81 protein-coding genes, 1 tRNA gene and 2 pseudogenes (2 of these 84 cut by a window edge) are annotated in these 115,343 nt (G+C 43.9%); 53 read left to right on the plus strand and 31 right to left on the minus strand.

The window, feature by feature from the left end; translation table 11 throughout:
• Window positions 1-422 carry the 3' portion of a TPM domain-containing protein gene (locus GTK07_RS12690; RefSeq protein ID WP_163635626.1) on the plus strand. Its footprint begins 367 nt before the window's first position, so the window shows 422 of its 789 coding nt (coding positions 368-789); its start codon lies off the left edge, out of view; it ends in the stop codon at window positions 420-422.
• A gap of 64 nt (window positions 423-486) precedes the next feature.
• Window positions 487-960, plus strand: coding sequence for a hypothetical protein (locus GTK07_RS12695; RefSeq protein ID WP_163635627.1), 474 nt, complete (start codon window positions 487-489; stop codon window positions 958-960).
• Window positions 961-971: 11 nt separating this feature from the next.
• Here GTK07_RS12695 and GTK07_RS12700 read toward each other — a convergent pair whose 3' ends face one another.
• On the minus strand, window positions 972-3,761 hold the full coding sequence (locus GTK07_RS12700) for an outer membrane beta-barrel protein (RefSeq protein WP_203583793.1): 2,790 nt from the start codon (window positions 3,759-3,761) through the stop codon (window positions 972-974).
• Between the two features lie 269 nt (window positions 3,762-4,030).
• Here GTK07_RS12700 and GTK07_RS12705 point away from each other — a divergent pair, with 269 nt between their 5' ends.
• Together GTK07_RS12705 and pbpC are read left to right on the plus strand one after the other, a co-directional pair.
• Window positions 4,031-9,580, plus strand: coding sequence for an alpha-2-macroglobulin family protein (locus GTK07_RS12705; RefSeq protein ID WP_163635628.1), 5,550 nt, complete (start codon window positions 4,031-4,033; stop codon window positions 9,578-9,580).
• Between the two features lie 10 nt (window positions 9,581-9,590).
• Window positions 9,591-11,963 (plus strand): penicillin-binding protein 1C, encoded by a 2,373-nt coding sequence (pbpC, locus tag GTK07_RS12710; RefSeq protein ID WP_163635629.1) that lies wholly within the window; start codon window positions 9,591-9,593, stop codon window positions 11,961-11,963.
• Between the two features lie 4 nt (window positions 11,964-11,967).
• Here pbpC and der read toward each other — a convergent pair whose 3' ends face one another.
• Entirely contained in the window at window positions 11,968-13,269 is a 1,302-nt protein-coding gene (gene der, locus GTK07_RS12715) for a ribosome biogenesis GTPase Der (RefSeq protein ID WP_163635630.1), read from the minus strand.
• Window positions 13,270-13,345: 76 nt separating this feature from the next.
• Between der and GTK07_RS12720 the strand changes: the two genes are divergently transcribed.
• A complete protein-coding gene (locus GTK07_RS12720; protein ID WP_163635631.1) occupies window positions 13,346-13,849 on the plus strand; it encodes a GTP-binding protein in 504 nt (167 codons plus the stop codon).
• 6 nt (window positions 13,850-13,855) lie between these two features.
• Here GTK07_RS12720 and era read toward each other — a convergent pair whose 3' ends face one another.
• Window positions 13,856-14,734 carry a GTPase Era gene (era, locus tag GTK07_RS12725; RefSeq protein WP_163635632.1) on the minus strand — a complete coding sequence of 293 codons (879 nt, stop codon included), beginning with the start codon at window positions 14,732-14,734 and terminating at the stop codon, window positions 13,856-13,858.
• Complete coding sequence (locus GTK07_RS12730) at window positions 14,727-16,088, minus strand: alanine/glycine:cation symporter family protein (protein WP_163635751.1); 1,362 nt, start codon at window positions 16,086-16,088, stop codon at window positions 14,727-14,729. Before GTK07_RS12730 ends, era begins: the two co-directional genes overlap by 8 nt.
• A 145-nt stretch (window positions 16,089-16,233) precedes the next feature.
• Here GTK07_RS12730 and GTK07_RS12735 point away from each other — a divergent pair, with 145 nt between their 5' ends.
• The 18 genes from GTK07_RS12735 to GTK07_RS12820 all read left to right on the plus strand — a co-directional run bounded on the left by GTK07_RS12735 (window position 16,234) and on the right by GTK07_RS12820 (window position 43,665).
• On the plus strand, window positions 16,234-17,736 hold the full coding sequence (locus GTK07_RS12735) for an aryl-sulfate sulfotransferase (RefSeq protein WP_163635633.1): 1,503 nt from the start codon (window positions 16,234-16,236) through the stop codon (window positions 17,734-17,736).
• A 116-nt stretch (window positions 17,737-17,852) separates the two neighbouring features.
• Window positions 17,853-17,925: transfer RNA gene (locus GTK07_RS12740), tRNA-Met, on the plus strand.
• Between the two features lie 200 nt (window positions 17,926-18,125).
• A complete protein-coding gene (locus tag GTK07_RS12745) occupies window positions 18,126-18,923 on the plus strand; it encodes a LuxR C-terminal-related transcriptional regulator (RefSeq protein ID WP_163635634.1) in 798 nt (265 codons plus the stop codon).
• 184 nt (window positions 18,924-19,107) lie between these two features.
• A complete protein-coding gene (locus tag GTK07_RS12750; protein ID WP_163635635.1) occupies window positions 19,108-20,217 on the plus strand; it encodes a hypothetical protein in 1,110 nt (369 codons plus the stop codon).
• A gap of 4 nt (window positions 20,218-20,221) precedes the next feature.
• Complete coding sequence (locus GTK07_RS12755; protein WP_163635636.1) at window positions 20,222-21,169, plus strand: toxin-antitoxin system YwqK family antitoxin; 948 nt, start codon at window positions 20,222-20,224, stop codon at window positions 21,167-21,169.
• 22 nt (window positions 21,170-21,191) lie between these two features.
• Window positions 21,192-21,764, plus strand: a complete 573-nt coding sequence (locus GTK07_RS12760; RefSeq protein WP_163635637.1) for a hypothetical protein — start codon at window positions 21,192-21,194, stop codon at window positions 21,762-21,764.
• Window positions 21,765-21,781: 17 nt separating this feature from the next.
• Window positions 21,782-22,486 carry a formylglycine-generating enzyme family protein gene (locus tag GTK07_RS12765; RefSeq protein ID WP_163635638.1) on the plus strand — a complete coding sequence of 235 codons (705 nt, stop codon included), beginning with the start codon at window positions 21,782-21,784 and terminating at the stop codon, window positions 22,484-22,486.
• Between the two features lie 240 nt (window positions 22,487-22,726).
• On the plus strand, window positions 22,727-24,241 hold the full coding sequence (locus GTK07_RS12770) for a helix-turn-helix domain-containing protein (protein WP_163635639.1): 1,515 nt from the start codon (window positions 22,727-22,729) through the stop codon (window positions 24,239-24,241).
• Between the two features lie 72 nt (window positions 24,242-24,313).
• Window positions 24,314-24,784: a helix-turn-helix domain-containing protein gene (locus GTK07_RS12775; RefSeq protein ID WP_163635640.1), complete on the plus strand. Its 471-nt coding sequence runs from the start codon at window positions 24,314-24,316 to the stop codon at window positions 24,782-24,784.
• A 374-nt stretch (window positions 24,785-25,158) separates the two neighbouring features.
• Window positions 25,159-28,401, plus strand: coding sequence for a SusC/RagA family TonB-linked outer membrane protein (locus tag GTK07_RS12780; protein ID WP_163635641.1), 3,243 nt, complete (start codon window positions 25,159-25,161; stop codon window positions 28,399-28,401).
• 29 nt (window positions 28,402-28,430) lie between these two features.
• A complete protein-coding gene (locus GTK07_RS12785; protein WP_163635642.1) occupies window positions 28,431-30,146 on the plus strand; it encodes a SusD/RagB family nutrient-binding outer membrane lipoprotein in 1,716 nt (571 codons plus the stop codon).
• Between the two features lie 21 nt (window positions 30,147-30,167).
• Window positions 30,168-30,968: a hypothetical protein gene (locus GTK07_RS12790; RefSeq protein WP_163635643.1), complete on the plus strand. Its 801-nt coding sequence runs from the start codon at window positions 30,168-30,170 to the stop codon at window positions 30,966-30,968.
• A 209-nt stretch (window positions 30,969-31,177) separates the two neighbouring features.
• A complete protein-coding gene (locus tag GTK07_RS12795; RefSeq protein WP_235932867.1) occupies window positions 31,178-32,359 on the plus strand; it encodes an MFS transporter in 1,182 nt (393 codons plus the stop codon).
• Between the two features lie 150 nt (window positions 32,360-32,509).
• Entirely contained in the window at window positions 32,510-35,305 is a 2,796-nt protein-coding gene (locus GTK07_RS12800) for a triple tyrosine motif-containing protein (RefSeq protein ID WP_235932868.1), read from the plus strand.
• A 274-nt stretch (window positions 35,306-35,579) separates the two neighbouring features.
• Window positions 35,580-38,549: a SusC/RagA family TonB-linked outer membrane protein gene (locus GTK07_RS12805; RefSeq protein ID WP_163635646.1), complete on the plus strand. Its 2,970-nt coding sequence runs from the start codon at window positions 35,580-35,582 to the stop codon at window positions 38,547-38,549.
• Window positions 38,550-38,559: 10 nt separating this feature from the next.
• The gene (locus GTK07_RS12810; protein WP_163635647.1) at window positions 38,560-40,176 is read left to right on the plus strand and encodes a RagB/SusD family nutrient uptake outer membrane protein; all 1,617 of its coding nucleotides are present in this window, start codon (window positions 38,560-38,562) and stop codon (window positions 40,174-40,176) included.
• Between the two features lie 37 nt (window positions 40,177-40,213).
• Window positions 40,214-42,400 (plus strand): hypothetical protein, encoded by a 2,187-nt coding sequence (locus GTK07_RS12815; RefSeq protein WP_163635648.1) that lies wholly within the window; start codon window positions 40,214-40,216, stop codon window positions 42,398-42,400.
• 155 nt (window positions 42,401-42,555) lie between these two features.
• Window positions 42,556-43,665 (plus strand): glycoside hydrolase family 16 protein, encoded by a 1,110-nt coding sequence (locus tag GTK07_RS12820; protein ID WP_163635649.1) that lies wholly within the window; start codon window positions 42,556-42,558, stop codon window positions 43,663-43,665.
• A 120-nt stretch (window positions 43,666-43,785) separates the two neighbouring features.
• Here GTK07_RS12820 and GTK07_RS12825 read toward each other — a convergent pair whose 3' ends face one another.
• From GTK07_RS12825 to GTK07_RS12835, 3 genes and pseudogenes are all read right to left on the minus strand, one after another.
• Window positions 43,786-43,968, minus strand: coding sequence for a CPXCG motif-containing cysteine-rich protein (locus GTK07_RS12825; RefSeq protein WP_163635650.1), 183 nt, complete (start codon window positions 43,966-43,968; stop codon window positions 43,786-43,788).
• A 3-nt stretch (window positions 43,969-43,971) separates the two neighbouring features.
• The gene (locus GTK07_RS12830) at window positions 43,972-45,297 is read right to left on the minus strand and encodes a TolC family protein (protein WP_163635651.1); all 1,326 of its coding nucleotides are present in this window, start codon (window positions 45,295-45,297) and stop codon (window positions 43,972-43,974) included.
• Window positions 45,297-46,967, minus strand: a pseudogene (locus tag GTK07_RS12835) (efflux RND transporter permease subunit); the annotation flags it as partial. The pseudogene GTK07_RS12835 and the gene GTK07_RS12830, both read right to left, overlap by 1 nt.
• A 63-nt stretch (window positions 46,968-47,030) precedes the next feature.
• Between GTK07_RS12835 and GTK07_RS12840 the strand changes: the two are divergent.
• Entirely contained in the window at window positions 47,031-47,384 is a 354-nt protein-coding gene (locus GTK07_RS12840) for an ISAon1 family transposase N-terminal region protein (protein WP_163635652.1), read from the plus strand.
• Window positions 47,371-48,357 carry an ISAon1 family transposase gene (locus GTK07_RS12845; RefSeq protein WP_163635653.1) on the plus strand — a complete coding sequence of 329 codons (987 nt, stop codon included), beginning with the start codon at window positions 47,371-47,373 and terminating at the stop codon, window positions 48,355-48,357. The genes GTK07_RS12840 and GTK07_RS12845 overlap by 14 nt, the downstream gene beginning before the upstream one ends.
• Before the next feature lie 28 nt (window positions 48,358-48,385).
• Here GTK07_RS12845 and GTK07_RS12850 read toward each other — a convergent pair.
• The 4 genes and pseudogenes from GTK07_RS12850 to GTK07_RS12865 all read right to left on the minus strand — a co-directional run.
• A pseudogene (locus GTK07_RS12850) lies at window positions 48,386-50,014 on the minus strand (efflux RND transporter permease subunit); the annotation flags it as partial.
• Window positions 50,011-51,135 (minus strand): efflux RND transporter periplasmic adaptor subunit, encoded by a 1,125-nt coding sequence (locus GTK07_RS12855; RefSeq protein WP_163635654.1) that lies wholly within the window; start codon window positions 51,133-51,135, stop codon window positions 50,011-50,013. The pseudogene GTK07_RS12850 and the gene GTK07_RS12855, both read right to left, overlap by 4 nt.
• A 146-nt stretch (window positions 51,136-51,281) precedes the next feature.
• The gene (locus GTK07_RS12860; RefSeq protein ID WP_163635655.1) at window positions 51,282-52,178 is read right to left on the minus strand and encodes a leucine-rich repeat domain-containing protein; all 897 of its coding nucleotides are present in this window, start codon (window positions 52,176-52,178) and stop codon (window positions 51,282-51,284) included.
• A 136-nt stretch (window positions 52,179-52,314) separates the two neighbouring features.
• On the minus strand, window positions 52,315-54,228 hold the full coding sequence (locus tag GTK07_RS12865) for an ABC-F family ATP-binding cassette domain-containing protein (RefSeq protein ID WP_163635656.1): 1,914 nt from the start codon (window positions 54,226-54,228) through the stop codon (window positions 52,315-52,317).
• 66 nt (window positions 54,229-54,294) lie between these two features.
• Here GTK07_RS12865 and GTK07_RS12870 point away from each other — a divergent pair, with 66 nt between their 5' ends.
• Window positions 54,295-54,696: a DUF983 domain-containing protein gene (locus tag GTK07_RS12870; RefSeq protein WP_163635657.1), complete on the plus strand. Its 402-nt coding sequence runs from the start codon at window positions 54,295-54,297 to the stop codon at window positions 54,694-54,696.
• Here the strand turns inward: GTK07_RS12870 and GTK07_RS12875 are convergent.
• The gene (locus GTK07_RS12875) at window positions 54,693-55,748 is read right to left on the minus strand and encodes an NAD(P)/FAD-dependent oxidoreductase (protein ID WP_163635658.1); all 1,056 of its coding nucleotides are present in this window, start codon (window positions 55,746-55,748) and stop codon (window positions 54,693-54,695) included. The genes GTK07_RS12870 and GTK07_RS12875 overlap by 4 nt on opposite strands.
• A gap of 87 nt (window positions 55,749-55,835) precedes the next feature.
• Between GTK07_RS12875 and GTK07_RS12880 the strand changes: the two genes are divergently transcribed.
• Window positions 55,836-56,900, plus strand: coding sequence for an alpha/beta hydrolase family protein (locus GTK07_RS12880; protein ID WP_163635659.1), 1,065 nt, complete (start codon window positions 55,836-55,838; stop codon window positions 56,898-56,900).
• Window positions 56,901-56,974: 74 nt separating this feature from the next.
• Here the strand turns inward: GTK07_RS12880 and porN are convergent, their stop codons facing one another.
• The 6 genes from porN to topA form a co-directional block, all read right to left on the minus strand.
• Window positions 56,975-57,877 (minus strand): type IX secretion system ring subunit PorN/GldN, encoded by a 903-nt coding sequence (porN, locus tag GTK07_RS12885; protein ID WP_163635660.1) that lies wholly within the window; start codon window positions 57,875-57,877, stop codon window positions 56,975-56,977.
• Between the two features lie 26 nt (window positions 57,878-57,903).
• Entirely contained in the window at window positions 57,904-59,475 is a 1,572-nt protein-coding gene (porM, locus tag GTK07_RS12890) for a type IX secretion system motor protein PorM/GldM (RefSeq protein ID WP_163635661.1), read from the minus strand.
• Window positions 59,476-59,540: 65 nt separating this feature from the next.
• On the minus strand, window positions 59,541-60,197 hold the full coding sequence (gene porL, locus GTK07_RS12895) for a type IX secretion system motor protein PorL/GldL (protein WP_163635662.1): 657 nt from the start codon (window positions 60,195-60,197) through the stop codon (window positions 59,541-59,543).
• Window positions 60,198-60,278: 81 nt separating this feature from the next.
• Window positions 60,279-61,655, minus strand: coding sequence for a T9SS ring complex lipoprotein PorK/GldK (gene porK, locus GTK07_RS12900; RefSeq protein ID WP_163635663.1), 1,377 nt, complete (start codon window positions 61,653-61,655; stop codon window positions 60,279-60,281).
• 121 nt (window positions 61,656-61,776) lie between these two features.
• Window positions 61,777-62,934: a formimidoylglutamase gene (locus tag GTK07_RS12905; protein ID WP_163635664.1), complete on the minus strand. Its 1,158-nt coding sequence runs from the start codon at window positions 62,932-62,934 to the stop codon at window positions 61,777-61,779.
• A 1-nt stretch (window position 62,935) separates the two neighbouring features.
• A complete protein-coding gene (gene topA, locus GTK07_RS12910; RefSeq protein ID WP_163635665.1) occupies window positions 62,936-65,419 on the minus strand; it encodes a type I DNA topoisomerase in 2,484 nt (827 codons plus the stop codon).
• Between the two features lie 188 nt (window positions 65,420-65,607).
• Here topA and GTK07_RS12915 point away from each other — a divergent pair, with 188 nt between their 5' ends.
• Window positions 65,608-68,742, plus strand: coding sequence for a WD40/YVTN/BNR-like repeat-containing protein (locus GTK07_RS12915; RefSeq protein ID WP_163635666.1), 3,135 nt, complete (start codon window positions 65,608-65,610; stop codon window positions 68,740-68,742).
• A 69-nt stretch (window positions 68,743-68,811) separates the two neighbouring features.
• On the opposite strand, the gene GTK07_RS12920 is transcribed toward GTK07_RS12915, so the two are convergent.
• Entirely contained in the window at window positions 68,812-70,065 is a 1,254-nt protein-coding gene (locus GTK07_RS12920) for an LVIVD repeat-containing protein (RefSeq protein WP_163635667.1), read from the minus strand.
• Between the two features lie 210 nt (window positions 70,066-70,275).
• On the opposite strand from GTK07_RS12920, the gene miaB reads away from it, so the two are divergent.
• From miaB to groL, 7 genes are all read left to right on the plus strand, one after another.
• Window positions 70,276-71,739 (plus strand): tRNA (N6-isopentenyl adenosine(37)-C2)-methylthiotransferase MiaB, encoded by a 1,464-nt coding sequence (miaB, locus tag GTK07_RS12925; RefSeq protein WP_163635668.1) that lies wholly within the window; start codon window positions 70,276-70,278, stop codon window positions 71,737-71,739.
• A gap of 99 nt (window positions 71,740-71,838) precedes the next feature.
• A complete protein-coding gene (locus GTK07_RS12930) occupies window positions 71,839-73,122 on the plus strand; it encodes a sigma-54-dependent transcriptional regulator (RefSeq protein ID WP_163635669.1) in 1,284 nt (427 codons plus the stop codon).
• Complete coding sequence (locus GTK07_RS12935; protein WP_235932869.1) at window positions 73,122-73,664, plus strand: LptE family protein; 543 nt, start codon at window positions 73,122-73,124, stop codon at window positions 73,662-73,664. Before GTK07_RS12930 ends, GTK07_RS12935 begins: the two co-directional genes overlap by 1 nt.
• 7 nt (window positions 73,665-73,671) lie before the next feature.
• Complete coding sequence (locus GTK07_RS12940) at window positions 73,672-74,577, plus strand: hypothetical protein (RefSeq protein ID WP_163635670.1); 906 nt, start codon at window positions 73,672-73,674, stop codon at window positions 74,575-74,577.
• A 9-nt stretch (window positions 74,578-74,586) separates the two neighbouring features.
• Window positions 74,587-74,952, plus strand: coding sequence for a preprotein translocase subunit SecG (secG, locus tag GTK07_RS12945; RefSeq protein ID WP_163635671.1), 366 nt, complete (start codon window positions 74,587-74,589; stop codon window positions 74,950-74,952).
• Window positions 74,953-75,096: 144 nt separating this feature from the next.
• Window positions 75,097-75,375, plus strand: coding sequence for a co-chaperone GroES (locus tag GTK07_RS12950; RefSeq protein ID WP_119640084.1), 279 nt, complete (start codon window positions 75,097-75,099; stop codon window positions 75,373-75,375).
• A gap of 23 nt (window positions 75,376-75,398) precedes the next feature.
• Window positions 75,399-77,027, plus strand: a complete 1,629-nt coding sequence (groL, locus tag GTK07_RS12955) for a chaperonin GroEL (protein ID WP_163635672.1) — start codon at window positions 75,399-75,401, stop codon at window positions 77,025-77,027.
• A gap of 325 nt (window positions 77,028-77,352) precedes the next feature.
• Here groL and GTK07_RS12960 read toward each other — a convergent pair whose 3' ends face one another.
• The 8 genes from GTK07_RS12960 to GTK07_RS12995 all read right to left on the minus strand — a co-directional run bounded on the left by GTK07_RS12960 (window position 77,353) and on the right by GTK07_RS12995 (window position 88,767).
• A complete protein-coding gene (locus tag GTK07_RS12960; protein WP_163635673.1) occupies window positions 77,353-79,089 on the minus strand; it encodes an efflux RND transporter periplasmic adaptor subunit in 1,737 nt (578 codons plus the stop codon).
• A gap of 5 nt (window positions 79,090-79,094) precedes the next feature.
• Window positions 79,095-79,802, minus strand: coding sequence for a PepSY domain-containing protein (locus GTK07_RS12965; RefSeq protein ID WP_163635674.1), 708 nt, complete (start codon window positions 79,800-79,802; stop codon window positions 79,095-79,097).
• Between the two features lie 2 nt (window positions 79,803-79,804).
• Entirely contained in the window at window positions 79,805-82,306 is a 2,502-nt protein-coding gene (locus GTK07_RS12970) for a heavy metal translocating P-type ATPase (protein ID WP_163635675.1), read from the minus strand.
• Window positions 82,307-82,375: 69 nt separating this feature from the next.
• On the minus strand, window positions 82,376-82,927 hold the full coding sequence (locus tag GTK07_RS12975) for a helix-turn-helix domain-containing protein (RefSeq protein ID WP_163635676.1): 552 nt from the start codon (window positions 82,925-82,927) through the stop codon (window positions 82,376-82,378).
• A 31-nt stretch (window positions 82,928-82,958) separates the two neighbouring features.
• Complete coding sequence (locus GTK07_RS12980) at window positions 82,959-83,315, minus strand: heavy metal-binding domain-containing protein (protein ID WP_163635579.1); 357 nt, start codon at window positions 83,313-83,315, stop codon at window positions 82,959-82,961.
• A 17-nt stretch (window positions 83,316-83,332) separates the two neighbouring features.
• A complete protein-coding gene (locus GTK07_RS12985) occupies window positions 83,333-84,553 on the minus strand; it encodes a TolC family protein (protein ID WP_163635677.1) in 1,221 nt (406 codons plus the stop codon).
• Window positions 84,550-88,287, minus strand: coding sequence for an efflux RND transporter permease subunit (locus tag GTK07_RS12990; protein ID WP_163635678.1), 3,738 nt, complete (start codon window positions 88,285-88,287; stop codon window positions 84,550-84,552). The genes GTK07_RS12985 and GTK07_RS12990 overlap by 4 nt, the downstream gene beginning before the upstream one ends.
• A gap of 93 nt (window positions 88,288-88,380) precedes the next feature.
• Window positions 88,381-88,767 (minus strand): HYC_CC_PP family protein, encoded by a 387-nt coding sequence (locus GTK07_RS12995; protein WP_235932870.1) that lies wholly within the window; start codon window positions 88,765-88,767, stop codon window positions 88,381-88,383.
• A 130-nt stretch (window positions 88,768-88,897) separates the two neighbouring features.
• Between GTK07_RS12995 and GTK07_RS13000 the strand changes: the two genes are divergently transcribed.
• From GTK07_RS13000 to rodA, 7 genes are all read left to right on the plus strand, one after another.
• The gene (locus GTK07_RS13000; RefSeq protein WP_163635679.1) at window positions 88,898-89,350 is read left to right on the plus strand and encodes a GAF domain-containing protein; all 453 of its coding nucleotides are present in this window, start codon (window positions 88,898-88,900) and stop codon (window positions 89,348-89,350) included.
• 93 nt (window positions 89,351-89,443) lie between these two features.
• Window positions 89,444-90,973 carry a bifunctional phosphoribosylaminoimidazolecarboxamide formyltransferase/IMP cyclohydrolase gene (purH, locus tag GTK07_RS13005; protein ID WP_163635680.1) on the plus strand — a complete coding sequence of 510 codons (1,530 nt, stop codon included), beginning with the start codon at window positions 89,444-89,446 and terminating at the stop codon, window positions 90,971-90,973.
• Window positions 90,974-91,027: 54 nt separating this feature from the next.
• Window positions 91,028-92,056, plus strand: coding sequence for a rod shape-determining protein (locus tag GTK07_RS13010; protein WP_163635681.1), 1,029 nt, complete (start codon window positions 91,028-91,030; stop codon window positions 92,054-92,056).
• 64 nt (window positions 92,057-92,120) lie between these two features.
• On the plus strand, window positions 92,121-92,936 hold the full coding sequence (gene mreC, locus GTK07_RS13015; RefSeq protein WP_163635682.1) for a rod shape-determining protein MreC: 816 nt from the start codon (window positions 92,121-92,123) through the stop codon (window positions 92,934-92,936).
• A gap of 76 nt (window positions 92,937-93,012) precedes the next feature.
• Entirely contained in the window at window positions 93,013-93,435 is a 423-nt protein-coding gene (locus GTK07_RS13020; protein ID WP_313790811.1) for a rod shape-determining protein MreD, read from the plus strand.
• 55 nt (window positions 93,436-93,490) lie between these two features.
• Window positions 93,491-95,359, plus strand: coding sequence for a peptidoglycan D,D-transpeptidase FtsI family protein (locus GTK07_RS13025; RefSeq protein WP_163635684.1), 1,869 nt, complete (start codon window positions 93,491-93,493; stop codon window positions 95,357-95,359).
• Window positions 95,349-96,632 carry a rod shape-determining protein RodA gene (gene rodA / locus GTK07_RS13030; RefSeq protein ID WP_163635685.1) on the plus strand — a complete coding sequence of 428 codons (1,284 nt, stop codon included), beginning with the start codon at window positions 95,349-95,351 and terminating at the stop codon, window positions 96,630-96,632. The genes GTK07_RS13025 and rodA overlap by 11 nt, the downstream gene beginning before the upstream one ends.
• On the opposite strand, the gene GTK07_RS13035 is transcribed toward rodA, so the two are convergent.
• A complete protein-coding gene (locus tag GTK07_RS13035) occupies window positions 96,629-97,426 on the minus strand; it encodes a DNA/RNA non-specific endonuclease (RefSeq protein WP_163635686.1) in 798 nt (265 codons plus the stop codon). The two genes, rodA and GTK07_RS13035, sit on opposite strands and share 4 nt — an antisense overlap.
• A gap of 105 nt (window positions 97,427-97,531) precedes the next feature.
• On the opposite strand from GTK07_RS13035, the gene GTK07_RS13040 reads away from it, so the two are divergent.
• Window positions 97,532-98,425: a bestrophin family protein gene (locus GTK07_RS13040; protein WP_163635687.1), complete on the plus strand. Its 894-nt coding sequence runs from the start codon at window positions 97,532-97,534 to the stop codon at window positions 98,423-98,425.
• A gap of 61 nt (window positions 98,426-98,486) precedes the next feature.
• Here GTK07_RS13040 and GTK07_RS13045 read toward each other — a convergent pair whose 3' ends face one another.
• On the minus strand, window positions 98,487-100,658 hold the full coding sequence (locus GTK07_RS13045; RefSeq protein ID WP_163635688.1) for a carboxy terminal-processing peptidase: 2,172 nt from the start codon (window positions 100,656-100,658) through the stop codon (window positions 98,487-98,489).
• A 203-nt stretch (window positions 100,659-100,861) separates the two neighbouring features.
• Here GTK07_RS13045 and surE point away from each other — a divergent pair, with 203 nt between their 5' ends.
• Genes surE through GTK07_RS13070 form a run of 5 tightly spaced genes read left to right on the plus strand, consistent with a single transcriptional unit; the run spans window position 100,862 to window position 105,663 of the window.
• Entirely contained in the window at window positions 100,862-101,638 is a 777-nt protein-coding gene (gene surE, locus GTK07_RS13050; protein WP_163635689.1) for a 5'/3'-nucleotidase SurE, read from the plus strand.
• Window positions 101,628-101,915, plus strand: a complete 288-nt coding sequence (locus GTK07_RS13055; RefSeq protein ID WP_163635690.1) for a hypothetical protein — start codon at window positions 101,628-101,630, stop codon at window positions 101,913-101,915. Before surE ends, GTK07_RS13055 begins: the two co-directional genes overlap by 11 nt.
• A 26-nt stretch (window positions 101,916-101,941) precedes the next feature.
• Window positions 101,942-103,054, plus strand: coding sequence for a lipid-A-disaccharide synthase (lpxB, locus tag GTK07_RS13060; RefSeq protein WP_163635691.1), 1,113 nt, complete (start codon window positions 101,942-101,944; stop codon window positions 103,052-103,054).
• 33 nt (window positions 103,055-103,087) lie between these two features.
• Entirely contained in the window at window positions 103,088-103,630 is a 543-nt protein-coding gene (locus GTK07_RS13065) for a C40 family peptidase (RefSeq protein ID WP_163635692.1), read from the plus strand.
• Window positions 103,631-103,647: 17 nt separating this feature from the next.
• On the plus strand, window positions 103,648-105,663 hold the full coding sequence (locus GTK07_RS13070; protein WP_163635693.1) for a ComEC/Rec2 family competence protein: 2,016 nt from the start codon (window positions 103,648-103,650) through the stop codon (window positions 105,661-105,663).
• Here the strand turns inward: GTK07_RS13070 and GTK07_RS13075 are convergent.
• Complete coding sequence (locus tag GTK07_RS13075; protein WP_163635694.1) at window positions 105,656-107,158, minus strand: peptide MFS transporter; 1,503 nt, start codon at window positions 107,156-107,158, stop codon at window positions 105,656-105,658. The two genes, GTK07_RS13070 and GTK07_RS13075, sit on opposite strands and share 8 nt — an antisense overlap.
• 19 nt (window positions 107,159-107,177) lie before the next feature.
• Window positions 107,178-109,337, minus strand: a complete 2,160-nt coding sequence (locus GTK07_RS13080) for a S9 family peptidase (protein ID WP_163635695.1) — start codon at window positions 109,335-109,337, stop codon at window positions 107,178-107,180.
• 178 nt (window positions 109,338-109,515) lie between these two features.
• Here GTK07_RS13080 and GTK07_RS13085 point away from each other — a divergent pair, with 178 nt between their 5' ends.
• The 5 genes from GTK07_RS13085 to GTK07_RS13105 all read left to right on the plus strand — a co-directional run.
• Window positions 109,516-110,832 (plus strand): hydroxymethylglutaryl-CoA reductase, degradative, encoded by a 1,317-nt coding sequence (locus GTK07_RS13085; protein WP_163635696.1) that lies wholly within the window; start codon window positions 109,516-109,518, stop codon window positions 110,830-110,832.
• Entirely contained in the window at window positions 110,829-111,740 is a 912-nt protein-coding gene (locus GTK07_RS13090) for a GYDIA family GHMP kinase (RefSeq protein WP_313790812.1), read from the plus strand. The genes GTK07_RS13085 and GTK07_RS13090 overlap by 4 nt, the downstream gene beginning before the upstream one ends.
• Before the next feature lie 10 nt (window positions 111,741-111,750).
• The gene (gene bla / locus GTK07_RS13095; protein ID WP_163635697.1) at window positions 111,751-112,473 is read left to right on the plus strand and encodes a subclass B1 metallo-beta-lactamase; all 723 of its coding nucleotides are present in this window, start codon (window positions 111,751-111,753) and stop codon (window positions 112,471-112,473) included.
• Window positions 112,474-112,952: 479 nt separating this feature from the next.
• The gene (locus GTK07_RS13100) at window positions 112,953-113,309 is read left to right on the plus strand and encodes a helix-turn-helix domain-containing protein (RefSeq protein ID WP_163635698.1); all 357 of its coding nucleotides are present in this window, start codon (window positions 112,953-112,955) and stop codon (window positions 113,307-113,309) included.
• A gap of 434 nt (window positions 113,310-113,743) precedes the next feature.
• Window positions 113,744-115,343: the 5' portion of a SusC/RagA family TonB-linked outer membrane protein gene (locus GTK07_RS13105; RefSeq protein ID WP_163635699.1), read on the plus strand. The gene runs 1,499 nt beyond the window's last position; 1,600 of the gene's 3,099 nt are visible here — the first part of the coding sequence; it begins with the start codon at window positions 113,744-113,746; the stop codon falls past the right edge of the window.

A 115,343-nucleotide genomic window follows, 5' to 3' on the forward strand; every position in this document is an offset into this window, starting at 1 on the left:
CCGACCTGATGTCCAAACGCATCATTGAATCCGTCATCATTCCCGAGTTTAAGAAAGGGGACTATTATGCCGGTCTTGATAAAGGTTCCGACGCCATTTTTAAAGTATTGACAGGGGAGTTCAGTGAGGACCGCACCTTTGGCAATGCTACCCGATTCCCTTTTGAAGCTTTGTTTCCCTTTATCATTTTTATCGTGATCCTGATCATTCTTTGGAGTAGAAAAAACAAAGGAGGCGGTGGCAAAGGAGGTCGCAGGGGCAGCGGACTCGACATTTGGGACATGATCATTTTGAGCAATATGGGCCGTAGTTCCGGTTCTTCCGGTGGATTTGGCAGTGGAGGCGGATTCAGCGGGGGAGGTTTTGGTGGTGGCTTCGGGGGAGGCGGCTTTGGAGGCGGAGGAGCCTCTGGAGGTTGGTAAATTTCCTTCAAGCAATTGAAAAGCAACCCATTGGATACTTTATCATCTTCGGTTAAAAACTGTGATGCTTCAAAAATCCGCCCTATTCTTCCTTACCCTATTTATTTTATCCTGTAGCGATTCAAAAACGGAACTCCCTGATTGTTCCTTAGTCGATTGCGATGTAGCAGACAACACTGTCTATATCCTGTTTTTAGATGCAGATACAGATGAAAATCTTTTGGACAGTGGAGGTATCCAAAATGAAACCGTTTTGATCAGCGATGGTACCAATGAGATTTCCCATTCAATCGTAGAAAATACGGAGAGGGGAACAATTTTATACTTCAATGTGAACCCTGCCAACTATGGCAACAAATCTTTCGACATCACTTTTGAGGGTGGGGAGTTATTTACCATTTCTTTTAACACGAGTTATTTAGAAGGTGAATGCTGCGGACCTTTTACAGGAATCGATGCTATTGCAATTAGCACCTACCTCAACGAATATTCAACAACCGGAGCACTGCCGTTGAACATTACCTTGTATATTGACTAACCACTACTCTCTTAGAATCTGATGAACCTAGGACCTCCTCCCTGGTTAGGCGCGCCCTTTCCTCCAAAAGAATCAAATTTGATGGTCAAACTTCCCATAAAATAACGCTTAAGAACGGTACCTTGGTAATCCTGAATAAAATCCTGTCCGGTGGTTCTTTGTGAGTTGATGTTCTGGTTGAGCAGGTCAAAAGCCAATACCTTTAAAGTAGCCCTCTTTTTAAACATTTGAAGTCCCAAACTCATATTCCAGAAAATGGCATCCTTATCAAAGCCGGCACCCAAATTTCCATTGTAGCTATAGGTGATATCATTCCCCCAGACCAAATTTTCAGGCCAAAAGGTCGTCAACTTAATGGCCAGGTTGTGCGTGATGTAATCGATATCGTTCACATTATCCAGGTTATAACGGGTGGAATAGATGCCCAATCGGTATTCCGGCTCCAATTCTATTTTCTCCATTAAGTTGAACAACAACCCAATCCTTGGGTTCAAGTTGAGAGTTTTGGCCTCTAACCTACTTCCATTGGTGAAACCTACTTGACGGCTGATATTGGCGTATGGATTGATGGTAAACTTCATGGTGTACAAGCTATCCTTTTTGATTTGCCTGGAATAGCTGATTCCCATCCAACCCCGGTAGTTTCCTGCCACGTTTTGATAATTAGTTGTCCTGATAAAATTTTCGTCCGTGGTAGTGCTGGAAACAATCTTGTCCTTTTCAAGCGTCATCCCAGAATAAATGAAAATTCCAGTTCTGTCCTTCCAATTATAATCGTTATAATTCAAATAGATATTATGATTGATTTCCGGACCCAAATTGGGATTACCCACAATAATGTTCAAGGGGTTGCTCACATTCGGAACCGGTTGCAACTGGTTTACCGAAGGTACATTCAAATTGGAATTGTAATTGGTACTGAATCTTTTACCATTGCCAATGTCATAGTTCAGGTATGAGTTGAACAAAAGATTGCTGTAATCCTTGGAAAAGGTGGTGGATTGGATAAAATCCTCATTGTCCAAACCTATCTGTTCCAGTCTTGCCCGAAAGTTGAACCGTAACTTTTTTCCGTTGGAACCAAACCCGATTTCGGGAATGTGTTTGTTCACATTGAAGTTAAAATCCGAACTCAACGTTGAATTGAAAACATAGTCCCCCGTAACATCATCAAAATCGGCAACAGATCGTTCGTTGTTCTGCTCATTGTTGTTGTAGCTGTATCGGAAATCCAGGTATAGATCTTTGTTCAAGGAGTGACGGTACGAAGCTCCCAGCTCATAGGAATCATTGGAATTATCAATCGTGGTACGCTGATCTTGGGTCTGTTCGCTGGGGTTGCCCCCGAAAATACTACGCTGTGTATTCAAGAAAGATTCCGAGTCGTTCACCCGATTGCTGTTATCAAAATAGGCCCGGACATAGCTACCCAGGGTATCCAGCTTTTTCATGATCTCCAATCGATTGCCAAAATTTCTTTGGAAACCATCCGTGGTCTGTAAACTGGTACTGCTGTTGATCAAATTTCCATCCTCATCCGTGGAAACGGTATTGGACGAATCCGTGGACCGCGTGCTGTTCATGTTCAAATTGGGCTGAATGGTGATTCTTGTGGTCTTGTCCACATCAAATTCCAAATTAGCGGCCCCTTGATTGGAAATGGTAGCCCCCACAAAACTGGATTCGGTGTCGGTAAAATAACTGCCATCGGGTAAAATGTTCTCCCGAAACGTTTTTTCGTTGTTGTATGAATCGCTGTAGGCATAAAAATAGTTGCCGTCCGTTTTGTACTTGCCCTTGTCCTGGTCGGCATAACTGGCTCCCAGAGTTGAAGAAGTGGTAATCCCCTGTCCAAATCCGAACGACATGTTTCCTATGGCAAACCCACCATTGCTATTAAAGCTAAAGCCGCCTCCCCGGGAATTGCCAACCATCTCATATATTTCATCAAAGGAGAATCCCGGGTTGTTGATATTGTTGGAGCTCCCCAGTACACTGATCCGTTGGGTATCGTTAAAATAGTTGAGCAATCCGTTGGCCTGATACCGGTCATCCGTTCCGTATCCGCCGGACAATCGGCCCATATACCCTTTGTTCTTATCCTCTTTGAGCGTGAGGTTAATGGTCTTGGTCTCGCCATCCCCTTCATCACCTACAAATTCCTGTTCCTTGGTTTTGGTATTGGTAATTTGGATCTTACTGATCACGTCCTTTGACAAGGTTTTAGTCGCCACCTTCGGGTCCGTGCTGAAAAACACCTGTCCATTGACCAGTACCTGGTTCACCTCCTTGCCGTTGACGGTAATCTTCCCATCACTGTCCACCTCCACTCCAGGGAGTTTTTTGAGGACATCCTCCACCGTGGCGTCTGGCCTGACCTTAAACGAGTCCGCATTGAATTCCAATGTATCCTTTTTGATGGTGATGGGAACACGCTCCCCGATCACATCGATACCTGCGAGTTGTTGAACCCGCTCCTCAAGCCTAATTTCACTAAGGGTAACTTCGGGTTTAAGCTCCACTTCCTGGGCTACGGATTGGTATCCATTGGATGAGAAAGCCAACCGCAGTTTTTTGTATGCTGTTTTTCCCTCTAATGCAAAAAATCCGTCGGCATTGGTGATGGTGTAAGTGACCAAAGTGCTGTCCTTTATGGTCTCGGCATATACCGTGGCCGCTTCAATTGGGTTTCCGGTGGCGGCATCCACAATTTTACCCTTGACCATAAATTCTTGGCCGGACATTGGGGTAAAGGAAAAAAATAGGGAAACAAAAACGAGGTAGAAGTAAATTCTTTTCAAATGGCAGTTTGTTTTGTGATTGACTTAGCTGTCAACCAAAATATTGCATTGAAATTTTATTGGCGATCCTTTTAACGAAACTTTGAGAAAATTTCAACAAAAACAGGTGTAGACCTTAAAAAAATCATAAAAATTTGGCTATACATATCCATTGTCAAAAAAACATTCGTAAATCCCAACACCCCATTCATCAACTTACCGGATTCCCGTGCCTATTTTTAGCTATCTTGTTCTGGCAAATCCATAGTTTAATTAACACCCTGTTTGGCATGTCCCGGTTTTTAAAAATCACCCTGTTTTCGTTCCTGATTTTAGTCGCATCCTGTAAAAAGAAGGGAGAAGCTCCCGATACCGACAATCTCTTCAAATTCAAGGATTATATCAGCTACCATACCCATGGCAACCAAAGCATATCCACTCCCATAACCATTGCCCTTGCCCAACAGTTGGAGCAATTTGAGCTCAACCAAGAACTGCCCATGGAATATTTGCAGATTTCACCAAAGGTGGAGGGCAAGTTGATCATTGAAAATGGTCGGGAATTGACCTTCCAGCCTTCCGAATATTTAAAACCGAACACGGAATATGTGGTCACTTTGGCCCTCAGCAAACTGTTTGAAAACATCGATAGTGATTTTAAAAAATATACCTTCAGTTTCAAGACCATTGCACCCAACTTCAAAATCAATTTGGGAAGTCTTCAGTCCTATAGCAAGGAATGGCAATATTTAACGGGCACCTTGGATGCTTCGGATATTTTGGATGCTTCAAAAATAGAGAGCATTTTGTCCATAAAGCAGGGCGATAAAAACGTTCCTGTAAAATGGGACAATGCCTCGGAAAATGCCCAATACTTCAGTTTTAAGATCGATAGTATTTCCAGGAAAGCGGACGACAGCGAACTTACCATTGAATGGACCGGAAAGGCACTTGGGATTGATAACGAAGGTTCGGAAAATTACACCATCCCCGGATTGAACAAATTTGTAGTAGTGGATGCCAAAACTAGCTCTTCCCCTAATGCCGTCTTGACCTTGAATTTCTCGGAACCCTTAAAACAAAACCAAAACCTGAATGGATTGGTGACTGTCGAAAATGCGGAGAGTCTTAGGTACGAGATCAATGGTAATGTGTTGAGAGTCTACCCCTCCAATCGTATTTTGGGAGAAGTACGGATCAATGTTTTTGAGGGCATCAAAAGCGAATATGGCTTTACCCTAAAGAACACCTTTTCCGAACTGGTTTCCTTTGAACAATTGAAACCCGCAGTGCGATTGATTTCCAAAGGAACCATTCTACCCAATGCCGCCTCCACCCCCATCTATTTTGAGACGGTGAACCTGTCAGCCGTGGAAGTTCGCGTGATCCAGGTTTTTGAGAACAACATGCTGCAATACCTGCAGAACAACAACCTTACGGAGAGTTATAGCCCCGATTTCAGGCCTGTAGGAAGAAGGGTGGCCTACAAAGTGCTTCCCCTTGCAGAAAATGGAGAAGAAAATTCCAGTTATTGGAAAGCCCATGCCCTTGACTTGTCGAGCTTGATCAAAGTCAACCCTGGTTCCTTGTACCGAGTTGAATTCAGCTTTAAAAAAGAGCACACTACCTATTCCTGTGATGATTCCGAAACTTCCGAAGATCAAACAGAAGCCTATACATCCAACTCCGATGAGGAATCCTTGGAAGAGCGCTATTGGGACAATGAAATCTATTATTGGAGAGACTACGAGTATGATTGGGAGAACCGCGACAACCCTTGTCACCAGGCCTATTATAATTATGACAGGATTGCATCCACCAATCTTTTGGGCAGCGACCTTGGCTTGATCGTGAAAAAAGGGAACAACCGCTCCTACCATTTTGCGGCCACCAATCTGTTGACCACCAAGCCCGAAGCCAATACTATCATCAAGCTCTACAACTATCAGCAGCAATTGTTGGGAGAGGTGACCACTGATGCCTCTGGGTTATCCATTTATGACGGGGATAAGAGCGTGGCTTTCGCCGTTGCGGAAAAGAACAACAATTTTGCCTATGTCAAACTTTTAGATGGCAATGCATTGTCCTTGAGCACATTTGACGTATCCGGGGAAGAATTGCAACGGGGCCTTCAAGGGTTTCTGTATACCGAAAGAGGGGTTCACCGTCCTGGGGATGTGATCCATCTGACCTTTGTTCTGGACGATAAAGGAAACCCATTGCCCATGGGTCACCCTGTTACTTTAGAGGTGAGTGATGCCCGCGGAAAGTTGGTACAGCGCAATGTGTTGACCGAGGGAACCCTTCCTGTTTCGGAAGGATTGTTTGCCAAAAAAGAGGAAAATTTTTATTATTTCCCTATTCCGACCCAAGCCGATGCCCCAACGGGAAATTGGTCAGCTAAAGTTCTTGTGGGCGGTGCCCAGTTCAACAAATCCCTGAAAGTGGCCACGGTAAAACCCAACCGTTTAAAAGTGGATTTTTCTTTTGATGACGAAGTGTTGAAGGCCAACACGAACAACCGTGGCAAAGCCATTGTTCAATGGTTGCACGGTGCTCCCGCACGTAATCTCAAAATCGATATCAATGCCAACTTGAGCAAAGCTTCCAATGCGTTCCCAAAGCTGAAGGATTATGTGTTCCAAGACCCTGCACGCGATTTTTATGATACCGAACTGCAATGGATTTCTTCCAAATTGGATGCAAACGGAGAGTTGGACATCAACGAAAAAATAAATATCAACGGTAACGCCCCCGGTATGCTCCAAGCAACGTTCACCACCAAGGTGTTTGAAGGTGGCGGGGATTTTTCCATAGACGTGTTCACCAAAAACGTGGCGCCCTATCCCTATTTTGTGGGATTGCGTTCCCCAGAGGCCAAGCAGTACGGTTCATTCATGACCGATGAGAACAACACCTTTGCTGTCATCACCGTGGACGACCAAGGCAAGCCATCCGGCAATCGAAAATTGAAAGTACAGGTGTACAAAATTGAATGGCGCTGGTGGTGGAACCGGGGGTACGACAACCTATCCCGATATGAGAATGCCTCCGTTCACAGTCCGTTCAAGGAAATGACCGTGACCACCGGAGCGGATGGCAAGGCCAACTTCAACCTAAATGTACCCGACGATGATGGTGGACGTTTCCTTATTCGGGTGATCGATGAAGCAGGACATGCAACAGGGCGCACGGCTTATTTCTACCGCAATTGGTGGAAAAGGCCATCAGGAGATTCTGAAAGTTCCAAGATTTTGGTATTCTCGGCAGATAAGGAGAACTACAAATTGGGAGAACAGGCTACCATTACTTTCCCTTCGGATAAAGGTGGAAGGGCCTTGATCAGCATCGAAAACGGCACCGAAGTCGTGTCCCAACAATGGATCGAGACCACTGCCAAGGAAACGAAGGCCACCATTCCCATTACGGCGGAAATGGCTCCGAATGCCTACATCAACATTTCTTTGTTGCAACCGCATGGACAGATAGCCAACGACCTCCCCATCCGATTATACGGCGTTGTTCCCTTATTGGTGGAAAACCCGGCCACGTTGCTGGAACCCCAGATTTCGATGCCCGAAGTACTGGAACCCGAATCATCATTTAAGGTTACTGTTTCGGAAGCGAATAAAAAACCTATGACCTATTCCTTGGCCGTAGTGGATGATGGTCTTTTGGACCTGACCCGTTTCAGGACCCCTGATATCCATGCTTCCTTTTATGCAAGACAAGCATTGGGGGTAAAGACTTTCGATATATTTGATGATGTGATGGGTGCCTACTCTGTGAGTGTGGACAACATCTACGCCATTGGTGGAGGTGGCATCGGGGCCGGAGCGAAAAACCGCAAGGCCCAACGCTTCAAACCTGTGGTCACGTATTTAGGCCCTTTTACCTTGAAGGCGGGTGAAAAAGCATCCCACACCATTGAAATGCCCAATTATGTGGGCTCGGTTCGCACCATGGTTGTAGCGGGCAACTTGAACAGTGCCTACGGAAACACCGAAAAAACCACTCCGGTGCGTAAACCTTTGATGGTGTTGACGTCTATCCCCAGAAAATTGTCCCCTGGAGAAACCGTGACCATTCCGGTTACCGTTTTTGCCATGGAACCCAAAGTGAAAAATGTAAAAGTTTCCATCAATGCAGGCAAGGCCTTGGAGGCTATTGGGGAAACAACCAAGAACATTAACTTCAATTCTGTTGGGGAACAGATCGTGAATTTCGACTTTAAGGTGAAGCCCGCTTCCTCATTCCAGACCATTACCGTAACGGCAAGTGGTGCCGGGGAAAGTGCGAGCAGCAAAACGGAGATCGATGTGGAAAACCCGAACCCTATCACCACAAAAAGCGATGTATATACCATTGATGCCAATGGCAGTATGACCATTCCTTTTGAAACGTTCGGCACTTCGGGGACCAATGAGGCCTTTATCGAATTCTCCACTTTACCTCCTATGGATTTCAGCAAGCGATTGGATTACCTGTTGAGATATCCTCATGGTTGTGTGGAACAGACCACCTCGGCGGCTTTCCCACAATTGTTTTTGGCGGATGTGCTGGACATCACTTTTGAAAAGAAAAAGGAGATTGGGAAAAACGTAAAGGCGGCCATCAAAAAATTGGGCGATTTCCAAACCCCGAACGGGGGACTCAGTTACTGGCCAGGTTATGGCAATGCCGATGATTGGGGCACCTCATACGCAGGTCATTTTATGCTGGAAGCCAAACAACAGGGCTATCAGTTACCGTTGACGTTCTTGACCAATTGGTTGAAATATCAAAAGACAGCAGCCCGTCAATGGAGCAATCAAAGTACTGGTTATAACGATGATATTTCACAAGCGTATCGCCTGTACACCTTGGCTTTGGCGCAACAGCCCGAATTGGCAGCAATGAACCGTCTTCGCGAAGCCAAAAACTTGAGCAACGAGGCCAAATGGCGCTTGGCAGCGGCATACGCGTTGGCCGGAAAAAAAGAAGTGGCCCAAGAGATCGCACAAAAGGCCAATATCAACTTTACACCTAGCAATTATGATTACAGAACCTATGGTTCCGTATTCAGGAATAGGGCCATGGCACTGGAAACCATGGTGATTTTGGGAGATTCCAAACAAAGGGATTTGTCCATTTCCCTTGCCAAGGACCTGTCTTCCCAAAGTTGGTACAGCACCCAGGAAACGGCTTTTGCCTTGTTGTCCCTTTCCAAAATGGTGATGAAAAACGGAGGAAAATCCATCGACCTGACCTATACCAACAACGGTAAGGAGATTGTGGTAAAAACCGATCGGGCTATTGCACAAAGAGGACTCACCATTACGTCATTCAAGAATGAGATACAAGTGACCAACAAACAGGGAAATACCGTTTATGCCACCCTGACCCAGACCGGAAAATTGCCTGTGGGACAAGAGTTGGCACAACAACAGAACCTGAACCTCAATGTGACCTACAAAGATGCCTTGGGCAATACCTTGGATGTTTCTGAACTGCGACAAGGAACCGAATTCCAAGCAGAGATTACCGTCTTTAACAGTTCCAACGACTATATCGACAACCTGGCGTTGACCCACATAGTGCCCAGTGGTTGGGAGATTGTGGACACTTCCTTTGCTGGCGGGGACAATCCGAATGCAACCAAAGCGGATTATGTGGATACCCGCGACGACCGTACACATCTATATTTTGACCTTGGGGCGAGAAAGTCGGCCACTTTTACCGTTAAATTGAATGCTTCTTTCCTCGGTGATTATTATTTGCCGGGAGCCCAAGTAGAGGCTATGTACGACAACAACTACCAAGCACGAAACAAAGGAAATTGGATCAAAGTAGTACAGTGATGTGTTTGGAATGAACAGGTTTTGGGAACGATTAAAGAAGTTTGCATACCAGCATAAAATCAAGTTGGCCATTTTTATGGCCTTCTTGGTCTTGTGGCTGTTCTGTTTGCCTAAAAATCTGTTTGACGACCCCACCTCAACCGTGGTGAACAGTTCTGATGGCACTTTGATCGGGGCGCGGATTGCAGATGACGGTCAATGGCGGTTTCCCGAAATGGATTCGGTTCCCAAACGTTTTGAAGCATGCGTCCTCATGTTCGAGGATGAATATTTCTATAAACATCCCGGTTTCAATCCCATCTCCATTGTAAAGGCCATTGGTCATAACCTGACCAAAAAATCCCGAAGGGGTGGCAGCACCATTACCCAGCAGGTCATCCGGTTGAGCAGGAAGAACAAGTCTCGGACCTATGCGGAAAAAGTGGTGGAAATCTTCCTAGCCACGCGGCTGGAATGGAGGTATTCCAAAAAAGAGATTTTACGATTGTATGCCTCCCACACCCCTTATGGTGGTAACGTGGTAGGATTGGAAACAGCGGCTTGGCGTTATTTCGGTATCCCCGCCCAAGAACTGAGTTGGGGCCAAGCCGCGGCACTGGCCGTATTGCCCAATGCACCTTCCCTCATTTTTCCCGGAAGGAACGAGCAAATACTTCTTGAAAAACGAAATGCGCTTCTGAAAAAACTAAGGGATAAAGGAACCTTTGACGCTACCACATATGAACTGGCCATTGCCGAGCCCCTTCCCCAAAAACCGGTTCCCTTGCCCGACATGGCCCCCCATCTTACCGAACGCATCCGAAACGAACATCCCGGGGAACGTGTAGCGACTTCCCTTGACAGGGCTTTGCAACAAAGATTGAACATCTTGGCCGAAAGGCATTACCATCAATTGAAAAGCAACGAAATCCATAATCTGGCCATTTTGGTGCTCGATGTGGAAACCCGAAAAGTCTTGGGTTATGTGGGCAATTCCCCTTCGGGAAAAGAACATGCCAATTACGTGGACATCATCACCAAGAACCGAAGTACAGGAAGTACCTTAAAACCATTTTTGTTTGCTTCCCTATTGGATGAAGGACAGTTGTTGCCGCATAGTTTGGTGGAGGACGTACCGACCGTGGTCAATGGGTATCATCCCCAAAATTTTGACAAAAAACATGTAGGCGCCGTACCTGCCAGCAGAGCACTTTCCCGCTCCCTGAATGTCCCGGCCGTGAGATTGTTACGGGAATATGGCCTTCAAAAATTCTATAACAAACTCAAGAAAATGAACATGGCCTCACTGGACAGGCCATCCTCCTATTATGGTCTTTCCTTGATATTGGGAGGTGCAGAAAGCTCCCTTTGGGAGGTAACCGAATCCTATGCGTCCATGGCTTCCACTTTAAACTATTTCGTGGGACATTCCAGCACCTATCGCACCAACGAATTTGTAAAACCTTCATACCTGTCTGAAACAGAAATCGATTTGGGAACCCCACAATTTGACCCTCCCATTTTTGGGGCCGGGGCCATTTACTCCACCTTTCAATCCATGTATGAAGTAAACCGCCCCGAAGGGGATGAAAACTGGCACTTTTTTGATTCCTCCCAACCCATTGCCTGGAAAACGGGCACCAGTTTTGGATTTAAGGATGCCTGGGCCGTTGGGGTAACGCCCAAATATGCCATTGGGGTGTGGGCCGGCAATGCCGATGGCGAAGGTAGGCCCGGCCTGACCGGAATCACAGCGGCCGCCCCCTTGTTATTCGAAGTTTTGGATGCCCTTCCTCATAGCGGATGGTTCCAAGAACCTTTTGATGATTTGGTAGAAGTAGAGATCTGTTCGCAAAGTGGTTATCGGGCTTCGGTCTTTTGTGACGATGTAAAAAAAGAATACGTTCCTACCCATGGTACCCGAAGCGGCCCCTGCCCTTTCCACCAACAATTGTTTTTGGATGCTTCGGAAACCTATCGGGTAAACTCGGAATGTTACCCTTTGGAGAACATGGTAGCCAAAAACTGGTTCGTTCTCCCACCTACCATCGAGTACTATTATGCCCTTTCCAATCCCAATTACAATGAATTGCCCCCTTACATGGCCAATTGTTCCGAAATGGAGAACCAATTGATGGAATTCATCTATCCGAAAGCGAATGAAGCGGTATTGCTGCCAAAAGACCTAGGTACCAAAACCAAGGATATCCTTTTAAAATTGGCCCATCAACAAAACAATGCCACGGTATATTGGTATTTGGATGATACCTATATGGGCAAAACGGAAAACTTCCACGAGCTTGTTTTGGACATTGAACCTGGGGCATATATCCTAACGGCCATGGACAATTTGGGCAATCGAATTCAACAAAAACTGGAGGTACTTTTAGCCTCGGAGCAGTAAAACGCTACTTCTTCCTCATAAAAATAGTCACCGGAACACCCGTAAAGTCGAAATTCTCCCGCAACTTATTTTCCAAGAACCGCTTGTAGGGATCCCTTACATATTGCGGCAGATTGCAGAAAAAAGCAAACTGTGGATATGGTGTTGGCAGCTGGGTACAGAACTTGATCTTTACATACTTACCCTTGTAAGCCGGGGGTGGAGTATGCTCAATAATGGGCAACATGATATCGTTCAATTTTCGGGTAGGCACCTTCTTTGAACGGTTTTTGAACACTTCCACTGCCGTCTCGATGGCCTTATAGATGCGCTGTTTGTTCAACACGGATATGAACAGGATCGGCACATCTTCAAAAGGAGAAATGGCTTCTTTGATCTTGGCCGTATATTCTTTTACGGAATTGGTATCCTTTTCCACCAAATCCCATTTGTTCACCAAAATCACGATACCTTTATTGTTTCGTTGGGCCAGCCAAAAAATGTTCTCCACCTGTCCGTCAAAACCACGGGTAGCATCCATCAATAAGATACAAACATCGCAATGCTCAATGGCGCGAACGGAACGCATTACGGAGTAAAACTCCAAATCTTCCTTCACTTTGGATTTCTTTCGGATACCGGCCGTATCCACCAAGTTGAATTCGAATCCGAACTGGTTGTATTTGGTATCAATACTGTCCCTCGTAGTTCCTGCAATATCGGTTACAATGTATCGGTCTTCCCCTATCAACGCATTGATGAAAGATGATTTTCCTGCATTGGGTCGACCTACCACTGCAAAACGGGGCAATTCACTTTCTTCTTCCTTTACATCGGGTAACACCTTTACCAAAGCATCCAGCAATTCCCCTGTACCACTTCCATTGATACTGGAAAGCGGAAAATATTCGCCCAATCCCAAAGCATAGAATTCCACGGCATCGGCCATACGTTGTGCATTATCTACCTTGTTCACGGCCAAAAAGACGGGTTTATCCACTTTGCGAAGCAACTTGGCCACGTCCTCATCCATACCGGTTATACCAGATTCCACATCCACCATAAAAATAATGGCATCCGCTTCACCAATGGCCAGTTCCACTTGTTTATCGATTTCTTTTTCAAAGACGTCATCACTTCCCAGTACATATCCACCGGTATCGATCAGAGAAAATTCCTTGCCGTTCCAATCACTTTTTCCATAATGCCGATCACGGGTAACCCCACTCACGGCATCCACGATCGCCTCACGGCGACGGATCAATCTGTTGAAAAAAGTGGATTTGCCCACATTGGGCCTTCCTACGATAGCTACAATAGCTCCCATCTGCATTAAATTTTGGCAAAAGTACCATTTATTATGAAGAAAAAATGATACCTTTTTTTATCATTTTCAAACTGTTATGAGCGACCTGACCAATGAGATCGTTTTAAGGCCACGTTTCCATGTTACTTTGAGGACGGATGTGGAAGCATTGAAACATAGTTACGACACTCTAAAAAAGGATGGTTTTTTGATCAATAGGCTCGATGAGCATGTTTTTATTAAGTTCCGGAAAGCGGATACCAATTTTTGGACCCCGCAATTACACCTTGAGCTTTCCTCATACGAGCAGGGCGTGAGCAACATCCGAGGGGTTTTTGGCCCCAACCCTACCCTTTGGACTTTTTTCATGTTCCTTCATTTTGGGGTGGGTACCCTTTTTGTGATCCTGGGTATTTTTGCCTACTCCAACCATTCATTGGGCAAGGACATTACTTTTTTGATGGTGGGAATGTTCTTTTTGGTATTGCTCTGGTTTGCCCTATACGCTTTTGGGCGATTGGGAAAATCGAAGGGGGAAGGACAAATGGAGCAATTGAAATCCTTGTTCAGGGAAACCATTTCGGGATTTCAAAGAATTTGAGGAAACCTATCCGTTATACCCAAATCTCTTGAGTTGTTGGGCATTGCTCCTCCAGTTTTTGTTGACTTTTACATACAGTTCTATATGTACCTGTTTGGCAAAGAACTTTTGGAGGTCTTTTCTAGACTCCACCCCAACCTTTTTTAGGGCGCTCCCTTTGTGACCGATAATGATTCCCTTTTGGGTATCTCGCTCTACCATAATTACAGAGCGGATTCGGATGATGTCCTCATCTTCTAAAAACTCCTCGGTTTCCACTTCCACGGAATAAGGAATCTCCTTTTTATAATGGAGCAGGATTTTTTCTCGGATGGTCTCGTTCACAAAAAAACGTTCGGGTTTGTCCGTCAACTGATCTTTGGGGTAATAGGGTGGCCCTTCGGGCAGCAATTCCAAAATGCGCTCGAACACTTCCTTGACGTTGAAATTCTCCAAAGCGGAAATGGGATGGATCTCTACATTGGGCAACTGCTCTTGCCAATATTGGATCTGTTCTTCCAAAACCTGTTGATCGGAAGTATCAATTTTATTGAGGAGCAACAACACCGGAATTTTGCTGTTCTTGATTTTTTTGAAGAACTCTTCGTCCTTCAATGCCTTTTCCCCAATCTCCACCATATACAACAACACATCGGCATCCTCAAAAGCGGATTTAACAAAGTCCATCATGGAGGTCTGTAGTTCGTAGGCTGGTTTAATGATTCCAGGAGTGTCGGATAGGATCATTTGAAAGTCTTCCCCGTTCACGATTCCCAAGATACGATGTCGTGTGGTCTGCGCCTTGGAGGTGATGATAGAGAGTTTCTCTCCTACAAAGGCATTCATCAACGTTGACTTCCCAACATTGGGATTACCAATAATATTTACGAAACCCGATCTATGCACCTTTCTTCATTTTTTGAAAATATTGTTTGGAGGCAGCGTTTACCTTGGGCGAAAGATACAACACTGCAATCATATTCGGTATCACCATCAAAGCATAAGATAGGTCGATAAGATTTTTGACGAGTTGCAAAGATGCCACTGCCGCAAAAACGATCATGATGACAAAAAACACATTATACCATTTTCCAATTTTCGGATTGGTTAAAAACGAAAGGCTCTTCACCCCGTAATAGGAATAGGTAAACAGGGTAGAAAGTGCAAAAGCGGCCACAATTACCATCAACAAGGTATCCCCGATGCCGTACATTGTTTTTTCAAAAGCGGACATGGTCATAGTGATACCGCTACCCTCTTCCAAGTAGGCTCCGCTCAAAATAATGACCACCGCGGTAAAGGTACAGACCATAATAGTGTCTATAAATGGGCCCAACATGGCCACAAGCCCTTCCTTGGTGGGTTCATCGTTGCGAGACTGACCGTGGTACATGGGTGCACTTCCCAAACCAGCCTCATTAGAGAACATGGCCCTCCTGACCCCAATGATCACCAATCCCCAAAAGCCTCCGGTTACCATAGTATCAAAATTCCAGGCCTCTACAAAGATCATTTTAAGGGCAGGCAAAATGTCCCCCGCATTGCTGGCCATCACAAAAATTACGGCCAACAAGTAAACTCCTACCATAAAGGGCACAATAGCAGATGCCACCTTTGCAATTTTGTTCAATCCTCCAAAAATCACCCCGGAGGTAACAATGGCCAAAAAGAACCCTATGATCAATTTCCAGTTGTACTCACTGGTGGCAAAAAGGGTTTCATGAGGTTTTACCACACCCATAAATGCTTCGGTAAACTGATTGGCGGTAAAGACTCCTAAGAATCCGACCAACCCACAAATACTAAAAAAAATGGCCATAGGTTTTGCCCAATTTCCCATCCCTTGGGTTATGTAGAACATTGGTCCACCCTGTAACTTTCCTTGAGAATCGATACCACGGAACATGATGGCCAAGCTACCGGAATAAAATTTAATCCCCATGCCCAAAAGTGCCGTCATCCAAATCCAAAAAACAACTCCTGGCCCACCATCATGTATGGCAATCGCCACACCGGAAATATTACCCAACCCAACGGTTGCGGCAACAGCTGCGGACAAAGCTTGGAACGAACTCACATCGCCTTTGGCATTTTTATCCTCATATTTCCCAGAAACCACGGCAAGTGCGTGGCCAAAATATCGAAAGGGAACAAACTTGGAATAAAAAACCAAAAAGAGGCCACCACCAATTAGCAGGATGAACATGGGCCATTCGGTATAGGGTAAAATGGTGGTAAGAAAATCGTTGATAGCTTCCATACATATCAAAAAATCCACAAGGTAATCATTTTAGCTCAAGGGCAGGAATCAATGTCAGCAAAGCTAAACCCATATCTTCAATCTAAAATAACAGTTATATTTAACCCAATTATTTTTGATTAACTTAGAAATTAAAACTTGTACTGTGAAAAAAAGACTGACCGTCCTTTATCTTACCATTTGTCTTTTAAGCCTTGGGTGTGATAAGGACCAAACTCCAAAACAAATTTTTCACTCCTTAAACATAACCGTAGGCACCGGCGGCACAGTTGACGTGGATTCTGGCATCTATTTAGAGGGTACTGAGATTTCCATTACGGCTACTCCTGATGCCAATTTTGAATTCGAAAAATGGAGCGGAGATTCAGAATCAACATCTGCTGTGCTGTCAATAACAATGAATAAACCTATTGACCTACATGCCAACTTTAAGGAAAAAGTCGATGAGCAACCTACCAATTCTGATGCAGAAATCACTTTTTTCAATTCTGGCCTAATTGATGATTCTGGGTATATTCTTGCTATAGAAAATGGACAAAACACTTGTTATTTGATAGACCATGATGGTACAAAAGTCTTTAGTTGGACCTTTGATCGGGTTTTGGGCCAAGATATAGAACTTACTCCCGAAGGTAATCTGATAGGGCTTTTCAAGGTTGATTCAACACCTATTGCCTTTGGTGGTCAAAGTGGAATTATCAGGGAAATTGACAAAGAAGGGAACATCCTTTGGGAATATGTTTTGGCCACTGAAAATGAAATTACCCATCACGACCTTACCCAATTGCCCAATGGAAATATCCTGGTACTTGTTTGGGAAAGAATCCCTTTGGCCGAAGCAACAGCCGTTGGCTTGAACAGTACATCGGACATATTTACTGAAAAAGTAATCGAAATCAATCCAGATTCCAATGAGATAGTTTGGCAATGGAAAAGTTGGGACCATATAGTTCAAGACTTCAATTCGGAATTGGGTTCTTTTGGTGATCCAGCGGTGGAAACGGATAAAATCAATATTCTTTATGCAAATTCCGATGTTCATGAGTTTGTAGCCTTGGGAGATGTTATGCATGCCAACGGAATTGATTATTTGCCAGAAGAGGACATCATTGCACTGAGCATCAATTTTTTCAGTGAAGTCTGGATCATCGACCATAGCACCACATCCGAACAAGCAAGAACCAGCAGTGGAGGACAATTTGATAAAGGCGGGGATTTGCTATATCGATTTGGCAACCAAAGAGTTTTTGGGGATATTGAGGGCAGTAACATTTTTGATTTCAACCATAACCCTTCCTTTGTCAACAATTCAGGGGAAATAAGTGTGTTGATTTTCAACAATAATAATGCCGCAGGACAATCTAGCGCAATGGAATTTTTATTGCCGGAGATTAATGGAAGTACTCCCATTGGATCAGACCCAAATATCATTTTTGAATTTACGGATAGTACCCTGTTTTTTCCAAGAATTGGTGGCGCATCCAGGCTTCCAAATGGCAACACCTTAATCTGTGAAGGTGATTTTGGCTTTTGGGAAGTAGCCCCCAACGGAGAGATTGTTTGGACATATAATGGGTTGGGCAAGCAATTTTGGAGAGGTGTATTTTACTCAAAAGATAGTCCAGAAATCACAAGCCTTAACCTTTAGGTCGAGCTTTAAAAGAAATATATCTTCCAGTTACCTATCAATATAACGGTATATAAAAAACAAAAACACAAATCCATTGTAGATTTATTTATTGTTTGTATATTTGCCGTCCATATCGCGGGATAGAGCAGTAGGTAGCTCGTCGGGCTCATAACCCGAAGGTCACTGGTTCGAGTCCAGTTCCCGCTACTAAAAAGGGTTCTCCAAAGGAGAGCCCTTTTTTTTTTCACCATATTCTATTATTTTGTATCACCTTACCCATCTGTATTTTTCATAGTCAACAGTCAAATTTCCGCAACGGGTAGGCCTTAACCCCCTTTTTTGATTTTTCTATCGTATTTTAATCCAAGCATTCAAATTAAAATAGTCAATACCAACCAACCTATTGTATGAAAAGCAGTAAAGAGGTTGTTGTGGACATATGGAAGTCGCACAACAATTATTTGGCCAAAAAGTCGGTGAACCTGGAAACCGTAAACGTTGTGGATTATCTGGCCAATTTGTTCTGCCCAGGGCCCTATTACTACTACATTATTGATTCCCCAACCTTAACTTTGGACATTGTCAGTGATTCTATACAAACAGTATTTGGTATTAAACCACAAGATTTTACCCTGAACATGTTCATTGATCGTATCCATCCAGAAGATCTAAGCTTTTTTCTTCGGTGTGAAGATGTGGTGGCACACTTTTTAAAAAACAGGATACCTCCATCCGACATGGTTAACTACAAAATCAATTATTGTCTAAGGGAGAGAGTGGCCAATGGATCATACCGTTTGTTCCTGATGCAGACCGTTACCATGCAAACCACGGAAGATGGTGCGCTATTGAAGGTGTTCGGCACCCATACCGATATTGAACACATCACTTCCATCAATAATAAAAAGCTTTCGTTGATCGGTCTTAACGGGTCTCCCTCCTACTTGGAACTGGATGTTTTTGATGATACGGTCTTTGATGATTTTGTGCCGTTCGAATATACCATGGAAAAGCCTATTTTCACGACTCGTGAAACGGAAGTTATCAAACTGTTGGCCCAAGGCCTGTCCACAGAAATGATCGCACTGGACCTCAACATTTCCGTACAAACCGTGTTTACCCACCGTAAGAATATCCTTCGAAAGACCAGTGCCAAAAACACTTCGGAGCTTATCGCTGAATGTATTAGAAAAGGATACATTTAAAATTGAATGTATCAATTTGGCCTGCCATTCATAAAATACCCAATTTAGGGTATTGTAACTTGTTGTTCCTGACTTTTAAATTTGGTGAAGCCCAAATTTAATTGTTTAAGACTAGTCGGATATATCATTTTGTTCTTCTCTTTCGTTAACTATTTCATACTTAACCACCAATCTATCAAGACCAATGATCAAAAAACTTATCAAGAACTTTAAACTTACCATAGTTCTTTTTCTACTGACTTGTATTGTATTATGGGCCACCGATGGTATTGAAAGTGTTAAATCGATGGTCATCGAATATGGATGGGCCTGGATTTTGCTGCCTTTCTTTTTACGCATCTATAATTGGTTCACCAACTTAAAACAAAAAGCGTTCGACTACGGTGCGGATACCTCGGGAGCGCAGGCCGAAAGGAAGGCTTCGAGAAAGGACATGGAGAGTAACGCCACCAAAAAACAGTACGAAGAACTTCTGTCCAAAACACAATACTCCAAAAGTGAAGCCTTAGAGTTACGAAATCGCAACAACTATGAAAGTCTTGCTTTGCAAAAATCACTTTCTGAAACAAACAATGCATACACTATTGCCCTAAACCGCTATGTGAGTGGGCTACCAGGACCCAATTTGTTAAGGCCCTCCGAATTGAAACAACAATTTACAGTTGCCCAAATTTCAAACGGAAAATTGGAATTTTACAACTCAGATGCGGCCTCATTTGAAAAAGGAGGCCCGCTCGATAGTAAATTTAGCGATATCCCGTTGGCCTCCATCATAAAACTTGAGGTTGTGGATCTTGCCGAGGGCAGGCAACTTAAAAGAGTTGGGGCCGATCTAGGCCGAAAAATGGCGCAGACCGTGGTCAGTGCTGCATCACAGACCGGAGGAGCTCGGGTTGCAAAATTCAACGTGGACGCTGCACAACTCATCATTCATTATGTAAATGAGGACGGAATCGTATTTCCTGCAACTTTCGTCTTCAACTCCAACAGTAAACTGGGTGCAAAAGCGATGGAAAATCTCCGATTGTTGAACAAGACATTGAACAATTTTTCCTTCTTAGGACGCATTACATGGAATAAAATAGGAACCCATCTGGAGACCGATATGAAAAACGATTATGATTTTGATGTATCTGAAATCACTTCCCTAGCGGGCGATACCATAAAAGTTTTGAAATGGGCCAATATGCTTTCCCCACATGACAGTGCCGTAGTCACCGCAAAATTAAGTGCCGAGATGATCGGGGGTGTATTACAGGATACTTCCATACCATTAATAGAAACCATACAATAGACCAATGAGACCTACTGTTTTATCTCTCTTTCTTTTTTGTTCGATTGCCCTAGCATTCGGTCAAACCGATACCATAACCTACTATTCCAGTGGAAATATCATGGAACGGGTCGGTAAGGTCAACGGGGTATTGCATGGGAAATACACCATGTATTCCGAAGATGGGAAAACCAATGTAGAGGGGGCATTTGAGAACGGGAAACATGTGGGTGAATGGACCCAATATTACAATGATGGCAACATTGGACGAAAGTTGACCTATGAAAACGATCAAATAATCTATCTTAAGGAATATGGATATGGCAAAATCCTTTCCGAAGGTCAAATTCTCAACAACCAAAAACATGGGCAATGGAAGAAATATTTTCTGAACGAAGCATACTTGGCCGCCAAGGATGTCCAACCCAAGATTGAGCAGATCGGTCATTTTAAGAACGGAATCCCTCATGGAGAAACAAAACACTTCAATGAAGATGGAACCATAGGTTCCATTATCGAGTACAACGAAGGGAATATTATGAGCAACAAGTCCTATTGGGCCAATGGCCAGCTTATTTCAGATTGCACTTATATCAATGGGCAACTTCAGGGTAAATGTGTTTCCTATGATGAAGATGGCCGCATTTGGATCGAAACAAACTACGTGAACGATAAAATGGATGGCCCCTACAAGTCCTACAAATTTGGCACTTTACACGTAGAGGGAACTTATAAGGGTGATCTAAAACATGGGTATTGGAAACTTTATGAGTCCGGTGCGGGTGAGGTCACTTCTGAAGGTAACTACTCCAACGGGGTAAAAGAAGGGCTGTGGAAAGAGGACGAAAGACTGGCCGCTATTGTGGAGGAAGGCTATAGCCACTCCATAGGAGAATATAAAAATGGAGTGAAAACAGGGGAATGGAAATATTACAAAGGAACCAACAACCATGTTAAATCAAAATTCTTTTAAAAGATTCACTGGGCACGCTTTGATGGCAATCCTTTGCTTGGTTTCTTGCTTTTCCATCTATGGTCAAGCCAAACACACCCCTCTTGAAACTGGGATTACCAAAACATTGGAATCCCAGTTTTCCGAAAATGTCACTTTTGTCCATAGGGAATTGGAAGAGGAAATGGCATCGGACTCCTTGACCTATAAATTTTACAATGCCAGCACAACTACTGTTGGTGATAGCCTTTTTCTCTGTTATGTTCAAAGAATCAAGGGATATGACACCTTGGTCACCGTAGAAAAAATTGAACAGGTTATTCCCATATCATGTATTGAAGAAGTGGACATCTTCAACTTTACCTTCGGGGCAACCGATACCTTTGAGCCACCGCTGTCTTATATCGGTTTTTGGATGAAACATGAAAATTGCTCCAAAAGGGAAGTCTATGGCATAGATCCTACCATTTGGAATGCTGGAAATGTGACCGATGCAGATTATGAACTCATTGAAACGGACCATCCGTATGTGGCTCGTTTCCCTGTGACCCTATCTGAAGCGTTGTTGGATGCATTGAGAACGGAAATCAAGGTCCTTCAGAAACAGAAGAAATAATCTTTAAAGGCAAAACCATGAGAACAAGATTGATAATTTTCACATTGCTGCTTTCCATACAGGGAACATTTGCCCAGAACAATTTGCCCGTGGACATGATCTTGGTTCCAGAAGGCTTTTTTGGCACACAGGTATCAGATAGTGTTACCGGTTCGGTCAAAACTCATTTAACCCAAGAGATACGTTCTTTTTACATGGGCTCAACCGAAGTAAGCATTCAAGATTTTCAACAATTCTGCAAAGACACAGGTCGAAAAATGCCCCCGGCACCGGAATGGGGATGGGGAGACCCTAAATTGCCCATTGCAAATGTAACCTATGCAGAGGCCATTGAGTATTGTAATTGGCTTTCTAAACAATATGAGGAAACATTTACCCTTCCTACCCCTGAACAATGGGAATATGCGGCACGTTCCACTAATTTTGACACCCCTGACTTCATCTATAACAAGGACTTGCCCAATGCCTTTGTAGTGTATATTGGAAATAGCAGAGAAAAACCAGATTGCATAACTTGCATGCAACCTAACGAATTAGGTTTGTACAGCATGTGCGGAAATGTTTGGGAATGGACTCTTGCCGGGGAGCGAGATCCGACCAACCCAGCAGTAATGGGCGGTAGTTTTTTTGAGGATGCCAATTCGGTCAAGGTCAACTCCAAGAAAAAATTCAACAAGTACCTTAGAAGACAGGATGTTGGATTTAGGGTAGTGATCAACTAGCAAACATGTCTAATTCTTCAATTAGGAAATCCCTTGTTTCAAATTCAACTTTAAAAAACTTGGGGTTTCAAACAAGAAAACCTGAATTGGAAACATAGCACTCCAACGATCAGGATTGTCATTAAGGCTAGGTTTTTAGAGTAAATTATTATCGGGGCTTACCTATTTTAATAGTTCATTAACGAATTTAACGCTTGTTTTCACTAAATTGTTAACAACGCTAATTCATCATCAATCAAAATGGGACAATTTTCCAAAAATATTGTCTTCTCTCTACTATTGTGCTATGTTATTTGTTTATATGGGAACGCGCCCAACTCAATAAATGGCAAGGAATTCTATAACCTAAGTTTTCAAGATTCCATTGAATGGGCAGATTATTATTTCAACATTCACCAATACGAAAAAGCCATTCCGATTTATGAAAAGAGTCTGGATGAATCCAATACCCAAGAAAAGGTTCATTCCTTAAAAAAATTGGCCCTTAGTGAAGCTGCGCTGCATAAATCCAAAGAATCTGTTTCCCATATTTACGATTATTTTAAAATTGATTTTCAACCAAATTTTCTCCAGCACGAGGATTTTGATGAAATTCGGGAATCCGAGGAATTCACCAAGCTATCAGGTTCGGTCTTACCAAAAATTTCAACATGGTCCGTTCTGTACTTTTTTGTTTCCATTATTGGATTTTATGTCATGTTCTTACTACTGCTGAATAAAAACATTGACTTACAGGCCAGGATCCTGATTTCAATCTTCGTTTTTATACATTCCCTATTTATTTTGAATATCTGTGTGAACAACACCAACTACGTTTTTGAATTTCCACACACCTATTTAATGTCCACTTGGTCATCCTTTCTGTATGGGCCCTTGTTATACTTTTATTTTAGAAGGGTGGCCAAGTCAAGTGGGTTCAAATGGACGGATGTTTGGCACTTTTTGCCAACCGTGGGACTATTGATCTATATGGTCTTTTACGTTTATGCCTTTACCGGTCCTGAAAAAATAGACCAAATGTTAACTAGGTTACAACAAGGATTAAACCCCGGGGATTCCACAAAACTTACCTTATTGGTCATTATAAAGGCCATTTCCTTGGCCGTTTACGCCTATTTTGTACATCTGATCATTACTAGGAACAAAGACGGGCTCGCCAAAAAAACCAGGATTTGGCAAAAGAACATGTACGGCATTCATGTGAGCTATGTAGTGATCTATTTGGTTTATGGCCTTTCCATTATGGCAGGCAAGAACAGTGGTTTCCTATTTCATGCCCCCATTGTTTTAATGAGCACCATGGTGCTATATATCGGTTACGCCGCCAATGTGCAGCCCAATGTGTTCAGTGGACAATATGACTACACCAACCGATTGTTCCCAAAGTATATAAAATCAGGATTAACGGAAAGCCTATCACAAGAATTAAAAGAAAGCCTTTACTCTATTTTTCATGATGAAAAATTATACCGAAGGAACGATATCAGCTTGGACCTAGTAGCTGAAAAACTGGGCACTACACGGCATAATGCCTCACAGTTGATCAACGAACATTTTCAAATGAGCTTTCATGAGTTCGTAAACAGCCATCGGATCAACGACGCCAAAAAACTTTTAGAAAGGGAAAACGAACGCAACATCATCGACATTGCATACGAGGTCGGGTACAACAACAAAGTATCGTTCAACAAAGCCTTCAAAAAAGATACCAATCTTACCCCAAGTCAGTACCTAGGAACCATCAAAACCAGGTAAACTCTTATCGGGGACACCTAAATTAACACGGATTCTTCCTAACTAGTAGTCATCAATCAAAATCATCGAACAATGAAACGACTACTAACTAAAATCCTATCCAGGTACTTAGGCGATGAAAAGCCCATGAAAATTCCCGAAAAATCGTGCAAAAAGTACAGGAAATCAGGACTCACAAGAGAACAGGCTGCAACCATCAGAGAGAAAATCCAATTGGCTTTGGAAGAAGACCATCTTTATCGGAACAATGCCCTTGGGTTGGATGACCTTGCAGACCATATTCAACATAACAGATACAAGGTTTCCCAAGTAATCAACACGTATTTTTCCAAAAACTTTTACTCCTTTTTAAATGAGTATCGTATTCAAGAAGCAAAAATCCTTTTGGAAAAGGACCCTGAACTAAGTGTCAAGGTCATTATGTACGAAGTTGGTTTCAATAGCAAGAACAGTTTTTATTCATCATTCAAAAAAGTCACCGGACTCAGTCCAAACGATTATAGGAATATAGTCGGCTACGAATATGACGTACAGATGGCATAGGCAACAGTAAAAATGTCCATTTTTCCTCAATTCGGTAAAGGACCTCTTCATTTTTGAAGGGGTCTTTTTGTTTTTAATCCTTCTCTCAAAACCATCAAGTCGACAAATGTTAAAAAAAGTCCTTCCCCATGGGCGTCCTTATTTTTGAGGTACTTGCCGTTTTAAAAGTACCCCTCCCCGTTTTTTAATGGGTTGATTTGTTGTGCAATTGTAAAGGTAGGGCGGTGAGAGGCCTTACTTCTAAAAAAACAGAATCCATTAAGTTTTGTTCACTTCCCAGAAGTATTATTTGAATTAGCTATCATTTTTTCCTAGCTCCGCCCACCTTTCTCAGTTGCCTGACTCAATTCAATTACTAACAAAACTTTATTCGTATGAAAGTAAAGAATCTGTTTGGAGCACTGCTGGCCTTTTGCCTGTCAATGGCTTTTGCCCATGCTCAAGAAAAAACGGTTACCGGAACGGTTATGGACCAAGATGGTGTACCCTTGCCCGGGGTAAACATTATTGTTAAGGGCACAACCAATGGTACACAATCCGATTTCGACGGCCAATATCGTTTGTCCGTTAACACGGGCGATGTTCTGGTCTTTTCCTATTTGGGACAAAGAACCATTGAACGCGGTATAGGTGCCGAAAGCACCATCAATGTTCAGATGGAGGAAGATGCCTCCCAATTGGAAGAAGTGGTGGTGACCGCGCAGGGTATCGTGAGGGAAAAACGCTCTTTGGGTTATGCGGTAACCACGGTAGAATCTGAAAAAGTGGAGGCACGTCCAGAGGCGGACATCGCTAGGGTATTGAACGGAAAGGTAGCCGGGGTCAACATTACCTCCAACAATGGTCTTTCCGGTTCCGGTACCAATATCATCATCAGGGGATATTCCTCGGCAACACAATCCAATCAACCTTTGTTCATAGTTGACGGTATCCCTTTTGATTCAGGTACCAACACCCAAACCAATTTTTTGGACGGTAACACCGAGTCAAGCCGATTCTTGGACCTAGACCCCAACAACATTGCCAGTGTCAGCGTCCTGAAAGGCTTGAGTGCTACCGTACTTTATGGTAACCGGGGTAGAAACGGGGTAATTTTGATCACTACCAAAGGTGCTGCTTCGGGTGATGCACCCACCAAGACCGAAGTGAACGTGACCCAGTCGGTTTTCATGTCAAATGCGGTATTGCCCAAATTCCAGCAAAATTATGGAGGTGGATTTCATCAAGGTTTTGGATACTTCTTCAGTAATTGGGGACCCCGCTTTGATCGTACGGACGATGACGGGATTGCCAGTGCTGGACAATACATTGGCACAGGACCAAATGGCGAAGCGATTTTAAGACATCCCTTCAACTATATGGCAGACCCCACTTTGATTGCCGGTTTTGAGGATCTATTGGATGACGAATATCCTTATAAACCATACAACGGGGTTGAAGAATTCTTTAGGACCGGATATGTGTACAGTACCTCGGTGAATGTTCGCGGTGGCTCGGAAAAGGTAAACTTTAACGCCAATTACGGTCGTACCGAAGATATTGGGGTCACTCGTGGCAACCGTTTACTTCGAAACAATTTTAGCTTAGGTGGCAATGCCAAATTATCCAACAATTTCACTGTTTCCGGAGTATTCAACTTTGCACGTACCGGTTACAAATCACCACCCAATGCAGTGAGTACTGGAAGTGGGGCGGCCTTTAATGGTTCAGCCATTTTTGGGGATGTTCTGTACACCCCGATCAGCGTGGACCTGACCAACATTCCCTATCAGGCGGCGGACGGACGTAGCGTGTATTACCGTTCCGGCAATGATATCCAAAATCCGTATTGGACCGTGGCCAACTCTAAAACATCGCAGGAAACTGACCGCTTTACCGGCAACATGTCCATGAGCTATGCCTTGAACGATTGGATGAACCTTACCTATCGTGTTGGCTTGGACACTTACACAGAATTAAACTCCTACGGGCAAAACAGAGGCGGTGTAGATGGTCCAACCTTGGGTATCCTAAGGACAACTTCCGTAAGAAACTCCATTTGGAACCATGATTTGATCTTGAGTGCGGAAAAAAGCCTATCGGAGGACCTTAACCTTACCGCCACCTTTGGTGCCAACAGCAGAAGGGACACTTATGCACAGGACGGGATCGAAAGTCAAGGACAGTTGGTATTCGGGGTTTTGGAACACTATAACTTTACCACCCCGTCTTCAGTGAACTCGTTCTCCGGGGCCAACCTCAACCAGAATTTTGAGGAAAACCTAGTGGGCGTTTATTTAGACGCCACAGTATCCTACAAAGATTTGCTGTACTTGAACGTTGTGGGTAGGAACGACTGGTCCTCCACATTGGAAACAGAAAACAATTCTCTTTTTTATCCAGGGGCAAGCCTTTCTTTCATTCCAACTACGGCCTTCCCTGCCATTCAAGGAAACGCACTTAACTATGCCAAGGTCCGAGTGGGCTATGGCTCTTCCGCCGGATTCCCAACTCCTTTCAACACAAGGGATGTGTTGACCTTGGGTGCCAGAACCTTTGTTGATGTCAACGGGAATGTGGTATCGGGCAACTCTGTTTCCGATGTCCTCGGAAATAGGGATTTGTCCCCAGAAAAAGTTCAGGAACTGGAAATAGGTCTGGATACCAGATTGTTCAATAGATTGAATTTCAATGTGAGCCTTTTCAAAAAGTCGACCAAGGATTTGATCACCAATCGAACTCTTGATAGTTCTACCGGTTTTCGCTCCACTTTTGTCAATATAGGGGAAGTGGAAACCAAAGGTGTGGAAATGGATTATGACCTTAACATCTTGAGGGAAAGTGAGGCAGGTTTTGGCTTTAACCTGGCTGGTAACTTCACTGCCAACGAAACCATTGTAACCGATCTTGCGGAAGGCACCAACAATATCCTATTGACCTTTGCCATCTCCGGTGAGGCTGCCAACTATGCCGTTGAGGGAAGACCTTTCGGTGTATTCTTGGGCTCCACCATTCTTAGGGATGACAATGGAAACAAAGTTGTAGGGAACAATGGACAATATTTGGTGAACAACAACATCACTGAAATTGGCGATCCCAATCCAGACTGGACCACAGGATTGATCCCTACCTTCACCTACAAAGGATTTTCATTGTCCGCCAATTTGCAGTATAGACATGGTGGCGATGTGTATTCCGTGACCACAGCCGGTTTGATCGGTAGGGGTGTTGTGGATGCCGATGATCCCATTGACCGGGAAGCCAATTATATCCTTCCTGGGGTTTTTGCTGATGGAACACCCAATAACGTAGCCATCACTTCCACCGAGTTCGGTTTCAACACCTATTTTGCTGGGGGAATCAACGAAGTGAATATTTACGATGGTACCACTATCAGACTTCAAGAGGCTTCATTGGGTTATTCCCTTCCTAAGAAATTCTTGGACAAAACGCCGTTTGGAAGCATGTCGTTCACCCTTTCCGGTTCCAACCTTTGGTACAAAGCGGTGAATTTCCCCGATGATGTCCGTTACGACACCAACTCCTCCAGTACGGGTGTCGGCAATGGTCAGGGAATCGATTTCTTCACCGGACCATCCACAAGAAGATATGGACTGACCGTTAGGGCGTCATTTTAAGAACAGCTAACTCGTTTAAAAAATACATTATGAAAAAAATATCAAAGATCATTTGTCTCCCATTTGTTGCCCTTGCCATTTTGATGGGCTGTGAGACTACCTCCTTGGATGTTGTTGAGAGCCCCAATGCCCTTAACCCATCACAGGCGAGTGTTGATTTCTTTCTAAATCAGATACAACTTATGACCGCCCAGATCCATTCCGGGGAAGAAGGTCGCGCAGAGAATGGACTGAGCCAGTTTGGCATGGAACCCGTTCGTATGCAGCATGGGTTTGGCCCAACTTATCGTGAAAATTACGACCCATCCAATTTTGATAGGGTTTGGGACAATGTGTATGCAAGGGCCTTGATAGACATCCGTACGATGAACCCTTTGGCGGAAGAAGCAGGCCAATATACCCATATTGCCATTGGCCAGATCTTGGAAGCATACATTATGATGTCCATGGTCGATTTCTTTGGCGATGTGCCTTATTCCGAAGCAGCAAAGGGGGGAGAGGGTATCCTTAACCCAAAATTGGATTCCGGGGCATCCATTTATGCGGCTGCCGATCAACTTTTGCTCGATGCCATCGTCAATCTTAATAAGGATGAAACAGCACTCCCACTTAACGATCTGTTCTATAAAGGAGACGAAAGCCAATGGATTAAAGTGGCCAATACCATGCGCCTTAAACTGTACCTTCAGACACGCATTGCCAATGCAGACGGATTTGGGGCTGCAGTGTCCACGGCACGCATCAATGAATTGATTAGTGGCAACCAATTGATCATGGACTCTGCTGATGATTTCTTTTTCCAGTGGGGGACCAATAATGCTTCCCCTGACAGCAGGCACCCTTATTTTGATGCCAATTATGATGGTGCAGGACCAAGTTCAGACTTCTATACCTGTAACTACTACATGAACCTGATGGCCAACCAATACAATGAACCCGATCCAAGGATTCGATATTACTTCTACCGTCAACAAAGTGATTTCTCCGGTGCTGACGTGATCACCAAGGAATGTGTTACAGAGGTTTCCCTACCTTCATGGTGGGATCCCAGTGAACCATATTGTATTGTGCCCGCCACTAATGGTTTGGGTGGATATTGGGGAAGAAACCACTTGGACAATGATGGTATCCCTCCTGATGATGCCTTTAGGACCCTACATGGAACCTATCCGATCGGGGGGCCTTTCGATGATGATTCCTTTAGGAATGTATCGGGGTCTGGAGCTGTGAATGAAGGATTGGCAGGAGCAGGAATCTCTCCTATTTTGATGTCTTCCTATACCTATTTTATGTTGGCCGAAGCGGCTTTGACTTTGAACACCACTGGAAATGCAAGGGATTACTTGGAAACAGGGATCAGACAATCCATCAACACTGTTGTGGAGTTTGGGGCATCTCTTGCCAGTGGAAGTGGGTTTGAACCAACCAGTACGGCCATTGACAACCATATTGCCGAGATTTTGACCGATTATGACGCGGGTAACGATACCGATAAGTTGCGTATCATAGTAGAACAATATTTCATTGCCCTTTGGTGCAGTGGAATAGAGGCCTATAACACCTATCGAAGAACCGGTCAACCGGATAACCTTACCCCTGCCTTTGCATTGCAGGATCCTGGCACCTTCTTAAGATCCATGTGGTATTCACAGACCGCTGCGGACAGCAATACGAACATCACACAGAAAAGTGCCCCAGACACTCCCGTGTTTTGGGATACGAACCCTGAAGGTTTTGTTGATTGATAAATATTAAAAATGACAAATATGAAAAGTACTTTTAAATATATTTTCGGTTTTCTCATTGTGGTACTAGCTTTTTCTGCATGTGAGGACAAGGACAAAAACCCACTTAATGTGTTCGATCTGGACAATTCCAAGGCACCCTATGTTCGAATTAAACTAGATCAGACCATTGTAGCCAAAGGCGATTTGGCCTCCTCGGCTCTTTCGGGGACCGTGGACGATGCCAGTGACAATGTGGCTTCCTGGGAACTCAGTGTCAGCATTGAATCAGGCGGAGTGGCCACTGACACTGTTGCCCTAACGACCGTTACCCAATTCCCTAGTGATATTTCCATTCCCTATACAGACATTGCCGGTGCCTTGGGCCTAACTGTAGATGATATTTCTGGCGGGGACTTTATCCGGTTTTTGGGAAAGTCTACAGGCACGGATGGCACGGTGACCACTGTAGACAATTATAGTGCAAACGTTACGGGCCAACCTGAACAGTTACAAGCATTCAATTTTATTGTTTTGGTGAAATGTTCTACTATTTCGGATGCAACGGTACCCGGAACTTGGATCATTGATATGCAGGACCTTTATGGTGATGGTTGGGACGGAGCCTTCGTAACCTTTGAAATTGATGGAGTAACCACCAATTATACTTTCACAGCTGGAGATGCGGCAACCTTTAACGTGGATGTCCCAACAGGAACAAGCCAATTGGTGATATCCTATACCAGTGGCGCATTTGAAGAAGAACATGTATTTACCATCCAAACACCCGATGGCGATGTACGTGGACCCTTCGGACCCAATCCCAGCCCATGCATTAACTAGCAGATAGGTAATACAACTTATTAAAGGCCCCGTTTTTAAAAACGGGGCCTTTTGTTTTTATCCATCAGGATAAACCCATATAGATTATTGTAAATATGGTTGTAAGTAGATTGGTGGTTACCTCGTACCTTTGCATTTTCGTTTCAAAGTCTACCTAAAACCTATCCAATTTGGACAACCACTCGAATACTACTAACAAAAAGGCATTATTGTCCCTAGCCATAGGAGGATTTGGCATAGGCCTTACCGAATTCGTTATTATGGGAATCCTTCCCAATATTGCGGGATCCATGGGTATTTCCATTTCCAAAGCAGGGCATTTTATTGCTATTTATGCGTTGGGTGTAGTGGTTGGGGGCCCGTTTATGGCCAAGATTACCAGTAAACTTTCTCCAAAAAGGACCCTATTGTTCTTGATGGTTTGGTTCACGGTTTTCAATACATTGTCTTCGTTTTCAGGGAATTATTGGGTGATGATGCTTTTTCGGTTTCTATCGGGGATGCCCCATGGGGCCTTTTTTGGTATCGGAGCAGTGGTTTCAGGATATTTGGCCAAACCAGGAAAAGCGGCCCAGGCCATGGCCATTATGTTCTCGGGCCTTACCATTGCCAATATTATAGGAGTCCCCTTAGGCACCTATATTGGTCTGGAATGGCATTGGAGTTTTTCCTTCCTGCTAGTCGGCGTGGCAGGGTTGGCTACACTGACCAGTCTTTACTTTTGGATGCCCGGGCAATCCCTGGAAGATATGGATTCTTTAAACGCCGAAAATCTCACGAAAGGACTGAAAAGTAAAAAACTTTGGGCCCTGATTGCCTTGACCACCATTGGGACCGGTGGTTTTTTTGCCTGGTACAGCTATATTGCACCGTTGGTCATCGATATAACCAATCTACCCGAAGCCACCGTTGGATATGTAATGATCGTGGCCGGATTGGGTATGTTCGTGGGCAATTTTATGGGTGCCAGAATGGTAGAAATCTTTTCTCCGGTAAAATCGGTGGTCATAAGCCTATTGAGCATGACCGGGATATTATTGATCAACTCCCTTCTTGCCAGTAACACCATTGCCGTTTTTATCATTAGTTTTATTGTAGGAATGATCACTTTTTCAGTGACCGCACCAATCCAAGTCGCTATCATCAAAGCGGCCAAAGGCGCCGAAAAATTGGGTTCCTCCATGAACCAGAGTGCCTTTAACATGGGCAATGCCTCTGGTGCCTATTTTGGTGGGCTACCCATGGTTTTTGGGTTGCCCGTTACCTATGCCAGTGTGGTCGGGGCCATTTTGGCCTGTATCGGCGCGGGTATCGGGATTGCCATCTTATACTATCAAAGAGCAATTTCAAGAAGCACAAAAAAACCTTTTGTCCCTGATAATCAGGCCTAAAATACACAACATCATTATTTTTGTGGTTTTAGCACCTTGGCTTAAAAAATGAGGTTTTGTCCCATTACCCGATCAAATAATTCCCAAATAGCAATATATCTCCTATTTTTTACCATATTTAGTTTCAGTTCCCAACTAAAGCAATCTGGTTTGCAACAATATATCCTCTACATACTGGTAATTGTCACCTTGGGCATAAACGCCCAGGAGCTCCCTCCCATACAAAATTATACGGCGCAGCAGTATTCAGGGGAGTATCAAAATTGGGGAATTTCACAATCCTCTTCAAAAAACATATTTGTTGCCAACCATACAAGCCTGTTAGAGTTTGATGGAAGTAAATGGCGCTCCTATCATTTACCTAATTCGTCGATCATTAGGTCGGTAAAGGTCAATGGAAACAAAATATATACAGGATCTTACCGAGAATTCGGTTTTTGGGCCAAGGACAACGCAGGAAAACTAAATTATGCCTCATTATCCAAAAGATTGAAGGTGCCCACGGCCGAAGATGAAGAGTTTTGGGAAATCTTGATTATGGATAACTGGGTACTTTTTCAATCCTTGGACAGAATATATATTTATGATACCCAAGAAGACAGCTTTAAAATTATTGAAGCCCCGTCCACCAAAGCCAAGCTCCATCTTTTAAACGACCGCGTTTTTTTCCAAAAGGCCAAACAAGGTTTGTTCACCATAGAAAATGGAACTTCTGTCCTAGTGAGCGCAGACCCTGTTTTTTCAGAACAACCCATTATGGGAATCTATGAATCCGATAATGGGCTTTTAGTGGCTACCGAGGATGCACGCTTTTATAAGTATAATTTTGATACCCCGGTTCCATTCCCCACCGAGATGGACCAATTCAATGTAAAAGTCTACAGTTCCATTAAACTGAATGACGGAAGTTTTGTATTGGGAACCATATCAAACGGTATCTATCATTTGTCGCCAAATGGGCAGCTCATACGAAACATCAACCAAGCCAAGGGATTGAACAACAATACGGTTCTTTCTCTTTTTGAAGATATGGATTTCAACCTATGGCTAGGATTGGACAATGGAATAAGTGTGATCAACCTGTATTCCCCATTTAATGAATATCTTGACAAACTGGGCAATTTAGGGTTGGTCTACACCGCCTTGAACTATCAGGATTATCTGTACTTAGGTACCAATCAAGGCTTATTTTACAGAAAAAACAACTCCCAGGAAGGTTTTAGGTTGATCAGGGATACGGAGGGCCAAGTATGGAACCTTCAACTTGTCGATTCGACCATTTTCTGCGGCCACAATGCGGGAACTTTTATAGTGGATGGTAACCAAGCAACCTTGATATCTGATTTTCCAGGAACTTGGGGGGTAAGGTCCTTACGGCATACCAAAAATCTTTTATTGCAAGGTAATTACAACGGATTGAGCGTGCTGGAAAGAAAAAATGGGTCATGGTCGTTGCGCAATACCATAGACGGGTTTACCATATCGAGCCGCTTTTTTGAGGTAGATTCCCTTGAAATAGTAGTGAACCACGAACAAAAAGGGATCTACTATCTTGAACTGGACGCAGACCTAAAACGAGTTGAAAAACTTGTAAACTCACCTCCCATTAGCCATAGTTCCAACATCTTCACTTTTAATGATCAATTGTACTATAAGTGCTTTACGGGAATATATACCCTAGGGGACCAGTTGAACGAGGTTTCATTGGATACAGTTCTTACCAAGATTGTATTTGGCGAAAACGAAAGGCCCATCAGCATTGTGATACCTGATGTAACCACTCAGAAATTATGGTTCTTTACTGAAAATGGAATAAAATATATCACCCAAAGCCCCTTAAGTGGTAAGTTAAAAGGAACAAGTATACCCATACCCTATGCTCTAAGAAGCAATTTAGGTGTATCGGGTTTTGAAAATATTTCAAAAATTGCGGACAACAAATATTTGATCGGAAGCTCCAATGGCTTTGTTTCCCTTAATCTTGACAAAGTATCATCTGCAAGCTACAACATAAAGATGGATGCCATATTCCATGGTAATTACCGCGATATGTCCTTAAAGACTTCATTGGATTCTATTGGTGAATTCAAATTTTCCAATAACAACCTAAGGTTTGAATACAGTGTACCGGAATTTGACAAATATACCGAGGTACGGTACCAACATATTTTGGAAGGCCTATACGATGACTGGAGTCCATGGGATGAGACGGCGGAGTATACCTTTAACAACCTACCCTTTGGGGAGTATACTTTCAAGGTGAGGGCCATGGTTGGCAACAACCTTACCAAAAACACGGCAACATATCAATTTGCGATTTTAAGGCCTTGGTACTTATCAAACCTTGCCATTGCGGCTTACTTGGGCTGTGTAGCAATACTGTTTGTAACCGTCCACCGCCTGTACAAAAGATATTATCGCAAAAAACAAGAAACCTTGATCAAAAAGAGCCAGAAAGAATTGGCCAGAAGAGAATTGGAAGAAAAACAAAAAATTGCCCAAATACTAAATGAAAAGCTACAGGATGAAATCGAGGGCAAAAACCGGGAGCTTGCCATTTCAACTATGAGTATCCTGAAAAAAAACAAATTCCTGTCTTCCATAAAATCCCAATTGAACCATGTTCAAAACAAGGACAAGAGCATAAAGTCTGTAATAAGGGAAATAGACAGGAACATCAACAGTGAAGATGACTGGAAGTTTTTTGAAGATGCCTTCAACAACGCCGACAAAGATTTTTTAAGAAGGATCAAATCAAAACATGAAAATTTGACCCATAACGATCTACGGCTTTGCGCCTACCTCAGACTCAACCTTTCATCCAAAGAAATAGCACCGCTCTTGAACATTTCGGTCAAAAGTGTTGAAATGAAACGATACAGACTGCGCAAAAAATTTGACCTGCCCCACCAAGACAACCTCATTGAATATATTCTGAACTTTTAAAGTACTCCCACCACCTCCATTACTACTCTACATATTGTTAAATCAACTCTACATTGACCCTACATGTGCTGGTTTTGGAGCCATCGCCCATCTTTTTACGCCCTCTTTTAAAAATTACCTAAACTTGTCAAATCCTCATATTTTATAGTGCTTTACTGTCAAAAAATCAATTTTAAACCTTCATAATTAACGATGTAGGTTTTTTATAGAGGCTCTCCTTTTGTTAAGGGTACGTTAAGATTTTATTTTTACAGGTAATCAAAATCGCTCTAAGATGAGATATGCCATTTTAAAATTACTGGTACTACTGAGTACTGCTTATGGATTTTCACAGACCCGGACAATAACCGGAACCGTGTCGGATAATATGGGCCCCATGCCCGGTGTAAATGTTCTTGTAAAGGGAACCATCAATGGAGTGGTCACCGATTTCGATGGTGAATTTATAATCGACGGCATTTCTGATACCGACATTCTGGTATTCAGTTATGTTGGTTTTGTACCCCAAGAAGTTCCCGTTGGCACACAGAACACCATAAACATTACCATGCAGGAGGATACCCAGGCACTGGACGAGGTCATCGTTGTGGGATACGGTACCCAAAAGAAGAGCAATGTCGTCGGTTCCGTGGCCAGTGTCGAAGTAGAGGAAGCCACCAACGTACCTACAACCAATGTATCGGAAATGTTGCGCGGTAGAGCTGCGGGTGTTCAGGTAAATTTGGGTGATGCAAGGCCAGGAGGGGCATCCAACATTGTTATTAGGGGTAATGTTTCCGTTGCTCCCAATGGAAACTCACCGCTGATCATTGTAGATGGATTACCTTTTGACAACCTGAACGATGTTTCCCCCGATGATATTGCCAACATTGAAATCCTGAAGGATGCCTCCTCCACTGCCATTTATGGATCCAGGGCATCTAACGGTGTTATCCTTGTTACCACAAAAACAGGTAAAACAGGTAAGGCCATGATTGATTATCACGGTTATACCACCATACAGACATTGACCAAAAACTTTAACCAGTATGATGGACAACAGTACATAGACCTAAGAAGGGAAGCCAATCGAAACAGGTTTACGGGAGAATATCTCAGGGACGAAAACATATTTTCCCCTTTTGAACTCGAGGCCATTGATAACAGAAACTTTGTGGATTGGGAAGATCTGGTATTGAGGGATGCCATTATACAAAGCCATGCCTTAAGCTTTTCATCCGGGACGGAGAGCACCAAAGTATTTTCAAGTGTCAACTACTTTTCGCAGGAAGGTATTATTCCCAATTCCAGTTTTGATAGGGGAACCTTCAAACTGAACCTTGAGCAGAAATTGACCGAAAAGCTACTTTTCAGAGGTATCTTCAACTACCAAAATGCCAAACAGGACAGGGAAACCGGGGGGCTGAACTTCACCACCATTACCCCTTTGGCCAAACCTTACGACGAAAACGGGGAATTGGTCAAATTCTATTTGGGCCCATCCAACACCGCGGTCAACCCATTATGGGATCAAAGGGAGTCGACCGATGAGACCAAAATCAATTTAACAGACATCAACCTTAGCCTTGTTTACAACTTTACGCCCAATTTGAGCTATACCCTAAAGACTTTTTTAAGGAACAGAAATACGAACAGGGGAATATACAGAAGCTCCTTGCACTCTGCAGGAGATGAGGGAGTTGATGGTATTGCCGTTTTATCCAACACCTTGTTCAAACAAGTTTTGGTGGAGAACATTTTGGATTACACCCCAAAGATCAATGATGACCATAGCCTCAACTTTACAGCGGTGCAGGCCTTTGATGAACAGCGCAACGAATACACCCAATTGGACAAATCCGGTTTTACCAATGATGCTTTGGGTTTTAACGGGAATGCGACCACTTTGTTGAACAATGTCCGAAACGTTTCCCAACGCAGGCTCCTTTCTTTTTTGGGAAGAATGCGCTATGGATATCTAGATCGATACCTTTTGGAAGCCACAGCAAGGGCCGATGGAGCCTCCGTGTTCGCCGAAAACAATAAATGGGGGTTCTTTCCCGCAGTCTCCGTAGCATGGAAATTGCACAACGAGCCCTTTATGCAAAATGTGGACGCCATCAATGAAATGAAAATAAGGGTAAGCTATGGGGCCACCGGTAATCAAGGTATCAACTCTTTGGAATCGTTAGGGGTTGCAGACGACCTGCCCTATGTATTTGGTGACCAAACGGTAGCAGGTGCCACGGCATCCTCCAGGCTACCCAATCCTGACCTAAAATGGGAAACCACCAAAACACTCAACACCGGTGTGGATTTTAGACTCTTCAACAACCTTTTCGAAGGAACCTTTGAATACTATAAGGCCAATACCACCGATCTACTGTTGGACAGGTCCATTGCAGGCACTACAGGTTTCAACGTAATACGTTTCAACGTTGGGGAATTGCAAAACCAGGGTGTTGAAGCTTCCTTAACCTCAAACATCATTCGCAAAAGTGATTTCAGATGGTCTTTGGGTCTGGTCTTTTCCAGAAACAGAAACAAAGTAATATCACTCACCGGTGAGTTGGATGACGAAGGAAACCCGATCGACATAACCGATACATTTGGCAGAAGGCTTTCCGTCGGACAATCCATCAACAACATATGGTTGCCCAAATATGATGGCATCTACCAAGAAGGGGACGATATTGCCGGTTCTGGAAACCCTTTGGCCCAACCGGGCGATGTAAGGGTGGTAGACCAAGATGGCAACGGGCAAATAGACAATAGGGACAACGTGTTCACGAGCACCGATCCAGATTGGTATGGTTCCATCACCAACACCATTACCTATAAAAACTTTGATCTATTCGCCGATATTTACATTGTGCAGGGCGCCACCAAATTGAACACCGTACTTGCCAATGGTGAGTTATGGAAGGGTGCCATAAACGGTATCCGAACCAAATACTATACCCCGGAATATCCTTCAACGGAGTATCCAAGGCCCAAGCCGGACACCCACTTGCACCTATTCCCATTTGCCGTAAGGGATGCATCGTACGTTCGTTTGAGGACTTTGACCCTTGGGTACAACATCCCAAAGGAAACCTTTTCAAAGATCGGGCTGCAGAGAGCCAAGATATATGTAACGGGAACCAACCTGTTCACCTTTACCGATTTTAGATCGTACAGTCCGGAGCAAAACCCACTCAATGATTTTGAAACGGCTTTTCCAGAGACCAGAAACATAACCCTCGGGGTCAAATTAGGATTTTAAAAAAATGGATATGAAAAATACGAACAGCCTTTTAGTACCAAAAAGACTTTTTACAATACTCTTTGCCATAGTACTGTTCACCTCTTGTGAAAAAGACTTCTTGGAAGACAAACTACTTTCCGACACCTCGGTCGATTTTTTGTACACCACCCCTGAAGGGCTGGAGTCTGCCGTGGTAGGACTTTATTCACTTAACCGGAACATCTACCAAGACCTTAGTCTAAACGGCACCTACCCTCTCATCCTACAAGCCAAGAGCGATCTAGGGGTTGGGATTACCGGGGAAGTTTCCCTGTACAGCAGGTTGCTTTGGGGTGCCAGCCTTGGGGATTACGGTACCACATCGGGTATCAATGCCCATTGGGTCCACTTCTATAGGATCGTGGATAGGGCCAATGCCATCATCAAAGGGGCCGAGAACTTGGAGGACATTGATGAAGGAAGAAGAAATCAAATCTTGGCCGAGGCAAAATGCATGAGGGCCAATGCCTTCTTTTCACTATACCGATTGTTCAACAATATTTACATTACCACGGAGCCCACTACTCCTGAAAACGCATTTGATGTTCCACAGGACAAATCCTCCGTGGAAGAAATTTTCACCCTACTACATACCGATCTGGATTTTGCCATAGAAAACTTGGATTACAACCCAGAACAATTTGGCAGATGGGGACAAGGGGCAGCTAGACATCTAAGAGCCAAAGTGGCCATGTGGGAAGGCGACTGGGCCGAAGCGGCAGCACAAGCGGACGCCATTATAACAAGTGGCCGTCACAGTCTGGTTCCAACAACCAAAGAAGTGTTTGCGGGCGACCTTGATCATTCGGAAACACTCTTTGCCATCAATTTTAAAAGGGAAACCATTGGCGGAGGCAGTCCTCACATCATGAACTGGAATATGGTTTCGGCCTATTCCGATGCCCCCGGGCTTGTACAATCGGTTGAAAATGGTGGTGCAGGTGCAGGGTTCATCTCCTTGAACCAGTACACCATCGATCTCTTGAACGAAGACCCCAACGATGACAGGAAGAACAACACGTATTACATCTTTACCTATGCCTATAATGACGAGGCCTCGCTTCCAGACGGAAAACAATTGGGCGACCCTTTGGATTTGTATGAAAACAGTCCTACCGACCAAAATGAGTTCATGATGTACTACAGGAGACAAAATCCAGGTGTATTGAAGTTCTTCGATGAAACTGCTGAACCCACCGATCGCAACCATTTTAAGAACATTATGATCTACCGATTGGCAGAAACCTATCTGATAGGGGCCGAAGCGCACATGATGCGGAACAATACCCCAAAGGCCTTAGAATATCTGAATGCAGTTCGTACCAGGGCAAATGCCGCCCCCGTTGATGCCATAAACCTCCAGGCCATTTTGGATGAAAGGGCAAGGGAACTCGCCTTTGAAGGTCAGCGTTGGTTCACCCTAAAAAGAACGGGGAAACTCTTTGAGTTTCTTTTGGATCATATGAACAACGACAATATGAATGAGTCATATCCGGAAGGAAACCCCAAGGTAATACTTCGGGAATACATGCAAAACTGGCCCATACCCCAACAACAAATGGACCTATTGGGGCCAAACTACCCCCAAAACGACGGATACAATTGATTGGTAGGCAAACTAGGATTAACTAAAACACGGAGAAATGAACAAGTATAGAAACAGCAAGAATATACCCAGCATAGCCCTATCCTTAATGGCAATATTTTTTGTCCTGGGGACTTTCGGAATCATAATTTCCTGTGAGACCGAGGATGACACCCCACCACCCTCTGCCTACGTGGAGCCAGAACCTGAGCCAGAACCGGAACCTGGTGATTGCACTTTTGAGACCATTGTACCGGAACTTTCGGAAGGGTTGGACTTTGAATGTGGCGGCCCAGAGGTAACCTTTTTTGGTGAAAAAGACGGCTCTTTTACCCTCACCTATGTTGAAAACCCTGATGCCAGTGGAATCAATACCTCCAACAGGGTTGTTGAATACACCCAAACAGAAGGTGTGGAGCCTTGGGCAGGTTTCTTTTTTGACCTTGCCGGCAAAGTTGATTTCTCGGAATACCAAGCCATAAAAATTAAGGTCTATTCCCCAGCCGCCAATCAAAACGTACTTTTGAAGTTTGAAGACAGTGCGGACGGTTCAATCGCCAAAGAGGTTCAAGCTGTAACAACGGTGGCCAACCAGTGGGAAGAACTGACCTTCGACTTTTCAGAAAGTGACTCCGACAAGTTTGACCGTATGGTGCTTTTCTTTAACTTTAATGGGGACAAGGGTGCGCCTACCACTCATTACTTTGATGATATTGTATTGGGAGAGGGAGGTTCTTCCGGAAATCCGGGAGGTGAAACCTCGGAACCCACAACCGCCGCCCCTACCCCAACAGTGGATCCCTTGGAAGTCATTTCCATGTTCAGTGACGCATATACAGATGTACCCGTAGATACCTGGAGAACAGACTGGTCCGATGCTACCTTGGAGGACATCACCATTGAGGGGGATGCGGTCAAGAAATATAGTGCATTGAGCTTTGTAGGCGTGGAAACGGTGACCAACCAAATTGATGCCACGGCCATGACCCATTTCCATACTGATATCTGGACAGCCGATGCTACCGAGTTCAGGATAAAACTGGTAGATTTTGGTGCCAATGGCGCCTATGATGGCGGCGGGGACGATGTGGAACATGAAATTGTAATTGAAAGTCCAGCCCAGCAGGAATGGGTAAGCTTGAGCATCCCTCTTTCTGATTTTACCGGGTTGACCACACGTGCCAACATTGCCCAATTGATCTTTGTGGGAGCCCCATCAAAACAGAATACGGTATTTGTGGATAATGTCTATTTCTATAATGAAGCCGGTGTTTCCACTGAACCGACTTCTGGAGCTCCTGTACCTGCGGTTCCGGAGGCCAATGTGATTTCTGTCTTCAGCGACTCCTATACCAACGTAAGCGGGACCGACTTTAATCCAAACTGGGGGCAAGCAACCATAGTTTCCCAAGTTGATGTGAGTGGTAACAACACGTTGAAGTATGAAAACCTCAACTATCAAGGCACCCAATTTGCCTCGGCACTTGATGTTTCCGGGATGACCATGCTCCATGTGGATTATTGGACCGCCGATTCCTCTACTCTAAACGGATACTTGATAAGCTCCGGTCCTGCCGAGACCGCACACTCCTTTGCTATTACAACAGGGGAATGGGTAAGCGTGGATATTCCACTAACAGAATTTTCAGGGGTAGTTGACCTAACCGATGTAATCCAACTGAAGTTCGATGGAAATGGTACCATCTATCTGGACAACATCTATTTTTATAACCCGCCTGCCACGGAACCAACAGTTGCAGCAGCCACTCCAACGGTCCCTGAAGCCGATGTGATTTCAATGTTCAGCGATGCATATACCGATGTGCCCGTGGATACATGGAGAACAGATTGGTCCGTGGCCACATTGGAAGACATCACCGTAGATGGCAATGCAGTCAAAAAATACAGCGGCCTGAATTTTGTTGGGGTAGAAACCGTTGCCAATCAAATAGATGCCACGGCCATGACCCATTTCCATACCGATGTTTGGACAGCCGATGCCACCGAAATACGGATAAAATTGGTAGATTTTGGAGCCAATGGAGCCTATGACGGTGGAGGGGACGATGTGGAACACGAGATTACGATCCCCAACCCGGAAATGAACACGTGGATATCCCTGGACATTCCGCTTTCAGAGTTTACAGGACTCACGACGCGGGCCAATATAGCACAGTTGATCTATGCCGGGCAACCCGCAGGATCTATGACCATTTTTATTGATAATGTATACTTCCACAAATAATCAATAAAGTTTGGAGTTAAAATCTCGCTACCATTGAGCGGTTTGAGTTAGTTTAGTTAATGATTGGCTTCCATCCTAAAGGATGGAAGCCTACATCACAAGTCCTATTTGTTATGAAAAAAATAAGCAGAACCTTTATTCAATACTTATTTAAGATGAACTTTCTAAACATTGCCTTTTTAACACTGACCCTTGTGCTATCCTGTAGTTCGGAAAGTTCGGGATCCAATGATACACCTATAGACCTTAATTTGGAGATTACCTTGGTCGGGGCCAACAGTAACAATCCCAACGGGGATGGATCAGGCAAGATCCAGGTTTCCGCGTCTGCCCAAAATGCCGTTCGGTATGCCTTCCGGTTTGATGGGGAAGATTTGGTGGAGAGTGCTTCGGGAACCATAGAGCACACCTTTACTAAAAATGGGGTGAACTCCTATTCCATTGTGGCGTGGGCCTACTCAGAAACGGGAGAATTCATTAATAAAACGGTGACTGTCGATGTTTACAGATCCGATGAAGAGTTCGCTACTTTGGTCTTTTCCGACGAATTTGAATACGAAGGAAGTCCTGACACCCAAAAATGGCACCATCAGGTCATTCCACCAAACAACGGGAGTTGGCACAATAACGAACTACAACATTACACCGACAGACCTGAAAACTCCTTTGCAAGTAATGGTACACTGAAAATACATGCCATAAAAGAGGAGTATACTGCGAGCGGCTCCACCAAAGCCTATACTTCCGCTCGATTGAACTCTAAATATGCATTTACCTACGGCCGGGTGGAGGTACGGGCAAAACTTCCCGGTTCTGCAGGTACATGGCCCGCCATTTGGACCTTGGGAGCCAATGTAAACGAAACCGGCAACTATTTTGGTGACCAATACGGAAGTGTAGGCTGGCCTTTGTGCGGTGAAATCGATATCATGGAACAGACGGGTTGGGACAAAAACAGCATTATATCCCATTTTCATTGGGGAGACCTAAACACCCAAGAGTATAAAGATACCGGTGGCGAGACTGCGGTTTCCAATGCTTCCACTGAGTTCCACATCTATTCCTTGGAATGGGACGCAAGCAGCATGAAAGCCTATGTGGATGACACTTTGGTGTTTGAGTTGCCCAATTCCTCGGACAAACCATATAACCATGCCCATTACTTGTTATTGAATATAGCCATGGGTGGTAACTTGGGCGGTGAGGTCCCCGCTAATTTCACACAAGATACCTTTGAAATTGATTACGTGAGAATATACCAATAATCATATTGTACAAAACAGGGAAATGGCAGATTATCCGTATCAAGCCCGACGTTCTTGGAACTTAGTGGTGGTATTGAAGACCCTTTACAAGATGGCTGGAAAATTTATTTCCAGCCTTTTTTATTGGCCCAGCTCCCTTGCTTCGAATCCCACCAATTCTTGGTCATGAAAGGTTGCGGTAACCTCTATGGGGTTGCAACAGACCTCGCAGTCTTCCACATACGTCTGTTTCGTCACCGAGGAATCCAACAAAAATGAAATCTCTTCCCAACAATAGGGACATTGAAAAAAATGCTCGTACATCGCCTAAAATTCAACATTGAGCAGTTGACCACTTACCTGCAACATGAACAATTCGGCCAATTTTGCGTTATACTTGGCCTGGCTTTTTGCCAACTCGGCATTCAATAGGTTCAATTGGGCCTGTCTGAACTCAATGGAGGTCACCCTGCCCAATTTGTAACGTTCGTCCGTACGATTAAAGTTGTTCTGGTTGGTCTGAAGGTTCTTTTCCTGTACCTCCAGCACATATAGTGCATTGGAATAACTGTCCCAAGCATTGCGAATATCACGCTCCACCTCCAACTCTATCTGCTTTTTCGCAAGTTCTTGGTTCGCATAGTTGATCTTGGCGTTCTTGATACCGGTTATGGTACTGCCACCATCAAAAAGGTTCCAGGACAAATTAATGGACCCTGTAACCCCTGTGGATGTGTTTTGCAAGGTGAAAGCCAAGGGACTGTTGTTGTTGGATTCGTTCCAACCATACGTACCAGTAAGGCCGATGGTGGGCAAAAAACCGCTTCTGGCCACTTTGATGTTATTATCGCTGATATTGATATCCTTTTCCACAATTTGAAGCCTAACGTTGTTCATTTTAGCCTCATTGTACATGCTTTCCATTTGTAGGCCCGGAACAAAATTTACGGTGGTATCGGCAACGAAAACTTCCGTGAGGTCCCTGTTCAAGATTAGATTCAAATCTCGCATGGTATTACGCAACAATTGTCTGGAATTCAACAAGTTGATGCTATCCGTGTTGATGTCCACCTCGGCATTAAGTACATCCAACCCAGTATTTTGACCAAATTCAAATTGATATTGGGCTCGTTTAAGTCTATCCTTTGAAATTTCCATGGCCTGTTCCAAGGTATGGGTGTTCTCGGTCAAACGGGCCACTTCATAATAGACCGAAAACAATTGAAGAATGGTATTCTCTATGGTCTGCCGAACCTGAAGTTCAGTTTGTTGCGACCGCTCTTGAAAACTTTTATAATTATAATGTCGCCCCAAACCATCAAACAATATATAGTTAACATTTACCGAGGCATTGTACCTTCGGGTCTCCGCACCCTCGGCGGTTCGGGTATCGCCATTGGCCAAAACCCCCTCGGAGTTCTGCTTGTCAATACTACCCCCAGCATTGGCAGTCACCGTTGGCAAATAGCCCGAATTCAGGATATTGGCATTGTTGTCCCCAATCAATTTGGTGTTCTTGGCCACTTGAATGCTCAAGTTGTTCTCCAAGACCATGTCTATAGCCTCTTCCTTGGAAAGTACTTGATCCTGCGCATGTAGGTAAAGACCAAAAATCAAAAATAAAAGTGCTGTGTAATTATGCCTGTTTTTCATTATCGTGAGGTCTCTTCTTCAATTGAAGTTCCGTGTTTTTCAGTATCCATTCCATTTTGGCTTGGAGCATTGTCGCTGGGCAAACTCTCCCTTTCCAACAAATCCTCTTCATCCCGTTCCCTAATGGCGCGCTCTACCTCCTCCGGTGTCACTTTTTCGCCGGTCCACAATCTTTTTGCCACAACTTTTACGCTGTTTCCAAAGGATAGGAACAGTGGTAGCATGAGCAAAGTGAGTATAGTAGCAAATGCGATTCCATAGGCAATGGAAATGGCCATAGGTTTTAAAAACTGGGCCTGTCTGCTTCTTTCCAAAAGCAACGGTGCCAAACCAGCAATGGTGGTGGCCGAAGTTAAAAAGATGGCCCTAAAACGGGAACGACCAGCTTCGTAAAGGGCCTCATCGAACTTTAGACCATTTCTGAGGTTGATGTTGAACTTACCGATCAACACCAATCCGTCGTTCACCATGATCCCGATCAAGGCAATGATACCCAACATGGACAATATATTGATGGGGAAACCATGGATCCAATGGCCCCAAGCCACAGCCGTTAAACTGAAGGGCACCAAAAGAATCAACAGTAACGGTTGACTTATGCTCCTAAAGGTGAAGGCTATGGTAATGAAAATAAGGAACAGTACAATGAGCCCCACAAATTTTAGTGAACCAAACAACTTATTAAATTCCCTATTCTGGCCTTCATAGGAAGGGGTAATGGAGGGATATTTGGATACGATTTCGGGCATTACCTCATTCCTGATCCAAGCCATGGCATCGGTACCACTGGTAGTTTCAGGATTGGTCAAATCAGAAGATACTTGGATTTCCCTTCTTCCATCCAAGTGGTTGATGGCCACATCCCCACGTTCAATGGTGTAGTTGGCAATTTCGATAAGGGGAATACGGTCACCGTTGGGTGCCACAATGCGCATTTCGTCCAAATCGGTAATGGAAGATCGGTTCTCACGATCATAGCGAACCCAAACCCGTATTTCATCCTGTCCTCGTTGGAATCGCTGTGCCTGGGTACCGAAGAAACCAGCCCTTACTTGGTTCATAACGGTTCTTAGATCCAATCCCAATAAGTAGGCATTTTCCTTGAGTTGTAACCGAATTTCCTTGATACCTGCTGGATCGTTATCCGTAACATCCTTCAAGGTGGCATTGTTGAGCATAATCTGTTTCAACTCCTCCTTGGCAGCTTTTAATTCTGCAATATTGTTGCCCAAAAGGGAAACAGAAACCGGGCTTCCGCCAAAATTTCCACCGGAACCATAGATCAAACTCTCCACGCCGATTACGGGACCTACGAGTTCCCTTAACCTTCCTGTGACCATATCAGAACGAATACCATCAGGTCTTTCCTCTCCAGGTAATAGATTAATTTGCAATCTTGCAGTTGAAGATCCTGGGCCCAAATTTTTGATCATGTTCAAGAAAAGCTTTTTATCCATGCCCTTCAGGTATTTCTCCGATAGTTCATCATTTACGATGTGGGCCTTTTCCTGTATCAAGCTGATAATGGAATCAGTCACCTTTTCATTGGTTCCGTTCGGCATACGAAGTTGAATTGTGACCTGGTCACTGGCAACCATAGGGAAGAAAGAAGTACGAACAATCCCTCCCCCAATGGATCCAAAGGTGAGCACCAAGGCCATAAAGAGGATCAATCTCAAAAGTTGTGTGTGGATTGAAATAGGAGTTCGATCTTTGCAAGAAAACGATCAGCATTGGAATTATCCTCGGACCTATTAAAGTTTATACTGCCTGAAGTATTAACGACACATTTTGACCTAGTCTCCCATAAAACGGAAGAGGGTACGCTCCATCTATATTTTGAAGAAAAGAAGGACACCCCTAAAGAAGAAAAACATCGCATTTTAATAGCCCATGGCTTTCATAGGGAGATCGTTGTCCAGGACTTTCCATTAAGGGGAAAGTCAGTTTATCTCCACATCAAGCGGCGGCGTTGGCTTGATAAGCGCACCAACGATATAGTGCAAAGAGATTGGGATCTGGTAGCACAGGGAACACGAATGACCGTCGAGTTCGCTGCTTTTTTAAAAGTACTTGGTCGATACTAAGGCTTCGGATTGCCGAACCATAGGCCATTTCTATGGGGTCGACGGAAAAAAACTCCAGCGCCAGTACAAGGATTATCTGAGCGATTTTAAGGACTGGGAACAAAAGGGACATGCCAAACAATGGCTCATCTTTTCCAAAAATATGGGACCTTACCTGTCCATTGACGAAACGGCACTGTCCAAGGGTGAGCTCTATACAATTATCACCAACAAAAGGGCCAAGGGCAAAAAAGGGTCCATAGTGGCCATATTTTCCGGCACCAAGGTGGAACCTATCATAGAACAACTAATGAAAATCTCCGCCAAGGAAAGGGCCAAGGTCAAGGAAATCACCCTGGATATGGCAAACTCCATGAAGACCATCGCCAAAAAATGCTTCCCTAAAGCTGTACAGGTCACCGATCGCTTCCATGTACAGAAACTGGCACTGGAGGCCCTTCAGGATATCCGGGTCAAACACAGATGGGAGGCCATAGACCTGGAGAACGAACAGATCAAACAGGCCAGGGCAAGGAACAGGACGTTCCTCCCAAAAGAATTCAGCAATGGGGATACAAGAAAGCAACTGTTGGCCAGAAGCAGGTACTTACTGTACAAGGCCCCGAATAACTGGACGGAGAACCAATCCGAAAGAAGCAAAATATTGTTTGCCCATTATCCCGATATAAAGGTCGCATTCGACCTGGTCCAAGGGCTAAGGAGCATATTCGACACGGCAACCTCCATAGAGACCGCCTACACAAAACTGGCACATTGGTACAAGGATGTGGAAAATACGGGATTTAGGGCATTCAACACCATGGCAAACACGATATCCCTCAACTACAGATCTATCCTGAACTATTTTATAAACAGAAGCACGAACGCTTCAGCAGAATCCTTTAATGCAAAAATAAAGGCTTTTAGAGCGCAATTCAGAGGAGTCAAAAACACAGAATTCTTCCTATTCAGGCTAACTACGATATTTGCATAAACACAACAATTGTTCCTGATCCCATAAAGAATAAGGCGAACGTCAATACTTTATATTGCAGGGCAAACCTGAGAGCAGGTCCATACAACTTGTCGCGCATAAACGCCATGAAATCGTCCCCTATTTTGTTGATGACACGCAATTTGGCAAAAACCTTTGCAATCCCTTTCTTGGGTTTATCATCCAGTTTGTGCAATGCCTTGGAATGGGCCAAGTGGGCAGGAAGAATAAGCAGTGCTTCTACCAATGAAACAATCAATGTCAAGATAACGATTACTGAAACTTCCCCGAAAAATTCCCCTATACCACTATCCAAGAACAAAAAAATGGAAAATGCTAAAATAGTGGTGATGATAGCCGAAAGAATAGGCGGTATCACCTCCATGGTTCCTTCAATGGCGGCCTGAACCGGAGGTTTACCATCTTCATAATGCTGATAGATATTCTCGGCGATCACAATTCCGTCATCCACCAAAATACCGATTACAATGATCATCCCAAACAAAGACAACACATTGATGGTCACATCAAACATAGGTGCAAAGATGAACATTCCCAAAAACGCAATAGGAAGTCCGAATGCCACCCAAAATGCTAATCTAGTATTTAAAAACAAAGACAGGAACAACAATACTAATAAGATTCCTTGAACAGCATTTTTACCTAATAACTCTGTTCTTTGATTTAAAGTAACAGATCGATCATCTACCAAATCTAGTTGTACATTGGTGTATTTTTCATTGAATTGTTTAATGTAGTCTTTTACATTATCAGCAGATTTTATTAAATCTTCCGTGTTAGTACTCGTTATGGTAATGTTGACCGCCAGTTCCCCGTTAAAGTATGAGGCATTCGGTGTTTCAGAAAAGCGGTCACGGATGGTGGCCACATCTTTCAAACGAACAGTACGGCCTTCACTATCCCCGCGTACCACAATATTGGAAAGTTCATCCCCAAAATAGGAACGGTTATTGGCCCGGATCAAATATTCCTCGGTATCGGTCTTGATGTTACCCCCGGTAACCAAAATATTATGGTTGGCCACAGCTAGCGAAACTTCGTTGAAGGAGAGATTGTAGGCCAAAAGTCTGTTCTCGTCCACGGCAATTTCAATTTCTTCATCCGGATACCCATCGATCTGAATTTGGGAAATACCATCGATGGCCCTTAGGTCATTCTCTATTTGACGCCCGATCTGTTTCAGGGTAGCCAGTGGAATATCCTTCCCGCTAATGGCAAAACTGATGGTGGGTCGGGAGGCCTCTAATTTGGCCACGATAAGAGGTTCCATTCCGGTTGGAAAGGTCGGCACACGGTCCACTGCATTTTTTACTTCCAAAAGCATGAAATCCACTTCCCTGCCCTTTTCAATCTCAACATTGATGGATCCACTGTTTTCACGAGAGGTAGAAGTCACCCGCTCCACGCCTTCCAAACCTTTCAGGTTGTCCTCGATCTTCAATACAATACCCTCTTCAATTTCTTGCGGGGACGCACCGGGATAGGTAATGGTAATCAGGATATTCTTGGATTCCGATAACGGAAAAAATGAGGATTTTAAGGAGAGCATCCCCACGATTCCGAACACGATGAACGCCAATATAAAAATATTGACGGCCATGTGGTACTTTATAAAATAGGAAATGACCTTTCTCACGGCTGGGCAGTTTTATTGTACACTTTCACCAACATGCCCGCATAGGCCCCGGACAATGGCCTGGAAACGATCACCTCCCCATCGGGAACATTTTTGAGCACCACGGTCTTGTCCGTAAAATAAACGGGGTCCACGTACATCAAATCGAGAATGGAGTCCTTCACCACAAAGATTTGGTCGTTGTCCAATAGCAGGGAACGGTTAATTTCAATAGCGTTGGCTTCTTCCCTAGCCTCAAGACTAGCCTCCAGATATTGGCCTTCTTTCAGGTCTGCACCATCTACCTCTATAGCCACTGTAATCGTTTGTGAACCTTGGTCCACCCTTCCATTTACACGTGTAACCTTGCCGGTATATGTATTGGTTTTGTCCAAGTTGTGGAGTTCCACTTCCTTGCCCACTTTTAAGAAATCGCCATAGGTTTTACTCACGGAAACTTCCAATTCGTATTCCCCTGTGTTGATGAACTCTCCCAGTTTTTGTCCTGAGCGGATCAAAGTACCTTCGGTAACCAAGGCTTCAGTAAGCACTCCGTTAAAAGGAGCGGAAATGATATATTTTGATAGACGTTGTTCCAAATTTTTAACCGCGTAGTAGTTGGATATAATTCCCCTACCCGTAATGAAGAACTTCTCCTTTTCCGAACCCATTTCAGGTAAGGCCGGGGTAGTTTTTTCCATGTCAAAGCTATTGAGGTAGGTTTGCCATTTGGGATAGATTTCAGGATAATCCAACCGCAAATCGGGCATAATGGATGTAAGCAAGTTGTACAAGGTACTCTTCGCCGATTGTACTGAGGCATAATATTCGTCGGAGTCGATGCGGATCAAGGTCTGCCCTGCCGTATATTCCTGTCCACTTCGAAATAGCTTACTGCCCGGTCTAAATACACCTTGCACCTCGGAGTATAGTTCCACCCGCTTTTTGGCCTTCAAGTTTCCATTGGCCGGAACCACTAGCGGAATTGTTTTGTTCTTTACGGTATCTACAAAAACGGTCTTTACCACTTTAGGGGACTGTGGCCTTCTATTGTCCTTGCTACCAGCGATAATGCCTGCAAAATACAGGGATGCCAAAATGAGGAAGCCGCCTAATACAGCCGAAATGATGAGCTTTCGCATGGGTCAGTTGATTTAGTCGTTGCAAAACTATTCGCTACATTCTTTGAAAAGGTTAAAGAAATCCTAAATTGTTCGCTAAACACCTGAAACAAAAATGGGGATACATCCCTGTATCCCCAAACCAAACAAACTAAAGTAATAACTAACTACTCATTATTTTCATCGTTTTCATCGTCCTCGAACTTGGTATCCGCCATTCGGGTTCGATCAAACTCAATACTGTTAAACCTAGGATTAAGGGATTTGTCATCGGTATCGAATACCAGAAATTGTTTGGAATCCATTGCCATTAGTCCCGTATACGAATTGAAACGGTTATTCTGTAATTGCAAGATCTGAAGACTTGCCAATTGTGAGAACTCTGCAGGAATTTCGCCTCCTAACTGGTTATTGGCCAAAACCAATTCCTTCAATAGACCCAATCGGCCAATTTCGGCAGGGATTTCTCCTTCCAAGCTATTCTCGAAAAGTCCCAAAGCTTCCAATTTGGTCAAATTGCCAATGGATTTAGGGATAATTCCCTTTAAGTTATTGCTCGATAAATTAAGCTCCTTCAAATTCTGAAGGTTTCCAAACGTCTCCGGAATGGGACCACTTAAAAAATTGTTGAACATGGAAAAGACTTCCAAGTTCTTCAATTGTCCTATTTCTTGGGGGATAGACCCTTTAATCCTGTTCATTTCCAAGCGGAATTCCTTCAAGCTTTCCAACTTAACAATGTCCTTGGGCAATACTCCGGTGATATTGTTAAAGGCCAAATTCAAACGGGTCAGGTATTTTAACCTGCCAAGGCTCTCCGGTAAAGTACCGTTCAAGTTGTTCATGAAAAGGGTAATTCCCACAACATGTCCATCCTTCACCTCAACGCCTTTCCATTTTTCAACAGGGGTCTCAAGGTTCCAGGTTACCGTCCATTGCTCTCCGTTGGTGTTTTTATAAAGGTCAATTAAAACGTCCCTTTCCCTTTGGGAAACCTGTCCGTTTGCCAAGGATATGCCCACCGTGGCAGTCAACAAAAAGAAGAAAATGGCCAATCGTTTCATTTAATACTTATTTATCTGTAGGGAATTTACTTACAAAGTAATAAGAATATGAAAAACCCTACAAATAATTTAAGTAAATTGATGTGGATTTGTTGTGAATCGAACCTTTTCTGTGGTCAACTTTGCAAACCCCTGATTATTCTAGGGTTTCCAATTCGCCGGAAATGCTTTCCCATTCCTTCATTTGGGTCTCCAGTTCTTTTTTTTTCCCTTGATATTTATCAAAAAAACCGGCTTTGGCAATGGTGGTGTCGTAGTCCATGAGCAACTGATGGTCAATGTCAGATATTTCCTTTTCCAACTGGGAAATCCGCTTTTCCACACCGCTCAATCTATTCTTCAGGGACTTTAATTTCTTTTGGGTGTGGTAATCATTCTCTTTAGTTTCAGATTGCTGTTTTTCCTCAACCTTTTTGTCCCCTTTCTCAATTTTTCTAAAATCATCTACCTTCCGCTGTTCCAGGTAAAAATCGATGTCGCCCAAATATTCCTTGATGTTGCCATCCTTGAACTCGTAGACCCGGTCTGTTAGTCCTTGTAGAAAATCCCTGTCGTGGGAAACCAGGATCAGGGTTCCCTCAAAATTTTGAAGTGCCTGTTTCAGTACGTTCTTGGACTTGATGTCCAAGTGGTTGGTTGGTTCGTCCATCACCAACACGTTGAAGGGCTGCAACAACATTTTGGCCAGTGCCAAACGATTACGTTCCCCTCCCGAGAGCACCTTTACATATTTTTCCACATCATCACCACGGAACAAAAAGGATCCCAAAATATCCCTTACCTTGCTTCTATTGCTTTCATTGGCAGCTTCCAGCATAGTGTCAAGAATGGTTTTGTTGCCATCCAGATATTCGGCTTGATTTTGGGCAAAATACCCCAACTGCACATTGTGACCCGTTTTAACATTCCCGTGGTAGTCCAATTCCCCAACCATGATCTTTGCCAAAGTAGTCTTCCCTTGGCCGTTCTGCCCAACAAAAGCGGTCTTGCTGCCCCGCTCCACCAGAAGGTCTATTCCTTCCAGGACCTTTTTTTGGCCATAGCTCTTGGAAAGGTTTTCTACCTCCGCCACAACCTTACCTGGGGTAACGGAAACAGGAAAACGAACGGTCATAACACTGTGGTCCTCATCATCCACTTCTATTCGTTCTATCTTGTCCAATTTTTTTATGAGCGACTGCGCCATGGAAGCCTTGCTGGCCTTAGCCCTGAACTTTTCTATCAACCGTTCAGTCTGTTGAATCTGCTTTTCTTGGTTCTTTTGTGCACTGAGTTGTTGTTCCTTGATCTCCTTCCTTAATTCTAAAAATTTGGTGTAGGGCTTGTTGTAGTCATATATCCTGCCCAATGAAATTTCTATGGTGCGGTTGGTCACGTTGTCCAGGAACATCCTATCATGCGAAACGATGACCACAGCGCCGGAATAATTGTTCAGGAACTGCTCCAACCAAATGATGGATTCAATGTCCAAGTGGTTGGTAGGTTCATCTAACAACAATACATCGTTGTTTTGCAAAAGGAGTTTGGCCAGCTCAATTCGCATACGCCATCCACCAGAAAAGGTATCGGTCAGCTTTTCAAAATCAGTTCTTTTAAAACCGAGCCCCAACAACACCTTTTCGGTATCTCCTTGATAATTGTAACCGCCCAAAATCTCATACCGATGGGTCACATCGGTCAAGTCTACCATCAACTGGTGGTATCCTTCACTTTCATAATCGGTACGTTCCGCCAAGGCTGTGTTGATCTCGTCCAATTGTTTTTCAAGGGATTTTATCTCGGCAAAGGCTTGGTAGGATTCTTCCAAAACCGATCTTCCTTGTTCAAAATCGATATCCTGCTTTAAAAAACCGATCTTGATGTCTTTCTCCATGGCAATGGTACCTTCATCAGGACGCATTTCCTTCGACAACAATTTGAGCAAGGTTGATTTACCTGCTCCATTTTTTCCGATCAGACCTACCCTATCACCGCCATTCAATCGAAATGCGATTTCCTCAAAAAGATATTCGCCTCCAAAGGCTACGGAAAGATTGTGAACATTTAGCATTATAAGTGACCTGAATTACATAAGAAAACGCGAAGTATCCTTACTTTTGCGTAAAAATTGGTGCAAATGTTAAAAAAAGGAACCAAAATCAACAGCATTTTAACAGGAAGTTGCCCTAGGTGCCATGAAGAGAGCATGTATAAAGCCTCCAACCCCTATGCGATTTCCCAAATTTTCAAAATGCATGAGCGGTGCTCCCATTGTGGTTTGAAGTACAAGATCGAACCTTCTTTCTTTTACGGTGCCATGTATGTGAGCTATGCGGTAGGTATTGCGTTTGCCGTGGCTGCTTTTGTGATTTCCTATCTGTTTATCGGCACCTCTTTAAAGACTTCGTTTATTGCAATCGTGTCCACCTTGGTAGTCTTTATGCCGGTAATCATCAGGCTGTCCCGCAATATTTGGATCAATTTCTTTATCAAATATGATCCTCATGCGGTGGAGCATCATCATCCCGTAAAAGGCTAATTTTTATAGTATTTTTTGGTAAAACGATGAATGTCTATTTCTGGGTCGAGCAATATTCCTTCTTCAATATAATCGTACAATTGACGTGAAGCATATGGGGCAATAAGCACGCCCCTTGACCCAAAGCCGTTCAATACATACAGATTTTGATATACCGGATGCCTACCCACCAAGGGTCTGCGATCTACAACGGTAGGACGGATTCCGGCCACGTGGTCCAAAATCTCAAAATCACATTTTAAAAAGGTGGCTAATTTTTCCAACAACTCGTTTTTGGATTCTTCCGTAGGAAGATTGGTTTTGTCGTGCCATTTGTACGTGGCTCCAACCAAATATTTATCTTCTCCCATGGGTATGGTAAATACGGAAGACTTTATTACACTATCCTCCTTAAAATTGGGCGCCGAGATGATCAACAACTCCCCTTTGGTTCCGTTCAAAGGTAGATACCCAAAATTGGGGTCGTGGGTAAGGCCATAGCCACATGCAAATACAATCTGTTTTGCTTTTATCCCTTGGTATTCCACATGATCATTGTGATGTACAAGGGCAGTAAACTCAAATGTTTTTCTGTTCAGGATTCCTTTCCCTTCCAAATATGAGGCATAGGCATTCAACAATGTTCCCGTATCAATTCTGCCCGTATATTTTACCTCTCCAAAATCAAAGGGAGCGACAATGGATGGGTTTTGGTTTGAAACTATTGTGGTGGATAGAAAATGGTCCAAAACCGGTCGGTCGGCTGCTTCAAACCAACTATTCTGTTCTTCTACGGAGGCGAATTTGCGCAGTACTCGTAATGGGTAATCCAAATTAACCCCCAATTTCTGCTCCAAACCTGTGTAAAAAGGTTTGGCCTGTTTCAATTGCTCTTTGGCCTTCCAAGCCATGGTTAAACGTTTTAAAATGACAGGGTTGTACAATCCGCCCGCTACTTGGGAAGCCTGTTGGGAACTGTCCGCAACCACCTTGAAAGATTTGCCTTCCTTTTCCAAAACCTCACAAAAGGAAATTCCGGCCAAGCCCAAACCAACAACAAAATAATCCAACATAGTACTACAGCATATTTATGTTTTATTCAAGGTCGATGCAACCTCAATCAACCTGAAAACGTCTAATAATTAAACAAACCTAAAACAATGTTGGCTAAAAAATCAAAATTACTTTCGGCAAACTTTTTTCTTTTGTGGGCAGTTGGTTCCGTATTTGGTCAGTTGACCACAAATTACGCTGAAGAGGAAGCATATTTTTTACATGACAGGGATACCATTTTCGGGAAACTGATATTACCCAAAAAGAAGGTAAAAAACGGTTATCCAGTCATCCTATTTGTGCATGGATCCGGACCCGAGGATTATAGTTCCTCCAATTTGTACAGACCTTTATGGGAACGATTCACCGAAGCAGGTTTTGCCTGTTTTTCTTGGGATAAACCAGGCGTGGGGTCCTCCCAAGGAAATTGGTTTCAACAATCCATTGAGGACCGTGCGGAGATAGTGTTAGAAGCATATCATTTTTTGGAGCAACATGAAAAAATCGATAGAAATAAAATTGGTCTATGGGGCATTAGTCAAGCAGGTTGGGTAATTCCAAAAGTTACGGAAACCCGTATACCTGCATTTGCCATAGTGGTATCGGGTCCAGTGACCACCGCCATGGACCAAGAAATTTATCGACTCCGTTCCAATTTGCAGGCTAATGGTTTTAAACCTGCAGCGGTGGACAGTGCAGTAACCTATACTAACCAAGTAAAAGAACTGGTTGGGGGTCAAAGACCTTTTGTTGACTTTGATGCCTTGCAAAAGGAAGCACGGAAGCATGGTTGGAGTTCGTTTGTGATTACGGGGGATGAAGGAATCTACCAATACCTAAAAGTCATTCTTAAAGGTGATCAAGCTCCGAACATTGAAAACCTGACATGTCCTGTTTTGGCCATTTGGGGTGAAAATGACTTGCTCGTACCTTCGGTAGCAAGTTCGGAACACTATAGGAACACCATGAAAAAAATAGGAAACAAGAAGGCAACGATCGTGATTGTGCCGCAAGCAGACCATACCCTTACTTTCAATATAAGTGGCAAATCCGAAGAAACCATTGAAAGAAGAAAAACCTTTGAAAAGGAGCCTGAGAAAATATTTGCTCCCGGGTATCTGGATTTGATGACCGAATGGCTCAAAAAGCTCAAATGGTCATTGAAACCTTGATGATCAAAACAAAAACGCCGCACAATTGTGCGGCGTAATTTGTAGTGAATTGGAAATTTATCTCACAGACCTATCTAGTAGGCCCACATATCCTGCTCCCTATCCCTGATGGATTCTTTGATCCTTTGGGCTTCAAGCAACTGGAACAATGCGTTGTCAAAAATGTATTCGTCGATTTTACGGTCTTCATGTACGTTTTCCTCTTTGTATATCACCCCGTTGAAACGTCTTGCGTTCAACAGCATGTCAAAGGAAAGGGGTCTTGCAGAGTTCCTTTGGTTATAAACCTTGGCCTCGTGCAGGATCTGCCTAGCCGCTGGGAACCAAACCCAGAACAATTCAACTTTGTTGGAATTTGGATCTACAGACTCATCGTCAATAAAGTTCACGTCAGGAGCAACGGGTGCAATCCCCAACAATCGATATTTAAGCTCTCCCTGGCGCTTGTCAAAGTACCAGATACCTTTTATGTGGTACTCTTCTATGTCAGCGGCGGTAAGGTCCCTTTTGTTAATAAACTCAGGGGAAATTTGCTCACCGGCATTCAATTGTTCGTAACCAAGGTCCGTGGTATCGATTTTGCTCAAGGTAGCGGAAAGATCTTCCAGTTTCCTCTTTTCGGTAAAGTAGGAATCCGTGTAAATTTCCGTTAGCTTTCCATTTCTGATGTTCTTCATCAGAACGTGGTACAAAGACCTTCTATCAGCGCCGATGCCAATGGTATCGGTTGGATAGTACAACGGAAAGTTTACACGCTCGTCAAGATCGATGATTTCCCAAACGGTCTTGGACCAAAGGATATCCCTATCATCCACATAACCGTATTTTAGAGGTTCATCGGCATCTTGCTCGATCTGAGCTTCGGTCTTTTTACCAATATCATCGGGCAACTTGGCATTCAAAATGTTTGCCTGACCCATCATTGATACAGGCAAAATGCCCAACAATCCGATTATTAATACATTTTTCCAATTCATGATCACTTGTATACTTTTATACTTTATTAGTTTGTAAGCTCAACCACTACTGGAGATACTTTCTTCAACTTGTAATCTCTGTTGTTAGTGATGTAAGCTTGAATATCAAAGATTTGAACTGCATCTCCCCTGCCAGCTCTTCTAAGAACTGATTTGGCCTGATCGTTCAATTTGTTTCCACTAACCACTACGGTAGGTTGACCAGGAACTTTGAACTTGAACTCACTTACAGAAAGGTTCAAATCGAAATCGAAGTCTTCCAACATAGCACTTACTGTGGAAATCTCTAGGTTGTTCTTTGGCATTTTGATGCTACCAGCCTCACCACGTACGGTACCACTAGGTCTTGGAATATCCTTGATACGGAACTCGGATTTGGTAGAGATACCTTTACCATCTGGCAAAGTACCGGAAGCGGTGATGGTCACTGTTCTACCTGTACCTGGGTTCATGATGTACTGGCTACCACTTCTTCTGGTCAAACCAGCAGCAGAAGCGGATACTTTGTTGTCAGGAATACCAGGAATGGAGATGGTCATGGGGTTGGCCACACCACGATAAACCACGTTCATCTTATCTGCAGAGATAACGGCTGCATTGGGCATAGAGATGGTAGCAAACGTGTTGTTCACTTCTACAGGCACCTCGTTACCGTCCTGCATATAGGTCATGGTTCCTTTAATGGTGTGGTCACCTGGGGTACCGGCACTAATCAACATTTTGATACCACCAGCTTCCAATGCGTAATCAGTTCCTTCCTTCAATGGTCTACCATCCAAGGTCAATTCAGCTTTTACCGGAGTAGAAGTCTTGTCGGTCTTGCTCACAATGATCTTACCATCGTATTTTTCACCGGAATAGTAAGCAGTTTTAGGAGCTTGCAAAGCACTGGCAAAGTTGGTCAAAGAAACCGCCTCTGTCAACTCACCTTCCAAAAGAGTTTTCAACACTTCTTGCTCGGTAGTCTTGATATCGGCCTGCAACTGGGTCATTTTGGTCAATGAGGCTACCAAAGGAAATCCTTCGTAGTGGTAGTTGATCCAATCTTGACGGGTACCGTCTCTCTTTTCAACCTTACCATCTGCATCACCGGTCGCAAAACGAGCTTTTACAGCCGCTTTTAATGATTCGTACTTACCTTCAGGCAATGCATTGATCACACCTTCACGGTAATTGTTGATGTATTCCATGAACTTCTTTCCTTCTGGGCCCAAATTGTCGCCCTGGAAGAATTTTTGGTCCAAGTAGTCTGATTTGTCCATGACCACATAATCTTTGGGATCCTCAAGATCCTTGGTCATTTCTGTCTTCAAACCTTGCAAATAACTGTAGTAGTCATCTGAAAGTTCTTTTACTTTCTGAGCATCTTTGTACAATTCTCCGTACTCTTCTTCGTTTTCCGAAGCTTTGGTCTCCAGGCTTGCAAAGAAGCTAGCGTTATTGGAGTCCATGCTCGTGTTTGAAGTTTCCAGCTTTTCGTTCATAAGTCCGAAAGCCGCAAGTACTTCCTTGCTCATATTCAGGGCCAGCATCGCGATGAAGATCAAGTACATTAGGTTGATCATCTTCTGACGTGGTGTTTGTTTTCCTCCTGCCATGTTTTCTAATTAGATTTTAAAATTAATTTGATTTGGGGTTGTTTTCTGTTGATCAAAAACTCTAATTATTTTCTACCTCCCATGGCGGAAAGCATACCTCCGTAAACTCCGTTCAAAGAAGAAAGGTTGGTGGCCAAAGATTCCATTTGATCTTTCAAGGCACCAGCGTTCTGTACTACTTCCTCGTTGATGGAAGCTTGACGGCTAGCACTTTCCAACTGTACTTTGTACAAGCTGTTCAATGACTCCATTTGAGCCGCTGCGTGAGACAACTCTTCAGAGTATTTTTTGGTGTGTTGGATAGCATCTGTAGTAGGCGCGATGTTTTTAGCGGCACCTTCAAAACTTTTGATGCTCTCACCCAAGCTAGAGAATAGATTGGCGTCGATATTGGCTTCTTTAAGCAATTCGTCCAATTTTCTGGAAAGGATACCTTCTGCCTCTTTGGCATCTTTGGCTTCTTGCTTTTTGCTGGCGGTTTGTTGACCACCGGCCAATTCTGGGTAAACCAAAGCCCAATCGTATTCGTCATCTACTGGTTCAAATGCACTGATTGCGAAGATCAATGCCTCAGTAATAAGTCCAACCGCAAGAAGTAGTCCACCTGTAAGGGGTCCAAACTCCCAGTGAAGAATCTTGAACAATGCACCAATAATTACTACCGATGCTCCAAGCCCGTAGGCCATGTTAAACAATTTTTTTGTTGATTTTGACTGTGCCATAATTCTAGTTTTAATTAAGTTATATAAATAAGTATTTGGTTACAAACTTTGATTTATATAATGCTCTCGATAAATGTTGTTTTATAAACCTCCTCTTCCGTTGGTAGAATCTTCCTCTCCCATGTAATCCTGTACCGTTCTAAAGCCGATGTAGCTTCTTGCAGAATCTTGGTACTCGTAATCCCTGGTGCTCACTTGCAGGAAGTATGCAACATCCTTCCAAGATCCACCTCTAATCACCTTTCTCTTGTTTTGGCCAGACCCCACGTTGGGGTTCATGGTAGAAAGGTATTCGTAGGCTCCCGAATCGAAACTGGAATTGGTCCATTCCGAAACGTTTCCTGCCATATTGTACAAATTGTAATCGTTCGGTTCAAACGATTTGGCCTCCACGGTGTACAACGCTGCATCAGCGGCATAGTCACCACGCTGTGGCTTAAAGTTGGCCATAAAGCAACCGGTATCACTGATCACATATGGACCCCCCCAAGGGTAGGTTCCTCCTTCAATACCACCTCTGGCGGCATATTCCCACTCGGCCTCTGTTGGCAACCTGAACTGGTTCACGAACTGCTTGCCACGAGACTTTTGATCGTCATTCTTGAATTTGGTCCTCCAGTTACAGAACGCTTTGGCCTGCATCCAGTTTACACCCACTACTGGATAATCACTATAGGCGTCATGCCAGAAGTAATCGTTGTGCATGGGTTCATTGTAGGAATATTCAAAATCCTTGATCCAAACCGTGGTATCTGGATAAATCTCCAATTCCTCTTGTCGGATAAAATCCTTTCTTCTTCCGGTCTTTGCCCTAGCGGCAGCCTCGATGTCCATCCAGCTATACTTGTATTTCAACTTGGTCACATCGATAGACCTAAGCCCGTTATAGCTTTCTTCTTCAGGAAGATAAATAGAATCCATTACTTCGGAATAATATTCGTCCGGATATTCTGAAGTATCCCATATCAAATCCACATCCTTGTTCAATGCCCTGCCCTCATAGCCTGTTTCACCAAGTCCGGCATAGTTGTCGAGCATGTATTTGTCATAAGCGGACAATTCGGTAGTATCGGTATCCTTAAAAGCATACTCTCCGATACCTTCATCTTCTGGTCCAATGCCAAGCTCATCGGCCAGGATGGCCAACCTGGTCCTAACAATGGAATCCTTTACCCACTCCACAAACTGTCGGTATTCACTGTTGGTGATTTCCGTATCGTCCATATAAAAGGAACGTACGGTAACCGTTCTTGTCGGAGCGTTCAATACTTTCGCCTGATCCTCCTCAGCCTTACCCATAACAAAGGCGCCGCGGGGAATCAGTTCCATCCCATAGGGTTTTTCTGGATGCCATTGTTTTCCACTGACCCCAACTAGTTCACCTTTTGACCTTGATTTAGAGCCACAACTGCTAAGCAAAAAAACAAGTGCTAGAGATGAAAAGAATAGCTTTCTCATACTTTAGGTTAAATTATCGATTCAAGATTTTAGACTGTGAAACACATTTTCATTACTCTCAAAACTGCTTTTTGAATAAATTATTGTGCAAACACAAGCAATGCTCAAAAAATTAATTTGTTTAGTTAAAGCCTTTTCTGTAGGCTTTGAACCACCTTTCTGGAATAATTTGGTTGCACGCATCCAAATAGTCCTCTTCGGTGCATGGTAATAACGCAACCGAATTTGTTTTAGTATGTTCAGCTAAAATTGATGGCACCTCTACCCACCAGCGTTCCGTGACATGGCTCTTGAAAAAGACAAGCTCCTCGGAATCTGTGGGTACGGTGAATTTTGTGAAGTCTTCGCTCTTGGAGCTGGGCTGTTCCTTGATCCTGAAACTCAACCCTTCTATAAAATACCAAATGATCTGGGCGATCATCTGAAATGCCTGTGGTGAATTCTCACCTTCATAAATACCGAAAAGGGAAACCCTGTCGCTAATACCCGCATACCGGGCTATGGCGCATATCTCCCTTCCTGTAAATCCGTTAGGTGAAAAGTTTTTGGACATGCCTATTTCCGCAGCTCGGATGGCCCTCATATCCAAACTTACAATATCGCTACTTCTCAAGACGGGTTCTGCCAAGCCGATATTGTTCGCAATCTCACCCAATCGGTACGCATCAAAGAAAAGGCGCTCCATAAGATCCATCTCTTCCTGGGCATTGAAATAACTCTGGTAACCGATGTTGGAGAAATTGAAAAGATTGTTGGGTTTATCGGTAATAATCTTGCTCATATAGGAGTGGGACGATATCAGTTCCTCATCTTCCCCAAAATCAAAACGGCTGTCTATGGACACCAGATTGACCATATCCTTGATCTTATCGAAAGCACGGTAAGTGGGATAGGTGATATCCTGGGTAAGACCGATCACTATCGGAATGATATTTTCTTCCAAGAGTCCGGCCACGATTTCCTTCACCACAAAGTAGGTGTCCTCAACGGTATCGCCTTCTTCCACATCCCCAATGTCGATGATGGTGGAGTTCCAATTGCCCATCATGAGTTTATACAATTGGATACGGACTTCGCTTAAATCGAGTTTCTCAGGTTTCTTTTCAAAAGCGTTCCTGGATTCCAATACACCAAAAATGGCAACATCGGCCTGGGCGAAGACAGGTAGTCCGTCCTTTTCGGTGTGCATGAAAATATTTTTGCCCAATGCCTGTTGTGGCAACAATTCGGAATGTGCCAATACCTTGTCCGAAACAGGGATCAAAAAATCGAACGCCATATTATTTTTTCGCTTTTGTTGCGGCTTTTTTCTTTGGTGTTTTCTTTTCAACAAGTGCCTTGGCCTCTTCCAATGTCATCTTGGCGGCATCTACATCCTTGGAAAGCTCCACTTTTATCTTTCCTTTAATAATGGTATGTCTACCCCATCTTGCCTTTTCTATCCTAATCTTTTCCTCTGGCCATTCCTGCACTACTTTTTCGGCCTCCTTAATTTTTTTATCCTCGATCAATTCAATCACATCGGCCTGCGACAAATGATCAAAATCATACTTTTTGTTCACGTTTATGAACATTCCGTCCCATTTGATGAATGGTCCGAACCTTCCTTTACCCTTGGTCACTTCTTTTCCTTCATAAGTGGCAATGGGGGCATCGGCCTTTTCCTTCTCCTCGATCAATTCAATGGCGCGAGGCAAATCCACATCAAAGGCGCTTTCACCTTGATCCAAGGAAATGAACTTTTTTCCAAACCTAACATATGGTCCAAAACGGCCAACGTTCGCCTCTACTTCCTCTCCTTTGTGCACCCCCAACTTTCTTGGCAATTTGAAAAGTTCCATGGCCTCTTCAAAAGTGATGGTACCAATGGACTGATCGGGCAACAAACTGGCAAACTGGGGTTTTTCCTCTTCCTCCACGGTCCCTATCTGCACCATTGGTCCAAAACGGCCCAAACGAACAGATACTTGACGGCCGGTTTTAGGGTCTACGCCCAAAACACGTTCCCCACTGGCACGCTCCGCATTTTCTTCCACTTGCAGTACATTCGGATGAAAATCCTTGTAAAAGTTTTTCATCATTTCCTGCCAATCCTCATCTCCGGCGGCAATCTCATCAAAATCTTCCTCTACCTTGGCCGTAAAATTATAATCGAGGATCTTGGTGAAATGATCCACCAAAAAGTCGTTCACGATCATTCCGATATCAGTTGGCACCAATTTCCCTTTGTCTGATCCCACCATTTCAGAGAGATTCTGTTCCAACACCTTTTCAGATTCCAACACCAACTGAATGTATTTTCTTTCCGTGCCTTCTATGGTTCCTTTTTCCACATAACCCCTATTTTGGATAGTGGAAATGGTCGGTGCATACGTAGACGGTCTACCGATACCCAGTTCTTCCAACTTTTTCACCAAAGAAGCCTCGGTGTAGCGATAAGGGGGTCGTGTAAACCTTTCAGTTGCAGAAATGTATATGTTTTGAAGAGGTTCCCCCACTCGAAGAGCAGGCAGCATCCCTTCTTGTTCTTCCAAAACATCTTCGTCGTCCGTACCTTCTAGATAAACCTTTAGAAACCCATCAAACTTGACCACCTCTCCATTGGCGGCAAATTCCTCGTTATGGGTGCTGGCCTTGATCTTCACATTGGTGCGTTCCAACTCGGCATCGCTCATCTGCGAGGCAAGGGTCCTTTTCCAAATCAGTTCATAAAGTTTGGACTGGTCCCGTTCCAAGGATGGTGACTGCAATTTCATATCTGTGGGGCGAATGGCTTCGTGGGCCTCTTGGGCACCTTTGGTCTTGCCCGTAAAGTTTCGCACTTGGCTGTATTCTTCACCATAACTTTGAACAATGGCTTCCTTGGCCGCAGAAAGGGCCTCGTTAGAAAGGTTAACACTATCCGTTCTCATATAGGTGATCAAACCGGCCTCATACAGACGTTGGGCCACTTGCATGGTGCGGCTCACTGAAAAATACAGCTTACGTGATGCTTCCTGCTGAAGGGTCGACGTAGTAAACGGCGGTGCAGGGGATTTTTTCGCCGGCCTTTTGGATAGGTCAGCAACGGCAAAATCAGCACCGATGTTATTTTTTAAAAAAGCCTCGGCAGCAGCCTTGGTCGGGAAGGTATTGTTCAACTTGGCGGCAAACACACTGCCCCCGTCTGTCTTGAATTCTGCCTTTATCCGGAAAGACCCTTCTGGGGTAAAACCTTCGATTTCCCTCTCACGTTCCACGATCAAACGCACTGCAACGGATTGTACCCTACCTGCCGAAAGTCCTGGTTTTACCTTTTTCCAAAGCACCGGTGACAATTCATAACCCACCAAACGGTCCAACACCCTTCGGGCCTGTTGCGCATTCACCAAATTGTAATTGATGTCCCTCGGATTTTCAATGGCCTTTTGTATCGCCGACTTGGTAATGGAGTTGAAAACAATCCGTTTGGTCTTGCTCTTGTCCAGTTTCAATTCTTCGGCCAAATGCCAAGAGATGGCCTCTCCCTCACGGTCCTCATCACTGGCCAGCCAGATCACATCGGCCTTTTGCGCAAGGTCCTTGAGTTTTTTCACCAAAGCCTTCTTGTCTTTGTCTACGGTATATTTAGGTTTGAAATCGTTCTCAACATCTACACCCAATTCTTTGGAAGGAAGGTCGACAATATGACCGAAACTGGACTCAACTTGATAATCTTTTCCTAGAAATCGTTCAATGGTCTTCGCCTTTGCAGGGGACTCTACAATAACTAAATTCTTTGGCATGCACAGGGTTTTGTGGTAACAAAAGTATATTAAAATTTAAACTTTAGGATTTGAATGCTTTGATTTTGATACAAATCACCTAAAATCTTCTTCAAAATTGAAAACCAACAATTATAAGTTAGGGATTAAAATTGAAGTTGAATTTATTAGTATTTTTAAAGACAATAACCAGCTAAACCTCATTCAAAATGAACCATCGTTACTTGATCATGGCCCTGGCCTTGGTCTGTTGGTATCCAACCCTGGCACAAAAAAAATCGAATAAAAATACGTTGACCTATGACCAATCCCTCTACAGCGGTATGGAATGGCGTATGGTGGGCCCGCACCGAGGAGGACGTGCCGGTACCGTGACAGGCGTGCCCAATGACCCTAACCTATATTATATGGGTACTGCTGGTGGTGGCGTTTGGAAGTCCACCGATTCAGGAAATTCTTGGGAGTGCATTTCCGATGGGTATTTCGGCGGCTCCATTGGAGCGGTCACCGTTTCGGAATCTGATCCAAACATTATTTATGTTGGCGAAGGGGAACAGACCCTTCGCGGTAATGTTTCTTCGGGCAAAGGACTCTGGAAAAGCATGGATGCCGGCGAGACTTGGCAATTTATAGGCTTGGAAGATTCCGAACATATTGCAAGGATCCGAATCCACCCAAAAAATCCGGATATCGTTTATGTGGCAGCCATTGGAAATCTATGGAAGCCTAATAAAACCCGTGGCGTCTACCGCACCATGGATGGAGGCAAAAACTGGGAAAAGGTTTTATATGTGAGTGATAAGGCCGGGGCCGGGGACTTGATCATGGATCCCAACAACAGCCGGGTCCTTTATGCGGCCACTTGGGAGATGAAACGCAACGGGTACCGAATGGACAGTGGTGGACCGGATAGCAAAATGTTCAAAAGTACGGATGGGGGCAACACGTGGACCGACATTTCCACAAATTCCGGCTTACCCGGATTTCCTTGGGGAATTGTGGGCATTGCCATTTCTCCATTGGATTCGGATAGGGTTTGGGCCATCATTGAGGCCAAGGACGGAGGGGTGTTCCGTTCAGATGATGCCGGAAAGACTTGGAAAAAAATCAATGAAGATCGTGCCCTTCGCCAACGGGCATGGTATTACAGTAGAATTTATGCCGACACCCAAAATATTGACAAAGTCTGGGTAATGAACGTAAGCTATGGCGTTTCCACTGACGGTGGAAAAACGTTTACTTTAAAAAATGCGCCACACGGCGACCACCATGATCTATGGATCGACCCCAACAACAACCAACGCATGATCATTGCTGATGATGGCGGCGCACAGATTTCGAACGACGGTGGCAACAATTGGACCACCTATTACAACCAGCCTACCGCCCAGTTTTATCGTATTGCTACAGACAGTATTTTTCCCTATCGCATTTATGGTGCCCAACAGGACAACACCGCGTTGCGCATCTCCCACCGATCCTCTGGCAATGCCATTACGGAAAAGGATTGGGAACCCACCGCTGGAGGTGAGAGCGCCCACTTGGCCCCTGACCCAAAAAACAATCAATTAGTGTATGGTGGCACCTATAAAGGCTACATGAACCGAATGGACCATACCACGGGCCAGACCATTTCCACCAATGTGTGGCCGGACAATCCTGCCGGTTCTGGAGCTGAAATCATGAAGTACCGCTTTAACTGGAACTATCCGGTCACTTTCAGCAGACATGATTCCAATGTACTTTATGCAGGCTCCAATTATCTGCATGCCACTACCGATGGTGGCCAGTCTTGGAAAACCATTTCGCCTGATCTTTCAAGGAGTCTTCCCGAGACCATTATGTCTTCCGGTGGACCCATCACCCAAGACAACACCGGGGCAGAATTCTATTCCAATGTTTTTGTGATCAGTGAATCCATTCTTGAAAAAGGGGTGATATGGACAGGAAGTGACGATGGTCTCATCCATGTGACCCGGGACAATGGGATTACTTGGGAAAATGTAACGCCTCCATCCTCCATGTCGCCCAAATTGAACATGATCAATTGCATCGACCCAAGCCCTTTTAAAAAAGGGACCGTATACGTGGCTGCAACTTCGTACAAGTTTGGGGATTATACACCCTACCTCTACAAAACCGATGACTACGGCAAAACATGGAAACTTATCACCAATGGCATTAAGGAGGATTATTACACCAGGGCCATTCGTTCAGATAAGACCCGCGAAGGATTGTTATACACCGGAACGGAATGGGGCATGTTCATCTCCTTTGACGATGGGGAGTCTTGGTCTCCTTTCCAGTTGAATTTGCCGATTACCTCCATCAGAGACCTCCATGTTAGGGACAATGATCTTATTGCCGCGACACATGGTAGAAGCTTTTGGATGATCGATGACCTGACCCCGCTGCATCAACTATCGGACGAGGTCACCAAGAGTGATTTTTATCTGTACAAACCGGACATGGCCTACCGAATGCACCAAAGCGGTGGTTGGCAAGAGCCGGACACCAAATTGGTGGGTGAAAACCATCCGAACGGTGCCATCATCAATTTTTACCTGAAAGATGTAAAGGAAGGGGATAAAGTTAACCTGGATATTTTGGAAATGGATGGCACGATTATCCGTAGTTACGCCAATACCGCTTCGGCAGACAAAATGAACCCTGCTTCCACCCAAAAGTTGGAAGTGGCCAAAGGCGGAAATCGCATGGTATGGAACATGAGGTATCCTGGTTTTGAAGAATTCAAGGGAATGATTTTTTATTCCTCGCCCAATGTGGGTCCAAAAGCGGTACCCGGCCACTACAAAGTGCGGTTGACATACAATGGGAACTCCATGGAGCAGACCTTGTCCATTGAAAAAGACCCGCGCATTACCAACACGCAAGACGATTTTCAACAACAATTTGACTTTTTGATGGCTGTTCGAGATCAGGTAACACGCGCGAACAAGGCCGTCATCAACATAAGGGACATTAAAAAGGACCTGTCATATCTTAAGGAAAAGACCACGGATAATGCTGAAATCCAAAAGCTAGTGGACGCCTTCGAATCCGAGCTTTCCACAATTGAAAACAATATCCATATGACCAAAAACCAAAGCAGTCAAGATCCTTTAAACTTTGGTATCCGAATCAATAATAGACTTGCTTTTCTATTGGCAGACTCGCAGCGTGGGGATCAAAGACCAACCAAACAGGCCCAGGATTTTTTTGGGGAAGTCACCAAAGAGCTCGATGCACAAATCAATGCACTGAATACCCTGGTCCAAAAACAGGCCACTGCCATTAATGAAAAAGTGGAAGAAAACCATATCAAAATGATTTCGATGGAATGACCATGAATATGTAAAAACAAAAAAACGCCCTGTTAATGGGGCGTTTTTTGTTACTATTCGTTATCAACATCAATCAAGGCCGATTTGACTCAAGAGTTTGATGTTGCTATCCAAATATTCATATTGATAGAGTACTCCGTCCCCGACCATGATCAGGTGGGTCTCCAAGGGAATCACATCAAAGGTGACAATATCTTCAAAATGGTTCAATTCCTGAAGATCATGGATATCACTTTTATCATAGACCTTCAACCCGGACGAGCCATCACAAACAAATAATTTTTCATCTTTAATACCCAGACCATAAGGTCCATCCAAAGGATAGGATTCTGCAAGTTCCGGGTTTTCAATATTGGTGATGTCCACAATGAAGAGACCGCTTTCCGTTGCCCCACACTTATTCCCGCCGCGTAAGGTAACATAAGCATAATTGCCATCCACCACCACAGGGTCACATGCTGTTCCATGTTGAAATTCGGATACAAATGTTGGGGTGGCAGGAGTGGTAATATCATAAATGTACATCCCGCTCATGCTTCCCAAAAAAAGGTAATTGCCCTGATTAAAAATGGTCTCGATATCGAATCCGGCAAATACATCCTCCAAATCCTTGGGACTGTCCAGATCAGAGATATCAAAAATATTGATGTTGTGGCTATCCACTGCATACAAGTATTGGTCCACAATCTTGAAACGGGCCAATGACCCTCCTTGTCCAGTTCCACTATCGGCAGATTCCGAAGCCATCAATCCATCCATAAACACCACACCACCATTTCTTTGTTCCACTTCAGATCTCAACCTTCTTTCAGTTGTGGTATCCCACCCTACTATGATTTCCGTATCATAGTCATAGTCCTCATATTCGAACAAATCGGCCTCCATCGGAAAAAACACATTGTTGTACAATACATCCTCCAACCGATTGACCAGTTTTATGTTATTGATATCCGAAATATCAAGTACCACCAAATCCATCATGCTGTCCGCAAACAGATAATCATTCTTAATAGAGATATCTATGTTCCCAGGAATATTGATAAACCCGACCTTTAAAGGCTGTTGGGGATTGCTATTGTTGATGATATGGATACCACGATATTTGTCGTTGATGAAGATAAAGTCCCCATAGGCATACACCTTTCCCGATTCTTCAATGGGTTGGGGTGCAATAATGGTAACACTGGTGGCAAACTCTGCCTTGGACATGACCAGTGGTCTTGCCACAATATATTCCGCATATTGATCATCCGAATTATCATTGGAACAAGAAACCAAGAACAATGTGCTCAGGGAAAATAAAAGGAAGAGGGTCTTTTTCATAGCGGTTTGTCTTTTAACCACATAGATGAAAAACCCTTAAAAAGTTGCGCGCCATCCACCTTAAAATCTTACTGTCTTTTCAACATTACCGATAGCATCCATCACCAAAAACAGACCGGACCCGGGCTTTCCTCAATTTAATCTTAAAAAATACTGCCATATTGTCACTAAAATGGAATAAGCACTATCTTTGCACCCCATTGAAGCAATATGATCAAGGACGAAAGCGTAGAGAAAGTAATAGACGAGAGCCAACAGGGAACCCCTTTGGCCCTTCAACATAATGTTAAAAACACCCGCAAGCTTTATATTGAAAGTTATGGGTGCCAAATGAATTTTTCCGATAGCGAGATCGTGGCCTCCATCTTGGCCAAGGAAGGTTTCAATACCACCGAACTATTGGAAGAAGCCGATTTGGTCCTGGTCAACACTTGCTCCATTCGTGAAAAAGCGGAGCAGACCGTGCGCAAGCGTTTGGAAAAGTTCAACGCCGTTAAAAAAGTCAATCCGGGAATGAAAGTGGGCGTATTGGGCTGTATGGCCGAACGCCTTAAAAGCAAATTCCTGGAAGAGGAAAAAATTGTGGACATGGTGGTAGGACCCGATGCTTACAAAGACCTCCCCAACCTGATCCAAGAAATTGACGAAGGCCGAAATGCCGTGAACGTGATCCTCTCCAAGGACGAAACCTATGGCGATGTGGCCCCCGTTCGTTTGAATAGTAATGGGGTGACTGCATTTGTGTCCATCACCCGAGGTTGCGACAATATGTGTACCTTCTGTGTGGTTCCCTTCACCCGTGGCCGCGAGCGCAGCCGTAACCCACAATCCATTTTGGAAGAAGTGAACGACCTTTGGGAACGGGGCTTTAGGGAAGTGACCCTTTTGGGCCAGAATGTGGACAGTTACCTTTGGTATGGCGGTGGCCTCAAAAAAGATTTTGAGAAAGCCTCCGAAATGCAGAAGGCCACTTCGGTGAACTTTGCCAAACTACTGGAACTGGTAGCGCAGGCACAACCCAAGATGCGAATCCGCTTCTCAACTTCCAACCCACAGGACATGACCTTGGATGTGATCGAGAGCATGGCCAAATATGACAACATCTGCAAATACATCCACTTGCCCGTTCAAAGTGGGAGCAACAGGATTTTGCAGGCCATGAATCGTCTGCACACCCGTGAGGAATATTTTGAGCTGATCGACAACATCAGAAAAATCATTCCCGACTGTGCCATTAGCCAAGACATGATCACTGGATTCCCGACGGAGACCGAGGAAGACCATCAGGATACCTTGAGCCTTATGGAGTATGTTAAGTACGATTTCGGTTTTATGTTCGCCTATTCTGAGCGACCCGGAACCTTGGCGGAACGCAAAATGGATGACGATGTTCCCGAAGAGACCAAAAAGAGACGCCTTCGCGAAATCATCGACCTGCAACAAAAGCACGGTCTCTTCCGTACCCAAGAACATGTAGGTAGGGTTGAAGAAGTACTTATCGAAGGGCCTTCCAAAAAATCCGATGCCCATTGGATGGGTAGAAATTCGCAGAATACCGTGGTCGTTTTCCCAAAGGAACAGTACCAAGTGGGCGATTTTGTCAACGTAAAGATCAATGAATGTACCTCCGCCACCTTGATCGGTGAAGCAGTGGGCTACTCAAAAAATAATTAACCACTTTTTGTTAACCCATATGGTTGCTTCGACTACGCCTAGCAACCGCTTGAGGAACAAAAAAGAAAAGATTCCTGCCACTGCAGGTACAAGAACAAAATGGAAAGTGTACAATCCATAAAACAACGGTTTGAGCTGATCGGTAACGATGTAAAACTCAACCGAGCGATAGAAAAAGCCATTCAAGTGGCACCAACGGACATTTCGGTTTTGGTGACCGGGGAAAGTGGTGTAGGAAAGGAATCCATCCCAAAGATCATCCATGCCCTTTCGCACCGAAAACATGCCAAGTATATTGCGGTAAACTGCGGGGCCATTCCAGAGGGTACCATAGACAGTGAACTTTTTGGGCACGAGAAAGGTGCCTTTACCGGGGCCACCCAAACCCGTAGCGGTTATTTTGAAGTGGCCGATGGCGGAACCATCTTTTTGGACGAGGTAGGGGAACTGCCCCTTACCACCCAGGTACGTTTGCTCCGCGTATTGGAAAACGGGGAATTCCTTAAAGTAGGTTCTTCCCAAGTACAGAAGACCGATGTACGCATTGTGGCAGCGACCAACATCAATATGTTCGAGGCCATCAAAAAGGAAAAATTTAGGGAAGACCTTTATTATAGGTTGAGTACCGTGGAAATCCATATTCCACCATTAAGGGAAAGACGGGAGGACATTCATTTGCTGTTCCGCAAATTTGCTTCGGATTTTGGCCAAAAATACAAGATGCCGACCATTCGTCTGGAAGACGATGCCGTGCATTTGTTGTTGAAATACCACTGGCCCGGGAACATCAGACAGTTGAGGAACATAGCCGAGCAAATCTCTGTGCTCGAAGAAAACCGGACCATTACGGCCGCTACGTTGAACAGCTATCTGCCAGATGCCGCGGGCTCCAATTTGCCAGCCGTGGTAGGTCAACCCAAAAAGGATGGCGATTTCAGTAACGAACGGGAAATCCTGTACAAGGTTTTGTTCGATATGAAAAGTGACCTGAACGACCTTAAAAAATTGACCTTGGAACTGTTGAAGGACAACGACACCTCCAAAGTGCACAAGGAAAATGAAAACCTGATCCGCAAAATCTATGGCAGCCATGAAGAGGAAGAGGATATAGATCTTGAAGAAAATGTGGCAACAGAAGTTTTAGGTCTACCAGAACCGGTGATGGAGGCAACAACTCCAACCGCCGCCGTACAGCCTCAGGAAGACCGTTATCATTTTGCCGAAGAGATCCAAGAGGAAGAAACCTTATCTTTACAGGAGAAGGAAATCGAACTGATCAAAAAATCATTGGAACGCAACCGTGGCAAAAGAAAGGCCGCAGCGGCAGAGCTGGGCATTTCGGAAAGAACCCTTTACCGCAAAATAAAACAATACGATCTTTAATGAACATGATTGCAAAGCATATGAGGATACGAAATGAATTTAGGGTCGCATTGTTGGGATTGATTTTATTTCTTTCCGGTTGTGGAGCCTATAATTTTTCGGGTGCAGATGTTGGCGAAGCCAAGACCTTTCAGGTAAACTTCTTCCAAAATTACGCGGACCAGACCCCTGGCTCCATTATTGTTCCCAGCTTGGATAGGGATTTTACCCTCTCCCTTCAGGACATGATAAACAACCTGACCAGCCTTTCCCTAACCGGCAACAATGGCGATTTAATATATGAAGGTGAAATTGTGGAGTACAAGGTCATCCCCATGACGGCCACCTCGGATCAACGAACTGCGCAGAATAGGCTCACCATGAGTGTAAACGTTCGTTTTTTCAACACCAAAAAACCTGACAACGATTTTGAGCGAAGGTTCTCCTTCTTTTATGATTTTGATGCCGCCGCATCGCTGACATCCGTTCAGTCCGCGGCACATGAAGAGATTTTTGAACGACTGACACAGGATATTTTCAACGCATCCCTGGGCAATTGGTAACCGTATTATGAACGTTTCGGATTTTATACATATTCTTCAAAACTCCAATACCATCCTTTCCCCAAAGCAAACGCGGGAGCTGGAAGATATTATCGAGGAATACCCTTACTTTCAGGCAGCAAGGGCCTTGCACCTGAAAGGGTTGAAAAATCTGGACAGCTATAAATACAACAATGCCCTAAAGGTCACCGCCGCCTACTCTACCGATCGGGATGTTTTGTTCGACTACATTACCTCCAACGAATTTGTCCAAAACAATATAGCCGACGCCATTGCCGGCCGGGGCTCCAAATTGGAGGATCAAAAGGCCATTTCGGAAGAAATAGAACCGAATCCGCTTGCGGAAAGTATGCTGGTTGAGTCCGAGGAACCTGCGTTGCCACAAAACCTTCAGGATGCGGAACAGATCTTGAACCCGGAACTTTTCAAAACCAGACCTATAGAAAAAGAACAATCTGTTCCGTCAACCAAAGAGGAACGGGCCCAGAACGAAAAGGAATTGAATTTGGGCAAACCCATCCCCTTTACCAAAAAGGAGAAACATTCGTTCACGGAATGGTTGCAACTCACTTCCAAAAGTGAAGAACCGGAATCCGAAGAAACATCGGAGGAAAATGTTATGGAAGAGTTGGAGCGCAAGAAAAAGTTTGAGCTCTTGGACAAATTCATTGAAACCAACCCAAAAATTGTCCCTTCGGCATCCACCAACGTCAAAATCAACCTAAAAGAATCCTCAAAGTTCGATAAAAACGAGTTGATGACCGAAACCCTGGCCAAGGTATACTTGGAGCAGAAAAAATATAAAAAGGCAATTCAAGCCTTTAAAATATTGAGTTTGAAATATCCAGAAAAAAGTGGTTTCTTTGCAGACCAAATTCAGGCGGTGAAGAAGCTGCAGAACGAAAAAGAGTAAAATAAAGAGATGAGCACGTTTACAATTTTTTTGATATTGATCATTATCGTGTGCCTTTTGTTGGTCTTGGTCATCATGGTCCAAAACCCTAAAGGTGGTGGTTTGTCCTCTTCTTTTGGAGGAGGTGGAACCCAAGTTGTGGGTGGCGTAAAGAAAACAGGTGACTTTTTGGACAAAAGTACCTGGACCCTTGCCACCGTATTGATTGTGTTGATTTTGCTTTCCAATGTTTCCTTGAAGGGGAACTATGGGAGCGCAGATTCAAAACTTTTGCAGGGCGATGACATCGAGACGGTTCCTGAAACGGTTCCCGAAGAAGTCCCGGAACAACTTCCACCCGCCGGCACTACCAATCCGACAGACACCATCGGGTAATTGAAGTGACAAAGCGTACAAAAATGCCAGCTTGAATGACAAGCTGGCATTTTTGTTCTACAGAATGTCAGTTTTTGGGCATTGGCACAATTTCTGCCCAATAGATTCGAGAATTTTTAAATCAAATACCTAAAAATTAATTATATGGCTAAAGTTAATATCAAACCATTGGCAGATAGGGTACTGATCGAGCCGCTACAGGCCGAGACCAAGACTGCTTCCGGTATCATTATTCCTGACAACGCAAAAGAAAAACCACAAAAGGGAACTGTTGTGGCCGTTGGCCCGGGCACCAAAGATGAAAAGGTGACGGTTAAAGTCGGTGATACCGTTCTATATGGAAAATATGCCGGAACCGAACTTAAATTGGACGGTACCGACTATTTGATGATGAGAGAGAGTGATATTTTGGCAATTGTTTAATCAAAAAAATCAACTAAAGAAACATGGCAAAAGATATTAAGTTTGATATAGATGCACGTGACGGACTGAAAAGAGGCGTTGACAAATTGGCCGAGGCCGTTAAAGTGACCTTGGGACCAAAAGGTAGAAACGTGATCATCAGCAAAGCTTTCGGAGCACCCCAAGTAACCAAGGATGGGGTTTCCGTGGCAAAAGAAATTGAATTGGAAGACGCCCTTGAAAACATGGGTGCACAAATGGTGAAGGAAGTAGCTTCCAAAACCAACGACCAAGCCGGGGACGGTACCACTACCGCAACCGTATTGGCACAGGCCATTGTAAAAGAAGGTCTTAAAAACGTTGCTGCCGGGGCAAATCCGATGGATTTGAAACGCGGTATTGACAAAGCTGTTGAGGCTTTGGTAGTGGACTTGGAAAAACAAGCCAAAAAAGTAGGCAATGATTCTGATAAGATCAAGCAAGTTGCCTCTATTTCTGCCAACAATGATGAAGCCATCGGGGATTTGATCGCCACCGCTTTCACCAAAGTTGGTAAAGAAGGTGTGATCACCGTTGAGGAAGCCAAAGGTACCGATACTTATGTGGACGTTGTTGAAGGTATGCAGTTTGACCGTGGATATCTTTCTCCCTATTTTGTGACCGATACCGATAAAATGGTTGCAGACCTAGATCACCCTTATATCCTTCTATTCGATAAAAAAATCTCCAACCTTCAGGAAATCCTTCCTATTCTTGAGCCAGTAGCTCAATCAGGAAGACCTTTATTGATCGTTGCCGAAGATGTAGAAGGTCAGGCATTGGCTACTTTGGTAGTGAACAAATTAAGAGGGGGTCTTAAAATTGCTGCTGTAAAGGCTCCAGGTTTTGGAGACAGAAGAAAGGCCATGTTGGAAGACATCGCCATTTTGACCGGCGGTACTGTAATCTCTGAAGAAAGAGGTTTTTCTTTGGAAAATGCTTCTTTGGATATGTTGGGTACTGCTGAAACTGTAACCATCGACAAGGACAATACCACAATCGTTAACGGTTCCGGTAAACCATCTGACATTAAGGCAAGAGTAAACCAAATCAAAGCCCAGATCGAGACCACAACTTCTGATTACGACAAAGAGAAATTGCAAGAGCGCTTGGCCAAATTGGCCGGTGGTGTTGCCGTTCTTTATGTTGGTGCTGCCTCCGAAGTGGAAATGAAGGAGAAAAAAGACCGTGTGGACGATGCTTTGCACGCTACCCGTGCCGCTGTTGAAGAAGGCATTGTTGCAGGTGGTGGTGTTGCTTTGGTAAGGGCCAAAAAAGTCCTGGAAAAATTGACTACCGACTCTTTGGACGAAACCACAGGTGTACAGATCGTTGCCAAAGCCATTGAGGCTCCATTGCGTACCATCGTAGAAAACGCTGGTGGTGAAGGTTCTGTTGTGATCTCCAAGGTTTTGGAAGGCAAAAAGGACTTCGGTTACGATGCCAAATCCGACAAGTATGTGGATATGCTTGAGGCTGGTATCATCGATCCCAAGAAAGTGACCCGTATCGCTTTGGAAAATGCAGCTTCTGTTGCAGGTATGATCTTGACCACAGAGTGTGCCTTGACCGACATTAAAGAGGATTCCCCAGCTGGACCTCCGATGGGTGGCGGTATGCCAGGAATGATGTAATGCACAAAGCATTCATATAAAAAAAGGACGCCCTGACTTTCATCAGGGCGTTTTTCTTTTGCTTTAGTAGGGGATCCACCAGTGGACCCAAATACCAAGTTACTTTTTCTTACCAGTAGCTTGGGTAGTCTTCTTAGCAGCTGGTTTTACAGCTTTGGCAGGAGATGACTTTCCAGTTGACTTCGCTTGTTTCATGAGTCAATAAATTAAAAACTATAGTAAATGTATCTCAGTTTTGAATCCAAAAATTTTTGTTGGCTAAATATTAACTAAAATCCTTTTAATAATTCTAAACAGATAACATAACTCGTTGTTTTTTAAGCAACTAATTAATAGTTGAGACAACACTGCCACAGGTGAGCATGGCATCGCCATAATAGGGATTCCGGATTTCCTCATCCAGACTCAACCAATTGGCTCCCTTGTTATTGTCGGCCATTGGGCAATGTTGCACGAACACTTTTTCGTTCAAACCTTTCATTTGGTTGCCCATCATGATCATATTTTCAGACAACATAATAAAATCTTCACGTTGTTTTTCAAGGGAGCTGGCTTTGGAAATTGAAGTTAACTTTTCACTGATAATAGCGAGGTGTTGCTTGGCCATATCATTCATGTCGGTTGTGCTCATTTGCTTTGCAACTTCAACTCCTTCCTTGGCCAGTTGCTGCACCTGTGTAGCATCGGAAGCAACCAAACCATCCTTTAATTTCATATAACTGCCCAGCAATTGCTCAAACATGTTTTGGGCTTTTTCGGAAAATTCCATCTTCATGGCGGAAGACATGCCCATGTGGCCCTCATGGTCCGTCATGGTTTTGCCACCATCTTGGTTCATCATGGATTTCTTTCCCTGTAGTTGCGCTGCGGCATCAACTGTAAATGTACCCTTGGCGACCACACGATCTCCTGATTTCAAACCAGAATGGACCACATACACGTCATTCATTAGGTTTCCCAATTCCACTTCACGCAGTTCAAATATGGGGCTGTTGCCATCGGGTTGCACATAGACAACGGATCTTTTACCGGTCCATAGCACAGCACTTTCCGGAACGGTCAATACTTCGGCGTTTTCCATTTTGGAAACTTCCACCTCACCCTGAACGAACATCTCCGGTTTTAGCAAGCCTTTTTTATTATCCAGTTCTGCTCGTACCTCGAGCGTTCTGGTTTGGGCGTTCAAAATCGGGTCTATGAAGGAAATTTTAGCCTTAAATTTTTCATTCGGATAGGATGTGGTGGTCACTTCCATAACCTGTCCGGTCTTAAACTGGCTCAATTGGTTTTCATAAGCATCAAAAACGGCCCAAACGGAATTAAGATCGGCCACTTTCACCAAAGGTGAACCTGTTTTGATGTAATCCCCTTCTTCCACCATGATAGCAGATACGACCCCGTTTACATTGGCATAAACCGGGAAATTTTCCACCACCTTGCCCGAGTTTTCAATTTGATCGATCTGGGCATCGGACAGTTTCCAAAGTTTTAATTTGTTGCGCACCGCATTGTATAATTGTGGTTGGTTTGATTTCAACCCCGCAGCGGTCAACAATTCTTGCTGGGCGGACACCAATGCGGGAGCATAAATAGTGGCCAACTTTTGGCCCTTACGGACTTCTTCCCCTTCAAAATTGATGGACAGGCTTTCTATCCGACCATCAAAATAGGCCGATTGCACTGCATCCGAATTTTGGTTGATGGCCACTTTCCCCGAAAGTTTGATTTGATCATCCCCCTGAACATCGGACCCCACAACAAGGGTTTCCACCCCGGCCAATACCATGGCATTTTCCGTCATTTTAATTTGATTGGCCGCCAAGCCTTCCCCATTGGCATCCGCAGGGATCAAATCCATGCCACAAATGGGGCAACTTCCTGGCTCTGGTTGCATAATTTGGGGGTGCATGGAGCAAGTCCACATTTCTTCGGCGGCAATCTCTGCATCATGGTTATGTGCATCCATTGAAGCGGTTTCAGCTTTACCGCCAAAAATGAAATACCCCACAAGCAGCCCTACTATGACCGCAATTCCGATGTAAACAATATTTTCCTTTTTCATCTCTGTTATTTTTTTCGTTGTATCAACTTGCGAACACTCGGCGACGAGGTAAACCACAGCAAGAATCCGCTCAACACCGTGACCAATCCTAAAAGTGAAAATGCTCGAAGTACGGTGGTGTTAAAATCGTCCCTGCCCTCATAATCCATGGTATGGGTCATCCATAAAAAATCGAACCAACGCCAATTGCGGTGTCGGACGGTTTGAAACGAACCATCTTCTACGGACACATAGGCCTTGATGTCTTCGGGCGAATCATACGAAATAACGTAGGCGGGTAATTTCTTCTCGCGGTATTCGTGGTGTTTGTCAGTTTCCGAAAGCACTTCAACACCTTTCACCTTAAGATCAGGGGACATTTGATTATGGGCCACTTGCAGAGCTTCCTCCTTTGTAATGCCTTCTTTCAGTTTGCCCGTTCTGGCATCCACCAAAAATTTGTTGTTGATCCAGTAATAGGGTTTGCCCGCGATTTCCTTTAAACTTATTGCACTGATATTTTCGGTAACCTTAATCTCTGAAAGGCCGATCAGATCATTGAACGCCATGGGTTCATATTCCATGTTCCTAAAATGATCGCCATGGATCTCGTCAATGTCGGTCCAACTGAAATAGAGGCCACTGGCCGTCCACATAATGAACTGAATGCCCAAAAACAGCCCCAAATACCGATGGGCCTTTCGAATTTTTACCGCCGTGGTTCTTTTTACCATATTTAATCAATTGATTTTGTTCGTAAGCGCAATGCATTGCCTATCACCGATACCGAGCTGAAACTCATGGCCAGTGCGGCAATCATTGGTGACAACAGGATTCCAAAAAAAGGATAGAGCACCCCTGCTGCCACCGGCACACCTATCGTATTATAGATCAAGGCAAAAAACAGGTTCTGCTTGATGTTTTTCATGACCGCTTCACTGAGGTTCCTTGCTTTTACAATACCGTGAAGGTCGCCTTTGACCAGAGTGATCATGGCACTTTCAATGGCCACATCGGTACCGGTGCCCATGGCAATGCCCAAATCGCTTTTTGCCAATGCAGGGGCATCGTTGATGCCATCCCCGGCCATGGCCACAATCTTTCCTTCGGATTGTAGACGTTCCACTTCCTTCATTTTGTCCTCGGGCAAGGTCTCTGCCTTAAAATCGTCCAAGTTGAGTTCCTTCGCCACGGCAGCCGCTGTATTTTTGTTGTCACCAGTAAGCATAATCACGGAAATGCCCTTGTCCTGAATCGCTTTGATCGCTTTGGCACTGGTCTCCTTCACCTTATCCCCAATGGCTACATAGCCTCGACATTTGCCATCCACAGCAAGATAGGATATTGTTTTCCCTTGCTCTTGGGATTTGGCAACCTCATCCTTCATTTTTTGGGTAATCTCAATTCCGTTTTTGTCCATGAGTTTAGTATTGCCCAGCAGCACTTTTTTGCCGTCCACAACACCTTCGACCCCCATGCCGGTTACTGAATTAAAATCCTTAGACTTTAAAATTCCAATATTATTTTCTTTTCCAAATTTGACGGTTGCCTGCGCCAAGGGATGTTCACTATTGGCATTGACCGAAATCAGGTATTGGAGCAATTCCTCATTGGAGTAGTCGTCCCCAAAATTTCCAAAATGGTCGAAAGTAGGTTTGCCCTCTGTGATGGTTCCCGTTTTATCCACGATCAACGTATCTACCTTTGCCATTTTTTCCAAGGCTTCGGCATTCTTGATCAACACCCCGTTTTGGGCCCCTTTGCCCACACCGACCATTACGGACATGGGGGTAGCCAAACCCAAAGCACATGGACAGGCAATGATCAACACCGCAATGGCATTGATCAAGGCATACACATAGGGGGGCTGTGGTCCCCAAATGGCCCATACCGCAAAAGTGATGACTGAAATAAGGACCACCGTTGGCACAAAATAGGCAGATACCCTGTCTGCCAAATTTTGGATGGGTGCGCGGCTTCGACTTGCATCGTTTACCATATTGATGATCTGGGAAAGTAGGGTATCGCTGCCCACTTTCTCGGCTTTCATCAAAAAGGTTTGGTTACCATTAATGGTTCCACTGCTTACCTTGTCATCCACAGTTTTTTCCACTGGGATGGGTTCCCCAGTGATCATGGATTCATCCACAGATGTCTCCCCTTCTGTTATGACCCCATCCACGGGAATTTTCTCACCTGGTTTCACCCTAAGGATGTCCCCCAATTCTATCGCGTCGATATGGACTTCCTGTTCCTCACCATCCACCACTTTGGTAGCCTTATTGGGAGCCAATTTCAATAGCTCCTTTACCGCATTATTGGTTTTACTATGAGCCCTAGCCTCCAACAATTGACCCAACAATACCAAAGTGAGGATAACGGTGGTGGCCTCAAAATATACATGCACCGCACCGGATTCGTCTTTGAATTGATCTGGGAAAAAATCAGGAAACAACAGCCCCAATATACTGAACACAAAAGCGACCCCGGCTCCAATTCCGATGAGGGTGAACATGTTCAGGTTCCACGTTTTGATGCTCCGGTAGGCCCTCTCAAAAAACATCCATGTAGCATAAAATACCACAGGCAAAGACAAGGCAAACTGCACCCAATTCCAATATTTGGGCGACATGGCCTGGTACAAAGGGTTGTTGGGCACCATATCGCTCATGGCGATCAAAAAAATGGGCAAGGTAAATCCAACGGCCAACCAAAACTTTTTCAGCAGTTTTTTATAGGTCTTCTCTTCTGCACTGGCTTCGGGTTTCATCGCTACGAGATCCATACCACAGATCGGACAGGAACCAGGCCCATCCTCCACCACTTCGGGATGCATGGGACAGGTCCATTTTTCCTTGGAACCCGAGGTTATGTTCTGTTCTTCCACCAAATCCATCCCACATACGGGGCAGTCACCCGGTTGGTCGTACGTTTTGTCATCTTCGCAGCGCATGGGACAATAAAAGGTGCCCGTTCCACCCTTGACCGGCCGATCATTCTTTTTTTTTGGCTCATGGTGGTGATGGCCGGGCATATGTATGGTATACCCACCACCATCGTTCTCCAATGCCTTTTCAAATGTTTCCAAGGGAATATGCTCCCCCATTTCTATCGTAGCCTCGGCCTTCTCCAAGTTCACCTCTACCGCTTGCACTCCATCCACGTTGGAAAGGGTTTTCTCAACATGGCTTCTGCAGCCGTTACAGCTCATTCCGTGTATGTGATAGGTATGCTTCATCTTGTTTGTTTTTTTATTTCAAAACTAGTTGATCGCAGCTTGGAGGATTTTTACAATTTTGGGTTTCTTTTATACAATTTGATCTAAGGATTTCCTGTTCCAATCCTGTACATTTTTGTATTCGGACATCGACATTCCCGTTACGGTTTTAAACTGTTTTGCCAAATGACTGCTGCTTTTGTAATTCAGGTCATAGGCGATTTCAGAAAAGGTTTTGTTGTCCATCTGAATCTCCTCCTTTACTTTTTCCATCTTCAGAAGGATAAAATATTTTTCAATGGTCAATCCTTCTTTCGCACTGAACAATTTACTCAGCATTGAGTACTCTTTGTTCATCTTTTCTGATAGGTATGTCGAGAGATTCTGTGAAATGCCATTTTCAACAGCTTCGATCAAATGTTTTTTGATGTCCACAATGATGGTTTCATTCAAATCGGCGATCAATTCAAAGCCATTTTGGATCAGAATCTCTCGAATACGCTCTTTTTTTGCTTCGGCTCCATCTGCAAACCGAACTTCTCCCAGATCAATTTGCACCACCTCGATGCCTTCTTTCTGAAATTCACTTTTCAGAACGCTCTTGCATCTGTTGCAGACCATATTTTTGACCTTTATACGCATGGTTCAGGTTTTAAGGAGCCAAATGTGTCTTTTAGTTTTCGCCGTGCCCTTCTTGGTAATCTTCGTTCAATACGTAGGTCATTCCACAAACCGGACATTTTCCCTCAGCATCGCTACCGCTCCCTTCGCAGTGCATTGGGCAAACATATTTGGAGGTGTATTCTTTCCCCTGTTTATCGGCAGTGCCCATTTCACCCATATCGTGGTCTTTGTGGTCCATACTGTCCATTTCGTGGTTCATTTGATCGTTGCCGTGGTCCATATCGTGATCCATGGTTTCCTCCACAGCGGGTTCTTTGTTCTCTTCCGCCTTGCCTTTGCAGGATACCGTTAGTACCAATACAGATGCGAATGCGATTCCGATGATTGTTCTGATGTTTGTTTTCATGTCTGTTAAAATTAAATTTACTTGTTGATTAAATAATTAATGATGGTAGATTGCATGTAATACAGCTGCACGGATTGTATTTGATTGGTTTGAAATTTCAATTGCAATTCCTGGATATCCAGCACATCATTGAAATTGATGGTGCCCGTTTCATAGTTCTTGATCAAGATTTCCTCAGCATCCTTGGCCTGTTTTAGGTTTTGTGCTTGGGTTTCAAAGGAAATTCTGGCTTCGTTGCGCTGGGATACCGCTTTCGCGTAGGCATTCTCCAACACGTTCAAGCGCTCTTCTTTTTGAAACTCAATTTCTTTTTGTTTCAGTTCGTTCTGCTTGCTGACCGACTTGAATTTATTGTTGAAAATGGGAATGGAAAGGGTGACCATGGGCATTAAGATGTCCTTTCCATTGTCGCTGAACACCATATCGGGGCGCTCCGTCACGGGAATATAATCCAACCCAACGCCAAAACTTGGGGCATTTTCCTTTTGGTTGAGCACTTCGGATTGCACTACGGATTCAAATAGTTGATCGTATTTTAAAAGTTCGGGGTTCAAGGACAGATCTTCTTTGTCGAACAAAACATCTTCCGCAGGAATTTGCATGTCGTCCACGACTTCGACGAAAATACTTTCGTCCCGGTTCAATAGATTGTTGAAGACCGCCTGTTCGGCCATATACCGTTGGTCCAAAACTTGTTTCTTTTGTTGGAGTTCGTTCTGACGAATCTGTAGTTTAAGCACATCCACTGCCGAAGCCTTCCCCACTTCCACGGAAGTCAAGGCCAACTTTTCGTACGTTTTCAACAAGGCAATATTCTCATCCAACACTTTTTGTGTTGCCTGTATGCCAAACAAAGTGTAATAGGATTGAGCTATGGACAACGCCAATTTTCGTTTGGCAATTACCAGTTCGGTGTACTCTGCATCCGCCATGGAACCGGCATAATTTTGTCTTGCGGTTATGGTCCCAAACCAGGGCAACATCTGGGAAACCGAAAAGCGGGCCCTCTGTGCACCGGTTCGGGTTTCGGGTTCGCTCACAAAATATCCCGCACCGATTGTGGTATTGGGCAGTGTATTGACTTCGTTCACCTTTTCCGAGGCAATGGTGTGCCGCAGTTCCATGGCTTGAATTACGGGACTGTTCAACTCCGCTTCCTGAAGGTAGGCTTCCAGGGTCTGTGCTTTCGAGACCATGGCCATCAAAACAAAAAACGATATCATGATTGTTCTTTTCATCGTTGTTGCATTTTAAGTTGTAACTCACTTTTCCAACTAAAGAGCACTGGGACCACAAAAAGGGTGATCAATGCGATCAACATACCGCCAAAGCTAGGTATGGCCATGGGAATCATGATGTCGCTCCCTCTGCCTGTGCTGGTGAGCACCGGCAATAAAGCCAGTATGGTGGTGGCCGTTGTCATTAAACAAGGTCTTATTCTTTTCTCCCCGGCCTCAAGAACGGAAGCCCGAATACCTTTAATGGATTCCGGTTCGTTCTTCGCAAAGGTTTGGGTAAGGTAGGTGGCCATGACCACCCCATCATCCGTAGCAATACCAAAAAGAGCTATAAATCCGACCCAAACGGCCACGCTCAAATTGATGGTATGCATCTGGAATAGGCCCCTAACATTTTCACCCATAAAGCTGAAGTTCAGGAACCACTCCTGTCCATAAAGCCAGATCATCATGAAACCGCCCGCAAAGGCCACGGCAATCCCCGAAAAAACCATCAACGAGGTGGCCACAGACCTGAATTGAAAATAGAGGATCAAGAAAATGATCAACAGGGCCAATGGCACCACCACGGATAACGTTTTCTTGGCCCTTAACTGGTTTTCGTAGGTACCTGTGAACTTATAGCTGATACCCTTGGGCACCACCAATTCCCCACTTTCTATTTTCTCAAGGATCTTGGCTTGGGCATTTTCCACCACATTCACTTCGGCAAAACCATCTTGTTTGTCAAAAAGAACGTAGCCTACCAAAAAGGTGTCCTCGCTTTTAATCACTTGTGGCCCCTGTTCATATTTAATGGTCACCAGTTCACTTAAGGGAACAGGGCTTCCCTTGGCAACTGGAACATAAATGTTCCCAATATCGGTAGGGTTCTCCCGTAATTCCCTAGGGTAACGGACACGGACCCCATATCGTTCCCTCCCCTCAACGGTTTGGGTAAGCGACATGCCGCCAATGGCCACCTCAAGAACTTGCTGTACATCTTCTATAACCAGTCCGTATCGCACCAATTTTTCACGATCAATATCGATCATCAAATAAGGTTTACCCACAATGCGGTCTGCAAAAACGGCCTCGTCCTTTACTCCATTGGCTTCTTTTAAAATAGATTCCAATTGAAGTCCAAAATTTTCAATTTCCTTCAAATCCTGCCCCTTTACCTTGATTCCCATGGGGGCCCTCATTCCAGTTTGGAGCATCACTAAACGGGTTTCAATCGGTTGTAGTTTGGGGGCAGAGGTAACTCCTGGCAATTTGGTTACCCTTACAATTTCGTTCCAGATATCATCCGGACTCTTGATTTCGGGGCGCCAGTTCCTAAAGTATTCCCCATCCGTATCAGGGATCAAAAGTGCCCTATCGATCTTAAGGGGTTCGGCAACGTGTAAATCCTTATACTTTTCTTCCCGCGTCACTTCCAAATTTGGATTGGCGGCAAATTTGCCGTCTTTTAGTTCGAAGTAACCATCCCTGTTTACTTTGAACCTTTGTGGTTCTCCTGCCTCATTTTTTTGGTATTCTGATCTATACTGAATAATATTTTCATACATGGAAAGGGGTGCCGGATCCAAAGCCGATTCGGTCCTTCCCGCTTTGCCTACCACAGTTTGAATCTCGGGGATGGTGGCCACGGCCATGTCCAATTGCTGCAATACCCGTTTGTTTTCCTCAACCCCGGCATGCGGCAAGGAGGTGGGCATCAATAAGAAAGAACCTTCGTTCAAGGAGGGCATGAACTCTTGACCCGTGTTGCGCATGATCAATACTCCAAAGACCACGATTACGGTCGGGATGGACAAGAACATCAATTTGTTCTCCAATGCCCAGGTCAATATGCGACGATAATAGGTTCTGAACAGATAAAAAATACCCAACAACACCCCACAGATCAGCGATACAAAAATCAAGTTGATGGCAATGCTCCTATGGAATCCCAAAGGTCTCCAATAGGTAGCCAAAAGAGCAACAATGGTGGCAATGCTTATCCCAACATTAAGGATGTTCCATTGCTTTTTGCTGATAACTTCCTTCAAACTCAAAATCCCAGAAATCCCAAAGGCAATCAACATCAATCCAAGCCAATAACCGAATATGATTGCCAACAATCCCAACACGATCAACAAGCCATTCCATATATGTTTAAAAATCGGTTTACGATCGTTCCTCTTAAAAATAATGGCAGCAAACGGCGGTATCAGAAACAGGGCAACGATAATGGATGCTGTTAACGCCATAGTCTTGGTAAAGGCCAACGGACGGAACAATTTCCCCTCTGCACCTACCATGGTGAAAACCGGTATAAAACTGATGATTGTTGTAAGTACTGCGGTTACAATGGCACCCGAAACTTCGGAAGTGGCATTGTAGACTAATTCGTTGATAGATAGTTTACCATCATCCTCATCCATGTGCCGAATGATATTTTCGGACAAAATCACACCCACATCCACCATGGTTCCAATGGCAATGGCAATACCGGATAGCGCCACGATGTTGGCATCCACTCCAAAATATTTCATGGCGATAAAAACCATGAGCACTGCAACGGGCAGCAATCCCGAGATCAGAACAGAAGCTCTTAGGTTAAATACCATCACCACGATCACCAAAATGGTGATCAAAATTTCAAGGGTCAGGGCTTCGTTCAAGGTACCCAATGTTTCTTGAATCAGTTCGGTACGATCATAAAAAGGCACGATGGTCAATTGTGAGGTTCTTCCATCTTGCAGTTGTTTGGAAGGTAACCCCGCACTCAATTCCTTGATCTTTTCCTTCACATTGTTGATGACCTCCAACGGATTGGCCCCATATCGTGCAACTACCACACCGCCAGCGACCTCCGCACCTTCCTTGTCCAAAATGCCCCTTCGTATGGCAGGACCCAAGGAAACATGGGCCACATCCTTTACACGAATCGAAGTATAATCGGTGGAAGTGACCACAGCATTTTTAATATCTTCTATAGATTTGATGTACCCCAATCCCCTGACCAAATATTCTGCCTTGTTGACCTCCAAGGTTTGGGCCCCAATGTCACGATTGCTCTGTTTCACCGCTTTTACAACCTGCGCCAGTCCCACCTTGTACTGTTTCATCAACTCAGGATCTACATCCACCTGATATTCCTGAACAAACCCACCGATGGAAGCCACTTCGGACACCCCGGAAGCTGAGGAGAGGGCGTATTTTACATAGTAATCCTGAACGCTACGCAGTTCTTGAAGGTCCCAACCTCCCGTTACATTGCCATCTATGTCACGACCTTCCAACGTATACCAAAAAATCTGCCCCAAAGCCGTGGCATCGGGTCCCAAAGCTGGGTTTACGCCGTCGGGCAACAGGTTATTGGGGAGGGAGTTCAATTTTTCCAGAATACGGCTTCGGCTCCAATAAAATTCCACATCCTCATCAAAAATGATATAGATGCTCGAAAACCCGAACATGGAAGAGCTCCTGATGGTCTTAACCCCCGGAATTCCCAGTAAAGATGTGGTCAGGGGATAGGTGATTTGGTCTTCAATATCCTGTGGTGAGCGACCAGGCCATTTCGTGAATACGATCTGCTGGTTTTCTCCGATATCCGGAATGGCATCCACCGCAACAGGATCACTGGGTAGAAATCCCGTATCCCAATTGAAAGGAGTGTTCACGGTTCCCCATCCCAAAAAAAGCACAAGCAGTAAAATGGCTACCAGCTTGTTTTCGATTAGAAATTTGATGCTTTTGTTCAGCATAAAAATTTGATTTAGACAATAGAACGAGTGAAAAAAGTGCGTAAACGCATTAGCCCGACCATAAGGATCGGGAATGGGTCAATCTATGTTAAATCAAATAAGGAAAGTCTGGTCCAGAACCTGTACATCCCGTATTAACGGTGGGGGGTTGTACTCACTAAAATGATTAGGTTCCTTCTCGTCTACTTCAACAAAATGGAAATAGGTATGCACAAAGCTTACAATGAAGAACTGTTGGTCCAGACTAAAATCATCAAAGGTGATTTTCAGGTCATGTTGCCCTTGGATCGTAAAGGATTCATCGTCACAACAGGTTTTTTCCATATCCTTGGTCATCCCACAGTCATCCGCATGGGAAAACAGGGCAACATCCATCACCCGGCCCATACAAATATGCTTGTCCACCGTCCAAGAAACGGTAGAGGCCAAGACCAAAATGGCCATTAGTGATGATATGAATCGATGGAAAATCTGCTTCATTTGACTACAAAACTACAAAATATTAACATTTATTGCTTTGCTTAACAGAAGTTTATGTCTCTATATGGTAATTTCCACTTCATTTGTCGAACAAAAAACCAATTCAATACATTTGCAAAAAAAGAATACCATGCTTACATCTTTGGAGCCCGAAGTGTTAAAAATCCTTGAGAATACATCCCAATCTGTTGAAACCCGTTTGGGTGAAATCTGCGAATTATTGCGGAATGAAGTAGCCTACTATGATTGGGTAGGGTTTTATTTTAGGAACGGCGACAAAGAGGAATTGAAACTGGGTCCTTATGCCGGTGCACCAACCGATCATACCATTATTCCCTTTGGAAAAGGTATCTGCGGTCAAGTGGCTGTGAGCAACCAGAATTTTGTGGTACCCGATGTAGCCGCTCAGGACAACTATATCGCCTGCAGCATTACCGTTAGAGCGGAAATAGTGGTGCCCCTTTTTGTGAATGGTGAAAATGTGGGGCAAATCGATATTGACTCCAACACCCCAGACCCCTTCACGGAAGCCGATGAACGCTTTTTGGAATTCGTGAACCGAGAGGTGGCCAAAATTCTGTAAAACTTCTACGATTTTGTTGATAAACCGTTCTGCTTTTTCTTGACAAAAGGGGTAATTTTGTGCGCTTATTAAATTGATTCTAAGACACAGAAGATGACTGCCAAAAAAGCCTCCGCTGCACTGATTTCCGTATTTCATAAAGATGGTCTGGAACCCATCGTAAAAAAACTGGACCAACTTGGGGTAACCCTCTATTCCACGGGAGGAACCGAAACCTTTATCCGTGATCTTGGCATTGATGTGGTGCCGGTTGAAGACGTGACCAGCTACCCTTCCATTTTGGGTGGACGTGTAAAGACCCTTCATCCTAAAGTTTTTGGAGGGATCTTGAACAGACAGGACAATGAAAGCGATGTGGCCCAAATGAAGGAATTCGATATTCCGCAATTGGACATTGTGATCGTAGACCTATATCCATTTGAAAGAACAGTGGCGAGTGGTGCTTCCGAGCAGGACATCATTGAAAAAATAGATATCGGTGGCATTTCCCTCATACGGGCAGCCGCCAAAAACTTCAAGGATGTACTTTGCGTTTCCTCCATGGAAGATTATGCCGAGTTTTTGGAAATCATTTCCAAAGGAAATGGCATCACCACTTTGGAAGAGCGCAGGCGATTTGCCACCAAGGCGTTCAATGTTTCTTCCCATTATGACACCGCCATTTTCAATTATTTCAACAAGGACCAAGAAGAAGCGGTGTTAAAGATCAGCGAGACCAAGGGCCAAATATTGCGCTATGGTGAAAACCCGCACCAAAAAGGATATTTCTTTGGCGATTTTGATGCCATGTTCACCAAGTTGCACGGCAAGGAACTCTCCTATAACAACCTATTGGACGTGGATGCAGCCGTCAACCTTATCGGGGAATTTAAACATGACGACCCCACCTTCGCCATCCTAAAGCACAACAATGCCTGCGGTCTGGCCACGCGAAGTACCATAAAACAAGCTTATGTGGATGCGTTGGCAGGAGATCCCGTTTCCGCATTTGGAGGTATTTTGATTTCGAATGTTGAAATTGACAAGGCTACTGCAGAAGAAATCCACGACCTTTTCTGTGAAGTGGTCATCGCTCCCAGCTATTCCGACGAGGCATTGGAAATTTTGAAAGGCAAAAAGAACAGGATTATTTTGGTTCAGAACGAAATAGAGCTTCCCGAAACTTTGGTTCGCACTTGTTTGAACGGTGTTTTGGTTCAGGAAAAGGATTCCAAAACCGATACCAAGGAAGACTTGACCCCTGTCACCGATAAAAAACCAACTACTGAAGAAATCGAGGATCTTTTGTTTGCATCCAAATTGTGCAAGCACACCAAGAGCAACACCATTGTTTTGGCCAAGAACAAACAGCTTTGTGCCAGCGGTACGGGTCAGACTTCCAGGGTCGATGCTTTGAACCAGGCCATCCAAAAGGCACAGTCCTTCAATTTTGACCTAAATGGTGCCGTTATGGCCAGTGATGCCTTCTTCCCTTTCCCTGATTGTGTGGAGATTGCGGACAAGGCCGGCATCAAAAGCGTGATCCAACCAGGGGGTTCCATCAAGGACCAATTGAGCATCGATTATTGCAATGAAAACGGAATGGCCATGGTCATGACAGGTACTAGACATTTTAAACATTAATTTTAGTACTTTAGCCGATAATTTTTACCGTTAATCCGAAATAGACGCTTTTGTATGGGATTTTTTGATTTCATGACCGAGGAGATCGCAATCGACCTTGGTACTGCAAACACCCTGATCATCCACTTGGACAAAGTGGTTGTGGACAGTCCTTCCATTGTGGCAAGGGACCGCGTATCAGGAAAAATAATCGCGGTGGGCCGCGAAGCCAACATGATGCAGGGGAAGACCCATGAAAACATCAAGACCATACGACCTTTGAAAGATGGTGTGATCGCCGATTTCGATGCTTCGGAGAAGATGATGAACATGATGATCAAGAGCATTCCTGCACTTAAGAAGAAATGGTTCCCGCCTGCCCTTCGTATGGTCATCTGTATCCCATCAGGAATTACCGAAGTGGAAATGCGTGCCGTTCGGGAATCCGCCGAACGTGTAAATGGCAAGGAAGTCTATTTGATCCATGAGCCCATGGCCGCTGCCATTGGTATTGGTCTGGACATCATGCAGCCCAAAGGGAACATGATCGTGGATATCGGTGGTGGTACCACAGAGATTGCCGTAATTGCGCTTGGAGGCATCGTATGCGACAAATCGGTAAAGATTGCGGGGGACGTTTTCACGAACGACATCATCTATTACATGCGTACCCAACACAACCTATATGTGGGAGAAACCACCGCAGAAGCCATTAAAATTGAGATCGGTTCGGCTACGGAAGATTTGAAATCCCCCCCAGATGACAAAAGCATTCAAGGACGTGATTTGCTTACCGGAAAGCCCAAGCAAGTACAGGTTTCCTACAGGGAGATTGCCAAAGCACTGGACAAGAGTATATTAAGGGTTGAAGATGCTGTAATGGAGACCTTATCACAAACACCACCCGAATTGGCTGCTGACATTTACAATACCGGTATCTATTTGGCCGGAGGTGGTTCCATGCTAAGAGGTTTGGATAGAAGATTGTCCCAAAAAACCGATCTTCCTGTTTATATTGCAGAAGATCCTTTGCGGGCCGTGGTACGTGGTACGGGAATCGCCCTTAAAAACTTGGAGCGCTATAAAAGTATTTTGATCAAATAGTCCTGTTTTAGAACAGTTCTGTTACTTTATAGGTATTCAAAACCTTACTTAACGATACGATTGCATGCAACGCATCATCAACTTTATTTTACGCTACAGAAATGCTTTTCTTTATAGTTTTCTTGCGCTTATTTCGTTGGTGATGACCTTCAGGTCGCATTCCTACCATCAATCCAAATTCTTCAATTCTTCCAGATGGCTTTCCGGAAATGTTTATGGTACCGGAAACGACATCTCATCTTATTTTGGGCTACGTGAGGAAAACGAAAGATTGGTAGAAGAAAATGAACAGTTGAGAAGAATGCTTTTCAACACCGAATTTGATACCATTCCATCCCTAGACTCCACTTATTTGGAATATGGGGTGCTAAGTGCCAAACTCATCAAGAACAGTTTTTCATCGCCCCGAAACTATCTCACCATAGACAAAGGCGGCAATGACGGTGTAAAACAGGATATGGGCGTGATCACCACCAAAGGTATTTTGGGAATCATTGAAAATGTATCGAAAAATTTTGCCACCGTGCAGAGTGTGCTCAACACCAAATCCAACATCAATGCCAAGATCAAGAACACCAACTATTTTGGGTCTTTGATCTGGAACGGCGAGAATTACACCACGGCGCAATTGATAGATATTCCCAGATTGGTGCCATTGGTCGTGGGCGATACCATTGTTACGGGGGGCATGTCCAGCATATTTCCGGAGAACATCCCTATTGGGGTCATCAAAAAATACGACCTTAACGTCTCGCGTAGCTTTTACAATATTGATGTGGAATTGTTCAACGACATGGCCAACATCAAAAATGTATATCTGATAGAGAACCGAAATAAGGAAGAAATCAAGGAATTGGAGAACAGAACCGTAAATGAATAGCACGATTTTAATTAACATATTCAGATTTGTGTTATTGATCTTGACCCAGGTCCTGATTTTCAACAACCTGAATTTTATGGGTTTCATCAATCCAATGGTCTATGTGATCTTTTTTTATTGGTACCCCATAAAGGGCAACCGTGCCCTATTTATGATCATAGCCTTCTTGCTAGGCTTCATTATCGATATTTTTTCCGACACAATGGCCTTGAATGCGCTGGCTTCATTGACTATTGCATATGCCCGACCGGTACTGATGCGTTTCTGCTTTGGGGTCAATTACGAATTTCAGAATTTCAGCTTTAAGAATACCACAAATATCCAAAGGGTAACCCTTTTGGCCTTGATGGTACTCATTCACCATCTGATATTCTTTTCGCTGGAAATTTTAAGTATTGCCCATATCCTTTTAATTTTGAAAAAGGTTTTTGCCACAGGTATCGTAACTTTAATACTTTGTACATTGTTTAGTTCACTTTTTAGTCCGAAAAGTGAATAATTTTGAAACTGCATCGTTGGATATTTAGAGCTAGTGTCTACAAATCTGGTCGATTATGAAAAAATTGCTGTTATCGTCAATTATCGTCATTATTGGGTTCACCTTTATTGGGAGATTGTCTTATTTGCAATTGTTTCGATTTTCTCCCGATCAAATACTGGACGATCCCGCCATTAAAAAAATATACGACTATCCGGAACGGGGCTATATCTACGATCGTGACGGGAAGTTGATGGTTGGCAATCAACCTGCATACGACGTTATGGTCATCCCACGCGAAGTGAAACCCTTGGACACTTTGGAGTTTTGTCAACTTTTGGGCATCGATAAATTGGAATTCCTCAGCAAAATGGAAAATGCAAGGAACTACTCCCCAAGGTTGCCCTCGGTTTTGGTACCCCAATTATCCAAAGAAGATTATGCCAAACTTCAGGAAAAAATGCGCCATTTTGTGGGTTTCTATATCCAAAAAAGATCACTCCGCTATTACAACACCCATGGTGCGGCCAATGTTTTGGGCTATATCAGTGAAGTAAATGAGGGCGATCTTCTGAACAACCCCTATTATGTAGCGGGCGAACTCAAGGGAAGGACCGGAATTGAAAAGCAATATGAGGAAATCCTTCGGGGACGGAAAGGGGTAAAACATATCCAAAAAGATCGCTTCAACAGGGACATTGGGCCTTACAAAGATGGAAAATTGGATACCTTGCCAAAACAGGGCAAGGAAATCCATATTACTTTGGACAAGGAATTGCAGGAGTATGGAGAAAAGTTGATGCATGGCAAGCGAGGTGGTATTGTGGCCATAGAACCCAAAACAGGGGAAATTCTCGCTATGATTTCTGGCCCGACCTATGACCCGGCCCTTCTAGTGGGAAGAGAACGTTCCAAGAATTACAGCAAGCTCCATTACGACACCATTTCCAAACCTACTTGGGACCGTTCCATTTTGGCCCAGCCATCACCTGGTTCGCCCTTTAAAACATTGAATGCGCTTATAGCCCTCCAAGAGGGTGTCATAGACCCGAGTACCAAGTTTAGGTGCTACCATGGTTTTTATGTGGGCAATACGTTGAGGGGTTGTCACTGCGGAGGTGGTGTCCGCGACCTGAACTCGGGTATTTACCAATCCTGCAACGCTTATTTTGCCGGGGTTTTTAGAAAGATATATGACAAATATGGCACCACCGACGAAGGTATGGATGTTTGGGATAAGCATATGAAAAGTTTTGGCCTTGGTGACTATTTGGGCACCGACCTTCCTACGGGTGCCCCGGGAAGAATTCCGGACAAGGAATATTATGACAAGTGGTATGGAGATGGCAGATGGGCCGCTTCCACGATCATTTCCAATTCCATTGGGCAAGGTGAGGTTGCCGCAACACCCCTTCAACTGGCCAATATGACGGCCGCCATTGCTAACAGGGGTTATTTCTACACACCGCATGTCATAAAAAGCGTGGGGAATTCTGGTGCCATAGACCCCAAGTTTACCACGCCCCATTACACCACCATTGATCGAAAATATTTTGAACCGGTGATTCAGGGCATGGCCGATGTTTACAACTACGGAACAGCCAGATGGTTGAAGATTCCCGGTATCGATATAGCCGGGAAGACCGGAACGGTGGAAAACTATATTCGGGTGGATGGTGAACGTATGCAGCTAACGGACCATTCCGTCTTTGTTGCTTTTGCACCCGTTGAAAATCCCCAGATTGCCTTGGCAGTCTATATCGAAAACGGATATTTCGGTGCCAGGTATGCGGGACATATTGCTTCTTTATTGATTGAAAAATATATCAATGGTGAAATTACCCGGAAAGATCTGGAAACACGCATGCTGGAAAAGACCTTGGAGCATGAATATGCCAAGCCTTATTCCGGTGAACCTTTCAAGATAAACGAGCGTGAGTGGTAAGGGCCCCTTTGGAAGGATAGATTGGATCACAGTAATCCTTTATGCGTTGTTGGTATTTATTGGTTGGACCAATATTTATTCCACCTCTTTGACCGATCAAGGCACTTCCATTTTTGATTTTTCCACTCTTTATGGGAAACAACTCTTTTTCATTGGGTTGGCGTTTCTTGGAATCATTTTCGTGCTCTTTGTCGAATCCAGCTTTTTTGAACGTTTTGCTTCCATTTTCTATGTGGTTTCCATAGTCTTATTATTGGGGCTCTTTGTTTTTGGGAAAAAAATTGCCGGAGCCACCTCTTGGTACGATCTGGGATTTTTTAATTTTCAGCCTTCGGAGCTGGCAAAGGTTACCACCGCCTTGGCTTTGGCCAAATTCTTGAGTGATATCCAAACCGATATCCGGAATAGGAGACATCAATTGTATGCTTTGACCATCATTTTGTTGCCTGCATTGCTCATCCTGCCGCAACCGGACCCGGGGAGTTCGTTGATCTATTTTTCCTTGTTCTTTGTGCTTTTTAGGGAAGGTTTTCCGCTGTATTACCTTGGAATTCTCCTAGTAATCGTAGTGTTGTTCGCCACCACGTTGATGTTCGGAACGGTATGGGTGGTGATCGGATTGGTGACACTTGCCTTATTGGTCTATACTTTTAAAAAAGCCTCTCTTAAAATTCCTGTATTGCCTGTTATTGGGGCAATTGTGGTTTCAACGCTTTTTTCACTGTCTGTAAACTTTGTGTTCGAACATGTGTTTGAACAGCGCCACCGTGACCGCTTCGTGCTTTGGCTGAGCTTGGAAAAGGATGAGAAGAAATTGGAAGAAATCCGAAAAACAATAGGATACAACACCTATCAATCGGAAAAGGCCATTGAATCCGGCGGATTTTTTGGAAAGGGATTCTTGGAGGGTACCCGTACCAAAGGTGACTTTGTGCCGGAGCAACATAGCGATTACATTTTCAGTTCCGTTGGGGAAGAGTGGGGGTTTTTGGGTACTACCACGGTCATCATCCTGTTTTCGATTTTCTTTCTCCGGTTGATCTTTATTGCCGAAAGACAGAAAAGTGATTTTAGCAGAATGTACGGCTACGGGGTTATTTCATTACTGGTTTTTCACTATTTCATCAATATTGGAATGGTAATCGGATTATTGCCTACCATCGGGGTTCCCCTGCCCTTTTTTAGCTATGGCGGATCAGGACTCATCTTTTTCAGTATGTTGCTGTTCATCTTCCTGAAACTGGATTCTAACCGTTTGAAAGACGGTATCTAAAATTTCCATCCGGAAAATTCCACTTTTTGCTCGATGGCTTCTTGCCAAGATTCCGGCTGATTTTGAAAAAAATCGATTCCCGTTTTCTCTTCCAACTCATCTACCGAAACCAAGAAACGTTGCAATGGGACATTGCTTTCCGTAGCGGGGATCAAAAAGGCCAAAACTTGGGGCACACCTCCATTCTGTTTGAGAACGATCTTATAAAAAGCCTTGGGCACATCTACATCTTCTTCCCCGATTTCACGTAAACCATCTTCCAGCACTCCTCCTGTGATGACAACAAGATCCCCATATTTTTTACACCATCTTCTTACCTGCTGCTCCAATCGGTTCCAAACCCCTGCATTGAAATCTTTATCCTGCGGACTTATATTGCTGGTATAAAATGTCTCGTTATAGGCCAACTCTGAAAAGCGACGGTCCCCTGCCGGACATAAATGTCCGCGATCGTAACCGGAACCGCGATAGTTTTTCCAATCTGCGGATTTGGTGCTCACCTTCGGGTCTTCAATAAAGTGAGGTCGCTTTCTGTCATCATAGGTCAGTTGGCTTTTTGTAAGTTCATAGGCCACCCATTCCGCTTGCTCAAAAGGTTCATTATAGGAAAGGGAAAAAAATTGGTGGTGGACCACTTCCCCTGTAGTGGAACTCGGCAAAAAATTAGTATCAACCTCAACACTTCCAGGACTGTCCGGATCAGAATAGGTGGATGGGGCATAATAATTTTCTACCAACCAAAATGCAATCAGGCATAGGGCAAAAAGTACGGAGTAAAGTGTTTTTTTATTCATGGATAACCAAAATCGACACAAAATTAACCAAAATTGAGGGAGGAGTTTTGGCTTATTTGCGTTGATTTGTCATTACTTTTATACAGCATCCTAAGGTACCCAACGATGATTACCAAACAGATATTTCCCTTAACATATATTTTTAGCGAGATCAAAATCTCCCTGCTTACCGTTACACTTATCGGCGTAGTGGTGGATATTTTTCCAATCTTTTTTCCTGGTTTTTTACCAGACATTCCCATTTCAATAGCAACCACATTGGGCATTGCCATTTCCATTTTGATCTCTTTTAAGGTTAACCAGTCTTATGACAGGTGGTGGGAAGCCCGTAAAGTTTGGGGAGAAATTGTAAACGATTCCCGCACACTGGTTTTACAATTAAAAATGTATATGGATCCAAGCGACCCCATAATCAAGACCATTGCTTACCGACAGATTGCGTGGTGTTATTCCTTGGGGCAATCTTTAAGAAAAACAGATCCATTAAAAAATTTGGGTGGATTGGTCTCTGAATTAGAACTAAAACAATTACAATCACAAAAAAATGTTCCCTTGGGTATTCTCAATTTTCAAATCGATCCCATTAGAAAACAATTTGACGAAGGAAAATTGGACGGTTTTTCGAGACTACAATTGGAAGGAACTTTGGCACGACTGACCGCATCGATGGGGAAATGTGAGCGAATTAAGAACACGGTGTTCCCTACCACATACCGTAAGGGCTTGCACTTGGCCATTTACCTGTTCGTGATTTTTCTAGCCATGTCAGAACCGCTCCGATTGTTCGTAGTATTGGAGGTTTTTATTTTGGTCATCATTTCCATGGTTTTCTTTTTTCTTGAAAAGGCTGCCTTCAGATTACAAGACCCTTTTGAAAATCAGCCTACCGATACCCCTGTAACATCCATAGCGAGGACTATCGACATCAACTTAAGGCAACTTTTGGACGAAACGGGGATTCCACAGCCAATTGAATCCAACGATTTTTACGTTATGTGATTTTTGAACATAAAAAAACCGACCCCAAAAAGGGTCGGTTCTTAATATTGGATGAAATCGGTTATCCTTTTACACTGGCCAATTTCCTTTCTTGTTGTTTAATGTTGTTCAAATGAAGGTCTTTTAGCACGTTAACGGCCTCTTCAACATAAATATCGCGGGCCAAATCTTTGTGCCATCTGTCCCTCTTCTCCCTAAGCACAGAATCTTGGGTAAAGAGTTCCGTTTCATATTTCAATGAGCCAAAAGAAAGCTTGGAATCATAATCCCTTAATGTCTTGAACTTATCGGATTGTTTTTTGGCCTCTTCCGCCTTTTGAACATAGGCGTCATAGTTCAGGGAAATCACATTTTCATCTTGCTGAGCCTTGATCCATTTGGCATTTTCCTCAATTAACTTGATCTGCGGATTGTTTTCCATACGTTTTTTACTGTTGGCCACGGCTGTTTCAAAATCGATGTAGCCATCCCAAATTTTATAATCGGCTGGAGTGATCTTATCCCAACCCAATGGGTTTTGTTGATCGCGCTCCCCAAGGTCGATATAGCTGTATTTGTCCGGCATTACGATATCGCTCTTCACACCCTCCAACTGGGTAGAACCCCCGTTGATCCTATAAAACTTCTGGGTAGTCAATTTAATGGCCCCCAAATCACCTTGGTCGTTGCTTCTTACGATATTGTCCAAAGGAATCACGTTTTGAACGGTTCCCTTACCAAAGGTCTGTTTGCTGCCTATGATAACGGCCCTCTTGTAATCCTGCATGGCCGCGGCCAAAATTTCGGAGGCGGAGGCAGACAATTCATTGACCAAAATTACCAAAGGTCCATCCCATTGAATGCGTTCGTCCTTGTCCTCATGTACTTCTTTGCGCTGTCCTGAGGATCGTACCTGTACTATAGGACCATCTTTGATGAACAATCCGGCCATTTCCACAACGGTCTTCAAAGAACCTCCTCCGTTATCTCTAAGATCCAAAATGATACCTTCGGCACCGGCTTCTTTCAGTCTTTCTACCTCCTTGGCCACATCGGTAGCCGCGTTGCGTTCGGTGTAATCCTCAAAATCCACATAGAACTTGGGAAGGTTAATCAAACCATATTTGTGATCGTCACTGTCTATAGTGGCCGATTTTGCATAAGATTCTTCCAACTCTACCACATCCCTGACTATGGATACTATTTGAATGGTTCCATCCACTTTTCTAACGGTAAGGTCTACAGTGGTTCCTTTTGGGCCTTTGATCAGTTTGATGGCATCGTCAAGACGCATTCCCACGATATCGATAGGTTCCTCCCCCTGCTGACCTACTTTCAGGATTTCATCACCTACTTCAAGAGTCTGGTCCCTCCAAACAGGTCCACCGGAAATGATCTCCACAATCTTGGCACCTTCCGGCTTCTTCTGAAGTCGGGCACCGATACCTTCAAATTTACCGGACATACCAATATCAAATCGTTCCTTTTCCTCAGGAGCAAAATAGAAGGTGTGGGGATCAAATTCTTCCACAATGGTGTTCAAATATTGTACGAACCAGTCCTTGCGTTCCAAATCGTCCACAAAGTCGAAGAATTCGTCCAAAGTGTTTTTGGTCACTTCCCTGGCTTCTTGCTCAGTGGCAATTTTATCCACGTTTGTTGGAATGTCGTTGAAGGCTAAAATTGTTTCTGAGTCCACATTGGCCTCTTGGTTGGCATCAGAGATCCTGTTGTCAACTTTGTTTTCAAAAACAGTAAGGGTATTGTACTTGAGTTGCTTTCTCCAACGTTCTTTCAACTGTTTTTTGTTGGCCGCGAACTCTTGGTTCTCGTAGTCAATGTTGATGGTTTCATCAAGGGTGTAATCAAATGGTTCTGCCAATACTTCCTTGTAGATTTCCTTGGCTTCTTCCATACGCACCATCAAGCGTTGATACACGGCATTGAAAAAAGTGATGTCGGTATTCTTGATCTCGTCATCGATCATAAACCGGTATTTCTCAAATTCCCTGATATCGCTTTCAAGGAAATATCTCTTGGTGGGATCTACAATGTCGATGAAGTCATCAAAAACATTGGAACTAAAATTGTCGTTTAGGTCTTTGGGCTCATAATGTCCCCTTTCCAAAACATACGTTATCAAATCCAGCAAAAGCTTATCCTTGTCGTCGTTTTCAAAAGACTTATTGGTAAAGCTACAAGAGGCTACTGCAACAAGAATAACCAAAAGTGCCAAGATAAAGTTCTTCTTCATAGTGTGATTTTTTTCTGGAGCGAAATAATCTGACCTCATACCGTCAAATCTTCGTTACGTCATCCGTCGTTCTTAATTGTATGAATTCTCTAAGATACAGAAAAAACCGTGCCAGTTCCGTTCGCTGCTTTTAATTTTTTGTTAAACGGTGAAGGCTCCATATCCTTATGAAAAACGTATTTTTATGCCTTTAATTATACCACATGGAAAAACCGCTCATTTTGGTCACCAATGATGATGGCATCACAGCTCCCGGGCTTAGGGCACTGATCCGTACCATGAAAAAGATCGGAGAGGTGGTCGTCGTGGCCCCGGATAGCCCCCAATCGGGTATGGGACATGCCATTACGGTAGACAGCACGCTGTTTTCCAAGAAAGTGGTGGTAGACCACAAAGAAGGTGCCCCTAGCGAGTATAGCTGTAGTGGAACCCCGGCAGATTGCGTAAAATTGGCCCTTCGGGTAATCTTGGACCGAACTCCTGATATCTGCGTAAGTGGCATCAACCACGGCTCCAACTCCTCTATAAATGTGATTTATTCAGGTACCATGAGTGCTGCCATTGAAGCGGGCATTGAAGGTATTCCCGCCATTGGGTTTTCCCTATGCGATTATTCCTGGAACGCCGATTTTGAACCTTGTTTGGGTGCTGTCAAGAAAATCGTTTCCGAGGCGTTGACCAACGGAATGCCCAAGGGAACCGTACTCAATGTGAACATTCCCAAAATTGAAAAACCCAAGGGAATAAAAATATGCAGACAGGCACGAGGGAATTGGAAGGAAGAATTTGACAAACGCAGGAGTCCATCCGGAAAGGATTATTACTGGCTGACCGGGGAGTTTGAGCTTTTGGACAAAGGGGAGGATACCGATGAGTGGGCCTTGTCACAAGGTTATATTTCGGTGGTTCCCACGCAATTTGACCTTACGGCGCATCATGCCATACCATTAATCAACAATTGGAACTTACATGAACAATAGAAAAGAAATCATCATTGGCTTTGTGGTAGGACTCATTGCCAATACGTTCGGTACCTTGCTCTATATACTTCTCTTTTCAGACCTGAGCATCATTGATACTTTTAATGCTGCTGTGGATCAAGGTCATATTGGCAGTTTGCTTGCGTTGGGCGCTATTTTAAACTTGATCGCCTTTTTTGGGTTTTTGAGGATCAAAAGAGATCAAAGGGCCAAGGGGGTTATGTTGGCCACATTGGTTACGGCGTTGGTTATTTTGATGTATAAAGTACTATCATAGATTAATTTTGAACTTGAACTTTCTCCATGAAATACTACATCATAGCCGGTGAAGCCTCTGGGGACCTCCACGGTTCCAATTTGATCAAGGCCCTCAAAAAGGAGGATGCCTCAGCGGATATCCGTTGCTGGGGGGGTGATTTAATGGAAAAAGCTGGAGGAAAACTGGCCAAGCACTACAAGGACATGGCCTTTATGGGTTTTTTGGAGGTGTTCAAGAACATTCCCACCATTTTCAAAAATATTGCCTATTGTAAAGAAGACATTCAAAAATTCCAACCGGATGTCATCATTTTTATTGATTTTTCCGGATTTAACCTTCGGATTGCGAAATGGGCCAAGGAACAAGGTTTTAAGACCAACTATTACATCTCGCCCCAAATTTGGGCCTCTCGCGAGGGTCGAATCAAAAAAATCAAAAGGGACATCGATGCCATGTATGTGATCCTTCCCTTTGAAAAGGATTTTTATGAAAAGAAACATGGCTTCCCTGTTCAGTTTGTGGGACACCCACTTATTGATGCCATCGAAAATACTGCGGTGGAAGAAAATGAATCTTTCAGAAAAGAAAACGGACTAGATCCTGAAAAACCGATTATTGCCCTTCTACCAGGTAGCCGGAAACAAGAGGTGCAAAAAATGTTGGATGTAATGCTATCCGTGAAAGGCGACTTTCCCGATTATCAATTTGTAATTGCAGGGGCGCCCAGCCTTCCCGATGAATTCTATGAAGCTTTTTTAAAAGGGAACAAAGTCGGGTACGTTTCCAACAAAACCTATACCCTCCTCAAACATTCCCATGCCGCATTGGTCACCAGTGGAACCGCCACTTTGGAGACCGCACTTTTTGCCATTCCTCAAGTGGTATGCTATAAAGGAAATTGGATTTCGTACCAAATCGCCAAGCGGATCATCACCCTGGATTACATCTCCCTGGTAAACCTTATTATGGACAGAGAAGTAGTTAAAGAATTGATTCAGAATGAATTGACATCAAAAAATCTTAAAAAAGAGTTGTTTAAAATTATCGGGGGACCGGAACGAGAACGCATTTTATCAGACTATAATCTGTTGCGTGAAAAATTGGGAGGAAGCGGTGCCAGTCAATTGGCGGCCAAATTAATCGTTGAAAATGTGTAGTTTTATCTTCCAAGAAAGAAAATCTATTCTTGGATGTTTCGAAAAACCATAATCTTACTGTTATTTTTTGCAGTGGCGGCCTGCGGTCCCGGCAAAAAAAAACGAACCTACAGCAGGACCCGGACCGTAACGGTTGAGGGGTCGACCGAAGACACTATCCCCTTAAAATCGGAAAAAGAGGAAATCGTGAACGAAAAGGCCGAGGCCATAATTTCCACAGCGATGTCCTATTCCGGCACACGTTACAAGTACGGGGGCACCACGAACAAAGGCATGGATTGTTCTGGTCTGGTATATGTTTCCTTAAAGGAAAATGACATTATGTTTCCAAGGAGTTCCTATCAAATGTCCATGGAAGGTCAAAAAATTGAAGTGGGGGAAGTCCAAAAAGGCGACTTGCTTTATTTTCAGACTTCCAAAACCGGAAAGCGGATCAACCACGTGGGCCTGGTTGTTGAAGTGGACGGGGACGACATTAAATTTATTCACGCCACAACCTCAAGGGGCGTTCTGGTATCCTCATTACGGGAAGGATATTGGAAATATGCCTTTGTAAAAGCCATGCGTATCCTATAGTGCGCCAATTGAATTGTGTGTCCGTTAAACTCACCTTGTTTGTGATGACGGGCATTGTACTGGGCTATTACGGTGGGTTGCCACCATTGCCCTTTTTGTTAATGTTGCTGGTTCTGCTTCCCGTTTTGTATTGGACCGGCAAAAAACAGGCAAGGGATGGGTTCCCTGTTTTTGAGCTGACCACTACACTTTTTGGTATTGGTCTGGGTGTTTTTGTGGTAGGCATAGCTGCATTCCCGGCCAATTCTTATCGAATTGATCTCGATTTGAATATGGAAAGCTCATGGCATCTCAAAATTACGGAGAGGTTGAAGCCCAATTCATTCTCCCAAAGATATGAGGCAGAGGTTATTGCCCTAAACACCGAAAGTTCTTCAGGAAAAATGCTGTTGATCCTACCATCTGACAGCACTGCTAAAACTTTTAAAGTTGGTGATGAACTTCTTGTTTGGGCACAACCTGAGACCGTTCCCCCTCCCCTTAACCCCCATCAATTTGATTACCAAGCATATTTGAAAAAACAGGGCATTCATCATCGGATAAGGGCCAATAAAAATGCCTTGATTACCATTGAGAATCCATCCAAAACCCTATTTGGAATAGCTTCAAATTTTCGGGAAAACATCATTGGAAAATTAAAAACCTATGATTTTGGCCAAGAAGAACTGGGCGTTATCCAAGCTTTGTTGTTAGGGCAACGGGATGATATTTCCGATGATACCTACAACAACTATGTAAATGCCGGTGCCGTGCATATTCTGGCCGTTTCCGGACTTCATGTGGGGATTTTATTGCTTTTATTGCAATTCCTCTTTTCCCCATTAGAGCAATTCCCCACCGGAAGAACATTTAAACTGGTCATTATTGTAACCTTGCTATGGGCGTATGCGTTTGTTGCCGGACTTTCCCCTTCCATCACACGTGCAGTAACCATGTTCTCCTTTTTGGCCTATGCCATGTATCTTAACCGACCTACGAATTCGTTCAACATTATTGCCTTGTCCATGTTGTTCATTTTGTTGGTAAAACCTTTGTTCCTGTTCCAGGTAGGTTTTCAAATGAGCTATGCCGCCGTGTTCGCCATTGTTTGGATCTATCCCAAAATGCAACGGTTTTGGTATCCCGATAACTTTTTAGTTCGAAAAACATGGCAATTGCTATCGGTCAGTGTGACAGCACAATTGGGGGTGTTGCCCATTAGTCTTTTTTACTTTCATCAATTTCCAGCTTTGTTTTTTGTGGCCAACCTGTTGATCATTCCTTTCTTGGGTTTGATATTGGGACTGGGCATCCTGATTATTTTTTTAGCGCTGATGGATGCATTGCCAGCAACTTTGGCACTTGTTTATGGCCAAATCATCAAATTGATGGACACGATTGTTGCGTGGGTGGCGCATCAGGAAGGATTCATTTTTAAAGATATTCCGTTTGATGCCGTGCAAATGGTGTTGGGGTATGTGGTAATCATTGCATTGGTGATCTTTCTTTCCCGACCCAAATGGAAATCGGCAATGATCCTACTATCCGGGATCATCGGTATGCAAAGCTGGAGCCTATGGAACCAATTGGAATTGCAAAACAAGGAAAACCTCATCTTGGCCCATCGTTCCAGAAACAGTGTTTTATTGCATCAAATAGGGAACTCCTTGCATATTTACACTTCCGATTCCCTTAATTTAGGGAGTTTGATCAAGGATTATTCCGTGGGGGAACGGATTCAAGACAGAACTGTTCAACAGCTAAAAAACTATTATTCCATCAGCCAGAAAACCTTGTATGTAATGGATAGTTTGGCCCTGTATCCCCCCACTTCAAAAGTTGATTATTTATTGTTGACACAATCCCCAAAAGTGAATTTGGAACGTGTCATGGATTCCCTTCGACCTAAAATGGTATTGGCGGATGGCAGCAATTACAAAAGCGTGGTAAAACGGTGGGAGAAGACTTGCAAACAAAAAGAAATCCCTTTTCACTACACGGGTGAAAAGGGATATTTCAATTTCAATAATGCTATTCCAAAACCTTCTAGGTAACGTCTCCCATCCATTTTTTGATGAACGGACTGGCGGCAAAGAATATGATTCCGGCACCAACCGAAACCCACACCACATTGAGGAAGATATTCGGCATTTCAAGCACGTTTTCGGGGTCAAAGTTACCTCCAATGAGCCCAGCTATAAGGTTACCCAAAGCAGCTCCAACAAACCAGATACCCATCATTTGGCCCAAATATTTTCGTGGCGATAATTTGCTGGTGGCACTAAGTCCTACCGGGCTAATGGTCAACTCTCCGATAGAATGCAAGAAATAAGTAAGAATCAAAGCAAACATTCCCGCCTTGGCACCACTGGCGGCCACATGGGCGGCCTCTACCATCACCCAAAAACCGATTCCAAGTAAAATTAATCCGATCGCAAATTTAAACGGGGTCCTGATATTAATGTTCCTAGCGGCCAATTTTACCCAAATGGCCCCAACAATCGGGGCAAAAATGATGATAAAACCGGAGTTGAAGGATTGCAACATTCCCGCGGGCATTTCCCAGTCTCCGATAAATCTATCCGTAAAATCCCTGGCAAACAAATTCAAAGATGATGCTGCCTGCTCAAAACCTGACCAAAAAATGGCAATGCCCACAAACAAAATGAAAATTACGGACACTTTTTTCTTGTCAAGCACAGAAAGACCACCATTGAAAAGGATATTGAGAAAATATCCCATGGTGATCACAACGATGATAAGCCCCAAAGCCTGGGCAATTCCGGTTGCCGTGGTCACATCTATACTGCCCGTGAATTGAAGAACGACCAAAAGCACCAACACAATTGCAACAATGGCATAGGTGCCTTTTGAATTGGATTTTCCAATTTTTTCCAATTGTTTGACCTTGGGAACCATACCTATATCTCCCAAATATTTTGGAGCAAATAACTTATAGGAAATGAGTCCCAATAACATTCCCACAGCTGCCAATCCGAAACCTAAATGCCAGTTGTATTCTGCCAAAAGAGGAACCAAGATCTGCCCAACGAAAGACCCTAGGTTGATCCCCATATAAAAAATGGAGAAACCGGCATCACGCATGGCACCATCCTCATTTTCGTAAAGTTCCCCAACCAAAGTACTGATGTTTCCTTTCAACAATCCGGTACCCAGGGCAACAAAGGCAAGTCCAGTAAAAAATATGATCGGAGAACCAGGTATGGCCAAAATCAAATGACCTATCATAATCAGGACACCTCCATAAAAAACGGCCTTTCGCTGCCCAAAGACATTATCGGCCAACCAGCCTCCGGGCAAGGTCATTAAATAAACCGAAGCCGTATAAAGTCCATAAACTGCACCCGCGGTCTCAGTGGTCAAGCCGAGCCCTTCTTGCGCAGCATCGGTGGTCATGAACAAAATGAGGATGGCCCGCATACCGTAGTATGAAAAGCGCTCCCACATTTCGGCAGAAAACAGCACATACAATCCTCTTGGATGCCTGAATTTTGGTTTGCCTCCGGTTGATTTTAAAACATCTGACATAATTTTCTAGTTAGTTTGATTATAGATTTTCCTTGACGAAGTTGGTCAATTTGGTAAACAGGTGCAATCGGGTGTTCCCACCATAAATACCATGGTTCTTATCAGGATAAATGGCCCAATCGAACGGTTTGTTGGCCTGAACCAACGCCTCGATCATGCGCATGCTGTTCTGTACATGCACATTGTCATCCCCGGATCCATGGACCAAGAGATATTTTCCCTTCAACATTTCAGGATAATTGAAAGGGGAATTGTCATCATAACCGCTTGCATTTTCCTGCGGGGTCTGCATGTAACGTTCCGTGTAAATGGTATCGTAAAACCTCCATGAAGTAACCGGCGCCACGGCAATGGCCATTTCAAAAACATCATTGCCCTTTAAAATACAGTTGGTGGACATGAAACCTCCATAGCTCCATCCCCAAATCCCTGTTCGGTCCTCGTCAATATATGGGAGTTCACTCAATTTTTTGGCTGCGGCAATCTGGTCCTCCACTTCGTATTTGCCCAATTCCTTTTGGGTCAATTTTTTGAAATCCCTGCCTTTTAATCCAGTTCCCCTACCATCCACACAGGCCACAATATAGCCTTCGGAAGCCAGCATTTCGTGCCAGTAATCGTTGCTGCCGATCCAACTGTTGGAAACCGACTGAGATCCCGGCCCACTATATTGGAACATGAAAAGGGGATATTTTTTATTAGGGTCAAAATCGGCTGGTTTGATCATCCACATGTTTAGATCATACCCGTTGATATTGATGGTGGAAAATTCCTTGGGAGACATTTCATACCCATCCAATTTTTCCAACAAGGCCGTATTGTCCTTGATGGCTTTCACCAACTTGCCATCCGAAGCAGTGTGCAACGTAAACTCATAAGGGGTGGTGGCATTGGAAAAGGTATTGATGTAATAGGTATAGTTGGTACTGAAGGCGGCCGAATTGGTGCCCACTTTGGTAGAAAGGCGTTTCTTTTTCTTCCCGTTGGTAGAAATACTATACACATCCCGATTGATGGAACCGTTCTCCACAGACTGATAAAAAATCCTATTGTTTTTTTTGTCATAGCCATAATAGCGGGTCACTTCCCATGGGCCTTGGGTAATCTGGTTCTTCAATTTACCATCCTTACCATATAAATACAAATGGTTGTAGCCATCGCCTTCGCTGGTCCAAATGAAACTGTCGTCGGCCAAAAAAGTAAGGTCGTCATCAATATCCACATAAGCATTGTCCTTTTCTTCTAAAAGAAGTGAAACGGAATTATCAGTTGCCTTAACATCGAACAATTTCAGATCATCCTGATGTCTGTTCAACGTTTGCACGCTCAAATGATCAGGACTGTTCATCCATTTGATCCTAGGAATGTAATAGGCATCGTTCAAATCCACATTTGAAATGGCCCCCGAAGCCACATCGAACATATGCAGGGTAACCAAGGAATTATTCTCGCCGGCCTTGGGATATTTGAACTCATATTGATAGGGATATAGATTGGTCCCATAGATATCCATGGAGAAATTGGGCACCTCTGTTTCGTCAAAACGAAGGAAAGCGATCTTGGTTCCGTTACTGTTCCATTCAAAGGCGCGAACAAAGCTAAATTCTTCTTCATACACCCAATCGGTCACACCGTTGATGATGGTTCCCTTGTTCCCATCCGTGGTCACTTTTTGTACCCCTTTGGATGAAAGATCCAAAATATAAAGGTTGTTATCCAAAACGTAGGCCACTTTAGAACCATCAGGGGAAAGCGTTGGCTCCTGTATTTTGGTTTCGGAAATCTTCACCAAACCTTTGGTGGCAATATCATACACATAATAGATGCCCAATCTGGATCTTCTGAAAATAGGCTCCACTTCGGTGGCCAGCAAGACTTTTGATTCGTCATCACTAAAGGAATAGGAAGAAAAATAGGGAACGGTTTCCGAGGAAGCCACAATGGTCTCCACCTTTTCCAAGGTTTCATAATCATATTTGTCCAGACTGCTAGTTCTGGGGGAACGGTTAAAATTGAGGATGGTATATTGTTTACCGTTGTTCATGGAACGCAAGACGTCCATGTATTCGGTCCTGAATTCACCTCCCCAGATTTCTTCCAGGGTTATTTTTTTCTTTTGGGCCGTGGAAATCGTCAAAAATCCCAATAAGGAAATGAACAGGAGAAACTGTTTGTTCATGTGGTAAGAAATTGATTAAAAACTCCCAAGTTTACTAATATTTATCGGAAAAATAAACTTTGATGTTGCATTTGCAACAAGAATCGGACCAAAGCATTTGGCCAAAACCCGGCAAATTTTTGGTGGTCATCGCCCAAAGTGGCAATATCCTTATATTTGAATCCTTTTACCAAACACTATGAACACGCCAGTTGAAGGATTTTCCAAACTTTCCAAAGCTGAAAAGATGGATTGGATCGCCAATCAATGCACCAAGGACCCCGAAGCCACCAAAAAACTGTTGGAGCGCTATTGGAACCCTGATCCCAACGTGCAAAAATTGCACGATGAGTTTATTGAGAACACCATATCCAATTATTATCTGCCCTTTGCCGTGGCACCCAATTTTTTGATCAACGGGGAGTTTTATGCGATCCCCATGGCCATTGAAGAAAGTTCGGTTGTGGCCGCTGCCAGCAAAGCTGCCAAATTTTGGTTGGATAAAGGCGGATTCAAGACCACCATTTTGGGCACCGAAAAAGTGGGACAAGTACATTTTATGTATAATGGTGATGCCCAAAAACTGCAGGCCTTTTTCAAGAAGATCCATCCAATTTTGTTTAGTAGTGTTGCCTCCATCACCCAGAACATGGAAAAACGGGGAGGCGGCATCAATGCCATTGAATTAAGGGATTGTACCGACAAGATTCCCGGATATTACCAGTTGCACTGCACCTTTGAGACCTTGGATGCCATGGGTGCCAATTTCATCAATTCGTGTTTGGAGCAATTTGCCAAAACATTAAAGGAAAAGGCCAAAGACCATCAAGATTTTTCGGAAGGGGAGAAAAACATAGAGGTGGTCATGAGCATTTTGTCCAATTATGTTCCCAATTGCTTGGTACGGGCAGAGGTGGAATGCCCGGTTGAAAAGTTGGTCATTAAGGACATATCGTCAGAAGACTTTTCCCAAAAATTTGTGCAGGCGGTGAATATTGCAAATGTGGAACCCTATCGTGCGGTGACCCACAACAAAGGCATCATGAACGGAATCGATGCCGTGGTGCTCGCCACCGGAAACGATTTTAGGGCCGTGGAAGCGGGGGTACACGCCTACGCTTCTAAAAATGGGAGCTATTCCAGTTTGACGCATGCCGCCATCGAAGATGGGATATTTAAATTTTGGATTGAGATTCCCCTTGCCCTAGGCACGGTGGGCGGACTAACCTCTCTGCATCCCTTGGTGAAGTTGGCATTGGAAATCCTTCAAAATCCATCGGCCAAGGAATTGATGCAGATTGTGGCAGTTGCTGGATTGGCCCAAAATTTTGCCGCCGTAAAAAGTTTGGTGACCACAGGTATCCAAAAGGGTCATATGAAAATGCACCTGCTCAACATGCTCAACCAAATGGGGGCCACTGAAAGCGAAAAGGAGCAGCTTGTACATTATTTCAAGCATGAAACCGTAACCAACGCCTCAGTAAAGGAAGCCCTGGAAAAACTACAAAGATCATGATGCAAAAGGAGTTTTACAGCAACGGAAAATTGTTGCTATCGGGCGAATATGCCGTGCTGGATGGGGCGCTGGCATTGGCCATCCCTACCAGTTATGGTCAATCACTCAAAGCAACCCCCATATCTTCTACACAACTGAATTGGGTAAGTTATGACGAAGCTGGGCACGAGTGGTTCCGTGCAGAATTTGATGTTGAAGACTTAAAAATCAAATCGACATCGGACCCGAAAATTGCCGAAACCCTAGTGGTTTTGCTGCAACAGGCTAAATGGGACAATCCCCTATTTCTTTCGGACCATGATGGATTTTTGGTGGAAACCCACCTCAGTTTTCCAACGTCATGGGGCTTGGGCACCTCATCCACATTGATCAACAATTTGGCCCAATGGGCCCGGGTGGATGCCTATGAACTTTTGTGGAAAGCCTTTGGTGGAAGTGGTTACGATATTGCCTGTGCGCAGCACAATTCGCCATTAACTTACCAATTGAAAAAAGGAGTGCCACAAGTGGAAGAAGTCCAATTTGACCCTTATTTTAAGGATTCCTTGTTCTTTGTCCATCTGAACCAAAAGCAGAACAGCAAGGATGCCATTGAAGCCTATAGAAGCCGTTCCTTTGATAAGGAAGCACTGGTCAAACGCATTTCGGCCATTACCCTAAGAATGGTCTCTGCCCCCAATTTGTCGGAATTTGAAATTTTGATGGAAGAGCATGAATCCATTTTATCCGAAGTCCTTGGTCTATCTCCCATTAAGCAAAAATTATTTCCTGATTATGCTGGAGCCGTTAAAAGTTTGGGAGCTTGGGGTGGCGATTTTGTGATGGCCTCGGGAGATGAATCATCCATCGCATATTTTCATGACAAAGGATACCCAACAGTATTCCCCTATTCCAAAATGATTTTGTGACTCCATCCCAATGAAGCGATTTCTTCTATTTTCAGCACTTTTAGGATTGATGGGTTGCAAAACTTCTTCCCCTACGCTGGGCTATGAGACTCCAACTTTAAAAATAGAACCTCTTACCGAGCACACCTATTTGCATGTATCGTATTTGCAAACCGAAAGTTTTGGGAAAGTAGCCTGTAATGGAATGATCGTGGTTGATGATGGTGAAGCCATTGTTTTTGACACTCCAGTGAACAATGAAATTTCGGAAGAACTTTTAGAATGGGTAAAATCGAAAGATTTATATGTGAAAGCCGTAGTGGCCACACATTTCCATGATGATTGTTTGGGAGGTCTTCAAGCGTTTCACAATAGACTTATTCCTTCCTACGCCAACCAGAATACCATAGCATTGGTTCAGGACAAGGACGTAACCATTCCGTTAAATGGGTTTTCAAAAACTTTGGAGTTGCAAGTTGGCAATGAAACCGTTATCCTCGATTTTATGGGAGAAGGACATACCGTGGACAATATTATCGGTTATTTCCCAAAAGACCAAACCATGTTCGGTGGATGTTTGATAAAATCCGTCGGGGCCGGCAAAGGTAATCTGGAGGATGCCAATACCGCAGAGTGGTCGCAGACCGTGGCCCAAGTCAAAGCGAAATATCCAAATGCTTCCCTAATTGTGCCTGGCCATGGACAATACGGAGACAGGCGGTTACTGGATTACACCATCGCACTTTTTAAATAGTGTCCAAACCTTGACCGACCAATACATTTCTTCGATTTATAAATCCACAAAGGGCCTTCATCAATTACACCTCCAGTGTAACTATAGTTTTTCGCACTTTAGCAATAAGAAGACCTAGGCAATTCAAAAATCTTCCAAAAAAAAGAAAAGATATTATGTCGTTTTTTTGGAAGTACACATTATTGGTTTTAACAATTTCTGGGTTTCTAATCATCTTCTTTTTTCATCTGAAAAGGAAGTTAAAACTATCCAGAAATAAAATAATTTTTATTTTCTTGTTTTTGTACTCATATAATGCGCTCTCGACCTTTTATAGTTGGGCGCAGCCGGATAATTCATTTTATGGTTTGGCTATATACGGGCTGTTGGTTCCTTTATTTCTATACGGGATTCTCATATACCTTTGGGCATGGAGCCCCGAAGTTAGAAATGAACATTTTCTACTGAAGCAAAAGCATTTAAAATATGAAAAAACTGGTTTGTCCGAATCATTTTCTTTGGAGCTAAAAAATAAATTGGAGCATTTGATGAGCTCAGAAAAGCTATACCTGAGACATGAACTTAGGTTGGATGACATTGCCGAGTTGCTCGACATTTCCAGACATCACGCCTCCCAAGTAATCAATGAGAACTTTAATCTGAATTTCTATGATTTTGTAAATGCCTACAGAATAGAGGAAGCCAAAGCCAAATTATGCTCCGGTTTTGAAAATTCATCGGAATCCATTTCAGATATTGCGTACCAGTGTGGCTTCAACAACCGAGTTTCGTTTTATAAGGCATTTAAAAAGATTACCCACACCACACCCACTGAATTCATGATAAGAGCCGCATAGTATTTTCTTGAAACACATTTCTGGTGTCTTGAGTATAGCATTTTGGGATGGGTCCTGTCCCAATATGCTTTCCTATTATTTAGCCTGATCAACAGGACATCTCCATTACTTCCAGTAATATACGAGTTTAAGGTTTCCCATAAAAGGCCAATGGCCTCCAATACCCTTTAATAGGTCACAAAACCATACTGAACCCTCAATCAATGTGTTAATGTTAATCTCGTTCGGGGATGTTGTAAAGGTTTTTAAGCCTTAACAAGGTCAGTCCATTCTTTTAGTTTTTTTGCTCGGCAATCCACAAGGTGGGGGCTCTAAAACTTACTTCTTCCCAAATTTTAGTTTTCATTGTTCGGAAGATTATTTGAATTAGCCTACAAATAAGATTTTATCTCCTGCCTTGGGTGATTGCACTAACTAACTTTTAATCAATTTTTATGAGAACGAAAAATTATTGGATGGCGCTTGGGCTGTTTCTCTTTGTTTTTGGGACAGTTCTGGCTCAAGAAAAGAATGTTTCAGGTACGGTGACCGATCAAGAGGGCCTACCACTTCCTGGAGTATCAATCATAGTGGTGGGAACATCGGTCGGGACCCAAACCGACTTTGATGGAAATTACTCCATCATGGCAAGTACAGGTAGTACTTTGCGTTTTAGTTATATAGGACAAAAGACAGTGGAAAGAAAAGTTGGTGCCTCCTCTGTTATCAATGTCTCCATGGAAGAGGATGCCCAAGCTTTGGAGGAAGTGGTGGTAACGGCTCTTGGAATAAAACGCAAGCCACGAGAATTATCTTATTCGGTGGCTTCTGTTGACAATTCCGCATTGACGAAAACTAGGGCTGTAAACACTGTGACAGCTTTGGCAGGAAAGGTTTCAGGCATGCAGATAAATACCATCAGCAACGGTGTAAACCCATCTACCAGAATTGTACTTAGAGGCAATAGATCACTTTTGGGAAACAATCAAGCATTAATTGTAATTGATGGTTTTCCTGCTGATAGAAATGCACTGGATCGGTTGAATTCTGATGACATCAAAGAAATTTCCATACTTAAAGGTGGTAATGCCTCCGCATTATATGGATCGGATGCTGCCAATGGTGTTGTGATCATTACCACTAAATCCGGAACTGGAAAAGCATCTATAACTTTCACATCTACCGCTCAATTGGATAACATTTCATTTTTACCTGAACTTCAGGATGAATTTGGCGTCGGCGGATTCCCTGATGGAACCATAAGACCGTTGGAAAATGTTGCATGGGGGCCCCGTTTTGATGGAAGTCTTGTAGATGCAAGCGAACAATATGAAGATGGCAGGGTTTGGAAAGTTCCTTACAGTCCGATTCCAGGCAACCATAAATCCTTTTTCCAAACAGGTAGTCTTATCAGGAATGGTTTTGAATTTTCAGGAGGCAGTGAAAAATCAAGCTTTCTTTTTTCCATTGATCACTCCAATATAGAAGGCACGGTTCCACAAGATAAGTTCAACCGAACCAATGCAAGGGCAAAGGGGATGTATGATTTTGGCAATTTGCAGGTAAGTTCCAATATATCCTTTTATCGGTCGCATTCAAATACTGTCGGTGTTGGTGGTCATCAGGCCAGACCCTTATACTGGTATCTTTTAAACACCCCACTACATATACCAATCAATCAAATGAAAAACTGGAGGACAGGTGAGTTTACCCGGAATGAAGTATCATATTATGCATTTTATGAAAATCCATGGTTCATTATTGACACACAAAGAAATAAATCCAATGATTCGGAAATGATTTTTATTAGTGATGCAAACTACAAATTCACAGATTGGCTTTCAGCTTTAGTAAGGGTAGGCTATACCAAGTATACTTATGATTTAAAAGAATACCATGGCGGTTTATCATACTCGTTCGAATTACCTGTAACCTACTCACGAATTGATGAGTTTTCTCCCTCGACCAGAGATTACATTTATAATAGTTCCCGCTTTAACAGTGATTTTATTGTGACGGCAAACAAAAATCTTTCGGATTTATTGAATGTAAAGG

Source organism: Flagellimonas sediminis, assembly GCF_010500845.1.
Lineage (GTDB): Bacteria > Bacteroidota > Bacteroidia > Flavobacteriales > Flavobacteriaceae > Flagellimonas > Flagellimonas sediminis.

Bases quoted from the DNA above. Each gene is read 5' to 3' on its own strand.
- GTK07_RS12695 (WP_163635627.1), top strand. From the start codon at position 487: ATGCTTCAAAAATCCGCCCTATTCTTCCTTACCCTATTTATTTTATCC.
- GTK07_RS12705 (WP_163635628.1), top strand. From the start codon at position 4,031: ATGTCCCGGTTTTTAAAAATCACCCTGTTTTCGTTCCTGATTTTAGTC.
- pbpC (WP_163635629.1), top strand. From the start codon at position 9,591: ATGAACAGGTTTTGGGAACGATTAAAGAAGTTTGCATACCAGCATAAA.
- der (WP_163635630.1), bottom strand. From the start codon at position 13,269: ATGGGAGCTATTGTAGCTATCGTAGGAAGGCCCAATGTGGGCAAATCC.
- GTK07_RS12720 (WP_163635631.1), top strand. From the start codon at position 13,346: ATGAGCGACCTGACCAATGAGATCGTTTTAAGGCCACGTTTCCATGTT.
- GTK07_RS12730 (WP_163635751.1), bottom strand. From the start codon at position 16,088: ATGGAAGCTATCAACGATTTTCTTACCACCATTTTACCCTATACCGAA.
- GTK07_RS12745 (WP_163635634.1), top strand. From the start codon at position 18,126: ATGAAAAGCAGTAAAGAGGTTGTTGTGGACATATGGAAGTCGCACAAC.
- GTK07_RS12750 (WP_163635635.1), top strand. From the start codon at position 19,108: ATGATCAAAAAACTTATCAAGAACTTTAAACTTACCATAGTTCTTTTT.
- GTK07_RS12755 (WP_163635636.1), top strand. From the start codon at position 20,222: ATGAGACCTACTGTTTTATCTCTCTTTCTTTTTTGTTCGATTGCCCTA.
- GTK07_RS12760 (WP_163635637.1), top strand. From the start codon at position 21,192: ATGGCAATCCTTTGCTTGGTTTCTTGCTTTTCCATCTATGGTCAAGCC.
- GTK07_RS12765 (WP_163635638.1), top strand. From the start codon at position 21,782: ATGAGAACAAGATTGATAATTTTCACATTGCTGCTTTCCATACAGGGA.
- GTK07_RS12770 (WP_163635639.1), top strand. From the start codon at position 22,727: ATGGGACAATTTTCCAAAAATATTGTCTTCTCTCTACTATTGTGCTAT.
- GTK07_RS12775 (WP_163635640.1), top strand. From the start codon at position 24,314: ATGAAACGACTACTAACTAAAATCCTATCCAGGTACTTAGGCGATGAA.
- GTK07_RS12780 (WP_163635641.1), top strand. From the start codon at position 25,159: ATGAAAGTAAAGAATCTGTTTGGAGCACTGCTGGCCTTTTGCCTGTCA.
- GTK07_RS12785 (WP_163635642.1), top strand. From the start codon at position 28,431: ATGAAAAAAATATCAAAGATCATTTGTCTCCCATTTGTTGCCCTTGCC.
- GTK07_RS12790 (WP_163635643.1), top strand. From the start codon at position 30,168: ATGAAAAGTACTTTTAAATATATTTTCGGTTTTCTCATTGTGGTACTA.
- GTK07_RS12805 (WP_163635646.1), top strand. From the start codon at position 35,580: ATGAGATATGCCATTTTAAAATTACTGGTACTACTGAGTACTGCTTAT.
- GTK07_RS12810 (WP_163635647.1), top strand. From the start codon at position 38,560: ATGAAAAATACGAACAGCCTTTTAGTACCAAAAAGACTTTTTACAATA.
- GTK07_RS12815 (WP_163635648.1), top strand. From the start codon at position 40,214: ATGAACAAGTATAGAAACAGCAAGAATATACCCAGCATAGCCCTATCC.
- GTK07_RS12820 (WP_163635649.1), top strand. From the start codon at position 42,556: ATGAACTTTCTAAACATTGCCTTTTTAACACTGACCCTTGTGCTATCC.
- GTK07_RS12825 (WP_163635650.1), bottom strand. From the start codon at position 43,968: ATGTACGAGCATTTTTTTCAATGTCCCTATTGTTGGGAAGAGATTTCA.
- GTK07_RS12830 (WP_163635651.1), bottom strand. From the start codon at position 45,297: ATGAAAAACAGGCATAATTACACAGCACTTTTATTTTTGATTTTTGGT.
- GTK07_RS12855 (WP_163635654.1), bottom strand. From the start codon at position 51,135: ATGCGAAAGCTCATCATTTCGGCTGTATTAGGCGGCTTCCTCATTTTG.
- GTK07_RS12860 (WP_163635655.1), bottom strand. From the start codon at position 52,178: ATGAAACGATTGGCCATTTTCTTCTTTTTGTTGACTGCCACGGTGGGC.
- GTK07_RS12865 (WP_163635656.1), bottom strand. From the start codon at position 54,228: ATGCTAAATGTTCACAATCTTTCCGTAGCCTTTGGAGGCGAATATCTT.
- GTK07_RS12870 (WP_163635657.1), top strand. From the start codon at position 54,295: ATGTTAAAAAAAGGAACCAAAATCAACAGCATTTTAACAGGAAGTTGC.
- GTK07_RS12875 (WP_163635658.1), bottom strand. From the start codon at position 55,748: ATGTTGGATTATTTTGTTGTTGGTTTGGGCTTGGCCGGAATTTCCTTT.
- GTK07_RS12880 (WP_163635659.1), top strand. From the start codon at position 55,836: ATGTTGGCTAAAAAATCAAAATTACTTTCGGCAAACTTTTTTCTTTTG.
- porN (WP_163635660.1), bottom strand. From the start codon at position 57,877: ATGAATTGGAAAAATGTATTAATAATCGGATTGTTGGGCATTTTGCCT.
- porM (WP_163635661.1), bottom strand. From the start codon at position 59,475: ATGGCAGGAGGAAAACAAACACCACGTCAGAAGATGATCAACCTAATG.
- porL (WP_163635662.1), bottom strand. From the start codon at position 60,197: ATGGCACAGTCAAAATCAACAAAAAAATTGTTTAACATGGCCTACGGG.
- porK (WP_163635663.1), bottom strand. From the start codon at position 61,655: ATGAGAAAGCTATTCTTTTCATCTCTAGCACTTGTTTTTTTGCTTAGC.
- GTK07_RS12905 (WP_163635664.1), bottom strand. From the start codon at position 62,934: ATGGCGTTCGATTTTTTGATCCCTGTTTCGGACAAGGTATTGGCACAT.
- topA (WP_163635665.1), bottom strand. From the start codon at position 65,419: ATGCCAAAGAATTTAGTTATTGTAGAGTCCCCTGCAAAGGCGAAGACC.
- GTK07_RS12915 (WP_163635666.1), top strand. From the start codon at position 65,608: ATGAACCATCGTTACTTGATCATGGCCCTGGCCTTGGTCTGTTGGTAT.
- GTK07_RS12920 (WP_163635667.1), bottom strand. From the start codon at position 70,065: ATGAAAAAGACCCTCTTCCTTTTATTTTCCCTGAGCACATTGTTCTTG.
- miaB (WP_163635668.1), top strand. From the start codon at position 70,276: ATGATCAAGGACGAAAGCGTAGAGAAAGTAATAGACGAGAGCCAACAG.
- GTK07_RS12930 (WP_163635669.1), top strand. From the start codon at position 71,839: ATGGAAAGTGTACAATCCATAAAACAACGGTTTGAGCTGATCGGTAAC.
- GTK07_RS12935 (WP_235932869.1), top strand. From the start codon at position 73,122: ATGAACATGATTGCAAAGCATATGAGGATACGAAATGAATTTAGGGTC.
- GTK07_RS12940 (WP_163635670.1), top strand. From the start codon at position 73,672: ATGAACGTTTCGGATTTTATACATATTCTTCAAAACTCCAATACCATC.
- secG (WP_163635671.1), top strand. From the start codon at position 74,587: ATGAGCACGTTTACAATTTTTTTGATATTGATCATTATCGTGTGCCTT.
- GTK07_RS12950 (WP_119640084.1), top strand. From the start codon at position 75,097: ATGGCTAAAGTTAATATCAAACCATTGGCAGATAGGGTACTGATCGAG.
- groL (WP_163635672.1), top strand. From the start codon at position 75,399: ATGGCAAAAGATATTAAGTTTGATATAGATGCACGTGACGGACTGAAA.
- GTK07_RS12960 (WP_163635673.1), bottom strand. From the start codon at position 79,089: ATGAAAAAGGAAAATATTGTTTACATCGGAATTGCGGTCATAGTAGGG.
- GTK07_RS12965 (WP_163635674.1), bottom strand. From the start codon at position 79,802: ATGGTAAAAAGAACCACGGCGGTAAAAATTCGAAAGGCCCATCGGTAT.
- GTK07_RS12970 (WP_163635675.1), bottom strand. From the start codon at position 82,306: ATGAAGCATACCTATCACATACACGGAATGAGCTGTAACGGCTGCAGA.
- GTK07_RS12975 (WP_163635676.1), bottom strand. From the start codon at position 82,927: ATGCGTATAAAGGTCAAAAATATGGTCTGCAACAGATGCAAGAGCGTT.
- GTK07_RS12980 (WP_163635579.1), bottom strand. From the start codon at position 83,315: ATGAAAACAAACATCAGAACAATCATCGGAATCGCATTCGCATCTGTA.
- GTK07_RS12985 (WP_163635677.1), bottom strand. From the start codon at position 84,553: ATGAAAAGAACAATCATGATATCGTTTTTTGTTTTGATGGCCATGGTC.
- GTK07_RS12990 (WP_163635678.1), bottom strand. From the start codon at position 88,287: ATGCTGAACAAAAGCATCAAATTTCTAATCGAAAACAAGCTGGTAGCC.
- GTK07_RS12995 (WP_235932870.1), bottom strand. From the start codon at position 88,767: ATGAAGCAGATTTTCCATCGATTCATATCATCACTAATGGCCATTTTG.
- GTK07_RS13000 (WP_163635679.1), top strand. From the start codon at position 88,898: ATGCTTACATCTTTGGAGCCCGAAGTGTTAAAAATCCTTGAGAATACA.
- purH (WP_163635680.1), top strand. From the start codon at position 89,444: ATGACTGCCAAAAAAGCCTCCGCTGCACTGATTTCCGTATTTCATAAA.
- GTK07_RS13010 (WP_163635681.1), top strand. From the start codon at position 91,028: ATGGGATTTTTTGATTTCATGACCGAGGAGATCGCAATCGACCTTGGT.
- mreC (WP_163635682.1), top strand. From the start codon at position 92,121: ATGCAACGCATCATCAACTTTATTTTACGCTACAGAAATGCTTTTCTT.
- GTK07_RS13020 (WP_313790811.1), top strand. From the start codon at position 93,013: ATGGGTTTCATCAATCCAATGGTCTATGTGATCTTTTTTTATTGGTAC.
- GTK07_RS13025 (WP_163635684.1), top strand. From the start codon at position 93,491: ATGAAAAAATTGCTGTTATCGTCAATTATCGTCATTATTGGGTTCACC.
- GTK07_RS13035 (WP_163635686.1), bottom strand. From the start codon at position 97,426: ATGAATAAAAAAACACTTTACTCCGTACTTTTTGCCCTATGCCTGATT.
- GTK07_RS13040 (WP_163635687.1), top strand. From the start codon at position 97,532: ATGATTACCAAACAGATATTTCCCTTAACATATATTTTTAGCGAGATC.
- GTK07_RS13045 (WP_163635688.1), bottom strand. From the start codon at position 100,658: ATGAAGAAGAACTTTATCTTGGCACTTTTGGTTATTCTTGTTGCAGTA.
- surE (WP_163635689.1), top strand. From the start codon at position 100,862: ATGGAAAAACCGCTCATTTTGGTCACCAATGATGATGGCATCACAGCT.
- GTK07_RS13055 (WP_163635690.1), top strand. From the start codon at position 101,628: ATGAACAATAGAAAAGAAATCATCATTGGCTTTGTGGTAGGACTCATT.
- lpxB (WP_163635691.1), top strand. From the start codon at position 101,942: ATGAAATACTACATCATAGCCGGTGAAGCCTCTGGGGACCTCCACGGT.
- GTK07_RS13065 (WP_163635692.1), top strand. From the start codon at position 103,088: ATGTTTCGAAAAACCATAATCTTACTGTTATTTTTTGCAGTGGCGGCC.
- GTK07_RS13075 (WP_163635694.1), bottom strand. From the start codon at position 107,158: ATGTCAGATGTTTTAAAATCAACCGGAGGCAAACCAAAATTCAGGCAT.
- GTK07_RS13080 (WP_163635695.1), bottom strand. From the start codon at position 109,337: ATGAACAAACAGTTTCTCCTGTTCATTTCCTTATTGGGATTTTTGACG.
- GTK07_RS13085 (WP_163635696.1), top strand. From the start codon at position 109,516: ATGAACACGCCAGTTGAAGGATTTTCCAAACTTTCCAAAGCTGAAAAG.
- GTK07_RS13090 (WP_313790812.1), top strand. From the start codon at position 110,829: ATGATGCAAAAGGAGTTTTACAGCAACGGAAAATTGTTGCTATCGGGC.
- bla (WP_163635697.1), top strand. From the start codon at position 111,751: ATGAAGCGATTTCTTCTATTTTCAGCACTTTTAGGATTGATGGGTTGC.